This window comes from Dactylosporangium sp. NPDC051484 (assembly GCF_040689395.1).
Lineage (GTDB): Bacteria > Actinomycetota > Actinomycetes > Mycobacteriales > Micromonosporaceae > Dactylosporangium.
In genome coordinates this window covers 1-90,951 of record NZ_JBFAZX010000030.1, presented here as the reverse complement: position 1 = coordinate 90,951, position 90,951 = coordinate 1, and the positions used below count along the sequence as shown (strand labels likewise).

Genomic DNA, 90,951 nt, shown 5'->3' with positions numbered 1-90,951 from the left:
GCGGTCGGGCGCGGCTGGGGCTGTTCGCCCTGGCCGGCGCCTCGATCGTGGTCGGCCTGGTGTTCCTGTCCAACCCGGGCCTGTCGCAGCACGCGCTGATCCTGCTGACCGGCATCACGTCGCTGATCCTCGGCACGGCCGAGATCGTCGTGGCCCTGCAGTTCCGGCGCGCCGCCCGCCCCGAGCACAACACGTAGGAAAACAGCCCACCGTCATCGTCCGGAGACAGGACCGAAGAGCCGGGCGATGGGAGCGAGAAGGAGGGGGCGCGCGGCTGTCCACGCTCCGCCGACGACGAGCAGGGACAGACTGAAGATCCAGAACCCGGCCCAGTTGTCCGCATACGCGTCGGGGTCGCTCGAGCCCTGCGCCGCGTACATGTGGTTGAGGTTGCGCAGCGCACCAGTGGCCAGCACCAGGGCGACGTGCACGACAACGAACAGCACGAAGCAGATCATCACCGGGAAGTGCACCTTGCGGGCCCACTCCGCCGGGTAGACGCGGTTCAGGGTTCTGGCGTTCGCGGGCCAGATCCGGACATGCGCACCCCGGTGACCATCGCCAGCGGCGCGACGAGAAACACCATGGTGAAGTACGCCAGCTGCTGCAGGCTGTTGTAGTTCACCCACCCGTTCTCGGTCGGCCAGTTCAGCGACAGGTACTGCAGGCCCGCGGACAGCGCGTTGGGGAACACCGCCCAGCTGGTGGGCACGATCCGCATCCACTGCCCCGTCGAGAACAGCAGGATGACGAAGACCACCCCGTTGACCAGCCACAGCAGGTCCAGCGTCTGGTGGAACCACAGCGCCAGGCTGATCTTCCGCCCGCCGTCGCGCCGCGGCGACCAGAACACGGTGGGCCGTTGCTCACCGCGTATCCGCAGGCCGGACCGGATGATCAGCACCATCAGGAACACGTTGAAGAAATGCTGCCACCCCACCCACCCGGGGATCCCCACCGGCGCATCCTGCGGCAGGTGGTACTCGCCCGGGTACGCGGCCAGAAATTCCCGCATGAAATCCCGCCTGACGAGCCAGCGGACAGCCAGGATGACCATGCCGGCGGCGAGCACCAGGCCGGCACCGCCCACGACCACCGAACCCGCCCATTGCGGCCGCGTGTAAGGGCCGAACCGACGCGGCTGTGCGACCGGAATCGGGGTCTTGCGGGCCCGATTCTCACCGGCGGCGGCGGATGCCGCGGGCTCGCGCGGCGCGGCAGCCGTCCCCGGGCGGGGGAGACCGGTGCGGCGGTGCGTGGTCACGGGAGGTTCGGGCGCCTTCCGCGCCGCGTGCGACTCGGGGGCCTCGTCGATGTGCGGCGCCCTCCCCACATCAGCTTCCATCTCGAATACCTCCGCCGGCGTGTCGCCGGAGGGTGGCCACGGGTCACCGCCGGTCACGCGGGGCAGGCCACGGCGCACGGTCCGCGGGTACGTCGCCATGCGCTACTGCTCCCGGGACTTCAGGGTCTCGATCAGCTGCGGCACGACGACGAACAGGTCGCCGACCACACCGAAGTCCGCGATGTCGAAGATCGGGGCGTCCGGGTCCTTGTTGACCGCGACGATGGTCTTCGCCGTCTGCATCCCGGCCCGGTGCTGGATCGCCCCGGAGATCCCCAACGCCACATAGAGCTGTGGGCTGACCGAAACCCCGGTCTGGCCGACCTGATACGACTGCGGTACGTAGCCGGCATCCACCGCCGCTCGCGACGCACCCACCGCCGCACCCAGCACGTCGGCGAACTTCTCGACGAGCGCGAACTTCTCGCTCGACCCAAGACCCCGCCCGCCGGAGACGACCTTCGCCGCCCCGCGCAGCTCCGGGCGGGACGATGCCACCACTGCCGCCTCGAACGACTCCACCGCAGCGGCGGGCTTGCCCGAGACAGGCACCGTGAGCGTCTCGGTGACCAGCGGCTGCGCCTCCCCCCGCGCATCGACCGCGCCCTGCCGCACGACGACCACGAGCGGACCGAACGTCGCCGCCGAGTCCACGTTGTACGCGCCGCCGTAGACGGAGTGGTGCGCGAGCACACCCTGCTCGTCGCGAGAAACTCCGACCGCGTCCACCGCGAGCGGCGCGCCCGTGCGGGCGGCGAAGCGGCCCGCGACATCCCGCCCGTCCACCGAGTTCGACACCAGGATCGCATCCGGCTTGACGAGGTCGGATGCCGCGACCAGCGCGTCCACGAACGGCACCGTCAACCCCTCACCGGGATCCGCGACCAGCACCACCGCCGCCCCGAGCTCCGCCGCATCGTGTGCGAGCTCGGCGGCCTCCGTCACGATCAGCGCGACCGGCGTTCCCACCCCCGCGGCCGCGCCCAACAGGCCGGCGGCCGACTTCGCCAGCCCCCCGCCGGGCGACACCTGTAGCAGCACCAGGATCGAATCGGCAGCGTATTGCGCCATCACCACACCTCTCACGCCAACCGGTTCTGGATGAGGAACTGCGCCAGGCGAATGCCCGCGTCGCCCTCGTCGACGATCTTCACGCCCGCACCGCGCGGCGGCTTCCGCGCGATCGCCATGACGATCGACCGCGGCGCATCCACCAGCTCGGCATCCACCCCGAGGTCATCCAGCGACAACGTCTCAAACGGCTTCTTCTTCGCCGCCTTGACCCCCTTGAAGCTCGGGAACCGCGCGTCCGGCAGCGCCTCCATGATCGAGATCACCGCCGGGAGCGGAGCGGACACCGTCGCCACACCTTCATCCGTCGCCCGCGTGCCCCGCACCGCGGACTCGGTTATCTCCACCGACGTCAACGCCGTCAGCTGCGGCACACCCAGCCGTTCCGCGACCATCGCCGGGATCACACCGCCGGACCCGTCCGTGGACTGGTTCCCGGTGACCACCAGGTCGAACCCGACCCGCTGCACGGCGGCCGCCAGCACCTGCGCCGTCAGCCCGAGATCCGCACCCAGCAGCCGGTCGTCCACGACCTGCACCGCCGACCCCGCCCCCATCGCGAGGCTCTTGCGGATCGACGCCTGAGCCGATTCCGGTGCCATCGAGAGCACCACCACCTCGGCGCCCGGGTTCTGGTCCGCATACGACAGCGCGACCTCCAGCGCCCGCCCGCCGATCTCATCCAGCACGCTCTCGCTCGCGTCCCGATCGGCCAGACCCGTCTCCAGGCTCAGCTTGCGGTCGCTATACGTATCCGGGACTTCCTTGATCAGAACAACGATCCTCACCTGCGCTCCTTCCTTCGCGGGTTCGCGTTCATGAGCGGGTTCGCGGCGCTCATCCGCCCACCGTTCGCACGGGTTGCGTGGGGATGGGGAAGCCGGGATCCTTCGCCACCGGAACACAGTCGGCCGGGCTCACCCAGAACCGCACCGAGTCGCCGACCTGCCAGCTACGCGACGCCTGAGGGTCGACCACCTGGATCCTGCGGCCACCGAGCTCAATCGCGTACGAGCGCGACGCGCCGTTGTAGGCGTGCGCCCGCACTATGCCCTTGAACACGTTCTGAGTCGCGCCCTCGGGCACGTCGAGCTTGAGCGCCTCGGGCCTGATCGCGATTTGCAGGCCGGCGGACAGATCGGCGGGCGGCTCCACGCTCGAGAACACCGGGCCGAGCGAGGTGCGAAACGCCTCGCTCCCGTCCAACGGCTCCTGCACGTCGAGCACGTTCGCCGTTCCGATGAAGTCGGCCACGTACCCGTCGACCGGCCGCTGGTAGATCATCTCGGGCGTGTCCAGCTGACGGATGCTGCCGTTCTTCATGACCGCGATCCGGTCGCCCATGTTGAGCGCCTCCTGCTGGTCATGCGTGACATAGATCGCCGTGAAGCCCACGCGCTGTTGTAGCGACCGCAGCTCGAAGCGCATACGCTCTCGCAGCTTGGCGTCGAGATTGCTCAGCGGCTCGTCGAACAGCAGCACGTCCGGCTCGTACACCAGCGCGCGGGCGAGCGCCACCCGCTGCTGCTGGCCGCCGCTGAGCTCGCTCGGATAGCGGTCGGCCAGGTGCCCGCAGTCCACGGTCTCCAGGATCGCCCCGATGCGTTCGCGCACCTGTTGCTTGGTGAGCTTGCCCTTGAGCGCGCCGCGAGTGAGCGGGTACGCGACGTTGTCGGAGACTTTCATGTGCGGCCAGATCGCGTACGACTGGAACACCATGCCCAGCCCGCGCTTCTCGGTGGGCACGTAGCGCCCGGAGGCGGAGTCCATGACGACCTGGTCGCCGATCCTGATGAAGCCGGAGTCGGGCCGTTCCAGCCCGGCGATGCTGCGCAGGGTCGTGGTCTTGCCGCAGCCGCTCGGCCCGAGCAGACAGAGGAACTCGCCCTCCGCCACGGTGAGATCGATGCCGTCGATCGCCGCGACGAGATCGTCTCCGCCCTTGAACTGCTTGCGCAGGCCGCGGATCTCGATGCGGCCTTGAGTCTTGGTCATGTCGTTGGCCTTCACTCTCGGTGGTGCCGTCAGCGGCTGCGGGGGAGGCCTAGACCGGCCGTCGCGATGATGTCGCGCTGGACCTCGTTCGCGCCGGCGCCGAAGGTGTGCACGAGCGAGTCGCGCCACATCTGCTCCATGATCCCCTCGTGCGGCGCGAGGTCGCTGCCCTTGCGCAGATGACCGTAGGGACCGAGCATGTCCATACCCGTGATCGACATGCGCTGCTTGAGCTCGGTGAGTAGCACCTTGATCTGAGCGGCGGCGGAGCTGGACACGTCGCCGGTCTCAACGGCCTCGGTGATCGCCCCCTCGATCAGGGTCTCCAGCCCACGCAGGTCGGACTGGTGAGTGGCCAGCTCGCGACGCACGGACGGGTTGTCGAAGGGGATCACCCCGTCGGGGCGCGGCAGCTGCGACAGCTCGACGAGCTCGGCCAGGAACCGGCGGATGTGCCCCACCGGGAAGTTGCCGATCCGCTCCAGCCCGAGCGCGCCGCCCAGGTACGACCACCCCTTGTTCTCCTCGCCCACGAGGTGGTCGGCAGGAATGCGCACCCCGTCCAGGTAGGTGGTGTTGGTACGGCCGCCCTCGACGGTGTAGATGGGGCCGAGCTCGACGCCGGGCGCGTTCATGTCCAGCACGAACAGCGAGATCCCGTCGTGGCGGCGGCCCTCGGTGTTCGTGCGTGCGGCCAGCCAGCAGTACCGGCTGCGGTGCGCGCGCGTCGTGTAGATCTTCTGCCCCGTGATCACGTAGTGGTCGCCGTCGCGCACCGCGCTCGTGCGGAGGCTTGCCAGATCGGTCCCGGCACCTGGCTCCGTGTATCCGAGGCAGAAGTTCGCCTCTCCCGCCGCGATCAGGGGCAGGTACTTCGACTTGAGCATCTCGGACGCGTAGTGCAGCATGGCCGGCGCGACCGTGGTGGTCGCGGTGCGAGGGAACGGCGCGCCGTAGTAGCTGATCGTGTCGGTGAACAGCTGGCGCTGCAGCGCTGTGCCACCCGATCCGCCGTACTGCTTGGGAATGCCCAGGCCCAGCCATCCGCGGCTCGCCAGCTCCTTCCACCACGAGCGCTCCCACTCGAATGAGATGTGCTCCTGGTTGTGGTGCTGCTCAGGCAGCGCCTGAAACTGCCGCTCGACCGGCCAGGCGGTGTCGAGAAACTCGCGGATCTCGGCGACGAGACGGCGATCGGAGTCGTCAAGGTGTATCAAGGACATTCTTATCCCTCAATTGTTCACGGTGGTCGGGAAACGAACGCTCAGGATGTCGCCGGCCACGTCGTCGGGCTCGGGGAGGCGGTATGCCGCCGACTTGAGCCTGCGCGTGAACAGCTGGAGGTCGAACTCGAGCGATACGCCGGAGCCGGCCCAGATCTGGTGCGCCTCCTGCGCGGCGAGGTTCGCGGCGCGGCGCGCGAGGTTGACCGCCTCGGCGACGGCCGCCACGGCGGCGGGGTCGCCAATCCCGTGCTCGCCGATCATGAGCGCCGCCTCGCGGCTCAGGTGCATGAGCGCCTGCCCGCCGATCGTGACGTTGGCGAGCTTGTGCTGCACGGCCTGGAAGCTGCCGATGGCACGGCCGAACTGGAACCGGGTGCCCGCGTGCTCGACGGTCATGTCGAGCACGCGCCAGATCAGGCCCGCGATCGTCGCGCTTTCACTGAAGGCGCGCAGCCGCAGCACCGAGTCCACGCTGACGTCGTCGAGCGCGCAGATGTGCTCGGACTCCACGGCATCGAGCGTCACCGTGAACAGCGGCTGTTGGCTCATCGTCGGCAGGAAGCGCAGCTCGACGCCATCGCGCGAGCCCGACAGGTCAACGGCGCGCCAGGTGGTCCGGCCGTCCTGCTGCCACGGGACGATCAGGCGCTGCGCGTCCGCGGCGTGCGCCACCAGGTGCACGGTTCCGCTCAGGCGCCCGTCGGCGAGCCGCAGGTCGTCGCCGGGCCGCGGAATGCAGGCGGTCCACAGCGCGCCGTCCAGCAGCCCGGCCACGACCGGATCGTCCTCGGAGCGTGCGCTGGCGGCGACGAAGTACGCCGTCTCGGCGAACGTCGTGATCGGCGCCGGCGCCCCCGCGTAGCCGTTCTCAACCAGCAGGAGGTGCAGTCCGAGCAGCGCCTCCGCGTCAGCCCCGCCGACGGGCGCCGCCAGCGAGAGCCACGATCCGCGGCGCAGCTCATCCCAGACGCCCGTGTTGGCGCGTCCGCCCTCTCCCTCCGCGTCGCGCAGCGTGCTCGGCGGCGCGAGCTGTTCGATCGCGCCGCGCAGCGCCTCTCGGATCTCGGGTTCGTCGAGTGCGACAGCGATGGACGGTTTCGTCATTTCTCTTCCTCTGCGGCTCGGGCTTTCTGATGTTCTGTTGCTCGGCCAGGCGACGCTGGCGCCCACTGGACGAGGGTGACCTCCGGCGTGACGGCCTGGAAGACGGGGCGCAACCGCATGCCCACCCGCAGCTGGTCGAACGGGCAGTCGACCACGCCCCCGACCACGCGCACGCCGCCGACCTCGACGATGCCGACCGCGTAGGGCGGGGGTAGCTCCTCGATCGTGCGGTGCCACACGACGGTCCAGGTGTGCAGGACGCCGCGGTCGGGCAGTTCGTGCCACGAGAACCCCTCGGCGTGGCACTGCGGGCAGATCGGGCGCACGGGCCAGCGCGGCGTCGCGCACGTGTCGCACCGCTGGACCAGCACCCGGCCCTCGAGCGTGCCGGCCCAGAACGGCGCGAACAGCTCGTGTCCGGGGTCGGGCAGGGGACGTGTCATCGGTTTACCTCGATTCGTTCCAGGACCCCGATCGATCCGTCGCCGAGGTCTCCCCACCCGGTCACCGCGATCCTGCGCGCATCGGCGACCTGCCGCTCGCCGCACTCTCCGCGCAACTGCCGAACCGCCTCGACGACGTGGTTGAGGCCCACCAGGTGGCCCTCGCTGAGCAGCCCGCCGTGCGTGTTGACCGGCAACGCGCCGCCCGGGCCGATGCCCTCGCGCTCCACGAACGCGCCGGCCTCGCCCTCCTTCGCGAAGCCCGCCGACTCGAGCTGGTGGAGCAGCTCGAAGGTGAAGCAGTCGTAGATCATCGCGGCGTCCATGTCCTGCGGCCCGAGCGAGCTGGCGTCCCACGCGCGCCGTGCCGCCTCGTCGAGGCCGATCGCGAGCAGGTCGGGCCTGCTGGTCAGGTCGTCGGGCGCGCAGGGGCGCCCCTCGGCGACGGCGCTCACCCGCGCGGCGACGTCGCGACCGCCCACGCGGTCGGCGGTCGTCACGATGACGGCGCACGCCCCGTCGGTCTCGGGAGAGCAGTCGAACAGCGTGTAGGGGTCGGCGATCATGCGGCCGGCCAGGTAGTCGTCCATCGTGAGCGGCTTGCCGTGCATGAGCGCGTTCGGGTTCAGCTGCGCCCACGCGCGCATCGCGAGCGCGACGTGCCCCAGCTGACGGCGGGTCAGCCCGTGCTCGTGCATGTACCGCCGGCAGATCATCGCGTATCGCTGCGCGGGGGTGTTCAGCCCGTACGGGTGCTCGAGCTGGGTGCGCAGGTGCTGGGCGGGAAGGTGTGACGCGCGAGTGCCCACGCGGGCGCCGGAGGCGCCGTTGCGTGCTCGGTAGACGAGCACGCACGAGGCGGCGCCGGCGCGGATCGCGTGCGCGGCCGAGCCCAGGCTCGCCACGGCGCTGGCGCCGCCCATGTGCAGCGTCGGGCTGAAGGTCACGCCCGGCAGCCCGAACATCGAGACGATCTCTTCGGGGCTGGTCTGATGGGGATACCCGACGATGCCGTCGATGTGACGTGGGTCGATGCCGGCGTCACGGCACGAGGCGAGGATCGCCTGCGCGGCGAGCAGGTCGGGGGATCGCTTGCTGGAGCGCGAGTAGTCGGTCTCGCCGACGCCGGCGACGACGACGTCGTCCTGTGCTGTCATCGGCATCCGCTGCTCACCGCACTCCCTCGAGCGGGAGCTCGACGAGGGCCGAGCCCTGAGTGACGCGCTCGCCATCGACGGTGATCCACAGGTCGAGCTCGATCTCGGCCACGCCGTCGTCGGGCACCTTGCGCACCGCGGCGACGCAGCCGGCCACGTGCAGCGTCTCGTTGACGTACGCGGAGCGGAGGTGGCGGTACCGCAGCCGCTTGAGCGCGGTCGGTGTGCCCGCGAACGAGACGGCGAGCTCGGCCAGCAGCGCGCCCTGGTAGTTGCCCTCGACGATCAGGTCGCGATGCCCTTCTGAGCGCGCGTAGTCGCGGTCGTAGTGGATGCGGTGCTGGTTCCACGTCGCGGCGCCGAAGCTGAACAGCGTCAGCTCGTTCGGCACGCGTTCGAAACCGGGCAGCTGCTGCGTCGTCGACACGGTCATCTCGTCGCTCCTCGATTCCTTTCGGTAACCCATGTGCTGGCCTAGTAGAGGATCTGCTGGGCGACTTCGCGCACGACGACGACGTCGTCCTGGTTGCGGTACTCGGTGACCCAGGTCGCGACGACGAAATCTCGCGAGCGGCCGTGCTTGAGGGTCAGGTCGGTGAGCGTGCGGAAGCCGCGAAGGCTGTCGCCGACGCAGACGGGATGCAGGAACTCGACCGAGATCTCTCCCGCCATGCCGGCGCCCTCCCCGACCGGGGGCCGACGGTCGTCGGTCACGCCGTCGAAGGTGAGCTCGTCGACGGGCACGATCGGCCGGGTCGCCCCCATGTACAGCAGCGCCGGCGCGGGGATGCGACTGAGCCCGATGGCGCCGGCGGCGTCGACGCTGCGGTAGGCCGGGGTCCTGTCGTTCGTCGCGCCCACGTAGCGGAGCACGGCCTCGGCCGTGATGACGCCGGACGACAGCTCGAACGTGCGCCCCACCCATTCGCGCGCGGCCGGGCTGAGCAAGCTCGTCTCGGTCTCGATCGACTGTGACATGATCAACCTCCCACGGTGCGGGCGTCCACGACGAACGCCCCTTCTTCGTTCACGATCACGGGATTGAAGTCGAGCTCCTGCACGGCGGGCCCCTTGCGCACGAGCCAGTCGGCCGTGCGCTCCACGACCTTGACCAGCGCGGCCCGGTCGCCCGCACAGCCGCCGCGATACCCCTCGAGCAGCTGCCACAGCCGGCGGTGCCGCTCGATCAGGTCGGCGACGCGGCCCGGATGCGTCGGCAGCAGCGTCGCCCGCACGTCGGCGAGCAGCTCCGTGAGCGTGCCGCCGAGCCCCACCACGAGCAGGTGGCCCAGCTGCTGGTCCCACTTGGCGCCCACGAGCACCTCGACCCCCGAGACCGAGCGCTGCAGCAGGATCCGGCCGTCGCCGCCGTGCTCGCCGAGCACTGCGGACAGCCGCGACCACGCTGCCCGCAGCGCCGCCTCGCCGTCGATCCCGAGGATCACGCCGCCGACGTCGGACTTGTGCACGAGCGCCCGGCTGTCGATCTTCGCCACCAGCGGGTAGCCGATCGCCGCGGCCGCAGAGAGCACCTCGTCATCGCTCGCCGCGGGCGACAGCAGCGCATACGGGGCGATCGGGATGCCTGCGCCCGACAGCTCGTCGAACAGCTCTCCGGGGGTCGCGACGGTCGACCCCTCCGGGGCCCGCGGCATCGCGCCGTCAGCGAAGGAGGCGATGACCTCGGCGTTCGCCCGGTCGGTCGCGTCACCCAGAGCGTCGACGATCGCGGACGAGGCGCGCACAGCGCGCTGCGGATCGGGGTATACGAAGCACCCCGCCTCGTTGAGGGTGTCGCGAGCGAGTTCGGGCACCGCGACCCAGCCGACGCTCACCGGCACAGGCAGGCCCGCCGACACGACGCAGGCGAGGCCCTCCGCGACTCCGACCGACTTGAGACCGCCCGCGCCCGAGGCGAGGAAGACCTCGTCGTAGTCGCCCGACTCGGCGACGATCTTGACGATCTCGGGGAGCTTGACCGCAAGCCGCGACGTGTCGCCGAAGGTCCCGGTCACGTCGATCGGGTTCGCCAGGTGGCTGGGAAGGTTCTCGGCGCCGGTGACGGTGCGCAGCTTCGCCACGACCTCGCCGGTGAGCTCGGGCAGTTCCCAGCCCGCCTCCGTCAGGTCGTCGCTGGTCGCCACGCCGACGCCGCCGGAGGTGCCTACGACGACGGCGCGCTTGCCTCGGTCGCGACGCTCCCGGCGCACGCCGGCGAAACGCTGCCCGATGTCGAACAGCTGCTCGTAGCTGGTCACCAGTTGCACGCCCGACTCCTCGACCAGGGCCTCCAGCACCGTGGCGTCGCTCGCGACCCGGCCGGTGTGCGACTGCGCGGCCGCTTGTCCCGCCGCGCTGCGACCAACCTTGAGCGCGGCGACGGGCTTGCCCAGCACCCGTGCCCGTGCGAGCGACCGACGCAGCAGCGCCCCGTCGGACAGTCCCTCCAGGAAGAGCAGGACGGCCTCCGTCTCGTCGTCGTCGACGACGTGCTCCAGCAGCTCAGGCAGCGACAGGGCGGCCTCGTTGCCAGTGCTGATGAGGTGGCTGTATCCGAACGGGAGGTCGGCGTACAGCTGCAGCATGAAGGAGATCGCCGCGCCGCTCTGCGACAGGAACGCGAGCCCACCGGGCGGGACGCCGTGATCGGATCCCGAGCCGAAGGTTGCGATGAGCTCGGCGTTGCCGTTCATGAGCCCCATGGAGTTCGGTCCGAGCACCGGCAGGGCGAGCCGCCGGCTCAGCTCCCGTAGCGTCGCATCGAACCTCGTGGGGCCGTCGGGGTCGTCGCCCTTGTACGAACCGAGCACCAGAACCGACTTCGCCCCGGCCGCGGCGGCCTCCTCGAGGAGCGCGGGCACCGTTGGGGCGGGGGTCGCCACGACCACGAGGTCGGGCGCTTCCTGGAGGTCGCCGAGCGAGCCGACGACGCGCTGGCCCAGCAGCGCCTGGCCCGCCAGCCGCTGGTTCACGGGCACGACCCGGCGTCCGGTCGCGTTCTTGAGGAGGTTCTCGTACACCCTCCCCCCGTACCAGGACGTCTCCGGCGATGAGGCGCCGACGACCGCGACGGTGCGAGGCGAGGTGAGGGCGATGAAGGACTCGTGTTGCATGATTCTCCTGTGTGTGGGGATGCGTGCCGGCGGGTCAGCGACCGCCGGCCGCCCGGCGCCCGAGGATCTCCGAGACGATCGAGGTGGCGACGCAGATGGCCATGACGATGAAGCTGAACGCCGCCAGCTGAGGCATGACCCCGGCATCCCACAGGTCCTTGACGACGAGCGCCATGACCGGGGTTTGGGGGCTGGCCAGCAGGGCCGACGCGGAGAACTCCCGCGACATGAGAACGAACAGGAAGATCCAGCCCGCCGCGATGGCGGGTGCGATGAGCGGGATGGTGACGTGGCGCATCGTCGCCAGCCAGCCACTGCCGGAGACGAGACTGCTCTCTTCGAGCTCTGAGCTGACCTGGTGGAACGCGGAGTCGGCCGAGCGCAGGCCGTACGGCAGATGGTGGCCGACATAGGCGATGATGAGCAGCAGCGGCGTGCCGTACAGCGCGAAGGGCGGGTAGAGGAAGACCATCAGCAGGCCCGCGCCGAGCACCGTCGCCGGCACCGCGAGGGGAAGCGTTGCGAGGTAGTCCAGCGTGCCGCGCCCCCTGATCGTAGTGCGCCGCACCGTGTAGGCGGTGAAGACCGCCATGATCAGGCCGATCGTCGAGCCGATCGTCGCGAGCACGAGGCTGTTGGTGATCGACGGCCACGTCGCCGAGTAGCCGTTGATGATGTTGTCGAAGTTGTCGAGCGTGAGCCCATCCAGACTCAGGTCGCTCGACCAGTACCGGCGGAGGGAGACGTTCGTGATCGCCAGCACGGGCGCGACCGTGGTGACCAGGGCGTACACGACCATGAGGGCGAAGGCGTGCCAGCGCCACCGGCCGAGGTCAACGCGCTGCTGACGGGCGCCCTTGCCGCCGATCGTGACGAACCTCTTCTCACGGCGCAGCACGCGACGCTGGAAGTAGAGGGCGATCGCGGTGGCGATGATGGTGACGGCCGACAGGGCGGCGGCGGCCGTGACGTCGCGCGGGTAGCGGCGCAATTCGAGGTAGATCTCGGTGGTCAGCACCGAGATCTGCGGCGGCCCGCCCAGGATCACGGGGATCGAGAACTGTGACATCACGGTGACGAAGGCCAGGAGCGCTCCGGAGAGAATCGCCGGCAGCAGGATCGGCAGCGTGATGCGCCACATGATCGTGATCGCCGACGATCCGGACAGGCGGGCGGCCTCGTCGAACGAGGAGTCGTACTGGCGGAACGAGGTCTGCAGGATGAGGTAGACGTACGGCGTGATGTAGAGGCCGACGACCCAGATCATGCCGCCGAGCCCGAAGATGTCGATGGGGCCCGACTCCAGGTTGCCCGGCAGCACGGCGCGCAGCGCGATGTTGATCAACCCGGAGTTCTCGCCGAGCAGGAACACCCACGCGACCGTGCCGACGACGGGCGGCAGGAACAGCGGCATGATCGGGAAGACCGACATCATGCGCTTGAACGGCAGGTTGGTGCGCGTGACCAGCCATGCCAGGAGCACGCCCTGCACGAGGGCGAACACGGTCGCGCCGGCAACGAGGATCGCGGTGTTCTTGAACGCCTCGACGGTGCGCGGCCGCGTGAACAGCGTGACGAGTGCCTCGAGCGAGAAACTGCCGGCCTGCGGGAAGACGGCGTTGTAGAAGACCCCACCCATCGGCAGGAGGACGCCGATGCCGATCGCGATGGCCATCACGACGAACGTGAGGTACGGCCACTGGTGCGATCCGATCCGGACCGCAGCGAGTACACGCGCCCGCATCGAGGCGTGCGCCGAGCCGGGATTGGACGAGTTATCCGACTCCGTGCGGACTTTGACGGTGCTCATAGTTGGACTCCGGATAGTGATGGGCCAGTAGGAAGGCGACGGCCCGGCGCTGCGCCGGGATGCAGCTCCGCCGCAGCGCCAAGCGTCATCTCTAGACTGGTTTCAGTCCGAGGAGCCCGCGGATGCCGTTGAGGTTTTCGTCCAACTCTTGGATGCCGGGAACGACGACATTTTCTGGCCGCGGAATCGTGCCCTCCAGATCAAGCACTGAGGTGCCGCCCTCGCCGCCGAGGTAAGAGAGTTGTCCTTCAGGGCTGAGCAGCCAGTCGAGGAAGACCCGTGCGGCATTCGGGTGCGGCGCACGCCCGGCCGCGGTCGCCCACACGAAGTTTTCGTACGCGGCCGTGTTCTTCAGCTCGACCCAGTTGACCGGAGCGCCCGACTTCTTCAGCAGAGACGACTTGTGCATGTATGTGAAGACCGCGATCGGAATCTCGCCCGCCGCGACGGCCTCGGCAAGCGGGTTGCCCGAGTCCCACCACTTGACCTTCTGAGCGGCGAAATCCTTCAGATAATCCTTGCCGTATTTATCCAGAAGCATCTTGTATCCACCGGCATAACCCGGCTGGAACGGGTTGAGCGCGCCGATCTTTCCCTTCCAGCGAGGATCGAGCAGATCCTCCCAATCGCGGGGAGCCTCGGCTTCGGGAACGAGCTTCGTGTTGTAGAGGATCGTGTACACGGTCAGCTGTACCTGACCGACGCCGTCCTGGTAGTACTCCTTGGGCCAGGCGGCGCCGGAGGGGACGTTCGGCTTGGTGTCGACATAGCCGCGCGCGATGAGGTCTTTCACGTGCCTCTCGTCGATGTGGTTGACGACGTCGGGCCGGTATGAATTCGAGGCGATCTCGTTCTCGAGGCGCTCGATCATGTCGGTGGTCTGCCCGATGCGGTTGACGTTCAGCTTGATTCCGTACTTGGCCTCGAATGCGGGCGCCATCTTGTCGAGAAGACCCTGACTCGTGGTCGTGTAGAAGTTCACCTCGCCTTCCTTCTTCGCGGCCGCAACCACGTCTTCCCAGGCGGCTGTGGATGTGGTTGACGTGGCAGGGGGCTGCGGGGCAGAGCCGCAGGCGGCGGACGTGATGACGCTCGTCAGCCCTAAAGCCAGCAGCACAGTCGCGCGGCGCAGGGCGTTCGTGCGTTTCCGTATAGGACGCATGGTTGTTCTCCGTTCACTTGTGTAGAGCCGCCGGGAAGTGGACGGTGCAGGCAATCTCCCCAAACAGCTGGTGCCACGCTGCACCGATACTTTCAAGTGATTGCGACCGGTCGGGCGGAGGCGTAGAAGTACGCTCGCTTCCAGGTCCCCGTTCCGCAAGTGGTGCACTGATATCCAGGACCCCGCCGACTGATACGTAGCCGCTATCACCATCGTTTCTGACCAGCTAGCACGTGCCCGGCCGGGGTGTACAGTGCCAATGCATGGACGCCTTCGATCTGCGTTCCCTTTCTCGATTCGTGACGATCGCCGAGCACAAAAGCTTTCGCAGCGCGGCCAAAGCGCTCTTCGTGGCGCAGCCCACGCTCAGCAAGCAGATGGCCCGTCTCGAGGCCAACCTGGGGGTGCAGCTCTTCGATCGCGGGCGGTGGGGCCTGCGCTTGACGCATCAGGGTGAGCTGCTGCTCGTGCGCGCCCGCAGGCTGCTGGACGACGTGAACAGCCTGCAGGAGATCGTCGATTCGCCGGGCGAGGTGCTGCGGATCGGCGCGGCCGCCAACGCGACCGGGAGCTTCCTGGCCGCCTTCCTCGGCCAGTGGCTCACGCACAACCGCGACGTGCAGATCCGGTTCGTCGAAGACGGAGCGGCCGGCCTGCGCGAGCGCCTGCTGAACCGGGAATGCGACCTGGCGATCCTCGCCGCCCCGCTGCCGACCGTCTTCGATCGCCGCTTCCTGCGCGATGTCGCGGTCCTGGCGGCGCTGCCCAAGGACCATCCGCTCGCCGGCACCGACGAGCCGCTACGGGTCAGCGAGCTCGCGCACGAGCCGCTGTTGCTCAAGGGCGAGCCGTTCATCGCGACGGAGCTGTTCAACGCGCTGTGCCGCCAGCACAACATCGAGCCCGAGGTCGTGTGCGAGAGCTCGGTCGGCCAGACGCTGGCCGCGCTCGCCGAGAACGGGCTCGGCATCGCCGTGATGGCCGACACGGTCGACCTCCGGCAGTTCGACCTGCCCAAGCGCTACATCTGCTCCGACGACGGCCAGCCGCTCACGTTCACGCTGTTTGCGGCATGGCACAAGCAGCACTACGTGTCGCCGCGCATGCAGTCCTTCATCGACGGACTGGAGGCGCATTTCACGGGGGCGCGTGCGGAGGGGCCGATGACCCCTCCGACGACCTCATGACCCTTTCGCCTAGCTCGACACGCTCGCGGTGAGCCAGTCGACCAGGCCGACGGCATCCCACACCGGCAGGCCGAAGGCCTCGCGCAGCGCGTCCGAGTAGACGCACAGGTTCGTGCACTCCAGCACGAGTCCGCCGATGTCGGGCTCACGCTCCAGCAGCTGCGCCGTGACGTCGAGCACGTCCTGGCGCGCCCGGTCGACGTCCAACTCCTGTCCGTTGCGGGTGATAGCCGGGAAGAAGGCGTCGGTGTGCTCCATCCCGGCGATCACGACGCGCCGCATGTCCTGATCCGACACGCCGACGCCGGTGAAGTGCGCGGGGGTGAGGGCCTTGGAGTCGACGGTGACGACGCCGATCTTCTTCCCGGGCGAGATGACGCGCAGGGCGAGGGGGATCTGCAGCAGGCTTGAGGTGACCATCGGCACGCCGAGCTCCGCCACGACCTTGTCGTGATAGACCGCGAGCAGTCCGCAGCTGGTCGCGAGCGCCTTGACCCCCCTGGCGACCAGGCGTTGCGCCGCGTCGAGCACCGAGCGCATCACGCGTTCGTTGGGGTCGGTGTGCATGTCCTTCCCCGTCGCTCCCGCGGCGACCTCGTAGTCGACGGGGTACGCGAACGAACGGGCGTTGCCGATGTCGCCGCTCGGGCGCGGGATCTTGATGTCGAGCAGGACGATCCCCATGTCGTGACCGTAGAAGGGGTATTTCCCGATGTAGGTGTGCGGTTGTGCTGGCATGACTGTTTCCGCCGTCCTCGGCTCTCGGTACCTTTCAGTACGCGATTCTGATGGTCGTGTAGCGGTAGCAGGCTAGACCGCAGGACGCTGACCGAGGGCGGAAGCCCTGATAGGAATTGATTATCAGGCGGTGACAACCAACTATCATCCGGGAGCCGTGTGCGCGCCTCACTCGCCATTAGTCTGACGCTCAGACCCCGGCGCTGGACCGGGCGTATCACAACGGCAATGAGGATTGGTACGCACATGAGTCTGGATGCGGTCATCACCGGTGGCACGGTGATCGACGAACAACAGAGCATCAAGCTTTCTGTCGGGCTGAAGGATGGCAAGGTCGCGGGCATCTACACACCCGGCACCGAGCCGGCCGCGGCGCGGGTGATCGACGCGAGCGGACTCGCGGTAATCCCCGGACTCGTCGACGTGCACAGCCACCACCGAGAACCCGGATTCGAGTACAAGGAAGACATCGACACGGTCACCCGGGCCGCTGCCGCCGGCGGCGTCACCACGACCCTGGGGATGCCGAACATCAGCCCGCCGCCGACGACCGCGAAGATCCTCGACGACATTCTGCAGCGCTACGTCGGGCGGGCGTTCGTCGACTACCACATCAACCCGTCGCCCACGGTTCCCGGCGAGCTGGAGGCGATGGCCGCGACGGGCATCTCGGCGTTCAAGGTGTTCATGGTCACCGACACCGGACGCGACTACCCGCACATGCCCGGTATCGGCGTGCACGACAGCGGTCAGCTGTTCAGCATCATGCAGCAGTGCGCCGCCATCGGGGTGCCGCTCATGGTGCACCCGCACGAGCAGGCGCTCATGGACCACATCGAGCACGAGCTGTGGGATCGCGGCGAGCGCGACGCGCGCGCCTATGCGAAGGCGTACGCGGCCTACGACGGCATCGCGTGGGATACGGCGATCGCCCTGCTGCTGCGCATGCAGGAGGCCACGGGAGTGCACCTGCACCTCCTGCATGTGCAGACGGAGCGCACGGTCGAGATGATCGCGCAGGCCAAGGCGCGTGGTCAGCGTGTGACGGCGGAGATCAATCCGTGGGCACTGTTCCTCGGGGTCGACTGGGAGAACATCGAGCGGATGGGTTCGTACGCCCTGTCGTACTGGATCCCGGAGAAGCACCACCCGGCCCTGTGGGACGGCCTCAACGAGGGCATCATCGACATCGTCTCCACCGACCACGCGCCGCATACCAGGGAGGACAAGGAGCCCGGCTGGACCGACGGGTGGAAGGCGCATACCGGCACGCCGTCGACGCAGTTCTATCTGAGCCTGCTGCTCAACGCCGCCGCGGAGGGCAAGATCTCGATCAACCGAGTCATCCAGGCGACGTCGACAACGCCCGCCAGGGCATTCCGGCTGGACACGAAGGGATCCTTGACGCCTGGATCCGACGCCGACATCGTCCTTGTCGACCTCAACCGCGAGGTCGTCATCAACAACTCCGAGGTGCTGAGCAAGTGCGGGTGGACCCCGTACGACGGCAGGACCGTCAAGGGGGTTCCCGTGCAGACGATCCTGCACGGTCAGACCGTGTATGAGCGCGAGCGAGGCATCATCGGCGAACCTTCCGGGCGGCTCGCGGTCAGCGCGCGCGGGACCCAGCGGTGAGGATCGTTGTTCTTGGCGGTGGCGTCATTGGCGTCACCGCCGCCTACATGCTCGCCGAGCGTGGCGACGACGTCGTCCTGATCGAGCGGCGCGACGCTCTCGCGCAGGAGACCAGCGACGTCAACGCCGGACTGATCGCGCCCGGGCACGCCTTCACCTGGGCATCGCCGGCCGCGCCGAAGACGCTCGTGCGATCGCTGCTGGGCCAGGACACGTCGATGCGGATGCACTGGAAGCCCGACCTGGCCCTCTACCGCTGGGGCATGCGGTTTCTTTCCAACTGCACGACGCCACGCTCGCAGCTGAACACGGTGCGCCGCCTCAAGTTGAGCCAGCACAGTCGTGAGGTGCTCGACCGGGTCGTCGCCGACAACGGGCTCGAGTTCCACCAGAACAAGGCAGGGGCGCTCTTCCTGCACCGAACTCAGGAGGCACTCGAGCGCGGCATCGCCCGGCTGTCCATTCTGAAGGAGTTCGGCGAGCCGCAGGAATACCTCGACGCGGACCAGTGCGCCAAACTCGAGCCTTCACTCGGTCCCGTGAGGGACAAGATTGCCGGCGCCATCTACAGTGCGTCCGCTATGAGCGGTGACTCGTCGATGTTCGCCAACGCTCTCGCGGCCAAGGCGAAGGACCTGGGGGTCGAGTTCGAGCTTGGCACGACGGTGACCGGATTCGAGGTCGAGCGCGGCACTGTCCGAGGGGTCCGCACGAACAAGGGCGTTTTCCGTGGTGACGCCTACCTCCTCTGCCTCGGGGTCCATAGCCGCGCGGTGGGAAGGACCTTGGGTCTGTCGCTACCCATCTACCCGGTCAAGGGCTACACACTGAACGCGCCCGTGCGAACGCAGGGCCTCGCGCCGCGCATCAGTGGCATTGATGAAGGGCGACTGGTCGCTTGGTCGCGTTTCGGTGATTCGATCAGAATGACCGGGACGGCAGACTTCACGGGTTATGACCTTTCCATTTCTTCAAAGAGCTCCCGGTCGATCTTCCAATCCGGAGGCGAGCTGTTCCCCGAGAGTTTCGACTGGGAGGCCGCGGAGATGAAGATCGGGCTGCGCCCGGTGACGTCCAACGAGTTGCCGTTGATTGGCCACGCTCGCAAGCACCCGAATGTCATCCTCAACACCGGTCACGGGAACCTGGGATGGACGATGGCTGCCGGGTCGGCGGACATCGTCGCGGACCTCCTGCACGGCAGTCGCCCGAAGCTTGACCCGCGCACGTTCGGGATCGACGAATCGGTCCTAGCCAGGGCCAGGTGAGCCTCGGCTCCAGCGGGAACCGCAAGATGGAACGCCGACGCTTGTGGGCCCTTATCGCGACCGTTTTCATTGGTACGACAGCGGTCAATGTCGCCAAGTTCGTCACGGCGTACCGCATCGTCGGCCTCGGTATGGGTGGCGATATCCTAGGGGCTGTCAGCGCCGCCTTCGCGCTGTTACCGCTGCTTGTCATCTTCCGGATAGGCAGACTCACTGACCGAGGGTTGTCGACTCCGATCGCGGGAGTAAGTCTCGGGGTGATCGCTGCGGGGTTACTTGCGATGGGGCAGTCGGAGACCATCCCTGCCCTCCTCGTCTCCAACGCCATCATCGGCCTCGGTCACGTGGGAGTCATCAATGGTACCGAGGCCTCGATCGCGCGACTGGGATTGGATCGCGACTTCAGCTTCGGCATCATGACGGCGTCGCATTCCCTCAGTCAGATGGCCGGTCCACTCGTCGGCGGGTTGCTCCTCTCGCTCCACGCCGGGTCAGGACTGGTCGGCGCCTCGACCCTCGCGCTGAGCGTGTGCGCGGTCGCCGCGCTCATCGCTGTCGCCCCCCTGCTAGCCGTTCGAATACGCCGCCAGGACGAACCGCGACGTGTTGCAAGCCCGAAGGCACGTCTCTGGGAGGTTGTCGGAAATGCGAGGACCGCCTCGACCCTCTACCTGAGCATGATCACCGTAACCTACATTGATGTCATCACCGTGTACCTGCCGTTGCTTGGACGACTCCACGGCTGGTCCCCATCTGTCGTCGGATCACTGTTGGCGGCAAGGGCATTCGCGTCTTTCCTCGCACGAATCGGTACCCGAATTTCGGTCGCGCGGGTCGGCCGAGTTCGACTGATGATGCTGAGCGTCGGGATCCCGGGCGCGCTCACGCTGGGCCTTGCATCGATGAATTCGCTCCTCTTCGCCTTCTTCGCCATGATCGTGTCTGGGCTCTTCCTCGGCTTTGGGCAGCCTCTTTCCATCTCTTCGCTCGTCAAAATGACACCAGCACGAATGATCGGATACACGCTGTCGGTCCGGCTTGCCGGAAATCGACTCGCGCTCATCCTCATCCCGGTCCTGGCGGGCCTGGCGGCAGGCGCGTTCGGGGCCACTGCCGCCTTTTGGATGCTCGCCACCCTGCTGCTCGCATCGGCCGTGTTCGTGCAGCTCTTCCCGCCGGCCCAGGGTTAGCCCCGGCCCTTAGCCGGGGCTGCCCACGGTGTGGATCAAAGGGGAACAGGTGCCTTCTGTGCCGGGAAGACAGGACTTGCTGAGGGTCTTGTCCATCCCGGCGGAAGGCACCTGTCGAGTGAGGGTTGTCGCAACGCGCCCGAACGCCTCCGGAGAGCCGTGATCACCAGTTGACGAAAGACCGAGGCCGGGAAGCAGCGCTAGACGGCGGCGGCCGCGGCGCGGCCGGCGGTGCGACCCGAGAACAGGCAGCCGCCCAGGAACGTGCCCTCCAGCGAGTTGTACCCGTGCATGCCCCCGCCGCCGAAGCCGGCCACCTCGCCGGCCGCGTAGACGCCCGGCAGGGGGCTGCCGTCGGCGCGCAGCACGCGGCCCGACAGGTCCGTCTCCAGGCCGCCGAGGGTCTTGCGGGTCAGGATGTTCAGGCGTACCGCGATCAGTGGGCCCGCCTTCGGGTCCAGCAGGCGGTGCGGGGTGGCGACGCGGATGAGCTTGTCGCCGCGGTACGACCGGGCACCGCGGATCGCCGTGATCTGCGCGTCCTTGGTGAACGTGTTGGCCAGTTCGCGGTCGCGGGCCTCGACGGTGCCGCGGATCGCGGCGAGGTCCAGCGGAACATCGGGCTCGAGCCGCTGCATCCCGGCCACCAGATCGTCCAGCGTGGCCGCGACGACGAAGTCCGAGCCGTGTTGCTTGAACGCCTCGACCGGCCCCGGCGCGCCCTTCTTCACCCGCTGCAACACCTGCCGGACGCTGCGGTTGGTGAGGTCTGGGTTCTGCTCGGAGCCCGACAGCGCGAACTCCTTCTCGATGATCTTCTGGGTCAGGATGAACCAGCTGTGGTCGTACCCGGTGGCCATGAGATGCCGCAGGGTGCTCAGCGTGTCGAAGCCCGGGAAGCACGGCCCCGGCAGGCGCCGGCCGGTCGCGTCCAGCCACAGCGACGACGGGCCGGGCAGGATGCGGATGCCGTGGTTGGGCCAGACCGGGTCCCAGTTGCGCAGGCCCTCGGTGTAGTGCCACATCCGGTCGGGGTTGATGACCCGCCCGCCGGCCGTCTCGGTGATGGCGAGCATCCGGCCGTCGACGTGGGCGGGCACCCCGGCGACCATGCGCCGCGGCGGGGCGCCCAGTCGGGCCGGCCACGCCTTGCGGACCAGGTCGTGGTCGCCGCCGATGCCGCCGGAGGTGACGATGACGGCCTGCGCGGAGAGCTCGAACTCGCCGGCCGCGGTGCGTGAGCTCGGCTGTCCACGAAGGACGGTGCTGGGCTCCAGGATGGTGCCGCGCACCACGCCGCCCGGTAGCAGCGCGTCGACGCGGTGGCGGAAGCGCAGCTGTACACGGTCGCTCGCGCGCACCCGGCGTACGAACGGCTCGATGACACCCGGCCCGGTGCCCCACGTGATGTGGAAGCGGGGCACCGAGTTGCCGTGGCCATCGGCCGGCCCGCCGCCGCGCTCGGCCCACCCGACCACCGGGAACAGCCGGTGTCCCATGGCGCGCAGCCAGGCCCGCTTCTCGCCCGCGGCGAAGTGCACGTAGGCCTCGGCCCAGCGGCGCGGCCACTCGTCCTCCGGCCGGTCGAACCCCGCGCTGCCCAGCCAGTCCTGCCAGGCCAGCTCAACCGAGTCGCGGATGCCCATCCGGCGCTGCTCCGGCGAGTCGACCAGGAACAGCCCGCCGAACGACCAGAACGCCTGCCCGCCGAGGCTCTGCTCGGGCTCCTGGTCCAGCAGGATCACCCGCTTGCCCGCGTCGGCCACCTCGGCCGCGGCCACCAGCCCCGCCAGGCCCGCCCCGACAACGATCACATCCGCATCCACCCAACCAGGCTAGGTACGCGTATGCCAAAATCGTTGGTGCCCGAGACACAAACTCCGGCGGACTTTGTCACCCCGGTGACAAAAGCCGGGCTCCCGCAGCATCTTCAAGACCTGCATCCGCTGCTGCAGGAGCGCGTCCTCGCGGCCGTCCGCGCCGCGATGCGCGGACAGGGCCGCTCGCTCTCGGGCGGCCAGGGGCACGGCCTGACCCTCGGCGTCGAGACCGCCGTGGCGACCTTCACCTCCGGCGCCGAGCTCGGCCCCACCCTCGCCGTCTTCGCCGAGCTGGGCCGCACCGAGTACCGCGAAGGCCACCGCGTCGACGCCCTGCGCTCGATCCTCACCGTCGGTGCCCAGACCTTCTGGGCCGCCCTGGTCGAGCGGCCCGGCCCGGTGCCGCCGGCCGAGCTGTACGTCATCGCCGCCGCCCTGTTCGGCTACGTGGACGCCCTCGCCGGCGCCGCGGCCGAGGGCTACCTCGACGAGCAGCGCGACGCCGCGCACGACTGGGCCCAGGTGCGCCGGCGGCTCATCACCCTCCTCGTGCAGCCCGACCCGCCCGCCGACGCCGCGCTGCACGCCGCCGCCGAGGCGGCCCGCTGGCCGCTGCCCGCCCAGCTGTGCGCGGTCAGCGTCGAGGGCACCGACGCGGAGCACCTGGCCCGGGCGGCCGGCGGCGGCGCGATCGCCACCGTGATCGACGGCGCGACCCGCCTGCTGCGCCCCGCGGCGTCCACGCTGGACCGCGCGCTGGCCGGGCGCCGCGCCGCAGTCGGCCCGCTCGTGCCGCTGCGCGAGGCCCGCCGCTCGTACCGCATCTCCCGCAAGGCCCTGGAGCTGCAGCAGGCGTCCCGCCTCCCCGACGGCGTGGCCGACTGCGACGAGCACCTCGTAGCGCTGCTGCTGTCCTGGGAGCCGGGCGTCGCCGACCGCCTGGCCGACCGGGCGCTGGCCCCGCTGGCGGCCCTGTCGCCGGCGTCGCGCCGCCCGCTGGCGCAGACCCTGCACGCCTGGCTGCGCGCCCAGGGCCAGGTGATCCCGGCCGCGCGGGCCCTGCACACCCACCCGCAGACGGTCCGCTACCGCCTGCGTCGCCTGCGGGACCTCTTCGGCGACGCGCTGGACGACCCGGACGAGCGCCTGGCCCTGCAGCTGGCCCTGCAGGCGAGCACGATCAGGTCAGCGCGTTGAGGGCGTCGACGAGGCGGCGCTCCTCGAAGGCGAAGTGCGACTCCATCACCGCGGCGAGGCCGTCGAGCTCCGCGCGGGTCGGTGCGGCCGCGACCCGGCGCAGCAGCTCCGCGATCTGCTCGTGGTCGCGCCGCAGCTCCTCGACCACCGGCCGCAGCTCGGGGTAGCGCTCGGCCAGCACCCGGAACATGCCGCGCTCCTCGCCGGTGTGGTGCCGGTCGAGCGCCGAACAGAACGCCAGGCAGTGACTCTTGAAATCTCGCGAAATGTCTGAAATGTCGGCAGCGTCGGCCAGCAACGCCCGCAACTGTTGGTGAATCTCGATGAGCTGGTTGCCGAGCGCCTGCAGGCGCGGCGTGGTGAACTCGTCCAACGTGGGATTCCCGGAAGGGTTGCGCGCCTCCATGCCCTCGGCGGTCTCTGAGCCGGGTACACCGCGACGCTCCCGCCATCATACGCAGTCCAGTCGATCACCGTTGGCCCTGGACGCGCGCCCGGCGACGGGGCGCACAGTAAGGGCATGAGCGCGAGTGAAGATGCGTACGATGCGGCGCTGGACATGGCCGGCGCGCACGCCCGGGCCTGGCTGGGCTCGCTGCCGGACCGCCCCGTCCCGCCGCGGACCGACGCCGACGGGCTCGCCCCGGTGTTCGGCGGTCCGCTGCCCGACGGCCCGGCCGACCCCGCCGAGGTGATCGACCTGCTGGCCCGCTCGGCCGAGCCCGGGCTCATGGCGATGCCGTCCGGGCGGTTCTACGGCTGGGTCATCGGCGGCACCCTGCCCGCGGCGCTCGGCGCCGACTGGCTCGTGAGCGCCTGGGACCAGAACGCCGCGATGCGGTACCCGACGCCGGCCGTCGCCGCGTTGGAGGAGGCGGCCGGCGCCTGGATCGTCGACCTGCTGGGCCTGCCCGCCGGCGCCGACGTCGGGTTCGTCACCGGGGCCACCGTGGCCAACTTCACCGGGCTGGCCGCCGCCCGCCGCCACGTGCTCGCCCGGGTCGGCTGGAACCTCGACGCCGACGGGCTCTTCGGGGCGCCGCGCATCCGGGTTCTGGTCGGCGAGGAGCGCCACGAAACGCTCGATCTCGCGCTGCGGCACCTCGGGCTCGGCGCCCCGACCGCGGTCGCCGCCGATGAGCAGGGCCGCATCCGGCTCGACGCGCTCGCCGAGGCGCTCGAGGCCGGCGGGGACGGGCCGGCCATCGTGTGCCTGCAGGCCGGCAACGTCCACAGTGGAGCCTTCGACCCGATCGGCGAGGCGGCCCGGATCGCCCACCGCCACGGCGCCTGGGTGCATGTCGACGGCGCGTTCGGGCTGTGGGCGGCCGCGTCGCCGGGCCTGCGGCACCTGGTGCCCGGCCTGGCCGGCGCCGACTCGTGGGCGACGGACGCGCACAAGACGCTGAACGTGCCGTACGACTGCGGCGTTGTCGTCGTCGCCGACCCGGGTGCGTTGCGCGCGGCGATGGGCGTGCACGCCAGCTATCTCATCGAGCCGGCCGGGCCCGGCGGCCCCGCCGACCCCTTCGAGAAGGTGCCGGAGCTGTCCAGGCGGGCCCGTGGCGTGCCGGTGTGGGCCGCGCTGCGATCGCTGGGCCGCAGCGGCGTCGCCGGCCTGGTCGACGGCCTGGTCCGCAATGCCCGCGCGATGGCCGAGGGCATCGCCGCGATCGACGGCGCCGAGGTGCTCAACGACGTCGTGTTCACCCAGGTGTGCGCCGCGTTCGGCGACGACGAGCGCACGGCCGCGGTGACCCGGGCGCTGCTGGAGGACGGCAGCGCATGGATGTCCGGCTCCCGCTGGCGCGGCAGGGCCGTCCTGCGCGTCTCGGTGAGCAACTGGTCGACCGACGACGCCGACATCGAGGCGTCGCTGGCCGCCCTGCGCCGCGCGGCTCAGCGCGCGAGCCGGCCGCACCGCTGACGGGACGGGGCGGGCGTCAGACCGGTGGCCCGCCCCCGCGCCCCTTCATCGGATCGGCAGGTCCACATGGGAGCCACCGGCGATGGTGACCAAGCCGCCGGAGGCATTGGCGTCGTAGTACAGCGGATCGACGGTGTCCACGACGAGGGGCGATGCTGGCGGGCGCGGTCGAGGCCGCGGAGTACGCCGTCACCCCGGCCACCGCCACCGCCGACCGCGCCATCGCCCTGCTCCTCGACGCTGTCCTCGGCCCGCCCGCCACCGCGTGAACCGGCGGCGCGCCCGCGAGGTCACGCGCGCCGACGTGTTCGCCGCGCTCCGCCCGGCGCGCCACTTGGCGAACACCCTCCGTCGGGCCGCCGGTTTCCCCGGAAGATCTCCGCGTGTACGGCATTGATGTACGTTGTTTTTTCGATATGACTGACGGTAATCTCCATGTCACACGCCATTGGCCGACAAGGAGGCGCCAATTGAAACGTTCGCGTGTCATGGTGTTCGTCGCGGGTGCCACAGCACTTGCCGCGGCGACGTTTGCCGGGCCGGTGCCGGCCGGGGCACAGGCGCCGGCCGGGGCTGAGGCGGTCTCGATCGACGGCCAGTCCGAGCAGTTCATCGTGCAGTTCAAGGCCGGCGCGGATCGCGGACAGGCGCTACGGGCCGTCGGGGCCAGGCTCGGCGTGACGCTGAGCGACCAGCGTCAGCTCGCCGTCGGCGCCCACGTCGTCACGGTCAACCGTCGCGCGGCGGGACTCCTGGCCGCGCTACAGGCGCGCGGGGAGGTGGAATACGCGGAGCCGGACACGCTGATGCACGCGATGTCCACCCCGAACGACCCCAACTACCCGCAGCAGTGGGACTACTACGAGCCGACCGGCGGCATGAACCTGCCGGGCGCGTGGGACCTCGCCACGGGCACGGGCGTCGTGGTGGCGGTCCTCGACACCGGCAAGACGTCGCATCCGGACCTCGACGCGCACTGGCTGCCCGGATACGACTTCATCAGCAGCTCGGCCACCGCCCGTGACGGCAACGGCCGCGACTCCAACCCCCAGGACGAGGGCGACTGGTACGCGGCGGGAGAGTGCGGCCAGGCGACCGGCAGCAACTCCAGCTGGCACGGCACGCACGTAGCCGGCACCGTGGCGGCCATCGGCAACAACGGCGTCGGCGTGGCCGGAGTCGCCTACAACGCCAAGGTGCTGCCCGTCCGGGTGCTCGGCAAGTGCGGCGGGACGAGCTCGGACATCGCGGATGCGATCGTCTGGGCCTCGGGCGGTTCGGTTGCCGGAGTGCCCGCCAACGCCAACCCGGCCAAGGTCATCAACCTCAGCCTCGGCGGCAGTGGCGCGTGCTCGCAGACGTATCGCCGGGCGATCAGTTCCGCCAACAGCCGCGGCACCACCGTCGTCGTGGCCGCGGGCAACTCCAACGCCGACGCGTCGGGGTTCACGCCGGCGAACTGCGCCGGCGTGGTGACCGTGGCGGCGCTCGACCGCGCCGGCAATCGCGCTTTCTACTCCAACTTCGGCGCGACCGTCGAGGTGTCCGCTCCCGGCGGCGAGGTCCGGCTCGAGACCGACCCACCGGGCACCCGCTCGACACCACAGGACGGCATCCTGTCCACGCTGAACGACGGCGCGACCACGCCGGGCAGCCCGATCTACTCGACCTACATGGGCACCAGCATGGCGGCGCCTCACGTAGCGGGCCTCGTGGCCCTGATGCTGAGCAAGAACCCAGGCCTGACGCCATCGCAGGTGCTCACCGCGCTGCAGGGTCACGCCCGGCCCATTCCCGGCAGCTGCGGTGGCGGCTGCGGGGCGGGCCTGGTCGACGCGGCGGCAACCGTCGCGGCGGTGTGACGCCGCGGCGCTGCGAGGCCGTCCCCGGACCGCCGGCCGGGGACGGCCGTCAGGCCTCAGGCGAAGCGCTGGCGCTGGCGGCCCAGGCCATCGATCTCCAGCTCGACCACGTCGCCGGCGCGCAGATACGGCTGGCCGGGCAGGCCCATCGCGACGCCCGCCGGGGTGCCCGTGTTCACCACGTCGCCGGGGTGCAGGGCCATGAACTGGCTGAGGTACCAGATCAGGTGCGGCACGTTGAAGATCATGTCGGCGGCGAGCTCGTTCTGGCGCAGCTCGCCGTTGACCCATGAGCGTAGGCGCAGCGCCGGGACGTCCAGCTCGTCGGGCGTGACCAGCCAGGGGCCGAGCGGGTTGAAGGTCTCGCAGTTCTTGCCCTTGTCCCACTGGCCGCCGCGCTCGAGCTGGAACTCGCGCTCGGAGACGTCGTTGCTGATGGCATATCCCGCGATGTGCGCCGCGGCGTCGTTCGGGCTGTCGAGATACCGCGCGGCGGTCCCGATGACGACCGCGAGCTCGACCTCATAGTCGGTCTTGACGCTGGCCCGCGGGATGAGCACGTCGTCGTCCGGGCCCACGACGGTGTCCGGGGCCTTCATGAACACGACCGGCTCGGCGGGCGGCTCGGCGCCGGACTCGGCGGCGTGCCGGGCGTAGTTGAGGCCGATGCACACGATCTTGCCGGGCCGGGCGATCGGCGGGCCGAGCCGCGTGCCGGCCGGCGCCTCCAGCCGTGGCAGCGAGTCCAGGGCCGCGCGGGCCCGCTGCGGCCCGTCCGAGGCCAGGAACGCGCCGTCGATGTCGCCGGTGAGTTCGGACAGGTCGAGGTATGTGCCGTCGTTAGCGACCACGACGGGTCGCTCCGAGCCGGCCGGGCCGAGGCGCGCGAATCTCATGGTCGCAAAGGTATGACCGATGTGGTCAAGTGGTCAAGCCAATTTTGGCTAGTGATCGCGCCCGTCCGCCCCGGCCCGGCCGCGGGCCGCCGTGGCGATGCGGGTCAGGTGCGCGGCCATCGCGTCGCGGGCCGCGGCCGCGTCGCGGCGGTCGATCGCGTCCACGATCGCCTGGTGCTCCGTGGCGGTGCGGCGCAGCACGCCCGGTCGCGACGCGGTCATCGCGCGGCTCGCGCGCCCCAGCGCCGACAGCGTCTGCAGCATCGTGGACAGCAGCGTGTTGCCGGCCGCCTCGGCGATGAGCCGATGCAGGGTCACGTCCGCGGCCACCCGGTCCCGGTCGCTCAGGGTCGCGCGCATCGCGGCGACCTGCGCGGCGTCGGCCCGGGCGGCGGCCAGCGCGGCGAGGGCCGGCTCCAGCAGCAGCCGCGCCTCGAAGAGCTCGTCGACGGTGCGGACGTTGAGCGCCATCACGAACTGCAACGGTTCGAGCAGGGTCGCGGTGTCCAGCGCGGCGACGAACGTGCCCGAGCCGTGCCGGCTCTCCAGGATGTTCATGCTGACCAGGGAGCGGATCGTCTCGCGCAACGTCGGCCGGCTGATGCCGAGCAACTCGCTGAGCTCGCGCTCCGCGGGCAGGCGTGCACCGGGGGAGAGCCGCCCGTCGACGATCATCTCCTGGATGCTGCGCATCGCCTCCGACGCGGCGGAAGAGCGCCGCACCGGGCTGAACTCGGCCTCGCCGGTCATGAGTGCTCTCCAGGTGACTTGGTGGCCAGGCCATTTTGCCTGATCAGGCCATTTTACCCAGCCATTTCACGCCGGAGCCGGGCCGGCGGCGGCGCCCGCGGCATGGCGGATAGCGGCACAGTATCGGCAGGTCTCGCTATAATGACGACAAATGTCAAGCATTGACGAAGTCTGGGCGGAATACACCGGTTCACGCCGGACGGACACGCGTGGTTCAGGTCCGCGTGGGGCGTCGTTCATCGATATGATCGTGACGTGCGCCGCATTGGGCGGCGGTGGGTGCCCGAGGCCCCAGGCGGTTGTGCGTCACGTGCTACCGTCCGGCGACAGGTACCCCGACTCGGCAGCTGTGCGCCGCCTTGACCTGGTGTGATGGGCGTTGGTGATGGGTGTGGAACCGTCTTGCGAGGACTCCGGTGGCGCACGTGGGCCGTTGATGGTGGTGAGCGTCCATGACGTGGCGCCGGCGACCGCCGACGAGACCGCCCGCTGGTGCGCCGACGCCGACGCGCTGGGCATCCCGGTGTCGCTGCTGGTGATCCCCGGGCCGTGGCGCGGCATGGAGTTGTCGGAGCACGACGGCTACGCGGAGGTGCTGCGCGAGCGCGCCGCCCACGGCGACGAGCTGGTCCTGCACGGCTGGTGCCACCGGGCCGGGCCGGACGGCGGGGCCGTGCGCCGGGCGGTCGGCCGGGCCGTGGCCCGCGGCGCGGCCGAGTTCGCCGCGCTGGACGAGCGGCAGGCGACCGAGCGGCTCGACGCCGCCAAGGCCGTGCTCGACCGCCTCGGGCTGCACACCACCGGGTTCACGCCGCCGGGCTGGCTCGCCTCGCCGGGCGCGGTGCGGGCGCTGGCGAACGCCGGGTTTCGGTACACCACGGATCATTTCGGTGTGAAGGATCTGCGCTCCGGCCGGGCCGGCATGGCCCGCCGCGGCTTCGCGCTGTCACACCGCCCGGGCGGCACGGGCGAGCGGCTCGGCTCCGCGGTGCTGCGCGCCGGCGCGGCCTGGGCGGCCCGCCGCCGCGGCCTGGTCCGCGTCGCCCTGCACCCCGACGACCTGCACCGCCCCGGCCTGCGCGACGACACGCTGCGGGCCATCGAGGGCGCGCTGAAGGCCGGCGCGCGCGCCACCACCTACGGCGCCGTCATCGACGCGGCGGCATCGTGAAGATCGTCCAGCTCGCCAACTTCTACACGCCGGTGTCGGGCGGCCTGCGCACCTGCGTGGAGCAGACCGGCCGCGGATACGTCGCGGCGGGCCACGAGCGCGTCACGCTGGTCCCGGGCACGGAGGACCGCGACATCGTCCTGCCCGACGGCCGGCACCTCACGGTGCGCAGCCCACTGCTGCCCGGCTCGGGCGGCTACCGGGTGCTCACCGCCCGCACCAAGGTGTGCCAGCTGCTCGACATGGTGGGCCCCGACGTGCTGGAGGCCAACGACAAGCTGAGCATCGGCTGGCTCTCGCCGTGGGCTCGCAGCCGCGGGGTACCGCTGGTGCTGGTGTCACACGAGCGCATCAACGCGATCCTGCGCACCCGCGTGCCGCGCTGGTTCCCGCTGGACTCCGCCGCGACGGCGATCAACCGGCGGCTGCACCGCCTGGTCGACCACATCGTGCTGACCTCGGCGTTCTCGGCGGCGGAGTTCAGTTCCTTCGAGCCGGTCAAGACGCACCGGGTCCCGCTGGGCGTGGACCTGGACACGTTCCGCCCCGTCGCGCGCACCGGCGGTGAGCAGGTCCGGCTGGTCACCGTGAGCCGGCTGTCGACGGAGAAGCACCCCGATCTGTCCGTGGCGGCCCTGCGCGAGCTGCGCCGCCGCGGCATCCCGGCCACCCTCGACGTCATCGGCACCGGCCCCAACCTGCGCAAGCTGGAGCGGCTCGCCGACGGCCTGCCGGTGCGCTTCCTCGGCCACGTCGCCGACCGGCGGCGCCTGGCCGGCCTCGTCGCGAGCGCCGACGTGTCGCTGTCGCCGTCGCCGGCGGAGACCTTCGGCCTGGCCACCCTGGAGTCGCTGGCCTGCGGCGTGCCGGTGGTGGTGCCGGGCAAGGGCGCGGCGGGGGAGCTGCTGCTACGCCCGGAGTCGGGGCGGGTCACCGACGGCACCCCCAAGGGCCTGGCCGACGGCGTGGAGTCCCTGCTCGACGTGCCCGCGGAGCGCCGGCAGGCCGACGCCCGGGCCGTGGCCGAGCAGTTCCCGTGGTCGGCGACGGTCGAGGGCCTGCTCGAGGTCTTCGGCGCCGCGACGGGCCGCCGCCAGCCTGTGTCGTGAGGGACCGGCTGCGTCACGGAGTGTGACGGCGCACTTCACGCCGTACAGCTGAATCAGCACCGGCACGAGGTGCCGGTATGACCTCCGACGCCGGGGAGTCGATCGGCTGGCTGCCCTGATCCGCCGGCTTCGGCGCGACCCTGGCACCGGCCAGCAGCGCCACGCCCATCGCGAGCAGGGCGAGCACGGCCACCGCGCTCCACGGCCACCAGGTGGCGCCGCGCCAGCCGGCGTGGAAGACCGTCGCGTCGAAGACCGCGCTGGCCAGCGGGTCGGCGATGCTGATCGCGGTCAGCGCGGTCGGCAGCGAGCCGGCCGCGAACGCGTCCTGGGCCAGCAGGCCGCTCGCGGTCGTCGAGGCGATCAGGGCGAGCGTCGACCAGTCGCGGGCCAGCGCGAGCACGCCGCTGTGGGCGAGCGTGTCGGTGACGAGCACGACGAACACGGCGGTCAGACAGGTGCACACGCCGGCCGCGACGCCGGCCAGGGCGCCGCGCAGGTGGGCCTCGGCGTTGCGGGGCAGCAGGTGCGCCAGCCCGATGAGTGCGGCCATCACGCCGACCGCGATCCCGACCGCAGGGGGCACGTCGTGGCGGTGGATCGTCTGGGGTACGGCGGGACGGGCGATCACCAGCAGGGCCAGCCCGGCGCAGACGGCGGCGGTGCCCAGCCAGGCCGTCACCGGCGGGCGCCGCACGGTCAGCATCGCGAACAGCAGTTGCGTGACGAGCAGCGCCTGGACCACGGTGAGCGACCCCAGGTGCAGCGCCGCGGCGTGCGCGGCGAACGCGACGACGCTGAGCGCCCAGCCCGCCAGCCACCAGCGGTCCCGGATCAGCCGCCGCACGAGCAGGAACACGCGCACCGGCAGGGCCCGGTCGCGCACGGCCGGCGCCGCCCGCTGCGCGGCTCGCTGTTGCACTGCCGCCGAGGCGGCGAACACGGCGGCGGCGACAACCGCGAGGACGACGGCAAACATCATCCGGGTTTGTACCGGAGTCGCATGGCGCCGCGGCGACCGGGGGGTGGCTCGCGGGGTGCCGCATCGTGGCGCGACGCCGGTGCCACGTGTGGGTTCCGTCACCTTCACGGTCTTGATCGCAGACTCAGGGTGGCCTGGCGCGAGCGTCTGGGTCTAACGTCTGGACTCAGCCGGATCCGGGGGTGTGCATGCTCATCAGACCGTGGCGCGACGGTGACGAGGGACTGGTGGTCGCCGCCCAGCGGAACCTGTCCGCCGCCACCATCGACCGACGCTTCCTCGTCGGTAGCGGCGGGCGGCTGCCGGCCGCGTACCTGAAGCACATCGCCGCGGGCGCGCGCCCGGGGTGGGACGCCCAGGTCGCCGTCGACGGCGGCGTGCTGTGCGGCTGGGCCGAGTATGGTCGTGTGCCGGCCCGCGGCCCCGCCGCCGACCTGGCCGTCCTGGTGGCCGACCCGTGGCAGCGCACCGGCCTGGCCTCGGCTCTGGTCCGCGCCCTGGTGCGGCGGATGATCGCCGCCGGGGTGCGCACCATCAACGCCGACGTCGCCGGCTCCAACGCCGCCGCGCGGGGCCTGGTGCGCGCCCTGGCCGGCTCCGACCCGGGCCCCACCTACGCCGACGGCCTGCTCCACTTCGCCTTCGATCTGGCGGCGGTACCGCAGGATTCCGTCCCCCTCGCCGGGCACCCGGGACTGACGCGGGTGCCGTAGCCCGCCCGCGCCGACCTGGTAAGGGGATCGGTGTGCTCCCGCGAGTCCCGGGTCCGGGCTGATCAGGCGGCGCCGAAGGCGGCCCAGTCGACGAGGCGGCCGTCGAAGTCGCCACCGTCCTTGAGCACGCTCGTCACGCCGCCACACAGGGGGGCGCGCATCTCGCGCAGCTGGCCGGCGATCAGCGGCTGGAACATCGACGGCTGCAGCCGCCACCACCACGCGACGAGATGCTCCGGGCCGAACCGCGCCGGGTCCGCGGCCAGCTCCCGCCACTCGCCGCGCAGCATCGGGTACTCCTGCGGCAGCCGCTCCAGCACCCCGAACCAGTTGTCCCAGCTGAACACCATGAACAGGCGCAGCCGATCGCACGCCCAGCGGTAGGCGCCCGGGTGCCCGGCCGCGCCCGTGTCGCGCAGGACCTCCCACAGGTACTCGTCGACGACCCGGGACGCGCCAGACACGTCCGCCGGTCCGCGCAGGCGGATCGACTCGCGGAGCGCGGCGAGTTCGGGATCGGGCACGGCCATATTGTGGGCGGCCGCGGTTCCGGCATCATATCGGCGTTCAGGCGCCACATTCCGGGTCGCGAAGCGACGCGGCCGCGGGTGAGTTGCGGGTACTACCCCTCGGAGGGCGAGTTCGCGGCGGTTCACCTGGTTGCCGCGTACGGCGACCGCCTTGAGCGGGAACGCCGGTTCGATGTGCACTGCGGGCCGCGGCCCCTCGATTGGTATCCGGACCGGTGTCCGCCCGGTCCCAGGTTGCGCGCAGGGTCCATCATGGGGGTTGTGAGCAGCGGTGGTTGACCCGTTACGGCGCGATGACCCGCGCCGCCTCGGGCCGTACCGCATCTTGGGCCGGCTCGGCGCCGGCGGGATGGGGCAGGTCTTCCTGGGCCGCGACGCCTCCGGCGCGGCCGCGGCGGTGAAGACCCTGCACCTCGGCGCCGGATACGACGACGAGCTGGTCGCGCGTTTCCGCGGCGAGGTCGACCTGGCCGCGAAGATCCGCTCCGAGCACACCGCGCGGCTACTCGACGCCGACCCGGCCGGCTCGCCGCCGTGGCTGGCCACCGAGTACCTGCCCGGGATCACCCTCGCCGAGGTGGAGGAGATCGCCGGGGCGCTGCCCGAGGAGCTGGTCCGGCGGCTCGGCGCGGCGCTCGCCGGCGGGCTCGCGGCCATCCACGCGGCCCGGGTCGTGCACCGCGACCTCAAGCCCAGTAACGTGCTCGTGCTCGCCGACGGGCTGCGGATCATCGACTTCGGCATCGCCCGGCCGGACGACGCCCCGCGGCTGACCGCGTCGAGTCACTTCCACGGCACCGTCGGTTACATGGCGCCGGAGCGGTTCACCGGCAAGCCCGGCACCCCGGCCTCGGACGTGTTCGCGCTGGCCGCGATCCTGGTACGCGCCGCCACCGGCCGGCTGCCCTTCGAGGGCACCTCCATGGAGCAGTACCTCTACGCCGTGCACTACAGCGCGCCCAACCTGACCGGGGTGCCGGTCGGCATGACCTGGACGCTGCGCAAGTGCCTGGAGGCGGCGCCGGAGGACCGGCCCACCGCCCGCCAGGTCAGCGAGCGCCTCGCCGCCGGCCTGCCCGCCGCGTCCGAGCCGTGGCTGCCCGACGCCGTGCTGGCCGAGATCGCCGGCCGCGGCCGGGCGGCGGCCCGGCTGCTGCACGCCTCCGGCGCGCGCCGGCCGTGGCGGGCGGTGCGGCAGGCGATGGCGCGCAGCGAGACGGTCGTGGCCGGCGACGCGGTCGTGGTCAGCGCCGACGACGGCGTGCACGTGCTCGAGGCCGGCGACGGCAGCGAGCGCTGGCGGCACCCGGTGGCCACCGCGCCCGGATACCGGCCGCTCGTCGCCGCCGGCGTCGTGGTCAGCCCCACCCAGACCGGCGTGACCGCGCTCGACCTGCGCACCGGCGCGCGGCGGTGGGAGCTGCCGGTGTCGCCGCACGGCGAGCCGGTGTACGCGCACGGCCTCGTCCACGTGCTCGGCCCCGGCCTGCGCAACCTGCACGCCGTCGACGCCGCCACCGGCGCGCCCGGGTGGCGCACCACGTCGGCGGGCATCCGGCCGGTGCCCGTTCCCGGCGGCGTGGCGGTGATCCAGGGGCGGCTCGTGCGCGAGCGGCTCAGCCACGGCGGGGAGGGCTGGCACCACGGCGACCTGCCCGCCCCGGCCAGCGCGCTGAGCGCCGCCGGCGACCTGGTGCTGGTCCGCGTCGCCGACGAGTTGCTCGGCATCGGCGCCCGCGACGGCGGGCTGCGCTTCCGCCGCACCGGCCTGCCGCCGCGCCGCGCCCCGGCCGCCACGGCCGAGATCGTGGTGCAGCCGGCCGGCGGGGAACTGCTCGGTCTCGACCCGGCCGACGGGGCGGTGCGCTGGCGGCTGCCCGGCGACGGCAGCCCGCACGCCGTGCCCGGCGGCGTCTTCGTGGCCGAGCCGACCGGCCTGACCGCGCTCGACCCCGGCGGCCTGGTGCGCTGGCGCGTCCCCGGCGTCGCCGTGTGGCCCGGCGTGCGGGTGACCCCCACACTGGTCTACGTGGTCGACGCCGGCATCCTGCACGCGTACTCGCGCGACGACGGCACCATCCGCTGGTCCGCGTCCGACATCCACGCCACCCGCGCGCCGGTCGTCGGCGACGGTGTCGTGTACCTCGACAACGGCTACACACTGTTCGCCATCAACGCCGACGACGGGGAGCGACTGCCCATATGACGGTGCACATCGAGTTCGACCCCGACCGGCGCTTCACCGACCTGTTCGAGCTGCAGTGGGGCCGGCTGGCGACGTCCGGCGAGCGGGTGCTGCGCAAGACCGCCCGCACCGCCGAGGCCGACCGGCTCGTGCACGCGGAGGTCAACGCGGGCAACCTGCTGTGGGGGCTCGCCGACACCATGTACCCGTTGCAGCTGTGCCGGGTCGTGGACCACGAGCTGACCAGCCCCCGCCCGCAGGTCACCACCACCTACCGGGGCGTGCCGGTCGCCGGGCTGCCCGGCGCGCCGATGCCCGAGACGCTGCTGACCATCTTCGGCGACCTCCTGCTGGCGATCCAGACGCTGGCGAAGGCGGGGCTGACGCACGGCGCGATCCTGCCCGAGTTCGTGCTGTGGGACGGCAGCCACGCGCAGCTGGTCAGCCTCGGCGAGGCCACCGCCGTGGGGGAGCCGGCCCGGGCGGCGCTCGAACCGCTGTGGCAGCCTCCGCCCGGCCCGGACGGGCTGCGCCTGGCCACCGAGGCGCACGACGTGTACCAGGCCGGGATGGTGGTGTACTGCATCGCACTGCAGACCGGCCCGGCCGACGCGCCCGCCGTGCGCGAGGAACTGGCCCGCGGCGGCTCCGCGCTCTCGGTGCTGCTCGACGGGGTGTTCGCCGACGACCCGCGGGAGCGGCCCGACGCGCACCAGTTGCTGCGCCGCGTCGAGGGTGCCCGCTACGAGCCGGTGTGGCAGAGCGCGGACCCGTCCGACGCGACGACCGCCACGGTCCACATCTCCCAGCTGGGCTCGATCCCGCAGCAGCACTCACCGCCGCCGGCGCCGGCCGCGCGGGCCGCCGTGGCGCTCAGCCCGGCCCGCGACGAGTTCCGCCGGTTGGTCGTCGCGAAGCGGGAGTACCGGGCCGCGCGGGCCGCGCCGCAGGTGCTCGCCTGGCGATACGTGCGGGAGCTGTTCGACGTGCTGTGGTACAGCCGCGACGAGCTCTCCAGCCGTATCGCCCTCGGTGCCGGCGCGCTCGTCGTCCTCGGCGTGCCGCTGGCGCTGGTCATTCTCGTCGTGTCGCACCTGGGAGGGGCGAAATGAGCCTGCCGAGCCCGAGCCGGCTGCTCGGCCGGGTGCTGTGCCCGATCTGCCTGCAGTGGATCCACTGGAGCAAGGCGCAGCGGGTCGAGGTCGACGTGGAGACCCAGCAGCACCGGCCGTTCCGGCCGCGCGGCGCCGACGAGACGAAGGAGGCCTTCGCTGAGCGGCGCCTCGGCGCGCAGCGCTCCTGCACCCTCATGCGCGACGGCATGGCGACCACGCACTACCTGCCCGACCGCTACGGCGACTACGGCGACCCGATCGTCATCGGGCTCGTCGGGCACCGCGCCGCCGGCAAGACCCTGCTGCTGGCCGCGATGGTCGAGGCGCTGCGCAGCAACCTCGAGCTGGCCGACCTCGGGCTGCGCGTCGAGCGGCTCGACGAGGCCATCGAGCACAACTACATGACCCGTTTCGTCGAGCCGTTCTGCCAGCGCCGCGAGCAGCTGCCGCTGACCCAGATCAGCCCGATCGCGTTCAGCTACGTCGCGAAGGTCTACAGCGCCCACGCCCGGCGCGACTTCGCCGTCGCGTTCTTCGACGTGGCCGGCGAACAGCTGCGCCGCCGCCACTCCGGCGACCGGTTCCTCGACACGTCGTTCCTGTCCGCGGTCAACGCGCTCATCTTCGTGGTCGACCCGGAGAAGGCGCTGCCGTCGGTGCTCGGTGAGCCGGCCACCGTCTACGGCGACCCGGCGTTCAACGCCGTGACGGACCGCCTCGTCGAGGTCCGCGGCGAGCCCGGCACCCAGTTCCTGCCGATCCCGGCGGCGATGGTGGTGGCCAAGTCCGACCTGCTCGCCCCGCGCCGGCCCGAGGTCGCGCGGTGGCTGTCCCGCGACGACACCCGGCGGCTGCAGACCGTCGCCGAGGAGAGCGAGGACGTGTACGAGTTCCTCGCCACCAACGGCGCCGAGCGCTTCCTGCCGCCGGTCAACCGGGTCAGCGACGTGAGCCTGCACTTCGCCTCCGCGGCCGGCGTCGCACCGGTGGACGGGCACTTCCCGGCCGAGGGCTTCGGCCCGCGCCGGGTGCTGCGCCCGCTGCTGTCCCTGTTCGCCATGACCGGGGTGCTCGACCGGTCCCTGCTGGGCAACTGAGAGGGGAGCGATGAGCCAGGCAGCGGGCAGCGGCCGGACCCGGATCGACCAGATCGTCTTCCGCTGGCGGGCCCGGGCGCACGCAGCCGGCCACGACGGCGTCGGCCCCGACGCCACGTCGCTGCCCGAAGCCGCCGTGCCGTGGTGGGACGAGCGGCTCGCGCTGCGCATCAACCGGGCCAGCGGCGGCAACGACCGGCCGTCGCTTTCGTACCTGCGTGTCGACGGCTCCGGGGTGGTGCTGCACAAGGTGCCGGCCCGCGACGACAAGAACCGCACCGGCGCGGCGATCGCGCACGCGCTGATCGGTCCCGAGGACATCGTCAACGTGCGGCTCGCGCTCGGCCTGGAGGACTGGCCGGGCTGGGCCGGGCACAACGGGCCCGAGGTGTACCCGCCCGGCCGGCTCCACCCGGTGGACTACCCGGCGCTGCGCGAGCACGCCGGCGCGGCGCTGGCCCGGCCGGTGACCGACCCCGGCCCGGTCTTCGACGAGCTGCTCGGCCGGGTCCTGGACGACCCCGCCGCCCCGCTCACCGTGGTGCTGCCTGACGCGCCGGCCACCACGCTGGTCCGCGGCCTGGTCGACGTGCTCGGCGACGGCCGCGAGCTGACGTTCGCCACCAACGAGGACGACGACACCGACCCCGACCTGCCCAGGCTCGTCTTCCTCGACGCCGTCACCGGCGGCACCGGCTACGCCGCCACCCGGTTGCGGCTCTACCCCGGCGCGAGCGGCACCGGCCCGTCCGGCTTCGCCCAGCAGCTCGCCGACGTGTGGCGCCGCGGTGGCGCCGCGGCCGTCGCACCGCTGCGCGGCGCGCGCAGCCTGGCCGGCGCCGCCGACGTGCGGCAGTGGCAGAACGAGGTGCTCGTCGCCGGCCGCATCCTGCAGACCACGCTCGTGCAGGCGGTCACCTCCGGGCAGGCCGCGCCCGAGCACCTGGACCTGCTGCGCACCACGGAGGGGCTGCAACAGATCGAGGCGGAGCTGGCCAAGCTCAACGACGGGGACCTGCGCACCACGTACCTCGCGTGGCAGCCCGCCGGCCGGCTCGCCGCGCAGCACCCGGGCGCGGCGGCGGTCGTCACGCGGCACACCGTGCAGCGCTGCATGCGCACCTCGGCCAGCAACACCCTGCGCGACGCGCTGCGCAGCTCGGCGTTCGACCCCACCGTCGTCGACGACTACCTGCGCGGCTGGGCGGGACACGGCCGCAACACCACCGCCAGCCCGGCCGCGATCGTCGAGCTGGCCCAGCGGGCCGTGTCCTTCGGCGTGCCGCCCGCCCTGCAGTCGCCGGGCATCCGCGCCCTCATGGATCGCATCGCCCTCGCCGACCTCATCGAGCTGGCCAACCGGCACACCACCTCCGACGTGCACATCACGGAGCTGCTGCTCAGCGCGGCCGAGGGGCGCCGGTTCGACCCCGACGCGCTGCAGGGCACCCACGTGGCGCTGGAGCGCACCGACTACCTCGTGCACTGCATCCCGTTCCTGCCCGGCGACGCGCAGCTGGCCCAGGACCGCTGGTACCGCGTGCTCAAGGCCGTGTTCGGGCCGCAGCTCGGCGCCGAGGACGGGCGCACGCTGCACGACGTGCTGAAGTTCCTCGCGCGCGATGCCATCTCCGAGGTACCGCCGGCGCTGCTCTTCGCCCTGCGACGCTTCCAGCCGACGCTGGCCGGCAAGGCGCGCGTCGACCAGCTCGCGGCCCGGGACCGCTACCTGGACGCGGGCCTGCCCGACACCTGGCCCGAGCGCACCGAGCTGCTGCTGGCCGAGCGCCGGACCCGCGTCCGCGCGCTGCCGGTGGCGTCCGGCACCCCGCCCCGCACCGAGGCGCGCGCCCAACGCGGGATCGCCACCGTCGTCGGCCGGGCGCAGCCGCGCACGGTGCTCGCCGTGGCCGCGATCGCCCTCGTCGTCGTCGCCCTCGTCGCCGTCGTGATCTACAGCCTGCACGGGGGGTCTCAGTGAGCGAGTACCGGCTGAGCATCGACTACGGCACCACGAACACGGTGGCGTATCTGCAGCCGCCGGGCGAGGCGCCGTTCCCGCTGCAGTTCGACGGGCGCCCGCTGCTGCCCTCGGCGGTGTGGGCCGACGAGCACCGGACCCTGGTCGTCGGTAACGCCGCGGTGCGCTCCGCCCGGCTGGACCCCGGCCGCTACGAGCCCAACCCGAAGCGGCGCATCGGCGAGCGCCGGGTGCTGCTCGGCGGCGACGAGTTCGACGTCGCCCAGCTCATCGGCGCGACCCTGGCACAGGTCTACGCCGAGGCGGTACGCCTCGCCGGCACCGACCGGCTCCGGGTCGTGCTCACCCACCCGGCGGCCTGGTCCGCCGACCGGCAGGCGGTGCTGCGTGCCGCCGCCGACCATGCCGGCCACGCCAGCCATGCCGGCCTGCAGCCGATCCTGATCAGCGAGCCGGAGGCGGCCGCCGCGCACCTGCTGGCCAGCGGCGCCACCGTCGCCGACGGCGACCCGCTCGTCGTCTACGACCTGGGCGCCGGCACCTGCGACGTCACCGCCGTGCTGCGCACCGGCCGGGAGTTCCAGCAGCTGGCCAAGGCCGGCCTCGACGACGTCGGCGGCCTGGACCTCGACGAGGTGGTGCTGCGCCGCGTCGGCCGCTCCGTCGGCGACCGCCATCCGGACGAGTGGGCGCGGCTCGTCGAGCCCGAGGGCCCGGACCGCTGGTCGGCCCGCCTGCTGTGGGACGACTGCCGCGGCGCGAAGGAGCGGCTGAGCACCGAGCGCGTGGCCCGCGTGTCGGTGCCGCTCATCGACGAGGACGTCTCGGTCACCCGCGGCGACTTCGAGCGCGACGCCCGGGCCCTGCTGCAGCGCACCGTCGCGATGACCGATTCGGTGCTGCGCCGCGCGAAGATCGGCCGGGACGACCGCGCCGAGCTGTTCCTGGTCGGCGGCGCCACCCGCACCCCGCTCGTCGGCACGCTGCTGGGCCAGAGCACGGGCCGCTCGCCGCGCCGGGTCGAGCACCCGGAGCTGGTCGTCGCGGAGGGGGCGCTGCAGTACCTCGCCATGGTGAGCAACGAGCCGACGCCGCGCCGCCGCACCGTCCCGATGCCGGCGGCCCCCACGACCGCGCCGCCCGCGCCCTTCACCGCTCCCGGCCGCGACGGCAACACGCTGCGGGAGACGGTCACCGTCGTCATACCCCCGTCGCCACCGCCACCACCGCCATCGCCGCAGCGGCCCGCGCCGATGATGCCGCCGCCCCCGGCCCCGCCGCCGGCGCGCCAGCAGGACAAGCGCAAGCTCATCTCCAACCCGTACCGCCACCACTCCGGCGCGACGTTCCGCTTCGGCGGGCTCTTCGTCGCCGGCCTGATCCTGGGCGCCTTCGACGGCCTGCTGTTCACGGCGCTGAGCTGGCTGCTGCTCCTGGCCGGCGGCGCGGGTCTGGCGGTGAAGCTGTTCCAGTGGGCGGTGTGCTCGCGCGACACCCGTCCGACGACGATCGACGCGACCGGCATCACCATCACGCTGAACGGCCAGGACACGACGTTCCCGTGGGCACAGATGGCGACGGTGTACTTCCGCCCGCGCCGCTTCAGCCGCTGGCTGGTCTGCACGCCGGCGAGCAACACGGCGCTGGGCAGCGACCACGGCACGGCCCGCTTCTGGTCCCGCCCGTACAGCGTGTTCTTCCTGACCAGCACCAGCGGCTTCGGCGACCAACTGGTCCGCGAGTCCCTGGAAACCTACGCCGGAGACCGCTACCACCACTGACAGCGGGCCCGCAACGGCGCCGTCTACGCCCCGGTGAAGAACAAGCTGGGCTCGCTCGTGTACGTCAACTGCCACCCTCGCGGGAGTGAGGCGAGGCGGTCTGCGGTCGCAGAGACCCGGGCCGCCTCGTCACGCGGTCTGGCTCGTTCGGCGGCGTCAGATGAGCTGCCGCAGTGCGCCGCGCGTCATCCGGGGCGTTCACCCGTGCTCGGGATGAGGCCCTCGATCCGTGTGCTCGCGACGTACCGATCGCACTCGGCGAGGAACCGGCGCGTGTGCTCCTGGCGCCGGTGGTCGTCGAACGCCTCGCGATCCCGGTACACCTCGTAGATCACCCGCGCCAGCGGCTCGTCGACGACGCGGTGCACCGCGTACACCAGCGTTCCGGGCTCATGCGACTCGACCGCCTCGCCGGTTTCGCCCACAAGCCGATCGAACGCACGAGCCGCATCTTCGTCTCTGAGGTCGAACCGCACCAGGAGCCCGAACATGTGCACCTCCGGCGCCAGCGTAGCGTGGCCGCCGGCGCCTGCGGCCCGGCCTCGAAGGCGATTCCGCGGGTGACGGCGGCCATCCGCGGGGGAGCGGTCGAGCGCCGCTCCCCCTGAAGATGCTCCGCGGACGTCGTGACGCTCAGCGGACGGTGAGGTAGTCGACGTTGGGTCCGCCGTTGGCCGTCGTGGCCGTGGCCCGGATGGTGTTGGTACCGGCGCTCACCGGCAGGGTCACCGTCACGTCCTGCCAGGTGTCCCAGTTGGCGGTCGGGTTGAACGCGACCCCGGCCGCGACCACCGTGCCGTTGACCGCGATGTCCATCGGCCGGTTCGTGGTCGTGCCGTTGGAGAACCGCAACGTCACCGTCGCGGTGCCCGCCGCCGGCGCGCTCACCGACCACTGCACATAGCTCCCGGTGACGTTGGAGTAGTCCACGAACCCGGTGCCGGAGTAGCCGAGATGGTTGGTCGCGACCGTGCCCTGCGAGATCGTCGCGTTCTCCGCCTCGTACCGCACGAGCCCGGCCGGCGTCGTCACGCTGATCGCGTTGCTCGGCGCGGAGGTGTTGCCCGCCGCGTCGTGCGCCCGGACGGTGTAGGAGTAGGTGGTTCCCGGGACCACGGTGGTGTCGGTGGCCGTCGTGCCGGTGACCGTGGTGATCGGGTTTCCGTTGCGGTACACGTCGTAGCCGGTGACTCCCGTGTTGTCCGTGGATGCGTCCCAGGCCAGGCCGACCGCGCTCGCGGTGACTGAGCCGCTGCGCAGGTTGCCCGGTGCGCTCGGCGGCTCGGTGTCGGGGCCGCCGCCGGCCGGGACGGTCTGCGTCGTCGCGTTCCACCCGGAGACCCGCACCGACGGCGTCGCGCCGGCCAGGTCACTCGTGCGGTAGCTGGCGGTCAGCGTCTTCGACTCGCCGGGCCACAGGCTGATCTCGTTGTCGTCCCACTGGATCGGCAGCACCGGCTTGCCGGCCGGGTTGACCACGTGCGCGTCGAGGTAGAACGCGGGCGTCTTTCCGGTCGAGGTGTTCCTGAGCGTGACCGTGGTCGTCGTGGTGCCACCCGCCTGGCTCGACGACGCCGTCGCCGACACCTGCGCCTGCGCCATGCCCGAGAGCCCCTTGAGGTTGGCGTAGCTGGTGGTCGGCGCGTAGTACCAGTCGTTCTTCGCCCAGTCGACGGTGTCGGCCGCGGTCGAGAGCCAGTAGACGTTGCGGCTGACCTCGGTTCCCGCGGCGTCGAGCAGCACGAGCTTCGCGAGGTATGTGCTGGCGATGCCGCTGATCGACGCCGGCACGGTCAGCGCGGTGGTCCGCCCGCCGTCACCCGGGACCGTCAAGGCCGCCGAGGTCTGGCCGAACACCTCGGTGCCGTCAGGGTTGTACAGGTTCACCTTGGCGACGAGACCGCCGGCCGAAGCGTGCCGCTGGTTGACCACGACGACCGAGCGGCTGTCGTACGAGTACTGCACGTGCAGCGGTTCGTTGGCCTTCTTGGCGCCGTAGTAGGCGCCGTTCTGGTCCAGGTAGTAGTCGAACAGCTGCCAGTGCAGCGAGGTCCAGCCGCTGTTGAGCATCCAGTAGATGACGCCGTCGGCGGGGTTGGACGAGTCGGTGAAGTTGCGCCGGTACGCCTCGAACTGCGCCCGGACGTTCTCGTACTGGGCCAGCTGCGCCTTGCGGACGTAGTCCTCCAGGCCGGTCGGCGCCCCGTACCGGCCGGTGACGGCGTTGTCGAAGATCTTCAGCGTGTTGAAGGTGCTCGACGAAGATCGGTGGTACTGAGCGGCGTTGGGGCTCTGCCACAGCGTGTCGAGCTCGGTGCTGGACATCATCCGCTTGAGTGTGTCCATCGTGGGCACATCCGGCCCGGCACTGGTCTCCGAGTTGAAGCCCCAGGCGCCGCCGCTGTCCGTGTGCGCCTTGTCGTACCAGTAGTTCGGCGGGATCCAGTCGTACGGCCCGCTCATCTTCATCCCGGACGAGCCGCTCAGCGGTGCCGACCTGTCCGACGCCGCGGCGATGACCGGGGTCGACCAGTCGGCCGCGTTCAACGCGTCCACGTAGTTCTTCTCGATGGTCGCATCAGGCGCGAAGTCGCTGCCGATGAGGAACGAGATGACGCTCGGATGGTCGCGCAGCCGGGCGGCCTCGGCGGCCATCGACGCCTTCGCGATCGGGAAGTCGGTGGAGGTCCAGGCGTCGCCCGGCTCGCTGCCGTTGACCTGGCCCTCCCATTTGTCGCAGCACTCCCAGCCCGGCAGCGTGAGGATGCCGTACCGGTCGGTCAGGTCGAAGAACTCGTCCACCTCGATGTGCCCCTCCAGGCGGATCGTGTTGAGTCCGAGGTCGAGCGCGTAGCGCAGCTTGTCCTCGGCGTACACGGGGTTCCACCGCAGGAACAGGTCCGGTGACCAGCCGCCGCCGCGGATCTGCAGCGGTCGTCCGTTGATGCTGTACCGGCGGTGGCCGCTCGCGTCCAGCGGCGCCTTGACGTCACGCACGCCGAACCGGTCGTGCGCGGCGTCGGTGACCGTGCCGCCGGCCGACGCGGTGAGGTTCAGGTCGTACAGCGGCTGAGCGCCCATGCCGGCCGGCCACCACACCTGCGGGTTGGCGAGCGTCACCTGGGGGAAGGTGACCGTCTTCGTCTCGTGCGCGGCCAGGCTCACGGACTGCGACAGCGAGGTGCCCGCGACGCTGCCCGCCACGGTCGCGGTGATCGCGGCGGCGGAGTCGTTGCGGACGTCGGCCTTGGCGGTCAGCGTCGCGCTGTCCAGCGCCGGCGTGCTGAGCTTCGTGACCACGTGCGCGTTGCGCAGCGCCACCGCGCCGGAGCGGCGCAGCAGCACGTCGCGCACGATGCCCATGTTCTTGTCCGGCGGCGTCTGCACCCAGTCGATCCAGCCCATCGTGAGGTCCCGGTTGGGATCGTTCGGGTACACCTTGACGGCGATGCTGTTGACGCCACTGTGGACGATCGCGGTCAGGTCCAGCTCGTTCTGGGTGTACGCGCCGGCGACGGTGCCGCTCGTGGCGACCTGGGTGCCGTTGACCCAGACATCGGCCTTGGACAGCACCCCGCTCACGTTGACGAAGGTGTGCAGCCCGGTCTCGGTGCCGAGCGAGAAGTCCGCCCGGTACCACCACGGCACGGTGAAGTCGGCGGTGGGTATCGACCTCATGTTGGTGGAGTAGAACGGGTCGGGGTAGACGTTGTTCTGCAGCAGGCCGGCGAGCACGGTCGAGCGCGCCGACACCGCGAGCCAGCCCGACGCCGCGTAGCCCGGCTGCGAGATGGTGCCCCCGGTGTCGCCGGTCTTGCCGGACGACTGGATGACGAAGCCGGGGATCGCGGTCGACTCGCCGGTAGCCGCGGAGACCGGGACGACGGCCGTCGGTGCGGCCGCGGCGGGGCGGGCCGCGGCCGTCGCGGCGCCGGTGCCGCCGAGCGCGACCAGCGTGGCCGCGGCGGCGAGCAGGCGCAGCGGGGATCGGGTGCGTGTCTTGCGCAGCATGAAGCCTCCCGGGTGATGGGTGGTCTACGTGCACGGGTGTCGACAGCCCCGGCAGCGGTGGGCCGAAGGGCTGCCATCCAGAACTGTTAAAGACTCTTACTATTTAATAACTCTCGATGTTAGGCGCGCGGCTCGGGTGCGGTCAAGACGCCGCGATTGCTCGACGTCGCGGGTTGACCTCGGTTCATGCGCGGTCCTAACATCGATGACTATCTATCAGTAAGGTTGCCTGACAGTTAACTCATGTAGGGAGGGAGTCCATGCGGAAACGCAGACAGCGAGCCTTGCTCGCGGTGATCGGCGTCGCGAGCGCGGTGCTCGGCGTCCTGGTCCCCGCCGGGCCGGCGAGCGCCGCGCCGACCCGCTACGAGGCGGAGAACGCGACGATCTCGCAAGGCGCGGTGGAGTCCAACCACCTCAACTTCTCCGGTGCCGGGTTCGTGAACAACGACAACGCCGCCGGCAGCTACACGCAGTGGACGGTGAACGCCGCCAGCGCGGGCACCGCCACGATCACGATCCGGTACTCCAACGGCACCACCACCGCCAGGCCCGCCGACATCGCGGTGAACGGAGCCGTGGTCGCCGCCGCGGCGTCGTTCGGCAGTACGACCAACTGGGACACCTGGGCCAACAAGACGCTCACCGCATCGGTGAACGCGGGCTCCAACACCATCCGCGTCACCGCCACGACGGCGAACGGCCCGGCGAACCTGGACTACCTTGACTTCGAGGTCGGCTCCGGAAGCGGCGGTGGCGCCCCGACCCCGGCCGAGCTGCTGGCCAAGGTGAGCACGTGCAACCAGATCTCCAACGGCAAGTACAAGACGGACTCCGACGTGGCGACCGCGACCGTCGCCGTGTGCCAGAAGACGGGCGCCGTGTTCTGGAAGGCCGACATGGACATCGACTGCGACGGCGTGCGTACCACCCAGTGCAACGAGACGACGGACTGCTGCTTCCAGGCGGACACGGCCTGCCACACGTCGGGCAATGCTCCGCTGAACGCGGCCCAGCTGCCCTACGTCGTCGTGCCCAGCTCGAGCTCCATCTGGAACTACACCAACTACCAGATCGGCTGTGGCACGGTCGTCGCCGTGATCTACAACAACCAGGTGCTCTACGCCGTGGTCGGTGACACCGGACCCACGGGGATCATCGGGGAGGCGTCCTATGCCACCGCCAACGCGCTGGGCATCAACCCCGACCCGAGCAACGGCGGCACTGACTCCGGTGTGACGTACATCGTGTTCCAGGGCTCGCAACGGGTCTCCCCGATCGAGAACCACAACAACGCGGTGACGCTCGGCCAGAGCCTTGCTCGCACCTTCGTCAACAGCAACTGATTCGAAGCGGGACAGGCCCTGCCGGTGGGTGCGCCCGCCGGCAGGGTCGCTCACGTGTGCAGCCGGGCGATCGCGGACCGCGCGACCTCGGCGGCCGCGTCCCGCAGGCGTTGCGTGCCCGGCGGCGACGCGGAAGTCACCTTCAGGCGCACCCCGAACTGCGTGCGGCCGTCCAACGCCCACAGCTGGTAGGTGCGCACCTCGCCGTCGCCGATCTGGTAGCCGAACGCGCTCGAGCCGACCCCGGCGATGTCCGCGGCGCCCGCGGGCGCGTGCGCCCGCGCGTCGGCGAAGCGACCGGACGCGCCGGCCGCGTCCGCGCCCACCAGGGCGGTGACGTCCGCGGCGATCCGTAGGCCGTCGCCGGCGAAGGAGCGGTCGCAGGTGTACGACGTGTAGCCGGACTTGTCGGCGTGGTCCCCGGCGGCCGGCTGCGTCGCGGCGGCACCCAGCCCGGCGACCGGCCCGAAGTCGACGGCGGCGCAGAGGTCGAGCGGCCCGGGCGGCGCACCGGCAGTGCTGTTGACGGCGGTAGGGCCGATCGTCGCGGCGGGCGCGCCGGAGCTGCCGCTCACCGCGGACGGGCCGGGTATCCCCGCCGTTGCCGTGGCCGCCGTCGTGCTTGGCGTCGTGATCGTCGTCGTGCTTGGCGTCGCCGATCCGGGCGCGGAGGCGTTGGCGGCCTGGTTCCGCTCGGCCGGCGGGCCGCCGCCCAGGGTCGCGACGGCGAGCACCACCAGAGCGACGACCACCGCCCCGATGCCGGCAAGGGTCCACCACGCCACTTTGCCGAGCCGCCGGTGCGGGCCGGTCGAGGCATCCATGGGCGCAGTATCGCAGAACCTGAGTGAAGAATGTACATTCCTCGAATTAGGACCGTCGTCGGGCGCCAGGGGCGGGCTCGCCACCGGCGCCCGACGCTCAGAACTCGTAGGCGCCCCGGTCGTCGTACGGGCGGGGGCCGATGCCGGTGTTGGGCACGGCCGGGTCGTCGCGGCGCGGCGTGCCGTTGATGTCGACCGGCTGCTCGCCGTCGACGCCGGAGTCGGCCGAGTCGATCGCGGGCGAACCCTGCGACAGTCGCAGGTTGCCGCCGGCCGCGTCGACGAACAGCGGGTTGGCCTGCAGGCCGTGTTGCTCCTGGCCGGTAGCGGCCCGCATCGCCGCCAGCGAGGTGAACGACGAGCCGAACACGTACATGGTGCCGGGTTTGCTGAGGTACACGAGGTTGCTGTCCACCACCGTGGTGGCCGGGGCCGAGTCCCAGATGCCGATGTTGCCGGCGCGCCGGTTGCAGGCGATGCCGTTGTACGCCGGGTAGACCGCGTTGTCGACGGCGATGTTGTTGACCACGACGTAGTTGCCGGAGGTGCCCTCGACGTTGATGCCGCTGGTGCAGTTGTGGTAGACGGTGTTGCCGATCAGCCGGCCGCCGGTGACGTTGAGGTTGTCGATGCCGTGGTCGCCGTTGTTGTACGTGACGTTGAGCGTGGCGAAGGAGTCGTCCGCGCCCGGGTAGAACTGCAGGCCCGAGTCCTCGTTGTCGTGCAGGACGTTGCCGATGATCGTGTTGTCCGGCCCGATGACGTTGATGCCGTTGGCGTTACGGCGGTACTCGTTGGCGTTGAACGACGACTCGTTGCCCTGGACCGTGGTCTCGCTGGTGTCGGCCGCCAGGTAGATGCCGTGGTCGCTGTTGTGGTGGGTGAAGTTGCCCCTGACGGTCGAGTCGGTGGCCGACTTCAGGTAGATGCCCGCGGCGATCCCGCCGCTCACCGGGGTGCCCGCGCCCGAGACAGTGTTGCCGGAGATCACGATGTGGCTCGACGACTTGACCGAGATGCCGTACGACGTGCTGTCGGTGACGTTGAAGCCGCTGATCGTCACGTACGACTTGCCGGACACGACGAAGCCGTTGGTGCCTCCGGTGACGGTGACGGTCGCGCCGGCGGCGGGCCGCAGCGTGATCGGGCTGCCGGCCGTGCCGCTCTTGCCGACGGTGACGGTCTCCGGATACGTACCGGAGGCCACGACGACGGTCTGGCCGGCCGTGGCCACCGTCGCACCCTTCTTGATGGTGCAGAACGGCTGGGCCTGGGTGCCCGGGCCGCTGTCGGAGCAGCCCGGGCCGCCGACGTAGAGAAACGGATCGGCGGCGAACGCGGGGGCCGCCCCCAGCACGCCGATGAGGGCCAACCCGCACAGACCGCCGGTGACAGCGCAGAGCCGGGCCAGCCGATGAGCGCACGACATGAACACTCCAGTGGAAACAGATCGGAAATGACCGGCTCATGCTGCTGGCGGCGACCGGATGACACGTCCTGCAAAAGCCGTAGTTTGCCCTCACTCTCGGCGAGGTCGCCCGGGGGTTCACCCGGCCCGCTCACCCCGCGCCTACCACGTCCGCGCCATCGGTGCCACCCGATCTTGCGGCATGGTGTGGCGATGCAGGACATCTCGCTGCTGGTGGTCGACGACCACGCGCTGTTCGCCGAGGCATTGCAGGCGCGGCTGTCGCGGGAACCGGGCCTGCGGCCGATCCGCGTGGCGTTCACGGCCGCGGCGGCGCGGGCGTGCCTGGCGGCCGGCCGCTCGCAGGTGGCCCTCCTGGACGTGGCGCTCGGCGACGACAGCGGCGTCGAGCTGGCGGGCTACATCGCGCAGACCGCGCCCGCCACCAAGGTGGTGATGCTGACGGCGGTCGATGCGGACGAGTCGGCCGAGGAGGTCGTCGCCGTGCTGCGCCGCGGCGCGCGCGGGTGGCTGCCGAAGACCGTCGACGTCGACCACCTGGTGCGGGTGATCCGCGGCGTCGCGGCGGGTGAGGCGTGGCTGTCACCGCAGCTGCTGGGGCTGGCGCTGCCGGCGCTGATCGCGGGCGGCGAGGCGGCGCGGCCCAGCCCGCTCGGCCGCCTGACCGCGCGGGAGCGGGAGGTCCTGCAGTTCCTCGTCGACGGGCTGAGCCGGGCCGAGATCGCGCTGCGGCTGCACCTGTCGGCCAACACGGTACGCACCCACACCCAGAACCTGCTGGCCAAGCTTGAGGCGCACTCGACGCTCGAGCTGGTCGCGGTGGCCATGCGGCAGGGGCTGCGCGGGTCCGGTCACTGACCGCGGGCGGTGGCGCGGACCCCCCACAGATGGCGTAGACGGACCTGCGCCGAGCACGGGATGGCCGGCCGTGCAGATCGCCTTAACCTCACGTCCATCTGGTGTTCATCGGGTGTCTACCCGGGGTGGAGGGCGTTCGCGTGGAAGTCAGCGAAGTCGCGATGCGGCTGGTTCGCCGGTACTGGGCGGTGCTGCTGCCGGCGGTCCTCGTACCGGTGCTGCTGATGGCCGTGTACGTGACCAGCCAGCCCGCGCGCTACACCGCCAGCGGGCGCGTTGTCGCCTCGGCCGCCGTCCCCCGGTCGGTCGCCGAGGCGGCCGCGGTCGTCAGCCAGGTACGGGCGATCGCGACCAGCCCGGACGTCGTGCGGCGCGGGCTGGAGCCGGCGCACCTGGGCCGCGACGCCGGTGCGGTCGTGGACGCGGTGACGGTGACCGGCCTCGGCAGTTCCGCGCTCGTGGAGATCGCCTACACCGACCGCGACCCGGTCATGGCGCGCAACGTCGCCGCGGCGCTCGTCACCGCCGTCGCCGGCCAGCTCGACGCACTGCGCGTGGGTGCGCTGCCCGACGCGATCCAGGACCTGAACCGGCAGCTCACCGACCTGGCGGCGAAGCGGGCCCCGATCGCGGCGCAGGCCCAGGCCAGCCCGCAGGACCCGGTCGCGCAGAACCACCTCGCCGGCATGGACCGGCTGATCGCCGACCGCACCGCGGAGCGCGACCGGCTGTCCGAGGCCGCCGCCACCGCGGGACGCTCGACCATCATGGACGCGCCGGCCGTCCCGTCCCGGCCGGACCCGTCGGGGCTGCCCGGACGGCTCGCCATCGCCGCCTTCGCCGGCCTCGCCGCTGGCCTGATCCTGGCCGGACTCAACGAGATCGCGCGGCCCCGGGTGTCCGGCGCGACGCAGGTCGGCCGGGCGCTGCGGGCGCCGGGGCTGGGCCGGCTCGACGCCGAGCCGGCGGTGCTGGCTGACCTCGGCCGCGGGATCCGGCTGGCCGCGGGCCGTGCGAACGTCTCCACCGTCGTCCTGGCGCGGCCCGGCGGTCCACCGATCGGCCCGGAGGTCGTCGACCGGATCGAGGCGGCCGCGCTGCGCCCCGCGGCCGTGCCGGCCCGCATCGCGATTCCTGTGCAGGCTCCCGCCGTCGAGGTCTTCGCCGGCGCCCCAGGCGTGACCCCGGCCATGACCCCGGCCATGGCCGAGCCCTCCGGCGAACCCGGCTCCAGGTCCGGCGGCCCGGCGCGGCTGCAGCGCGTCTGCGCGCTCGAGGAGCTCGACCCGGCCGCCGAGGACGGGCGCATCGGTGTGGTGGTGCTGGCCGGCCGTCACGCCGGGACACGGGCGGTGGACCGGATCCGCGACCTGGCGGCCACCTCGGGCTGGCACCTGCTCGGTGTGGTCGAGGACGGGGGCGCGCGATGACCGCCGCGACGAGCACGGCGGTGCCCTTCGCCGTTCCATCGTTCACCGGCGCTGCCCGCGAGGCGGCGGTGCGCGTCCTCGATTCGGGCTGGGTCACCACCGGCGCCGAGTGCGGCGCGTTCGAGGCCGAGCTCGCCGCGTACCTCGGCCAGCCGCACGTGGTGGCCGTCGCCTCCTGCACGCAGGCGATCGAGCTGAGCCTGCGGGCGCTGCGGCTGGCTCCGGGCGCCCCCGTGCTGACCCCGAGCCTGACGTTCTGCGGCGCCGTGGCCGCGATCGTGCACGCCGGGTGCCGCCCGGTCCTCGTCGACATCGACGAGGACACGCTGGTGCCGAGCCCGGCGACGGTCGCCGCGGCGGTACGCCGGGCCGGCCGGCCCGCGGCGATGGTGGTGTGCCCGCTCGGCGGGTACCCGGCAGACCACGCCGCGCTCGCCGACGCCGCCGGGCTGCCAGCCGCGCGGATCGTGGTCGACGCCGCCCACGGGCCCGGCGGCGCGGTCGGGCGGGCCGACGACCCTTCGCGCGCGCCGTACGCGACCTGCCTGAGCTTCTACGCGACCAAGAACCTGCCGATCGGCGAGGGCGGCGCGATCGCCACCCACGACGGCGACCTGGCGGCCTGGCTGCGCTCCGCCCGGCTGCACGGGATGAGCCGCGACGCGTGGCGGCGCTACCTGCCCGGCGGCTCGTGGCGCTACGACGTCACGGAGCTGGGGTTCAAGGCCAACCTCACCGACCTGCAGGCGGCGATCGGCCGTGCCCAGCTGGGTGCCCTGCCCGGCTGGCAGCGGCGGCGGGCCGAGCTGGCGGCGCGCTACGACGCGGCGCTCGCCCCGCTGGTGCGGCTGCCGCGGCGGCACTCCCGCCACGCCTGGCACCTGTACCAGGTGCGGGTCCGCGACCGCGACGCCGTCATCGCCGGCCTGTCCGAGGCGGGCATCGGCACGTCGGTGCACTTCATCCCGGTGCACCGGCTCACCGGGTTCGCCGCGCTGTTCGGCCCCGACGAGCGCGCCGCGCTGCCGGTCACCGATCGCGTCAGCGCGGAGCTGCTGTCGTTGCCGCTGTACCCGGACCTGACACCCGATGCCGTCGACGTCGTCACCGGCCGCCTGGCCGAGCTGCTCGCATGACACCCAACTGGAGGTACCCCTTCGTGAACTGGCGCAGAACATCGACGGCGCGCTATAACCAGCAGCCGGATGGGCTGGCGACCCTTGTCCTCGGTGCGGGCCAAGCCGGACGCACCCTCGTCGGGGCGCTGCGCACCGCGCCCGGATACGGGCTGCGCCCGGTGGGCTTCCTCGATGACAACCCGAGGCTGCGGCGGGCCGCGGGACTGCCGGTGATGGGCCGGCTGGACGACGTGGCCAGTGCGGCCCGGCTCACCGGGGCGCGGGCCGCGCTGGTGGCCATCCCGTCGCTTCCGTCGCCGCGCATCGCGCAGCTGATCGACCGGACGGTCGCCGCCGGGCTGCTGGTGCGCCACCTGCCGTCGTTCCTGGCCGCCGTCGAGCGCGACATGCGCCTGTCGGACCTGCGCGGGGTACACGTGGGCAAACTGCTGGGCCGCGACGAGATCCATGTCAGCTCCCAGCGGGCACGGGCGCTGATCCGCGGCCGGCGGGTGCTGGTCACCGGCGCCGGCGGCTCGATCGGCTCCGAGCTGTGCCGGCAGATCCACGGCTTCGGGCCCGCCGCGTTGTACCTGCTCGACCACGACGAGTCGAACCTGCACGGGCTGCACCTGGAGATCACCGGGTCGGGCGTCCTGGACTCCAACGAGATCATCATCGCCGACATCCGTGACCGGCGCCGGCTGGAGCAGGTGTTCGCCACGACGCGGCCCGACATCGTCTTCCACGCCGCGGCGCACAAGCACCTGCCCCTGCTGGAGCGCCACCCCTGCGAGGCCGTGAAGACCAACGTCCGCGGCACCCAGGACCTCGTGGACCTCGCGGTGCGGCACGGCACGTCGCGGTTCGTGCTCATCTCGACCGACAAGGCGGCCGACCCCGTCTCGGTGCTCGGTGCGACCAAGCGGCTGGCCGAGATCGTGGTGCAGGCGGCGGCCGGCGGGCCGACCTGCGTGGCGTCGGTGCGGTTCGGCAACGTGCTGGGCTCGCGCGGGTCGCTGCTGAGCGTGCTGGCCGACCAGCTGGCGAAGGCGCAGGCGGTCACCGTCACGCACCCCGACGTCACCCGGTTCTTCATGACCATCGAGGAGGCGGTCGGGCTGGTGCTCGAGGCGGTGTCGATGGCCGAGTACGCGGAGACGTTCGTGCTCGACATGGGCGAGCCGGTGCCGATCGTCGAGCTGGTGCACCGCTACGCCGAGGCCGTGCACCTGCCCGAGGTGAAGATCCGGTTCACCGGCCTGCGACCGGGTGAGAAGCTCAACGAGAAGGTGTTCTCCGACTCCGAGGTGCGCGTGGCCACCGCGCATCCGAAGATCTGGGCCACCCGGACCAGCGAGGTGCCGCCGGGCCTGCCGGCCCTGCTCGACCGGCTGTACGCCGCGGCCGGCGACAACGACGAGCCGCAGACCCTGGCGCTGCTGCGGCGGCTGCTGCCGGAATACCGCAGCACGCCGCACCCGCGGACCGCCGCGAGCCTCGCCGGCCCGTATCCGGACGGGTTCTGATGCGCTACCAGACCGCCGGCGAGGTGGTGGACGTCGAGACCGAGCTGCCCTGGGCGGCCCGGCTGGTAGCCCGCACGCTCGGCGCCGCCGGGCCCACCGCGCTGCCGCGGGACGTCGCCGGCGCCGCGACGATCCGGCTGCGGATCGAGGCGGGCACGACGGCGTTGCCCCTGCTCGGCCTGCGCCAGGTGACCCGCGGGACCTGGTCCGACCGGGTCACGACCGTGCTGGTCAACGCCGGCGGATCCGGGTTCGACCTGCGGGTGAGCGGCGGCGAGCCGTTGGAGATCCTGGCGCGCTACCGGCCGGGCGGGCCGCTGCGGGCCGCCAACCTGCTGCTGGGCGCGCGGTTCGGGCTGCTGGCCGGGCAGATCCTGGTGCACTACCCGGTGCTGTGGCGGGCCGGCTGGCGGGGCAGGGTCCCGCTGCACGCCTGCGTACTGCGCGGGGGCCCTGGTAGCCCGGCCACGCCGCTGCTGGCCGGGCCCGGCGGGGTGGGCAAGTCGACGCTGCTGCGCCAGGCCGTCGAAGCCGGGGCGGTGGCCACCGCGGACAACCTGTGCTGCGCCGACGAAACGCGTTGCTTCGGCGTCGCCGAGCCGCTACGCCTCGACGGGCCCGCGCGCGGGCCGCGTGCCGGCACGTCGCACGGCCGGGTCGAGCTGCCCATGGACGACCGCGAGCCGATGCTGGAGCCCGACCGGCTGGTGGTGCTCGAGCGCGGCCCCCGGACCGAGGTCGGCCGGCTCACGCCGGACGAGGCGGCGCGGGCCCTGGTCGCCGGCACGTACGCCGCCGGCGAGCTGCGCCGGTTCTGGGCGTTCGCGGCGACCCTCGCGCTGGCGACCGGTCTCGGTCCGGCGCATCCGCCGATCGAGGCGATCGCCGCGGGCTACGCGCGGCGGCTGCCGTGCCTGCGGGTGCGGGTCGGCGACGGCGATTCGGTGTCGGCCGCGAGCCTGTGCGGCCTGGCGATGCGAGGGGGAGTCACAGCATGACAACGGGGACGGGGACGGGGGAGCCCGAGGTGGACGGCGGACGGCTCAGGGTCGCGACGGTGATCACACGGATGGCGGCGGGCGCCGGCGGGGTCGCCCTGCGCGGGGCGCTGGCCCTCGATCCGGACCGGTACGACGTCACGTTCATTGCCGGCGGCCAGGGGATCACCGCGGGGGAGGCGCGCGGTCCCGCGGAGCCGGCGGTACTCAGCGGGGCCGAGGCGGTGAACGACGCGCCGGCGGGCGACCTGCTGCTCGACGCGTTCAAAGCGGGCCTGCAGGTGATGCGGCTGTCCAGCCTGGTACCGCAGATCTCCCCGCGCCAGGACGCCGCCGCCCTGCGGACCCTGACCGGGCTACTGACCGAGGGCGGCTACGACGTCGTCCACACGCACAGCGCCAAGGCCGGGGCGCTGGGCCGCGTCGCGGCGTCGCGGGCCGCCGTGGCCCGCATCGTGCACACCTTCCACGGCTTCCCGTTCCACGAGTTCCAGGCGCGCTGGCTGCGGGCCGCGTACGTGCGCGCGGAGCGGCACCTGTCCCGGCGTACGCACGCCTTCCTCGCCGTCGGTGGCGCGATCGCCGCGCAGGCGATCCGGCTCGGGCTCGCCCAGCCGGAGCTCATCCGCACCATTCCGCCGGCCGTCGCGGGCTGCGACGCCGAGCCCGGCCCCTGGTCTCGGGGGCTGGCCCGTCGCCGGCTCGGGCTGCCGCCGGGCGTCCGGCTGGTCGGCACCGTCGGCCGGGTCGACTACCAGAAGGCGCCCGAGGTGTGGATCGACGCGCTCGCCGAGACCGGCGACGACGTGTGGGGCGTGTGGATCGGCGACGGGCCGCTGCGCGGGCGGCTGCTGGCGCGGGCGGACAAGCGCGGCGTCGCCGGCCGGTTCCGCCTGCTGGGCCACCGCGACGACGTCGCCGACCTGCTGCCGGCCTTCGACGTGTTCGCTCTGGCCAGCCGGTACGAGGGGCTGCCCTGCGCGCTCATCGAGGCCGTCGGCGCCGGGGTGCCGGTGGCGGCGACCGCGGTCAACGCGGTGCCCGACGTCGTCGTGCCCGGCGAGACGGGCCTGCTGGTCCCGCCGGAGAACGCCGGGCTGCTCGGCCGGGCTATCCGATACCTGCTCGACGAGCCGGCCGAGGCCGCGCGGATGGCCGGCACCGCCCGCGACCGGCTCGGCGGGCGGTTCACACCCGAGGCGCTGGGCGCCGTACTCGATCACACCTACCGCTGGAGCATCGCGTGGAACTGAATCTCATCGGCCGTGCGCCGACGGTCTTCGACGGCCCGGACCTGCCGGCCGACCAGGCCGCTCTCGCCGAGGTGGTGTCCCAGGCCGGTGCGGCCGACCTGGCCGCGCCGCCGGTGGTGCTGCCGGACTTCCACCACAAGTCCAACCTGGAGCTTCCCTCGTCGGTGGCGGTCGCGACGGTGGGCACGATCCGCCCGACACTCACCTCGGCGTCGGTGAACTGCGGGATGGCGCTGCTGACGCTGGACTGCGAGCGGCCCGGCCCGGCCGGCGTCGCCGAGTTCTACCGGCGGGTCCGGGAGCGCTACCCCTATCCGGCGCGCAACCTGCGGGAGCTCTCCGCGCACGAGGTGCGGCGGGCGGCGGTGGACGGCGCCTACTTCGCCGCCGAGCGGTTCGAGGTCGACGCCGCCGAGCTGACCCGAGTGGAGGAGTCCGGCCGGCTCGACCTCGACCGCTACGGCGGCGCCGACCGGCTGGCGCGGGAGCTGCCGGGGCTGGCCTACCAGCTCGCCCGGCTGCGCTTCGGCACGGTCGGCCCGTCGAACCACTTCGTCGAGCTGCAGGTCGTCGAGGAGGTCCTCGACGAGCGGACGGCCGAGCTGCTGGGCGTGCGGCAGGGGCAGCTGACGCTGCAGTACCACGCCGGCGGCGGCGTGCTCACCGGCGAGATCGGCGCGCTGTTCGGCCGCCGCAAGCACTACCCGCGCCAGCTGCGAATGGCGATGGCGGTGCAGAAGCCGCTGTTCCACCTGGCGACCGCGCGCTCGTACCGGCAGCTGCGGGAACGCCTGTCGCTGTACTTCACCGGCGGCTGCCCGCCGGTGCATCGCGACAGCGACGAGGGGCAGCGGCTGATGCTGGCCAACGCGGCCGCGATGAACTACGGCTTCGCCTTCCGGATGGCCACCTACGCCGCGCTGCGGCGCATCGCCGCGACGGTCTTCGGCGGCAGCGGCGGCCGCCTGGTCGTCGACTCGCCGCACAACTCCATCTACGAGGAGGAGGTCAGCGGCGCGCCGGCGGTCGTGCACCGGCACAACGCCTGCCGCGCCTACCCGGCGTGGCGCTGCCCGCCGGGCACGGTGTTCGCCACCACGGGCCAGGCAGTGCTGCTGCCCGGCACCCACCGGACCTCCTCGTACCTGGCGGTCGCCGGGCCGGACGCGGCCGACAGCCTGCACTCCGCCTGTCACGGCGCGGGCACCCTGGTCTCCAGCTTCGCCGAGCGGGGGCTCTCCGGCCCGCATCCCGCCGGGCACGAGACCCTGCGGTTCAGATACGACGACGCCGCGCCCACGCGGGTGCGCCACCTCGACGACAACGGTGTCAACGCGGCGCTGCGCGTGCTGGTGGACAACGGCCTGGTCCGGCCGGTCGCCCGGCTGCGCCCCCTCGCGGTGCTGAACTGAGGAGATCCGATGCCGGCTCTACAACGCGACGCGCCGCACGGTGCGCATGCCCTCGACCAGCGCTGGTGCCTGCTGGTGCCGCGCGGCGCGGTGGTGGTGCGCGTCGCGCGGCGCAGGGACGCGGTGCGGCAGGTCCGCGCCCTGCCCGCGGGCACCCAGGTGGTGCTCGTGGGCGGACGGCGGCTGCGCCGGGTCGCCCGGCGCGCCGGGATGCGCATCCGCGCCGAGTACGTGGCCCTGCCGTCGCTGGCCGAGCCGGTCACGCTGACCCAGGTGACGCCCGGCTCGCTGCGCTGGACCGCGCGCTGCGTGCTCACCGTGCCCAGCGGCGTGCGCCGGTTGCACGCTCCACTGTGGACGGCAGTACGGCTGGTGCGACGCTTCCCGGGGCTGCTGGCCCGGGTGCCGGCCGGCGAGCAGCTCGTGATCGGGGCACGATGACGACGCCGGCCGCGCCGGCCGCCGCGGGAATTCCCGGCCCGCCGCCGCCCGAGCCGCCGCGGCTGGACCGGCTGCTGCGCCGGCCGGGCACCCGGACGGTGCTGCTGGCCGGCTCGCGGGACCCGAACGCGAAGCTCACCCTGATCCTGCTCGACGACTACGGGCCCTCGTTCGTCGTCAAGGTGCCGACCACCATGGCCGCGGCGCGGGTGGTGCGGCGGGAGGGTGCGTTCCTGGGGCGCCTGGCCGAGCTCGGCCTTGGCCGGCTGGCCACGACGCTGCCCCGGCCACTGGGCTATCTCGGCTACCGCGGCCTGCCCGCGCTGGCGTGCACGGCGCTGCTGGGCACGCCGATGGCGGTCGGCTATCACGGCTGGCGGCACACCGCGCGGCGGCGCAGCGTCGGGGCCGACTTCCGCGTCGCCGGCGACTGGCTGGCCGAGCTGCAGCGGCGCACCGCCGGCCCGCCGGCCCCGGTCACGCTGCTGACCGACGCCCTCGACGCGATCCGGCGCCGGTTCCCGGATCATCCGGGCCTCCCGGTAGCGCACCCGCGTCTGGCCGCGGCGGCGTGTCGCCTCGCCGCCGAGCGCACGCCGCGGACCGTGGTGCACGGCGACTACTGGTTCGGCAACCTGCTGGTCGACCGGGGGCGGGTCGTCGGGGTGGTGGACTGGGAGTGCGGCCGGTCGGCCGGCGAGCCGCTGCGCGACGTCGCCCGCTTCGCCGTCAGCTACGCGCTGTACCTCGACCGGCACGTGGCCCCCGGGGCCCGCGTGCCCGGTCACCGCGGCCTGCGCGCCGACCGGTGGGGCGCCGGCATCGCCCACGCGGCGGCCGGGCGGGGCTGGTTCGGCGAGCTGGTGCGGGAGCACCTGTCCGGCGCCCTGGAGCGGCTCGGCGCCGACCGCGGACGCTGGCGCGACGTGCTGCTCGCCGGGGTCGCGGACGTCGCCGCCACGGCCGACCATCCGGGCTTCGCCCGGGACCACCTGAACCTGCTCGTCCAGCTCGTGGGCGGCGGGGCCGGCCCGGCCGAGCCGCCCGCGCCGCCCGGTCCGGGCGTTGTGGCGCCCGGGGACGAATCGCACGGGGACGAACCGACCGGCGTGACCGACGCGGCCGGGGCGCTGCGGTGACCGCGACCACCACCGCCGCGACCGCCGCCGGCCCGCGCCCCGGGCCGGTGGCCGTGCGGCCCGCGCGCTGGCGGCTGCTGCACGTGTTCGTCTCGGCGGCCGTCGTGAGCCTGCCGCTGCTGCGCCCCTCCGGGCCGGGCAACAGCGGCCTGGTCGACCTGGCGCTGCTCGCCGCCATGCTCGCCGGCACCGTCCGAGCATCGGCGCTGGCGCTGCCGGTGCGCCTGCCGTACGCGCTGCCGGTCGGCCTGGCGATGGCCGCCGGCGCGGTCGCGGCCACGGTCAACGGCGGGCAGGCGGGCGTCGTCTGGCGCGGCACGGTCGCGCTCGCCCAGGACCTGTTCGTGTTCGCCTGGGCCGCGGTGATCGCCACCATCGGCCGGGACCACCGGGTGCTGGACGTGTTGTGCCGTGCCTGGGCGTACAGCGCCACCGGCTGGGCCGCGCTGATGATCATCGGCGAGCTGGCCGGGGTACCCTGGCTCAGCGGCATCACCGAGCGCGACGGCATCCGCGCCTCCCTCACCCTTGGCGATCCGAACCTCGCCGCGAGCTATTTCGTGTGCGCGCTGCTGGTCATGCGGGCCGCTCGCCGCCCGCGGCGCACCTGGGCACGCCGGCTCGCGTGCGCCGTCGTCGTCACCGCGGTCCTGCTGACCCTGTCCAACGGCGGGATCCTCGCCATGCTGGTCGCGACCGCCCTGGGCGGGCTGTTCGCGCTGGCCCGCCGGCGCGGGGCGACGGTCACGCTGGCGGCCGCCGCCGTGCTCGCGCTCGGCGCCATCACCGTCGTGTCCACGGCGGACGTCACCGGCTGGGTGGACCGGACCGAGCAGTCCTCCCCCTGGATTCGCGACTCGCTGGGCCGGGAGGCGGAAAGCAGCGGCAGCCGCTCCACCGTGGCGGCCGAGACCGCCCGGCTGTGGCTGGAGACACCGCACCCCTTCGGCATCGGCCCGGCGAGCACGGAGGCGACGCTGCGGGCCGGCCAGGCTCCCTACGTCAAGGAGGCCCACGACGACTACCTCGCCGCCGTCCTCGAACGCGGCGCGCTCGGCGGGATCGCGCTCGCCCTGCTCGTCGCCGCGGTCGCCGTCCGGGCCCGCCGGATCAGCGCGGCCGACGGGGTGGGGCCGCAGCACCGCGTGGTCGTGCCCCGGCCGGAGCTGCTCGCCGCGGCGGCGGTCGCGATCGGCCTGTCCGGGTTCATCTACGAGGTACTGCACTTTCGTCACGTCTGGGCCCTGCTCGGGCTCATCGCCGCCCTCGAGCTGTCCGGGAGGCGGCGATGACCGCGCTCGTCACTCCAGCGCCCCGGCGGGTGCGCGCCCGGCGGCTCGTCGCCGGCAACCTGGTCGCCCGGCTCGGCGCCCTGATCTCCCTCGCCGCGGCCACCGTCCTCGTCGCCCGCACCGGCGGGCCGGACCTGGTCGGCGGGTTCACCCTGCTGCGCGTGCTGCCCGGGCTGGCCGGCGTGGTCGCCGCCGCCGGCCTGCCGGGCGCCGCGCCGTTCTTCCTCGGCAGCCGCTCCGCCGACCCGCGGCTGCGCCCGACCCTCGTCGCGCTCACCTGGCTCGGCGCCACCGCCGCCGCGGTGGGCTGGCTGGCGCTCACCCCGGTGCTGCACCTGGTGTTCTTCCGGTCCTGGGGCACGCCCATGGTGGCGGCCGCGGCGGTGGCCGTGTTCAGCCAGCTGTTCGTCGCGGTCGGCAAGGCGCTGCTGCAAGGATCCGGGGACCTGCCCGGCGCCAACGCGGCCATCGTCGGTGAGGAGGCCGCCTTCCTGCCGCTGTACCTCGCCCTGCTGCCGTTCGGCGCGGGTGTCTGGACGCTGCTGTGGGCCCTCGTCGTCGCCGACGTCGCGGTGGCGGTCGTCATCGTCGTGCGCCTGCGCCGCCTCGGCTTCTTCGCCGGATGGGACCGGCCGAGTCACCGGCTGGGCCGGCAGATCTGTGGCTTCGGCTGGCGCGGCCAGCTGGGCGGCGTCCTGGCGCTGGTCAACCTGCGCCTCGACGTCGCCATCCTCGGCGCGCTGGCCGGCCCCGCGACGCTCGGCGTCTACGCGGTCGCCAGCAAGTACGCCGAGCTGCTGCGGCTGCCCGGTCAGGCGGTCAACTACGTGCTCTACCCGGCCTTCGCCGCGCGGGACGGGCGCGACGCCCGGGCCCGCACCCGGGCGCTGCTCGCCCCGGCGGCCGGGCTGACCGCGCTGACCGCGATCCCGCTGGCGCTGGCCGCCGGCACCCTGCTGCCCCTGCTGTACGGCGCCGACTTCGACGGCGCCGTGGTGCCCGTGTGGATCCTGCTGGGCGGTCTCATCGGCGAGGGCGTGGCGGGCGTGGTCACCGCCTACCTGTACGGCGTCGGGCGGCCGGGGCTCTCCTCGCTGGCCGTCGGCATCGGGGTCGCCGCCACCGTCGCCGGCGACCTGCTGCTGATCCCGCGGCACGGGGTGGTCGGCGCGGCCATCGCGTCGAGCGTCGCCTACCTGCTGACCGTCGCGACGCTGCTGGTGTGCTTCGCCCTGACCCGCAGGAGTGAACCGTGAGAACACGAACGATCCTGATCGGCGCGGCGGGGGTCCTGCTGGCCGCCGCCGGCACCGCGCTGGCGCTGCGGCCGGCGTCGAGTCCGCACCGAGCGCCCGTCGCGTCCTGGGCACCGTCGCAGCAGCCGGTCGTCGGCACCAGCGGCGACCGGTACGCGGCCGCGGTGAGCACCGCGCACCAGCTCGGGCTGACCGTCTGGCTCGAGTCGGACCTGGTCAAGCGCTGGCTGGCCGGGCCGGACTCGTTCCGCGGCGCCGTGGCGACGATCGCGCGGCTCGCGACCCGGCCCGGCGTGGCCGGCATCAAGATCGCCGACGAGCTCGGTTACCGCGACGGGCTCGACTCCGCGGAGCGGGTGCAGCGGTTCCTCGACGCCGCCGCCGAGGCGCTGCAAGCGGCCGCGCCCGGCAAGCGGCTGCTCGTCGACCTCCTGGTGCCCGAGCTGGGCTGCCTGCCGGGCCGCCCCGCGCCCCCGGGCGGCGCGGCGGCCTGCGCCAGTCAGGCCCGCGCGCAGTACCCGCAGCTGACGGCCGACGCCGTCGACGGGTACCTGCGCTCCCGGCGGGTCGACGTCATGGACCTCTCGACCGGGCTGCTGGCGCCGGCGACGTACCGCGGCTGGGGCGTCGACCAGGACACCGCTCAGCGGGCGGCGTGGGCGGAGGCGAAGCGGCGCGGCTGGGACGGGCTGGCGACGCTGCAGGCGCGCAAGGCCCTGGCCCATCCGGGCGCATACGCCGGGACCGACGCCGGGCCGAGCCTCACCACGTTCGTCGACATCCCGCGCCAGCAGGGCGCCGCCGCCGTCGACGTGTGGACCTGGCGCCAGCAGTACCAGGGCGAGACGTACCGCCTGCTCGACCCGGGGCTGCGCGGCAACGCCCTGTGGGAGGGGCTGCTGCGGCGGCGCACCGCGGGGGCCCGCTTGTTCACGCACCTGTCGCCCTCGTCGCTCGAGACCGACCTGCAAACCGATCTCGCGATGCTGGCCAAGGTGTTCACCGACGTGTTCCTCGCTGCCGGGACGGGTTGAGCCATGACGACCGAAGACCGCACCCGGCCCGCCCCGGCCCAAACCCGCCTGAGGCCGGCCCGGCGGCTGCTGGACCTGCTCGTCGGCGGAGCCGGACTGCTGCTGACCGGCGTGCCGCTGCTGATACTGATGCTGGCCGTGCGGCTGGACAGCCGCGGGCCGGCGCTGTTCCGCCAGATCCGGCTCGGCGAGCGGGAGCGCCCGTTCGTGCTGTACAAGCTGCGCTCGATGCGCACCGGGGCGCCCGGGCCGGACCTCACCACGGCCGGCGACCCCCGGATCACCCGGCTCGGTGCCTTCCTGCGCCGCACGTCCCTCGACGAGCTGCCGCAGCTGTGGCACGTGGTCCGCGGGCAGATGACGCTCGTCGGGCCGCGGCCGGAGACCCCCGCGCTCGCCCGGCAGTACCCGCCCGAGTGCCGCTGGGTGCTCCAGCATCGGCCCGGGCTGACCGGACCGGCCCAGGTGCGCCTCCGCGACGCCGACGTGCTCGGCGTCGCGGAGGAGGGCACGACGCAGGGGTACCTCACCCGGATCGTCCCGGCACGGACCGCGATCGAGGCGGCGTTCCTCGCCGCCCCGACCCTGGCCGCCACCCTCAGGGTGCTGGCCGATACGGTCCGGCACCTGTTGGGGCGCCCCGTCGCGCAGCGCTGACCGCGAGCGGGTCGCAGCGCGCGTTGAGGCACTCGCCCGTCTCCAGGTCGAACGCGAAGTTGTGGGCCAGGCAGTGCAGCGTCGTACCGTCCACGACGGCGCCGATGGCGAGGTCCTCCCCGGCGTGCGGGCAGTACCGGCCGACCTCGAAGACGCGCTCGCCGACCGGGATCGTGATCCGCTCGTCCTGGTCGCGGCCGGTCTCGTAGGCCTCGACGGCCCGTAGTGCCTGCTCCTCGGCGTGCTTGAGCAGCCCGATCAGGTAGTCGTTGTAGCGGTCCGGATCGCGGTGCGCGCTCAGCCGCAGCGACAGCAGGAGGTCCTCCCAGGAGATCGAGCCGGACAGGACCGCGGCGAGCCACCGCCCCGCGACCGTGAACGTGTACTCCGGCGCCGTCGCCCGGCCCGCGAGGTCGACCCGGGCGCCGTCGGCGTCCAGCCGCACGTCCCAGTCGCCGCCGTTCGGGCCGGTCACCCGGAAGCGCACCGTCATGCCGATCCGCTCGAGGAAGTAGGGCGACAGCGCGCCGAGCCGTGAGAAGTGCGCGGCGAAGACGGCGCCGAAGCCGGGACCGGGCTCGGGGGCGGCCGCGCGTACCAGCTCCAGGTCGGCGGCCCGGTCGGCGGCGTAGCGCTCGAGGTACTCCTCCAGCCCGTCGGTGTAGCTGAACCGGGCGGACACCGGATCGGGCACCACCGCGCCGGTCGCCAGGTCGAGCACGTCGCCCGGCCGGAAGCAGGCCCAGCGCTGCGCCGGCAGATGCTCGCTCAGCCACGCGGCGGCCTGTTCGTTGTCCGGGAAGACGCCCGGGGCGCGGATCGAGTCGTTGAACGCCAGCAGGTCCGGGTCGAGGAAGCAGGCCGGGCCCGCGAACGGGACGGCCAGCTCCGGCCCGGTCGCCCGGACCAGGCGCAGCACCGCGCGGAACTTGCCGATCCGCTTCTCGGCCTCGATCCGGGCCCGCACCTCGGGCGGGTACGAGTAGCAGATCGGGTGCCAGGACGCTCCCGCGGTCTGCACGGTCATCACGTCGAGCCGGCCGCCGGCCAGGTGCTTCGCGCGGCGCGCCTGCGCCGCGGTCAGCCGGGCGTCGTTGCAATCGAGGACCGCGTGCCCGTCGGCGACGATGAGCAGGGCCGAGTCGTGGCACATCGGCGACTGCTCGGGGATGGCGGCGATCCACGACCCCTGGTCGTCCAGCGGGAACGGCCGCCACGGCTCGAGCTCGATGACCCTCGCCACGCCGGCGGCGCGCAGGCGCTCGCGCAACGCCGGGCCGGGATAGCGCGGGATGAGCACCCGGGCGTGCGGCGGCAGCCGCGACAGGACGGACAGGTCCATGTGGTCGAGGTGCTCGTGCGAGACCGCGACCCAGTCCACGTCGAGCAGGCCGGGCCGGTCCAGGTGGTCGTTGCGGGGAAACTGGTGCCAGGCACCGAGAAACGCACCGGTACGAGCGAACCAGGGATCGGCGAGCAGCCGGAACCGGCGCGCCTGCACGCGCAGGCCGGCATGGCCGAGGAAGGTGAGCGCAGGCATACCACGATCCTGGCGTCCCGGCCCGTTTCCGCATCACGCGCACGACGTAGCCGGCGCTGCGCCGGCTGGAGGGTACGTCATGCGCGGAAACGCCGCATCGCCCCGCCGCGCGGATGCATGGACTAGAGTTCAGGCTGGTACGGGGCGGCGGCGCGACGGTCGGGGGACGGTCACGGGACCCGCGGCCGTATCTCGGGGGGAACGAGAGTGCTCATATCGCCACGACTGCCGGATCAGGCCATCGCGCAGACGGCACCGAAGACCGTCGGCCCGGGGCTCGGCGTGCGACCCAAGCTGGACGGCGCCGAGCGGGACCGGCTCCGCCGCCGCCAGCTCAGCCACGACATGCACCACGAGCTCGGCACCATCACGATGCTGGCCTCGCTGCTCACGACCGCACCCGACGTCGGCGAGGAGAGCCGCAAGCGCGCGCGGCAGATCCTCGGCGAGGCCCGCTGGCTCGAGCAGTTGCAGCGGGCGTACGGGGAGAGTGCGCCGGAGCGCGCCCGGCCGCTCCGGCTGGACCTGGTGGCCGCCGAGGTGGTCGAGGCGATGCGGCTGTGCTCGACCGCCGACATCCGGCTGACCACTGGCGAGGCGTGGGCGTATGTCGACCGCCTGGCGCTCTGGCGGGCGCTGCGCAACGTGCTGGGCAACGCCCTGCGCGCCACGGGCGCGTCCGGCCGCGTCGACATCCGCGTCTTCGCCGCCGACGGGTGGAGCGTCACCGAGATCGAGGACAACGGCCCGGGGTTCGGCGCGATCGAGCCCGGGCTCGCCTCCCTGGGGCTCGGCATCGTGCAGGAGGTCGCCACGGCGTGGGCCGGGCATCTGGAGTGCCGTCGCGGCCGGCTCGGCGGCTGCTGCATCCGGCTGCGGCTGCCGACGGCGCCCGGTGACGGGCGGCGCACGTGCGGCTGCTGATCTGTGACGACCACGTCGTCTTCGCCGACGCGCTGGCGCACCTGCTGCGCACCCACGGCAAGGACGTCGTCGCGGTCACCCACCACCCCACGGAGGCGGTCGCCGCGCTGCGTGCCCACGAGGTGGACCTCTGTCTGCTCGACGTGTGCTACGGCGCCGACACCGGCGTGCAGTGGCTGGGCGACGTGCGCGCCGCCGCTCCCCGCAGCCGGATCGTGCTGCTGTGCAGCCAGACCGACGAGGAACTGCTGTCGGCCGCCCACACCTTCCGCGTCCGCGGCGTCGCCGACAAGCGTCAGCCGGTCGCCGAGATCGTGACGCTGCTCGACCGCGTCCACGCGGGCGAGTCGATGCTGCCCCGGCGGGCCGCGGCGGCACGCGCACCCCGGCACGCCGGGTCGGCCGAGCGCTTCCTCGCCTCCTACCTCACGCCCCGCGAGCGGCAGGCGCTCAGCGCGCTGGTCCGCGGCGTCGACACCGCCGGCCTGGCCCGGATGCTGGGTATCGCCCAGACGACGGCCCGCTGCCACATCCAGAGCGTCCTGGCCAAGCTGGGCGCCCACTCGCGCCTGGAGGCCGCCACGACCGCCGTCCGGCACGGCATGATCAACCCCGCCACCGGGGAATGGATCATCGCCGGCTGACCACACCGCCGCCGCGGACCGTCACCGCCGCAGCCATCCCTGGACCGCTCGGCCGAACGCGCCCGGGGGCAGTGACCACGCGGTGTCCTGGGGGTCGCCGAGTTCGCGTAGCGCCGGTGGTATCGCTTCAGCCCAGCCGAAGAGGCCGCGGCGTTGCATCCGCTGCCGGTGCAGCTCGCGTCCGGCCGGGGTGTGCCAGTAGCGGTCGGCCTCTGGCCGGGCGCCGACGAGATCCGCGGCGATCAGGCGGGGCACGGCCTGGATGAACTCGGCCTCGGTCGGGATGGCGTGGTTGATGGCGTCCGCCGCCGCGATGATCTGGGTGAGCGTGCAGCCGTCGTCGGGACCGGTTCCCGCGATGGCGGAGAAGATCCAGGCATCCGAGAGGGTCCATTGCGCGGCCACGTCGCCAGGATAGGCGCGGCCAGGAGAGTTTCCTGCTCGGCGGGCCCGACCGTGCTGTCCGGGGCGCGTCTCCCCGCTCAGGCGCGGGGGAGGATCGCGGTGACCGTCCAGCCGCGGATCGGGCCGGGGCCGGCCTCGCAGGTGCCGCCGACCAGCCCCGCGCGCTCGGCCATGCCGACCAGGCCGAACCCGCTCGACAATCCGCCCGCGCGCGCCGGGGCCGTCTCGCCGTCGTCGCTGACCCGCAGTCGCACCGACGCCTCGTCGGCCACGACGCTGACCTCGATGCGGGTCGCGTTGCGGGCGTGCCGCCGGGCGTTGGTGACCGATTCCTGCGCGAGCCGGTAGATCGCGGTGCCGACCGGCGCGGGCAGGTCGTCGACGTCGCCGGAGATCTCCACGGCGATCGCAGGCCCGACGCGGTGCTGCCCGGCCAGCCCGCGCAGGTCCGCCACGCGCGGGGTGGGTGACAACTCGGCCGGTCCGTCGGTGCGCAGCACCCGCACGATGCCGCGCATCTCGGCCAGGGCCCGCGACGCCTCGGCCTCGATGACCTTCAGCGCGTCGGTGGCCGCGTGCGGGTTCACCGGCGCGGTGGCCAGGCCGGCCTGGGCGCGGATGATCATCGCCGATACGTGATGCGCGACCGTGTCGTGCAGGTCGCGGGCCAGCCGCTCGCGCTCGAGCAGCTTCACCTGGTCCAGTTCGCGCAGGCGGGCTCGGGCCCGGTAGCGCAGCGCCGCCCCCAGCGCCGTCACCGCGAACAGGACCCCGAAGCCGCCGACCGTGTCGGTCGGCCCCGCGAACCCCATGGACAGCGAGAACAGCAGCTTGGCCACGATGATCGAGGCGCCGACGACGGCCTGGCGCACGGATCCCCAGCGCGCCAGCGCGTAGCCGAGGAACAGCACGAACACGAACGAGTTGAGGCCCAGGTCGTGCCCGGTCGCCAGCGGCGCGAGCCCGCACGCGCCGAACGCGACCGCGACCGCCGGCAGCGGCCGGGTGCGCCGCCACAGCAGCGTCGGCAGTACCGCGAGCGCCACGCCGCCCGCGAACCAGCGAGACGGCAGCTCGGGCCGGGTCAGCACCTCGCCGGCGACGGCCAGCGCGAAGCCACCGGCGAGCACCCAGTCGCGCCACATCCGGGCGGGCGGATCGGCCGGGCTCGGCTCGTCCCAGACGGAGCGCAGGCTTTCGAGCATCGCGTCGATGCTATTGGCCGCCCGGCCGCACCGGAACCGACCAAAGTACGACCGGCCGCGCCAGCCGGCCGGCAGCCTTGGCGCCGATGCCTGTGGCGGACCCGGGGCAGAATTGCGGCGTGGAACGTCGTGCCGGCCGGGCCGGGTGGGTCGCCTTCGCGCTCGGAGCGCTGTACGCCCTGGTGAGCGCCTACTGGGCGGCCGGTGGCACCGTCGGTCTGAGCACGCTCGGCGGGACGATCGAGGAGCTCGGCCGCGCCCGCGACCCGGGCCTGATCGCGATCGTGTGGGTCACGGCGGCGCTGAAGCTGGCCGTCGCGCTGGCCGGCCTCGCGGTCGCGCGGCCCGGGCCGTGGCGCCGGCCGCTGCGGTTCGTGGCGTGGGCGGCCGCGGTCGTTCTGGTGTCGTACGGCGGGCTGCTCGTCGCCGGCCAGGCGATCGTAGAGGCCGGCCTCATCGGCGCGGCCCCCGGCGCGGACCGGTCCGCGATCCGGTGGCACCTGTACCTCTGGGATCCCTGGTTCCTGCTCTGGGGCCTGGCGCTCGGCGCGGAGCTGCGCGGCAGCCGCCGCCCGGACCGCGAGCCCGGAGTGCCGGCAGCCGGCCCTGACCCCGCGTAGCTGACCTCGGCCGCCGACTTCCCGATCGGTCGCTCTCGCCGCACCGAGGGTAGATGCTCTCGCGCTTGCACGCTTGGTCAAGATATAGACCATCGTGAACTTCTGGTAGCCCGTCCGTTCACCTTCAAGCGGTGGACTGAGCGTCGGATTTCAGTCGCGCGGGAAGGGGTACTGCGATGTCCACAGAGGATCCCGGCTACATCGGCACCGCCGGGGATGGCGAGGGCCGAACGCGCCGGCGGGTGCTCAAGGGCCTGGGCTTCGCCGCCGGGGCCGTGGCGGTCGGTAACGCCGCGGTCGGTGGCTCCGGTTCGGCCGCAGCGGCGATGGCGAAGTCAGGTGGTTCGGTGCCGCCGGCCGTCTATGTGCTGCCCGAGGGCTTCACCGGGACCATGGCCGATCTGAAGCATGTCGTGATCCTCATGCAGGAGAACCGCTCGTTCGATCAGTACTTCGGTCAGCTGCCGGGCGTGCGCGGTCACAACGACAAGCAGGTGCTGCGCTTCCAGAACGGAACGAGCGTTTTCCAGCAGCCGAACGGCACCAGTGTGGTTACGCCGTTCCACTCCGCCAGTAACTACGGGTTCGACCACAACTTCTACGGCGCGAACGGCGGCCGCTGGAACAGCTGGGTGCCGGACAAGGGCAGCAACTGCATGCATCACTACTACCTCAGTGAGGTGCCGGTGCATGCGACGTTGGCGCAGGAGTTCACGGTCTGCGACATGAACTTCTGCTCGGTGCATGGCCCGACCACCCCGAATCGGTTGTTCCTCTGGACCGGGACGTCGAACGGTGTGGTGGGCAATGGTGGCGAGTCCTCCGGCAACCGCGCTTGGCAGACCTACCCGGAGGCCCTGCAGGCGGCCGGGGTCAGTTGGCGGATCTACGTCGACAACACCAACAGCGGTGGCAGCTGGGTCGGCGACTACACCGACAACCCGATCCGCGGCTTCGCCACGTTCACCCCGTCGAGTGCGAACCTCAACGACCCGGTCAAGACCGCTCCCGGCACCGGCCTGGTGTGGCGCGCCAACTCGTTCCCGTATGCCTCGACCGGTGTCCCGAACAACAGCTCCGACACGAACCTCGTCGGCGTGCTGAAGGACTTCATCGCCGCGTGCCGGCCCGATGCGCGGTACCCGTTGCCGGACGTGTCGTACATCGTCGCGCCCTACCGCTGGTCCGAGCACCCGGCGGCAGGTCCGGGCGACGGCGGCCGATTCGTCAAGAAGGTGGTCGACACCCTCCAGGCCAACCAGGAGCTCTGGAAGTCGACGCTGCTGATCATCACCTACGACGAGAACGACGGCGCGTTCGACCACGTCCTGCCGCCGCGCCCCGAATCGAACGAGCCGGCCGAGTGGTCCGGCGGCACCCCGATCGGCTACGGCCCTCGGGTGCCGATGATCCTGGTGTCGCCATGGACGCGTGGCGGATGGGTCGGCTCGGAGGTCTTCGACCACACCTCCGTCATCCGCTTCCTCGAGACGTGGACGGCGTATCGCGGCACGCCGGCGACGAGCACCACGATCAGCGGATGGCGCCGCGGTATCAGCGGCGACCTCACCAGCGCGATCGACTTCACTCACCCGATCGTCGAGCCGCTGACGCTCAGCACGTCCAGCGTGCCGACCTTTCCCGCGGGGCAGCTCAAGCCCCGGCCGCTGCCCTTTCACGGTCACGGCGTGCTCGTCGAGGACCGCGTCTCGGGCACCGTCCGCGCGGACCTGTCCATGCATGGCGGCGCGTCCGGCAAGACGCTGAGCATGCAGGTCTTCCCGGACAAGTACCGGGCATTCGCCAACACCGCCTTGACCGTCGGCCAGGGCGCCACGAAGAGCTACACCTGGGACGCCACGCAGACCGACGGAAAGTACGCCTTCTCGGTCTACGGCCACGACGGCTTCGTCCGCTCCTTCGCCGGCCAGATTGTGCCCGCCGGGCAGAACAACATCGGCGTCCCGCACGTCGACGTCGACCTGGTGGCCGGCTCCGTCGCGACAGCCAAGATCACGTTGCGCAACGACGGTACGCAGCCGGTGCGCTACTCCCTGACGGCCAACGACTACCTCGGCGGCAGCCAGACCTACCAGGTGGCCGGCGGCCAGTCGACCGTCGTCGAGTGGCCCACGCAAAACGGCTACTACGACGTGATCATCACCGCCGACACCGCAACCGGCTGGACCCAGCGTTACGCCGGCCGCGTGGCGACGATCTGAGGAGGCGCCAAGCCGCCTCGTGCCGATCGGCGGCGTGGTGTGCTTCCTTACGGCACGGTTTTCTCGATCGCCGCCGGGCCGAGCTCGTCGAGCTCCCGCTGGGCGCGCCGGAGGTTGGCCGGGGTCGGGTCGCGCCCTTCGGCCAGGGCGAGGTCCTCCGCGGTCCACTCCTGGTCCGCGCCGGTGCGGGCATTGTGCACGCCGACCGCGTCCACCGTGCGGGCCGCGGCCGGTATCCCGGAGATGATCGGTGCGTTGTCGTCCATGCGCTGCTTCGTACCCCCGCCGGGCTGGGCTAATCCACCCGGCCGCACCGGGGGAGGCTGGCGGCGCGGCGGCGGTCGTGCCGGCTCCGGGCGGCCGGCGAGGTGGCCGGGCGCTGTGTGCACCCGGAGCCGCTTGACCCCGACCCGGACTGAGCGGCGATGCGGAGGGCGGTGGCCCTCAGTCGGGATCGGCCGCCCGCAGCGCGCCGTGCAGGAACAGGTCGACGAGATCGGTGACGCCGACCGGGTCGGGCCCGGTCGGCGCGAACCGTCCGCGGCTGAACATGATGCCCAGGAACACGTCGGTCGCCGTGCTGACGGGCAGGCGCAGCCGGTCGGCCTCGGGCTGGAACAGCTCGGCGACGGCCTCCCTCGTCTCGGCCTGAGAGGCGTCACGGGCCGCCGAGCGGCCTGACGCCCCTTCGTCCTCGGCCGGTGGGCGGCGCCGGTGGTGGCCCGACGCGTGCAGGGCGCTGATCACGGCCCCCATGCGGCCGAGGTGGGCCGACAGCGCGTCCGCGGCCTCCACCAGCCGGTCGGTGAGGGGCTGGTCGAGGGCGATCGATCGAAGCTCGGCCAGCACGTTCGTCGGGTCCAGGGCCCGCGCGACGCACGCCTGCAGCAGCTCGTCCTTGTCGGCGAACACCCGGAAGACGGTCGCCTCGCCGATGCCGGCGGCCTGGGCGATCTGCGCGGTGGTGACCGCGCCGCCGTACTCGGCGACGAGGGGGAGCGCCGACTGCAGGATCATTTCGCGGCGCTGTTCGGTGGTCATGCCCGGCGCGCGGCGCCGGGCGGGCGTGGATCCGGTCATGCCCCGACAGTACGGAGTGAGTACTCACTCCGTCAAGCCGTGTCGCCCGGCGTCGCGGGTACGTCAGGCCTTGGGCGCGTCGAACACCAGCATCGCGTCGGCCGGGGGAGCGCCGTAAATCTCGACCACGGTGTCCTCGTCGAAGGGCGACTCGTCGGCGACGTTGACGAAGTCGCGGATCGCGGTGCCGGTGCAGTACGTGTCGGCCAGCGGCGCGCCCCGCTGGGTCAGCACGTCGGGCACGTGCACGGTGCGGAAGTCGATGCTGTAGCGGGCCAGCCCGGATGTGTTCGGGGTCGAGCGGTGCAGGTGCGCGCCGGAGAAGAGCAGCACCTGGCCGGGCGCGGGCAGCGCGATGAGCTCGTTGGGCGGGTTGTGCTCGTACGCGCCCGGGCGCACCTGGGCCTCCGTCTTCACCGACGCGGCGGTGGTGAGCCGGCCCACGTTGTTGCGGTAGTAGTCGAAGTCGCCCGAGTTGTTCTGTACCGGGGCGTTGAACCGGTCCAGGTCGAACGACATCGCGTTGGTCTCGCGCACCGGAAACACCGGCAGCCACCAGTTCAGCTGCTGGTTCGGGGCGGCATACCAGACATCGCGGTGCCAGGGGAAGGCGAACGCGACGCCGGTGTTGAGGTGCCCGATCGGGAACGAGGTGCGCGGCTTCGGCACGTCGAAGTGCGTCTCGGCGGCCTTGAAGCCCGCCTCCTCGATGATGTTGCGCACCAGCGTCTTGGACCGCTCGTTGTGGATGAAGCGCGGCTTCCACGGGCCGAGTAGCGCGGCCATCGCCTCGGGCTCGATGTGCTCGTGGACGTGCTCCGGGTCGTGCGGCGCGAACAACTCGGTGAGCTGCTCGCGGGCGTGCTCGACGAACGCGGCGACGGAGGGCAGCTTCGTCAGCACCAGCAGGTGGCCGTCGTAGAGCTTCTGGCGGAGCTCGTCCGCGGAAGCCGGTGGGTCCACGTAGACGGCCATGAAGCAACCTCCCCAGTAAGGCGACGGGCCGAGCCTATGGACTCGGGTGTTGCCGTGGTAGCCCGACACTGTCGGCAACCCGTCGCGGACGCGGATTTCGACTGTACGGGCAGCCCGGCCCGGTCGAACGGACATTGTTTCCGCCTGGCAAGCGACTGTTTGACAGGCGGTAGATATCGACGTACAACTTTGTGAGAGTGCTCTCATTACCTCCGCCCGGACCGGCCGCCACCGGCCCGGGCGGTGCGGGACAGTTCCGCGGTGAGCCGCGGGCGCGGTTGCTGACAGCCCACCGAAATGGCACTCAAGACATCACGTAGGCGTACTTGAGGTTCGGGATCTTGGTCGCCTTGTCGCGTCCGGGCTGCCACACGCTGGCCTGTTCGTCTCATCCGGCCCGGTGCCCGGCCGAATGCTGGCCACGTACGACAACGCGTGGCGCCAGACCGCGTCGATCTTCCAGAGCAACGGCGTCGAGCAGTGGCGGACGACCAGCGCTCACGGCGGCGACTACAGCGACGTGACCGCGCCCCTCGGCGGGATCGGCACGACGGGGCCGTTGCGTTGTTTGATCGGGTGGCGCGGTGAACTCGCGCTCGCGCCCTGACTCAGATGGCGGCGGTGAGCTCGGTGAACGCTGCGGCCACGCGGAGCCCGCGTGGGGCGTCGAGGCCGAGTTCGTAGTGTCCGCGGCGAAGGTTCTGCTTGAAGGCGTGTCCGGCGATGATCGTGTGTGCGGTCCGGTCTGTGCGCAGCCCGCGCGTCGGTCTGAGCCGGTGCTTCAGCTGGCTGTGGTCGGCCTCGATCCGATTGTTGGCGTGGCGTTCGATGTGATGCCACGCCGACGGAACCAGCTCGTCGAGCACGGCCGGGTACACGGGTGCCGCGTCGGTGACGACCTCGCTCGGGGTCACCTCATACCAGAGACCAGCAGTCTTCGTTGGGCGAGGCCGACGCGTGCGGCCTCGCCCAACCGCCTTTTCGCGCCGCGCCGCTCATACAGCCGACGGCCACCGGTGCCGGACCGCCGACGACTAGCAACCGATGTGGTAGCCGTGAGCGGCGAGCTCCTCGGCCAGGGGCGTCCCGCACCGACGGCAGTGGGTGTAACGGGGCGGCGGTGGGGAGCCTCGATCGGCCGACTCGGTTTGAGCGGGCGAGGGGGAGGCGCTGTGGGGTTGCTGCGGGGTGGTGACCGTGTCTGCGTCGGACCGCGATCGGCTACGCACCCTCCGATCGGCAAACGCAACAGCGCCCCTGTGGCTACGGTTTGCGTCCGACGGCCCCGTAGATGCCCAGATCGCGGCTTTTCGGTCGGTCGGTGACCGGTTCGTCGGGCCGCCAGTCGGCAACCCCGACGACTCCTGGCTCCACCAGTTCGAGTCCCTCGAAGTATTGGGCAATTGCCGCTTTCGACCGAGCCCGCACGTCCGTACCACCCGAGGCGAACATCCGCTCGTACGCGGCGACACCCTCCGGTGTGCTGAAGTCCATCGTGCCGTGGCTGAGCACCAGGTAGCTCGCGGAGGGCAGCTCGTCGACCAGCCGACGGACGATACTCGCGACCTGCTCATCGTCGTGGACGAAATGGAGGACGGCCACGAGCAGCAGCCCGACCGGCTGGTTCAGGTTGAGCGTGTCGTGCAGGTTCGGATGCCCCAGGATCGCCTCGGGGTCACGGACGTCGGCCTCGAGGTAGCTTGTCCGCCCCCTGGCGTCGCCGACCAGCAGCGCCTGGGCATGAACCATCACGATCGGGTCGTTGTCGACGTAGACGACCCGTGCCTCCGGCGCGACCCGCTGGGCGACCTCGTGCGTGTTGTCCGGGGCCGGTAGACCGGTACCAATGTCCAGGAACTGGCGAACACCAGATTCAGCCAAGAAACGCACACTGCGCTTGAGGAAAGCCCGATTCGCCCGGGCTAAGTCCACCACGGCCGGAAATGCCGAAGCGATCGCGTCACCGGACTCGCGGTCAGCGGCGAAGTGGTCCTTGCCGCCCAGCCAATAGCTGTAGCGCCGGGCTGGATGCGGAACGGATGTGTCGATCCGAACCTGTCCGCTGCTGTCCACCAACGTTCCTCTCCCTAACGGCGCCGGCCGGGCTCAACCGACTGCGACTCGTTATCATCGAACCTAGTAGATCAGAGTGGATTCGCCAACGTGCTACTGAGTGCAGGCCACCTCCGGACGCAATGCCGTTTAGTTAAGGCATCTGTGCTGGTCAGCGTGGTGAGCTGACGAGGCCCGTCTGGCCGGTACGGTGCTGTGGCGTGACGTCGTCTGAAGTGGAGCCGCGGCGGCCGCAGGGTCGGTTGACCGATCACATCGGGCTCGGGGTGGTGTCGGCCCGGTTCAACCGGGATCTGCTGGAATAGGTGCTCAACCGCGGCGGGCGGCGGGCGAAGCGGGTTCTGCGGCTGCTGGCGCACGTGATGATCCGTTACATGATCGCGATGGGCTTGCTTTCCGCCGAGTCCTATGACGAGGTGATGCGCCGGCTGATGGGTATCCTGCGCAGACCCGGTTCCTGGGACAGGATGCGAATCCGAGGGCGATCGAGGACCAGCATCGTCCGCGCCGGTGCCCAACGCATCACGAACATCCGCGTCCCCCAGAGCTGACACCGGGCATCGTGAGTGGACCGCGACAGGAGGTGTCAGCCCAGAGGCCTCGTCACCGAACGAGCGCAGAAGCGGATGTTCATTCAGCGTGTGCTACCGCTACGCGAACGACTGCTTGGCAAAACTGATTCCGCCGCGCTCGACCATGGTGAGGACCTGCCGGGCGACATGAAGCGGCGGCAACCGGAGATACTGGATGTATCCATGGGCGCGAAGGCTCAATTCGAAGTTGTGGCCCTCGATGTGCCACCGCGCGTCCGGTTGGTCGTCCGGCGGATCAAGGCGATGCATGTCGGCGATCTCCAGGACTTCATGTGTTGGTTCGAGCTGGCCGGTGATCTTCCAGGCCCGTTCGAACACGAGCGTCGCGGGCGAGATCCAGTGGGTGAACGGGAACTCCTCTCCGGAGGGCTCCACCCAGCGCACGATGTAGTCGAGGTCCAACAGCAACCTACCGGGCGGCAGCGTGTCGTCTTCGTACCCGCCGATACTGATGGCATGGACTCGGCAGTCATGCCATCCCATACCCATGAAGTCGGCGTCCGTCCAGACGGCCTTGGACAGCCCGGACGCCGGATGGGGCGATGCGATCACCGCGACATTGTGCGATAGGTACGCGCTCATCAGCTCCTTGTTGAGGACATGCGCGCGGATCAAGCATGAGTGTGCACCAGTCAGAAACTGATCTAGCGCTTCGTTCGCGAGAACCGAGCCTGACTACCAGTCGCGCCATGGACCGGTAATGTCGCCGCTGAGGAGGCCGTTGCGGCGGGCCAGTTCGTCGGGCTCGATGCCGGCCGCTCCCAGTGCACGATCGATGTACTCGCAGAGCAGCTCTCGTTCGTCTGTCTCGTAGGCGGCCCCGTGGAATTGGTTGTTGACCGCGTTCAGAGCTCGAACGGTGCGCTCGACCACCTCGAGCACCTCCGTATCGGTAGCTGCCGCCCACCTGTGGTCGACAAGGCCAGCGACATCCGCTTCGAACCCGTCAAGGACGGCATCGGTCGCTCGGATCATCTCGTCGGGCCACAACCTTGCTGACACCGCCTCCTCCGGCCCGATGACACCTGCGGCAAGGTCGGCGGCATCTCTGGCCACGTCTGCCCGCCATACGGCGGTCGGTCGATCAACCACGTCACGAAGCGTATTACCTGCGACCTCGATGAGATGGCCCGCGTGCGGCGATGAACAGGCGCATCGCGGCTAGATCAGTGAGCCTGCAGTCGCGTCCGGCACACCGGCTCAAACCGCGTACGGACGCCACGGGAACCGAAGCGCAACCGTGGGGTTGTCCTCAAGGAAGCCGACGAAGGCTCGAATGACTTCCTCGACATTCGTCACCTCTGCCCGGTAACGCTGATCAGGTGCGCTGTCTCTCCGATCGAGCGCATACCAGCCGGGTCGTGTACCTGCACGTTCGCCGTACCCGACCTGGATGTCCCAGTCGTCGGCCCGCGTCAGCACGGCGAAGTAGTAGTCCGCAGACACCTGCACCAGTACCCTCCGCACGACGTCGGGGTCGGGGTCACGGAACGGACGACCTCGCGCAGACGTCAGCTCGAATCGCCAAGGCTCGCCCCAGGGCGTACGTAGCTGGTTCCATTGCGGGTCGTAGCAGTTCAGCCCGTGCTCTTCCGCCAGGTGAGCCGCCCAGGCCGAGACTTCTTCGCAGCGGCTCCACACCATCGGGAAGTACACCAGTGGTCCGCTCGCTTCGCCCATCAGCGGTCCGGTCGACCAAGGGCTGTCGGCACCGGCTTCCGTGCCGATGTCCGGAAAACGGTCCAGCAGCGCCGTCACGTACGCGGCGATCCGCGCCGTGGGTTCGGCAGCGTCATCCGATTCGATGTAGCGGTCGTACAGGCGCTCGAACTCCGCCGCCGCGGCGACGTCGTTCGCCGGCCGATCGCCCTCCCAAACCGCAAGGTCATACGACATGGCGGCGATTCTCGCCTACGCCACGGCGTTCGTACGCTCCGGTCGGGTCACCGCGCCCGGCAGACACGTCGGCGCGCTGTTCCCGGCAAGATCGGGTGCACGTACATCGGCAGGACAGGATGCCTCTGCCTCGCTGAGCCAGTCACCGTCTGTGACGAGCACTGGCCGGCCGCCGCGCACCAACGGCGGCAGATGCGGAAACGTGATCAAGCGCCCTTGGCGCCGGTCAACCGCTGCTCTCTGGCGACGGTCCACCCGGGATCCGCTGGGTTCGCGAGGTGACCGTGCGCAAGCCTCTCGAACGTCGCTTTCCGTACTACGACTCGTTCTCCGTGGGCCTGACGCCTACCGCGCGGTGCTCGCCGTCCTGGGCGCGCCGGACTGACCCGCCCGGACCCGGCGCGGTGGCGGACGGTGTGCGCGCCGGTACCCTCACCGGGTGACCCCCAATGATGATCCAGCCAACGGGCACGCCCGTTTCGACCAGCTCAGCGCCGCCGTGCGGGAGAGCAGGCCCGATGACGACCCGGCGCTGATCGCGACCCTGCTCGCCGAGCCCGACCGGCTCATGGCGGAGTCGGTGCTGACGTCCTTGGTGGACAGCCGGGCCGAGCTGCTGGGCTCGGCGGCGTCCGTTGCCGCGTGGGCAGAGCCGCTCCTGGACGCGGTGGGTGCCGACGGGTTCGTAGCGCGGCGGGTGCGCGAGTGGGGCCTGTTCAAGGCGCTGCAGTCCGGCGCGTCGGTGGACCGCGAGGCGTTGGCGGCCGCCTCCAACTGGCTCCAGCGCAAGGTGGTCGAGGAGGCCGACTCGGCCGTGGTACTGACGGTGCTGGGCGAGGTCGCCCGCACGAAGCGGGTCCGCAACCTCGCGAAGACCCGCGCCGGGCGCCTGCGATCCGTGGGCCGGTGACCGGCAGGCTCTGCCGCACCGGCCCACCCGGCCCAGCTGATGGCTGAACCTAGCAACCCGGATCGCGGCAGATCAGGGCGGCAGGGAGATGGTCCGTGCTGGCCGGCGCAGCCGCCTCGTCCTCGCCCTCCTGGTCAATGTCGAACCTGTTCGAAGTGGAACTCGCGAATGAAGCAATCGCGTGGCTGCCCGACCGCGAACAGTACGCAGTCGACGACCGGTCGAGCGGTGAGGTCGCCGTTTGCCTGCCGCGATCCGTCCTGAACGAAGTCTGGCGGGAACAGGGAAACCACCCGGATTCCTTCCGGCCTGAGCCGGCGCGAGAGGATCTCAGCAAGCCCGGCGTGGGCATGCTTAGCAGCGCAGAACGCGGGGTGCGCGCCAGAACGACCGTGCCCGATCTCGCCGCAGGCGGAGATGATGTTGATGATGTCGGGCCTCGGTGAGGCCCGCAGCAGCGGCAGTAGATGTTTGGTCAACAGTACGGTGCCGGTCCCGCCCGCAGCCATCACGCTCTCGATGCGCTCGTCCGAGGCGTCTCCCAGGTCATCACCTTCAATGTAGGCAGCACCGTCGTTGATCAGAACATCGAGATGCTCCGTTCGATCGGCCAACGTTGCAGCGAACGCGCGCACCGAATCAGCCTCGCCCAGATCGCAGCGAAATGCCTCCGCCCGACCAGGCCCGCGCTGGCTGACCACGCTGGCAACGTGCTCGGCCGCTGCCAGACTCCGGGCCGAGAGGAACAGCTGTGCACCGTGCTCGGCAAAGGCTTCTGCCAGCAACCGTCCCGTATCACGTCCAGCGCCGGTGACAGCGACGCGCAGCCCGTCAAGATTCATGGTCGGCAGCGAAGCACCTCAACTTGGGTTGAAGTCAACAGGGCCACGCCACGATCGGACATCCGCTCTTCGGCAGATCTGCAAACATGATCATGTCCTGGCTATCCGTCTCAACTACCTTGGGGTAACCGCGAGTCGCGGGTCGCCTGTGCCTGAAGTGTGCAGTGTTGACGAGGCGGTCCGGCCGCGCGGCTCCCGGCCGGACCGTGGTTAGTCCTCGTCGTTCATCAGGCGGAGCGCGTCCCTGACCTTGTCGTTGCGAAGCGGCACGTACGCGCCTTCGACGAACCGGCCGCCCTCGAAGATCTTCATGAGCGCCGCCGAGGTCTCGTCGCTGAGCAGCGAGGAGTTGGCCTCCAGCATTCGGTTGACGGTGTCCGTGAGGTCAGCGGCGGAGAGCTTCGCTAGTGCGATTCGCAGTTCCCGGGGCGCCTCGGCGTCCTCGACGCGAGCGTGGGACAGCGCTCGGATCTGGTCCGCGATGAAAGCCGCGGCAATCATGATCATCGCGATCCGCCGTTGCGCTTCCCCGCTGCTCATGCCTGCCCGGAGGTCCTCCAGCGCCAGTTCTACCTCCTGCGGAAAGCCCGTCTCGGCGTCACCATCGAGGGCCGGCCGGCTGGCGGCCTCGCCGCTCAGTTTCGACTTCATGCTGATGATCCAGCCCTTGATGTGCGGCGCGGCCTTGACCGTGAGGACGGTGCCACCGACCGCGACGGCAACGGCCGCGAAGCCGATCACTAGGTGCTTAAGTTTGGCCCGCTTGAGCAGGTTCGCGATCTCCTCGTCGGCCGACAGCAGGTCGGCTCGTCCGAGGTTTCGGGCCGCATCGAAGGTGTTCGTACTGAAGGCGCCGATGTTTCTGGCCGACGCCGCGAGGTCGTGGCCCGCATCGACTATGACCCGGTAGAAGTCAGGCATATCTCTTCACGCGCCGCACTCTACTGGGGGCCGTTGCGTTGTTTGATCGGGTGGCGCGGTGAACTCGCGCTCGCGCCCTGACTCAGATGGCGGCGGTGAGCTCGGTGAACGCTGCGGCCACGCGGAGCCCGCGTGGGGCGTCGAGGCCGAGTTCGTAGTGTCCGCGGTGAAGGTTCTGCTTGAAGGCGTGTCCGGCGATGATCGTGTGTGCGGTCTGGTCTGTGCGCAGCCCGCGTGTCGGTCTGAGCCGGTGTTTCAGCTGGCTGTGGTCGGCCTCGATCCGATTGTTGGCGTGGCGTTCGATGTGATGCCACGCCGACGGAACCAGCTCGTCGAGCACGGCCGGGTACACGGGTGCCGCGTCGGTGACGACCTGGTTCGGGGTCACCTTCAACGTGGCAGACGCCTGGCGGAAGAAGCTACGTGCTGCGGCGGCGTCGCGGCGGGCTGAGACGAGCACGTCGATGACCTGGCCGGACTGATCCACGGCCCGGTACATGTACCGCCGGACACCATTGACCTTCACGTAGGTCTCGTCGACGAACCACCTGCCACCAGGCGAATGCCGGCAGAATCTGGCGGCGCCGGCCAGCAGTGGCGTGAACCGCTGGACCCACCGGAAGACCGTCACGTGGTCGACCTCGACACCACGCTCGAGCAGCAACTCCTCGACGTCTCGGTACGACAGATTGAACCGCGGGTACAGCCGGACCGCGACCACGATCACGTCCGGCAGGAACCGGAACCCGGCAAACGCCGAACGCGGTGGCAGAGCCGGACGCCGACGGTTCGAGAGCTTCACCGCTCAAGCCTGCCTGACCAGGGAACGCTCAACGCAACGGACCCGGTGCGCGCCCATCGACATGTCCGCGACTCGGATGAGATGAGGACGCGGAGTGGACTTCACACGCCCCGCCATATCCTTTATATGGGTTGGAGTTCCTGTATCGGCAGCCGAGAACACCCGACGAACTGCACAGCGTGATCATCGGGATGTACGAAGACCCCTTCAACGGATAGGCGGCCGCCATCCACCGGAAAGGCGGTAGGCGCCCGCGGGCCGAAGCTCGTGAGCGCCTACGCGACGGAGTTGACTGCGGCGGCTCAGTGGTGGCCCTCGTGCCCTGTCCCCGGCGTCGTCGCGCAGTGGCTCGCGGTGCTCGGAGGCACGTTGAGCGCCGGGTTGCGGGTGAAGAATCCGTAGGGTTGCAGGGCGAAGCTGGTTTTGGCCACCGGCATGATGGGCCAGTCCTCGGGGCGCGGGAAGTGGGTCATGCCGACGGTGACCCAGGCGACGAGGTGCTCGCCGTCGAGGGCCCGATCAGCGGCGGAATAGGCGGGCAGGCCGGCCCCGCCCGGGTGCTGGTTGGGCAGGTCTCCGGCCGGGTACCGCTCACCGGGCGCGTAGCGCGTGAACTGTACGTGCGTCTTGGCGAATGCGGCCCGGGCAGCGATCGAGGACCTGTCGTCGGCGAGCAGGAGCGGGCCGCCGGGGTGCTGCAGGACAAACCCGGTCGGCTGGCCGAGCGTGTTGCGGTGCTCGGTGCTGGTGACGTGCCATTCCCGGCCGACGGCGGGGTCGGCGATCCGCGTGGCCTCGGCCTCCGAGCGCAGCCGCGTGAAGCGGCGGGTGAACGCGTTGCCGAGCGGGTTTTCTGGCCCGGCCGGGACACGGACCAGGTCGACCTCATCGACGGCGTTGCGGCGCCCGTCGACGGCCAGGACCATCCTGGCGCAGAAGAAGTGCTGGTGGCCTGGCGTGCCGAGCTGCGGGGCGACCTTGGTCGCCCAGGGGCTTCCCTCGACGTAGGAGCTCGTGAACGGGGCTCCGGTGGCCTTGGCCTCGAACTCGATCCGCCCGTCGAGGTAGAGGTACCAGAAGAAGCCGTAGTCGTAGTTGCCGACGGTGGCCCAGAACGAGATCACCAGGCGGCGTTGCCGGCGGACCTCGTTGGACTCGGTGAACAGGTCGAAGTGCCGCCAGCCGACGCCGGCGTCCTCCTCGTGCAGGCAGATGGCGTTGGTCTTGGTTTCCGGGTTGCCGTCGGCGTCGGCGAGTACGGCGTCGAAGTAGTAGATCTCGCCGAGGCAGTCGCAGCCCAGCTGCAGCTGCGCGACCTGGGCGCCCAACTGGTATTCGCCGACGTCGAAGTAGTTCTGCCAGGCTCGCCAGTTGGCCGGATCGCCGTAGGGTACGACCATCTCGGCGATCGACGCGCGGTCGAGGACTGGGCGGCCGCCGAGGGTGAGTTCGTGCAGCGTCAGGCCTTCACGCGCGTTGAAACCGACCCGAAACCGCCAGCCTTCGGCATCGGAGCCGCCCCAGGTCACCACGTCGCCGTCGACGGTGAAGCTCGGGCCGTGCGGCTGGGTGATCTCGATCGGCTTGAGGTCGCGGAGGGTGCCGACGTACCGCGGGTCGTCGTGGTTGGCCTCCTCGGCCGGGATCGGCAGCAGCGGCCCGTCGACGAGCTCGATAACGCGCCCGGCGGTGAGGTCGACGTAGGCCACGACGCCGTCGATCGGATGTGACCAGCAGTGGTCCTCCGGCCGGTGTTGCAGGAACGACAGCACGCGCAGCATCCGCAGGCCGGCCTCGCCGGGCCGGTCGTACCAGCCCGCGGACAGCGGGCAGGCGCGCACGAGTTCGAGGTCGCTGATGCCGCGGCGGGTCATCGCCTCGACCCAGCCAGGGTCGGCCTTGACGATCTCCTCGACCCGCATGAACTCCTCGAGGAGGATGGGCGGCTGCCCGTCGACGGCCGGATCGTGCTCGACGACCTCGTCGACGGCGCCGCGGACCAGCGACACCACCACGGTCCGAGCCCGGCCGGTGGCGACGTCGAGCAGCAGTATGCGAACCCGCCGGTCGACCTGCTGGGGGTCGTCGAGATGGGGTTCGTCAAGGCCGAGATCGGCGAAACGGGTGGTCGGGGTGAGCAGTCCGGCCTGCTCGACCAGTGCCCGGGCGGCGGTGATCTCGGCGGCGGACAGCCGTTGCAGCGGATGAGTGACGGTCTTGCCGGCCTGCTGGCCCGGCTGTTCGGTGACGGTCATAAAAGGGGTTCTTTCTGCTCGGATCGGAGGTGGGACATGGATCGGCGGCGGGTCACCTGGTAGCCCAGTTGACCCGCCGCCGGCGGGAGACGATCAGAACCGCTGCAGGTCGCCGGTGGCCGCGTTGTCGCGGGCGTTGAGCAGGGAGCCGAGGCCGTCGTCCGGGGCGGTCCGTGTGCCGCCGGTACCGATGCCGTCGTACAGGCGCGGGTCGATGGAGCGCAGGATCAAGCCCCAGATGATGCCGACGACCGTGGTGATTCCGATGATGCCGGGCATTACGTAGGTCAGCACCGAACCCTTGTCGGCGGACAGCATCGCGTCGGCCTTCAACACAGTGATGACGAGGATGATCGCGAGCACGACCGCCGAGAGCGCCGGCGCGATCACGCGGTGCCAGACGCCCTCGGAGAGGTCCGGCTGGCGGCGGAAGAAGCCGATGACGGCGATGGAGGTGCCGACCATCAGCAGCAGGATGCCGACCGCGGCGATGTACGACAGCCAGGTGAACAACTGGGTCATCGGATCGGCGTCGGTGAAGACGAAGATCGCCACGACGATTGCGGCGAGCAGCGACTGCAGCAGCGATCCCGCGATGGGGGCGCCGGTCCGCGTCGACGTCGATTCGGTGAACCGGGGCAGCACGCCCTCGTGCCCGGCCGCCCAGAAGTAGCGAGACACCACGTTGTGGAAGGACAGCAGCGCCGCGAACACGCTGGTGACCAACAGGCAGTTGGCGATGGTCGCCACCGTGTGGTTGTAGTACTGCTCGATGAAGTTGAACGGCATGCCGGCGTTGGGGTCGCGGGCCATGTCAGCGACCTTGTCCGGGCCGGCCGCGATGATCAGTGCCAGCGCCGAGAGGCAGTAGAAGATCGACGTGAACCCGACCGCGATGTAGGTCGCGCGGGCCACGGTTCGGCGTGGGTCCCTGGCCTCGGCGGAGTACACGGGCCCGGACTCGAACCCGACGAACGCGGCGGTGCCGAAGGCCAGCACCACGCCGATCGCACCGCCGGTGAGGAGGAGCTGGCCAAACGAAAGGCCTTCCCACGAGATATGGCCGACGGCCGGGTGACCGAACGCCCCGGCGTCGAAGAAGGAGACGGCCAGGATCTCGAGCACGAGCAGCACACCGAGGACCTTGGCGGAGAGGTCGACTTTGAACAGGCCGAGGACGCCCACGACGAGCCAGGCGATGACGGCCCAGACGTACCACCGCAAGTCGAGCGAGAACTCGGCCTGGGCGAGGGCCGAGGTGACCACGCCGAACAGCCCGTAGAGGCCGATCTGGATGCCGTTGTAGGCGACCAGCGCGACCGCGGCGCCGGCCACGCCCCACACGCCGCCAAGCCCGCGGGCCAAATAGGTGTAGAACGCGCCGCCATGGACGAGGTAGCGGCTCATCGCCGTGTACCCGACCGCCCACAGCGCGAGCGCCAGACCGAGGATCAGGAACGAGAGCGGCGTGCCCACGTTGCCGGTCACAGCCAGGGTGGCGACCACGCCGCCACCGAGCACGGTCAGCGGCGCCGATGCCGAGACCGTGTAGAAGGTCAGCTTCAAGGTGCCCAGCTGGCGCTGGGCTAGGCCGGGTGCGAGCGCGGCCGGTTCCTGCACGGACATCCCTATGAATCCCTCTCGGCGATCGGTTTGCCTCAGCACGCTAGCGACGAGAGTGAGATACTTCAATCCCGAACAAGCATTTACGCGGACGAAATCGCGAGTGCCAGTTTCCGTACAGGAACATCTCAACGGCTGCTTGAGGGCCGGTATCGCATGGACTATGGTTCGACACCGAAGTTTTCCAATCCGCGAGTTAATGATCAACCACAGACAATGCCGGCTCGAGACTACGGGGAACACATGTCGTCGTATCTGCCCCGCCGCCGTCCCCTGGCCGACGAGTTCTGGTTCCTGTCGCATCGCGACTACGGGACCGGCAGGCTGCTGGCCGACGGTATTCTCGGGACAGCCCTTGCCGGCGCGCTGATCGGTGAGCTGGCGCTGGCCGGATACGTGCGGCTGCAGGCGGGACGGGTGGTACCTATCGATCCGGCGGCTGAACCGGCGGAACCGGCCGTGACCGGATATCCCCGCCACGCCGCCAACGCGCGGCGGATCCCCCCGCCGCGACAGGTGGGTATTGATCCGCTGCACGGCATCGTGATGACCGAGATCACCGCCCGGGGTGCCCTCTACCCGGTGACGGACTGGATCACCTTTCTGGTCAAGGACGTGGCCCAACACGTGACCGGCCGTATGGAGGCCGCTGGCCTGCTGAGACCAGTCGGCGGCGTGCTGCGGCGACGGAAATGGGAACCGGTGGATGCGTCTACCGCATCGAGCCCCGGGGTCGCGCTGCGGTACCAGGCACGTGCCCTGGTGACGGCCGGCGCGCCCGTCGACCAGCAGACCGCGCTGCTGGCCGGGCTGACACTGGCCACCGGGCTGGTCCGACAGGTCGACGTGGACGACATGAGTAACCTGCGGGACGCGTTGCTGGAGGTGGTCAACACGCTGCCGGACGACGCGCTCACCGTGCTGCGTGCCGTGCAGGACTCCGTGACCGCGCAGGCCCGTCAGGTCCGCCGGTAGGCGGCGGAGCCCGCCGATGTGGACTTGTCGCCCAGCAGGCGGCATCCTGCAATCACGACCCCGACACGTCGAGCGCCCACCCACCGAATATCTGGAGTCTGCACCCTTGCGCCTGACAATTACAGAATCCGCACTCCGTGCCGATTTTCCGATTTGCGGCATCTGTAATGCCAGTAGCGTGGAAAACACCGGCAGGCGCGACGCTCACTCAACGTGTCCACCGCGCCGCGACGACCATCCGCCGCCATATCGAGCACGAAATCCTCGGCCCGGCCAAGCTGACGTTGACCAGCTACGAGATTCTGCACACGCTCTGGATTCAGGGCGCCTGCCCGCCGGCCGACATCATCCGGATAACCGGAATCCGGGCACCCACGGTAAGCGAAGCCGCGTCGCGTCTCGTCAGCGACCAACTCGTCACTCGCCGGGTCAATGCGCGCGACGCCCGCTCCTATCGACTGCAGCTGACCCCGGCCGGACGCCGGTTGGTCGGTCGGCTCGTCAAGGACATCGAGGTGGACGAGGCCGAAGTCCTGGACGGCCTCAGCGCCGAGGCGCTCACTGCCGCCAAGGCGCTCCTCGACCACCTGCAGCCAGGCGCGGCTGGGCCCAACACGGGCGTTGTGGAGGAAACCGGGTCGGCGGATAGCAACCAGGCGTCGGCCTGAACACCGCTGTCGGGGGCCTGCCAGCAGCGGCGAGTTCGCTGTCCACGATGACGACCCGCGCCCGAGCCCGTACGGGATCTGGGAACCCCCGTGCGCTCCCAGACGGTCTGGTCGATGTGACCACGTTGACACAGGTGGCATTCGCCAGTCACCGGTCCCCGGTGCCGCTGAGAGCAAGGGCGGCGAACAGGAAGCCGAGGCCGAAACCGGCGAGACCGCCGGCCAGAAACCCGCCGAATGTCACATGGGAGGAGCGGTCCACCGGCCGAGCCTGCCGGACATATAGCCGGAGGTGAATCAACGAATGGATGAGCGATTCCGGCAGTACGGCCACTGCTGACCCGGCTGGACGTCGGCGTCCTGTCGGCGGTACTTGCTGCGTTAGCGCGGCGACGGTCCAGGCACATGATCGGATCGGGCCACAGCGGTCGGGCGCGGTAGGGGTGTCTTCGGCCAGGGTTGACGTTGAAAGGAGGGTCTCGTGATCTCGGCACTCAACCGGCTCGTCGACCTTGTCGAGGAGCACCTCACAGAGGAGTTGGACATCAACGGACTGGCCCGGGCGCTCGGCACGACCGAGTACCACCTGCGCCGGATGTTCTCGTCGTTGGCCGGCATGCCGCTGTCGGAGTACGTGCGCCGACGCCGCATGACCGTCGCGGCTGCCGATGTCGTCCGAGGTGAGGACGATCTGCTGAGCATCGCCGTCCGGCACGGATATGGCTCAACCGAGGCGTTCGGACGTGCGTTCCGGGCGGTCCACGGCGCCAGCCCTGGTGACGTACGCCGAGACGGAGGCCCTCTTCGCGCACAGCCGCAAGTCAGGTTCCGCCTGACCGTCGAAGGGAGCACCCCCCATGGACACCCGCATCGTCGACCGCCCCGCTTTCCGGCTCATCGGACACGCGGCCCGGGTTCCGCTGATCCACCAAGGCATCAACCCGCACATCCAGCAGCACATCGCCGCGCTGCCGCAGGAGGAGCGATGCCAGCCCCAACGAACTGGCGTACACCCCTTGATCAGGTGCGCGGATCTGGCGATGTGTGCGCGTGCCGCGGCGGGCCATCGTCGTTGTGGGGCATTGGGCCTGTGGCCGGCTGATGCCACGTTCCGGGGGGGGCGCTGAATGCAGCCCTGCGGTGGGCGTGTGTTGCTGCTGACCATTGCGCGGGTTGCCGCTCCATGCGCAGCCCGGTCTCATCGCCGAACTCGTTCGTCAGCCGTTGCGCGCGGGCCGGCCCGCGCTGCCGGTGTCCGCCAGCGCATCGCGCAGCGCCGCGCGCGAGGTGATGCCCAGCTTCGGGAAGATCTGATAGAGATGGGTACTGATGGTCCGGGGCGAGAGGAACAGCCGTTCGCCGATCTGCTTGTTGGTCAGGCCGGCGGCCGCGAGCTCAGCGATCTCCCGTTGCTGCGGTGTCAGCGCGGCCGGACCGGCCGGGGGCAGACGGTGGACCGTCAGGCCGGTCGCGCGCAGCTCGGCCGCCGCGCGGGCCGCCCATGGGTGCGCGCCCAGCCGGTTGAAGGTGTCCAGCGCGGACGTCAGGTGCTCGCGAGCCCGGGTCGTGGCTTTGTCCCGCCGCAGCCGTTCGCCGTAGGCGAGGGCGATCCGCGCGCGCTCGAACGGCCAGCGCTCGCCGCCCGCGGCGGCGAGGGCCGAGTCGAACAGGGCCGGCGCCTGCTCCTCGGTCGCGATCAGCGCGGCTGCCGCATCGACGGTCATGGCCAGCCGCGCGGACACCTCCGCCACGCCGCACGCACGGGCCGCCGCGACGTGCGCCGCGGCCTCCCCGGTCCGGCCGGTACGCACCGCGGCCTCCACCACGTCCATGATCACCCAGAGCGCGTGCGGCACGTGAGCGGGCAGCTCGCCGACGGGGGCGATCGCCGTCGCCTGCCGGTACGCCTCCTCGTACTCCCCGCGGCCGAGCGCGTCCAGCAGCTTCGCCTGGGCGGCGATGCGCAGCACGAGCACGGCGCGGCGCGGCGTCGCCCACATCGTCATCCGGTCGGTCAGCTGCTTGACGGTGTCGCGCTCGCCGCGCGCGGCGCCCAGCATCGCCAGCAGGTACAGCCCCAGGCATTCCAGCAGCCGGTAGTCGTGCGTGCGGCACAGCTCAACGTGTTCCTCGGCAAGCGAGCGCAGATCCTCCCACTCGCCGGTCATCAGCTGGTCCAGCCCGAGCAGGGTGCGGGCGTGCAGTGACAGGGTGAGTGCCGCGCCGCGGTCCTCGCTCAGGATGCCGGACAGCGCGGTGCGGCACAACGTGAGCCGGTCGACGAACATCGCGGAAAGGCCGACCCGGATGCTCCACACCGTGTCCGCCTGTGTGACCAGGCCGGCGATCGCCGTGTCGATCCGGCCGAGCAGCGCCGCCGCCGTCCGCGCCGGGTCGTCGAACGTGCCGGCCAGCAGCGCGAGCAGTTCGGGTACTCCAGGCGTGAGCTGGGCGAGCGCGGTGTGGAACGGCTTCCACAGTTCGGCCCGTCCCCCGAAGTAGCACACCCAGCCCAGGGTGTAGAGCGCCTCGACCAGCGTGGAGTCGCCGCCGTCGTACGGGGTCGGCTGCATCTCGACGGCGCCGGCCAAGAGCCGGTGGGCGGTGTCGATGTCGCCTTCGCCGCTGAGCAGCAGGTGATGGGCGGCGGCCACGGCGGCGACCAGTGGCCGGTTCCGCTCACGTTCGCCCAGGCGGGCGTCGGCGAGAAGGCGGGGGACGTCGCGCAGGTCGCCGGTCACGACCGCGCCGAGGTATGCCGCTTCGGCGAGGCGGCGGCTGCGCTCGGCGCCGACCGGGCTGAGGTCGGCGGCCCGCAGCAGCGCGGTGACCGCACCGGCGGCGTCGCCGCGGCTGCGGATCGCGTAAGCGGCGTCCTCGAGCCGGTGGGCCACCGCTTCGTTCGTCCCGGCGGTCGCCTGGGCCAGGTGCCAGGCGGACCGCTCCGGGCGGCCCGCCAACCTCTCGGCAAGGTCGGCATGCGCACGCATACGCTCGTCGAGCGTGGACAGATCAACCACGGCCGACCTGGTCAGCGGGTGATGGAACGCCAGAGCGCCGGCACGCTCGTCGACGTGGACCAGACCTGCCCGCTCGGCCGGAGCCAGGTCCGCGAAGGCCGCGTCGCCGGCGGCCAGGGTGCTCAGCCGGCCGGTGCCGTCCAACGCCGCCAGCAGCAGCAACCGCCGGGTCGGCGCGGGCAGGCCGCTCACCCGCGACTCGAATGCCGCCTGCAGACGGCGGTTCAGCGGCAGTACGTCGGGCAGTGATCCCAGTCCGGACTTCTGACGATCGGTGAGCGCCAGCGGAAGCTCCAGCAGCGCGAGCGGGTTGCCCTGCGCCGCGTCGAGCAGGCGCCGCCGGACCCGCGCGACCAGCGCCGGGAACCGCTGGGCGACCAGCGTCATCGCGGCCCGATCGTCAAGCGGCCGAATCTCATGGACGGGCAGACCCGCCCGGTCGAAGAAGCTCTCCTCCCCGGATCGGTAGGCGGCCAGCAGCCCGACCCGGGCCGGTACGCGTCTGGCGACCATGGCCAGCGCCATGGCGCTCGCGCGATCCAGCCAGTGCAGATCGTCGACGATCAGCAGCACCGCGGTGCTCGCCGCCACCCGTTCGAGCAGCGCCAGCGTCGCATTGGCGATCATCAGCAGGCTGGGCGGAGAACCGGCGCGGATCCCCAGTGCGACACCGAGCGCCCGCCGGTGGGTCGCGCTCAGCCCGCCGAGGTCCTCGACCAGGGGATGCAGCGCCTGGTGCAGGGCCGAGAAGCTGTGCGCCGCCTCGAACTGGGTGCCCGAGGCCGAAAGGATCCGTGTCCGCGCCTCCTCGGCGTGCCCGGCGGCCGCCCCCAGTAACGCCGTCTTGCCGACGCCGGGCTCGCCCACGAGCAACAAGGTGCCACCCGCTCGCCGTGCCCGATCCACGAACGAACGCAGCGCCGTCAGATCGTCGTCACGGCCGACGAGATCGACGTCGCCGGCACTCCCGGCAGTCGTCTTGCCCCCGCTAGCGGGCGAATCGAGCACGTGGACCGCCGAGGAGTCGAACCCCGGACCCGGTGAACTCCATGATTGTCCCGGCCCGCCACCCGCATCCTAGGGCCTGTCTGATGGATCATGGTTGACGGCGGTCGGGTTTCGCGCGGAGCCAGATGATGATCGAGGCGATCCCGACCGTTGCCTCGTAACG

82 protein-coding genes and 1 pseudogene are annotated in these 90,951 nt (G+C 71.5%); 40 read left to right on the top strand and 43 right to left on the bottom strand.

Going from position 1 to position 90,951, the window contains the following annotated elements; all coding sequences use genetic code 11:
• Positions 1 to 197, top strand: a 197-nt coding sequence (locus AB0367_RS32390) for a DUF308 domain-containing protein (RefSeq protein ID WP_366230283.1), incomplete at its 5' end; no start/stop codon positions are given.
• Positions 198 to 212: 15 nt separating this feature from the next.
• Here AB0367_RS32390 and AB0367_RS32385 read toward each other — a convergent pair.
• The 14 genes from AB0367_RS32385 to AB0367_RS32320 form a co-directional block, all read right to left on the bottom strand.
• On the bottom strand, positions 213 to 446 hold the full coding sequence (locus AB0367_RS32385) for a hypothetical protein (protein ID WP_366230282.1): 234 nt from the start codon (positions 444 to 446) through the stop codon (positions 213 to 215).
• Between the two features lie 59 nt (positions 447 to 505).
• On the bottom strand, positions 506 to 1,444 hold the full coding sequence (locus AB0367_RS32380) for a hypothetical protein (protein WP_366230281.1): 939 nt from the start codon (positions 1,442 to 1,444) through the stop codon (positions 506 to 508).
• Between the two features lie 3 nt (positions 1,445 to 1,447).
• A complete protein-coding gene (locus AB0367_RS32375; RefSeq protein WP_366230280.1) occupies positions 1,448 to 2,416 on the bottom strand; it encodes an electron transfer flavoprotein subunit alpha/FixB family protein in 969 nt (322 codons plus the stop codon).
• An 11-nt stretch (positions 2,417 to 2,427) separates the two neighbouring features.
• Positions 2,428 to 3,321, bottom strand: a complete 894-nt coding sequence (locus tag AB0367_RS32370; protein WP_366230279.1) for an electron transfer flavoprotein subunit beta/FixA family protein — start codon at positions 3,319 to 3,321, stop codon at positions 2,428 to 2,430.
• Entirely contained in the window at positions 3,254 to 4,411 is a 1,158-nt protein-coding gene (locus tag AB0367_RS32365; protein ID WP_366230278.1) for an ABC transporter ATP-binding protein, read from the bottom strand. Before AB0367_RS32365 ends, AB0367_RS32370 begins: the two co-directional genes overlap by 68 nt.
• A gap of 29 nt (positions 4,412 to 4,440) precedes the next feature.
• Positions 4,441 to 5,634 carry an acyl-CoA dehydrogenase family protein gene (locus AB0367_RS32360; protein ID WP_366230277.1) on the bottom strand — a complete coding sequence of 398 codons (1,194 nt, stop codon included), beginning with the start codon at positions 5,632 to 5,634 and terminating at the stop codon, positions 4,441 to 4,443.
• A 9-nt stretch (positions 5,635 to 5,643) separates the two neighbouring features.
• On the bottom strand, positions 5,644 to 6,741 hold the full coding sequence (locus AB0367_RS32355) for an acyl-CoA dehydrogenase (protein ID WP_366230276.1): 1,098 nt from the start codon (positions 6,739 to 6,741) through the stop codon (positions 5,644 to 5,646).
• Positions 6,738 to 7,184 (bottom strand): OB-fold domain-containing protein, encoded by a 447-nt coding sequence (locus AB0367_RS32350; RefSeq protein ID WP_366230275.1) that lies wholly within the window; start codon positions 7,182 to 7,184, stop codon positions 6,738 to 6,740. Before AB0367_RS32350 ends, AB0367_RS32355 begins: the two co-directional genes overlap by 4 nt.
• Entirely contained in the window at positions 7,181 to 8,341 is a 1,161-nt protein-coding gene (locus tag AB0367_RS32345; RefSeq protein WP_366230274.1) for a hypothetical protein, read from the bottom strand. Before AB0367_RS32345 ends, AB0367_RS32350 begins: the two co-directional genes overlap by 4 nt.
• A gap of 13 nt (positions 8,342 to 8,354) precedes the next feature.
• Positions 8,355 to 8,774 carry a hypothetical protein gene (locus AB0367_RS32340; protein ID WP_366230273.1) on the bottom strand — a complete coding sequence of 140 codons (420 nt, stop codon included), beginning with the start codon at positions 8,772 to 8,774 and terminating at the stop codon, positions 8,355 to 8,357.
• Positions 8,775 to 8,815: 41 nt separating this feature from the next.
• Positions 8,816 to 9,319: a MaoC family dehydratase N-terminal domain-containing protein gene (locus AB0367_RS32335; RefSeq protein WP_366230272.1), complete on the bottom strand. Its 504-nt coding sequence runs from the start codon at positions 9,317 to 9,319 to the stop codon at positions 8,816 to 8,818.
• Positions 9,320 to 9,321: 2 nt separating this feature from the next.
• Positions 9,322 to 11,454, bottom strand: coding sequence for an acetate--CoA ligase family protein (locus AB0367_RS32330; RefSeq protein ID WP_366230271.1), 2,133 nt, complete (start codon positions 11,452 to 11,454; stop codon positions 9,322 to 9,324).
• Between the two features lie 34 nt (positions 11,455 to 11,488).
• Entirely contained in the window at positions 11,489 to 13,264 is a 1,776-nt protein-coding gene (locus AB0367_RS32325) for an iron ABC transporter permease (protein ID WP_366230270.1), read from the bottom strand.
• A 91-nt stretch (positions 13,265 to 13,355) separates the two neighbouring features.
• Entirely contained in the window at positions 13,356 to 14,426 is a 1,071-nt protein-coding gene (locus AB0367_RS32320; protein ID WP_366230269.1) for an extracellular solute-binding protein, read from the bottom strand.
• A gap of 263 nt (positions 14,427 to 14,689) precedes the next feature.
• On the opposite strand from AB0367_RS32320, the gene AB0367_RS32315 reads away from it, so the two are divergent.
• The gene (locus tag AB0367_RS32315; protein ID WP_366230268.1) at positions 14,690 to 15,613 is read left to right on the top strand and encodes a LysR family transcriptional regulator; all 924 of its coding nucleotides are present in this window, start codon (positions 14,690 to 14,692) and stop codon (positions 15,611 to 15,613) included.
• A 9-nt stretch (positions 15,614 to 15,622) separates the two neighbouring features.
• On the opposite strand, the gene AB0367_RS32310 is transcribed toward AB0367_RS32315, so the two are convergent.
• The gene (locus AB0367_RS32310; RefSeq protein WP_366230267.1) at positions 15,623 to 16,351 is read right to left on the bottom strand and encodes an aspartate/glutamate racemase family protein; all 729 of its coding nucleotides are present in this window, start codon (positions 16,349 to 16,351) and stop codon (positions 15,623 to 15,625) included.
• Positions 16,352 to 16,510: 159 nt separating this feature from the next.
• On the opposite strand from AB0367_RS32310, the gene AB0367_RS32305 reads away from it, so the two are divergent.
• From AB0367_RS32305 to AB0367_RS32295, 3 genes are read left to right on the top strand one after another with little or no spacing between them, the layout of a single operon-like run.
• Positions 16,511 to 17,986 carry a dihydroorotase family protein gene (locus AB0367_RS32305; protein WP_366230266.1) on the top strand — a complete coding sequence of 492 codons (1,476 nt, stop codon included), beginning with the start codon at positions 16,511 to 16,513 and terminating at the stop codon, positions 17,984 to 17,986.
• Positions 17,983 to 19,254 carry a D-amino acid dehydrogenase gene (locus AB0367_RS32300; protein WP_366230265.1) on the top strand — a complete coding sequence of 424 codons (1,272 nt, stop codon included), beginning with the start codon at positions 17,983 to 17,985 and terminating at the stop codon, positions 19,252 to 19,254. Before AB0367_RS32305 ends, AB0367_RS32300 begins: the two co-directional genes overlap by 4 nt.
• Entirely contained in the window at positions 19,251 to 20,444 is a 1,194-nt protein-coding gene (locus AB0367_RS32295) for an MFS transporter (protein ID WP_366230264.1), read from the top strand. The genes AB0367_RS32300 and AB0367_RS32295 overlap by 4 nt, the downstream gene beginning before the upstream one ends.
• Before the next feature lie 200 nt (positions 20,445 to 20,644).
• On the opposite strand, the gene AB0367_RS32290 is transcribed toward AB0367_RS32295, so the two are convergent.
• Complete coding sequence (locus AB0367_RS32290; protein ID WP_366230263.1) at positions 20,645 to 22,270, bottom strand: FAD-binding dehydrogenase; 1,626 nt, start codon at positions 22,268 to 22,270, stop codon at positions 20,645 to 20,647.
• Between the two features lie 75 nt (positions 22,271 to 22,345).
• On the opposite strand from AB0367_RS32290, the gene AB0367_RS32285 reads away from it, so the two are divergent.
• The gene (locus AB0367_RS32285) at positions 22,346 to 23,461 is read left to right on the top strand and encodes a helix-turn-helix domain-containing protein (RefSeq protein WP_366230262.1); all 1,116 of its coding nucleotides are present in this window, start codon (positions 22,346 to 22,348) and stop codon (positions 23,459 to 23,461) included.
• Here AB0367_RS32285 and AB0367_RS32280 read toward each other — a convergent pair.
• Complete coding sequence (locus AB0367_RS32280; protein ID WP_366230261.1) at positions 23,445 to 23,834, bottom strand: hemerythrin domain-containing protein; 390 nt, start codon at positions 23,832 to 23,834, stop codon at positions 23,445 to 23,447. The two genes, AB0367_RS32285 and AB0367_RS32280, sit on opposite strands and share 17 nt — an antisense overlap.
• 147 nt (positions 23,835 to 23,981) lie before the next feature.
• Here AB0367_RS32280 and AB0367_RS32275 point away from each other — a divergent pair, with 147 nt between their 5' ends.
• The gene (locus AB0367_RS32275; RefSeq protein ID WP_366230260.1) at positions 23,982 to 25,388 is read left to right on the top strand and encodes an aminotransferase class V-fold PLP-dependent enzyme; all 1,407 of its coding nucleotides are present in this window, start codon (positions 23,982 to 23,984) and stop codon (positions 25,386 to 25,388) included.
• 470 nt (positions 25,389 to 25,858) lie between these two features.
• Positions 25,859 to 27,250, top strand: a complete 1,392-nt coding sequence (locus tag AB0367_RS32270) for a S8 family peptidase (RefSeq protein ID WP_366230259.1) — start codon at positions 25,859 to 25,861, stop codon at positions 27,248 to 27,250.
• 56 nt (positions 27,251 to 27,306) lie between these two features.
• Here AB0367_RS32270 and AB0367_RS32265 read toward each other — a convergent pair whose 3' ends face one another.
• On the bottom strand, positions 27,307 to 28,146 hold the full coding sequence (locus AB0367_RS32265; protein WP_366230258.1) for a fumarylacetoacetate hydrolase family protein: 840 nt from the start codon (positions 28,144 to 28,146) through the stop codon (positions 27,307 to 27,309).
• Between the two features lie 48 nt (positions 28,147 to 28,194).
• On the bottom strand, positions 28,195 to 28,896 hold the full coding sequence (locus AB0367_RS32260) for an FCD domain-containing protein (protein ID WP_366230257.1): 702 nt from the start codon (positions 28,894 to 28,896) through the stop codon (positions 28,195 to 28,197).
• 442 nt (positions 28,897 to 29,338) lie between these two features.
• On the opposite strand from AB0367_RS32260, the gene AB0367_RS32255 reads away from it, so the two are divergent.
• Together AB0367_RS32255 and AB0367_RS32250 are read left to right on the top strand one after the other, a co-directional pair.
• Entirely contained in the window at positions 29,339 to 30,067 is a 729-nt protein-coding gene (locus tag AB0367_RS32255) for a polysaccharide deacetylase family protein (RefSeq protein WP_366230256.1), read from the top strand.
• Positions 30,064 to 31,176 (top strand): glycosyltransferase, encoded by a 1,113-nt coding sequence (locus AB0367_RS32250; protein ID WP_366230255.1) that lies wholly within the window; start codon positions 30,064 to 30,066, stop codon positions 31,174 to 31,176. Before AB0367_RS32255 ends, AB0367_RS32250 begins: the two co-directional genes overlap by 4 nt.
• A gap of 13 nt (positions 31,177 to 31,189) precedes the next feature.
• Here the strand turns inward: AB0367_RS32250 and AB0367_RS32245 are convergent, their stop codons facing one another.
• On the bottom strand, positions 31,190 to 32,155 hold the full coding sequence (locus AB0367_RS32245) for a DMT family transporter (protein WP_366230254.1): 966 nt from the start codon (positions 32,153 to 32,155) through the stop codon (positions 31,190 to 31,192).
• Between the two features lie 191 nt (positions 32,156 to 32,346).
• On the opposite strand from AB0367_RS32245, the gene AB0367_RS32240 reads away from it, so the two are divergent.
• Positions 32,347 to 32,871, top strand: a complete 525-nt coding sequence (locus AB0367_RS32240) for a GNAT family N-acetyltransferase (RefSeq protein ID WP_366230253.1) — start codon at positions 32,347 to 32,349, stop codon at positions 32,869 to 32,871.
• A gap of 62 nt (positions 32,872 to 32,933) precedes the next feature.
• Here the strand turns inward: AB0367_RS32240 and AB0367_RS32235 are convergent, their stop codons facing one another.
• Positions 32,934 to 33,395 carry a hypothetical protein gene (locus AB0367_RS32235; RefSeq protein ID WP_366230252.1) on the bottom strand — a complete coding sequence of 154 codons (462 nt, stop codon included), beginning with the start codon at positions 33,393 to 33,395 and terminating at the stop codon, positions 32,934 to 32,936.
• 277 nt (positions 33,396 to 33,672) lie between these two features.
• On the opposite strand from AB0367_RS32235, the gene AB0367_RS32230 reads away from it, so the two are divergent.
• Genes AB0367_RS32230 through AB0367_RS32210 form a run of 5 tightly spaced genes read left to right on the top strand, consistent with a single transcriptional unit; the run spans position 33,673 to position 41,560 of the window.
• Positions 33,673 to 35,607, top strand: a complete 1,935-nt coding sequence (locus AB0367_RS32230; RefSeq protein WP_366230251.1) for a PQQ-binding-like beta-propeller repeat protein — start codon at positions 33,673 to 33,675, stop codon at positions 35,605 to 35,607.
• Entirely contained in the window at positions 35,604 to 36,698 is a 1,095-nt protein-coding gene (locus AB0367_RS32225; protein ID WP_366230250.1) for a hypothetical protein, read from the top strand. Before AB0367_RS32230 ends, AB0367_RS32225 begins: the two co-directional genes overlap by 4 nt.
• On the top strand, positions 36,695 to 37,798 hold the full coding sequence (locus AB0367_RS32220) for a hypothetical protein (protein WP_366230249.1): 1,104 nt from the start codon (positions 36,695 to 36,697) through the stop codon (positions 37,796 to 37,798). The genes AB0367_RS32225 and AB0367_RS32220 overlap by 4 nt, the downstream gene beginning before the upstream one ends.
• Positions 37,799 to 37,808: 10 nt before the next feature.
• Positions 37,809 to 39,779 (top strand): hypothetical protein, encoded by a 1,971-nt coding sequence (locus AB0367_RS32215; protein ID WP_366230248.1) that lies wholly within the window; start codon positions 37,809 to 37,811, stop codon positions 39,777 to 39,779.
• A complete protein-coding gene (locus tag AB0367_RS32210) occupies positions 39,776 to 41,560 on the top strand; it encodes an Hsp70 family protein (protein WP_366230247.1) in 1,785 nt (594 codons plus the stop codon). The genes AB0367_RS32215 and AB0367_RS32210 overlap by 4 nt, the downstream gene beginning before the upstream one ends.
• Positions 41,561 to 41,745: 185 nt before the next feature.
• On the opposite strand, the gene AB0367_RS32205 is transcribed toward AB0367_RS32210, so the two are convergent.
• Positions 41,746 to 42,051, bottom strand: coding sequence for an antibiotic biosynthesis monooxygenase (locus AB0367_RS32205; protein ID WP_366230246.1), 306 nt, complete (start codon positions 42,049 to 42,051; stop codon positions 41,746 to 41,748).
• Between the two features lie 142 nt (positions 42,052 to 42,193).
• On the bottom strand, positions 42,194 to 45,571 hold the full coding sequence (locus AB0367_RS32200) for a CBM35 domain-containing protein (protein WP_366230245.1): 3,378 nt from the start codon (positions 45,569 to 45,571) through the stop codon (positions 42,194 to 42,196).
• Positions 45,572 to 45,831: 260 nt separating this feature from the next.
• Here AB0367_RS32200 and AB0367_RS32195 point away from each other — a divergent pair, with 260 nt between their 5' ends.
• Positions 45,832 to 46,917, top strand: coding sequence for a glycoside hydrolase family 75 protein (locus AB0367_RS32195; protein ID WP_366230244.1), 1,086 nt, complete (start codon positions 45,832 to 45,834; stop codon positions 46,915 to 46,917).
• A gap of 50 nt (positions 46,918 to 46,967) precedes the next feature.
• Here the strand turns inward: AB0367_RS32195 and AB0367_RS32190 are convergent, their stop codons facing one another.
• Both AB0367_RS32190 and AB0367_RS32185 read right to left on the bottom strand, forming a co-directional pair.
• Positions 46,968 to 47,741, bottom strand: a complete 774-nt coding sequence (locus AB0367_RS32190; RefSeq protein WP_366230243.1) for a hypothetical protein — start codon at positions 47,739 to 47,741, stop codon at positions 46,968 to 46,970.
• A gap of 97 nt (positions 47,742 to 47,838) precedes the next feature.
• Positions 47,839 to 49,170, bottom strand: coding sequence for a right-handed parallel beta-helix repeat-containing protein (locus tag AB0367_RS32185; RefSeq protein WP_366230242.1), 1,332 nt, complete (start codon positions 49,168 to 49,170; stop codon positions 47,839 to 47,841).
• Between the two features lie 192 nt (positions 49,171 to 49,362).
• On the opposite strand from AB0367_RS32185, the gene AB0367_RS32180 reads away from it, so the two are divergent.
• From AB0367_RS32180 to AB0367_RS32120, 13 genes are all read left to right on the top strand, one after another.
• Positions 49,363 to 50,028 carry a response regulator transcription factor gene (locus AB0367_RS32180; protein WP_366230241.1) on the top strand — a complete coding sequence of 222 codons (666 nt, stop codon included), beginning with the start codon at positions 49,363 to 49,365 and terminating at the stop codon, positions 50,026 to 50,028.
• Positions 50,029 to 50,168: 140 nt separating this feature from the next.
• Complete coding sequence (locus AB0367_RS32175) at positions 50,169 to 51,458, top strand: hypothetical protein (protein WP_366230240.1); 1,290 nt, start codon at positions 50,169 to 50,171, stop codon at positions 51,456 to 51,458.
• Positions 51,455 to 52,594, top strand: coding sequence for a DegT/DnrJ/EryC1/StrS aminotransferase family protein (locus AB0367_RS32170; RefSeq protein WP_366230239.1), 1,140 nt, complete (start codon positions 51,455 to 51,457; stop codon positions 52,592 to 52,594). Before AB0367_RS32175 ends, AB0367_RS32170 begins: the two co-directional genes overlap by 4 nt.
• Positions 52,595 to 52,617: 23 nt before the next feature.
• Complete coding sequence (locus AB0367_RS32165) at positions 52,618 to 54,105, top strand: nucleoside-diphosphate sugar epimerase/dehydratase (RefSeq protein WP_366230238.1); 1,488 nt, start codon at positions 52,618 to 52,620, stop codon at positions 54,103 to 54,105.
• Entirely contained in the window at positions 54,105 to 55,103 is a 999-nt protein-coding gene (locus tag AB0367_RS32160; RefSeq protein WP_366230237.1) for a hypothetical protein, read from the top strand. The genes AB0367_RS32165 and AB0367_RS32160 overlap by 1 nt, the downstream gene beginning before the upstream one ends.
• On the top strand, positions 55,100 to 56,356 hold the full coding sequence (locus tag AB0367_RS32155) for a glycosyltransferase (RefSeq protein WP_366230236.1): 1,257 nt from the start codon (positions 55,100 to 55,102) through the stop codon (positions 56,354 to 56,356). The genes AB0367_RS32160 and AB0367_RS32155 overlap by 4 nt, the downstream gene beginning before the upstream one ends.
• Positions 56,347 to 57,768 (top strand): RtcB family protein, encoded by a 1,422-nt coding sequence (locus AB0367_RS32150; protein ID WP_366230235.1) that lies wholly within the window; start codon positions 56,347 to 56,349, stop codon positions 57,766 to 57,768. The genes AB0367_RS32155 and AB0367_RS32150 overlap by 10 nt, the downstream gene beginning before the upstream one ends.
• Positions 57,769 to 57,777: 9 nt before the next feature.
• Positions 57,778 to 58,209, top strand: coding sequence for a hypothetical protein (locus tag AB0367_RS32145; RefSeq protein WP_366230234.1), 432 nt, complete (start codon positions 57,778 to 57,780; stop codon positions 58,207 to 58,209).
• Positions 58,206 to 59,348 carry a phosphotransferase gene (locus AB0367_RS32140; RefSeq protein ID WP_366230233.1) on the top strand — a complete coding sequence of 381 codons (1,143 nt, stop codon included), beginning with the start codon at positions 58,206 to 58,208 and terminating at the stop codon, positions 59,346 to 59,348. The genes AB0367_RS32145 and AB0367_RS32140 overlap by 4 nt, the downstream gene beginning before the upstream one ends.
• Positions 59,345 to 60,640: an O-antigen ligase family protein gene (locus tag AB0367_RS32135; RefSeq protein ID WP_366230232.1), complete on the top strand. Its 1,296-nt coding sequence runs from the start codon at positions 59,345 to 59,347 to the stop codon at positions 60,638 to 60,640. Before AB0367_RS32140 ends, AB0367_RS32135 begins: the two co-directional genes overlap by 4 nt.
• On the top strand, positions 60,637 to 61,896 hold the full coding sequence (locus tag AB0367_RS32130) for an oligosaccharide flippase family protein (RefSeq protein WP_366230231.1): 1,260 nt from the start codon (positions 60,637 to 60,639) through the stop codon (positions 61,894 to 61,896). Before AB0367_RS32135 ends, AB0367_RS32130 begins: the two co-directional genes overlap by 4 nt.
• Positions 61,893 to 62,930, top strand: a complete 1,038-nt coding sequence (locus AB0367_RS32125; protein WP_366230230.1) for a hypothetical protein — start codon at positions 61,893 to 61,895, stop codon at positions 62,928 to 62,930. The genes AB0367_RS32130 and AB0367_RS32125 overlap by 4 nt, the downstream gene beginning before the upstream one ends.
• 3 nt (positions 62,931 to 62,933) lie before the next feature.
• Positions 62,934 to 63,587 (top strand): sugar transferase, encoded by a 654-nt coding sequence (locus tag AB0367_RS32120; protein WP_366230229.1) that lies wholly within the window; start codon positions 62,934 to 62,936, stop codon positions 63,585 to 63,587.
• Here the strand turns inward: AB0367_RS32120 and AB0367_RS32115 are convergent.
• On the bottom strand, positions 63,529 to 65,127 hold the full coding sequence (locus AB0367_RS32115) for a Rieske 2Fe-2S domain-containing protein (protein ID WP_366230228.1): 1,599 nt from the start codon (positions 65,125 to 65,127) through the stop codon (positions 63,529 to 63,531). The genes AB0367_RS32120 and AB0367_RS32115 overlap by 59 nt on opposite strands.
• Before the next feature lie 207 nt (positions 65,128 to 65,334).
• On the opposite strand from AB0367_RS32115, the gene AB0367_RS32110 reads away from it, so the two are divergent.
• Together AB0367_RS32110 and AB0367_RS32105 are read left to right on the top strand one after the other, a co-directional pair.
• Positions 65,335 to 66,051, top strand: a complete 717-nt coding sequence (locus tag AB0367_RS32110; protein WP_366230227.1) for a sensor histidine kinase — start codon at positions 65,335 to 65,337, stop codon at positions 66,049 to 66,051.
• The gene (locus tag AB0367_RS32105) at positions 66,039 to 66,695 is read left to right on the top strand and encodes a response regulator transcription factor (RefSeq protein ID WP_366230226.1); all 657 of its coding nucleotides are present in this window, start codon (positions 66,039 to 66,041) and stop codon (positions 66,693 to 66,695) included. Before AB0367_RS32110 ends, AB0367_RS32105 begins: the two co-directional genes overlap by 13 nt.
• Before the next feature lie 21 nt (positions 66,696 to 66,716).
• Here AB0367_RS32105 and AB0367_RS32100 read toward each other — a convergent pair whose 3' ends face one another.
• Positions 66,717 to 67,100 carry a hypothetical protein gene (locus AB0367_RS32100; RefSeq protein ID WP_366230225.1) on the bottom strand — a complete coding sequence of 128 codons (384 nt, stop codon included), beginning with the start codon at positions 67,098 to 67,100 and terminating at the stop codon, positions 66,717 to 66,719.
• A 77-nt stretch (positions 67,101 to 67,177) separates the two neighbouring features.
• On the bottom strand, positions 67,178 to 68,305 hold the full coding sequence (locus tag AB0367_RS32095; RefSeq protein ID WP_366230224.1) for a histidine kinase: 1,128 nt from the start codon (positions 68,303 to 68,305) through the stop codon (positions 67,178 to 67,180).
• 119 nt (positions 68,306 to 68,424) lie between these two features.
• Between AB0367_RS32095 and AB0367_RS32090 the strand changes: the two genes are divergently transcribed.
• Together AB0367_RS32090 and AB0367_RS32085 are read left to right on the top strand one after the other, a co-directional pair.
• Entirely contained in the window at positions 68,425 to 68,925 is a 501-nt protein-coding gene (locus tag AB0367_RS32090) for a DUF3995 domain-containing protein (RefSeq protein ID WP_366230223.1), read from the top strand.
• A 176-nt stretch (positions 68,926 to 69,101) separates the two neighbouring features.
• Positions 69,102 to 71,147 carry an alkaline phosphatase family protein gene (locus AB0367_RS32085; protein ID WP_366230222.1) on the top strand — a complete coding sequence of 682 codons (2,046 nt, stop codon included), beginning with the start codon at positions 69,102 to 69,104 and terminating at the stop codon, positions 71,145 to 71,147.
• A 47-nt stretch (positions 71,148 to 71,194) separates the two neighbouring features.
• On the opposite strand, the gene AB0367_RS32080 is transcribed toward AB0367_RS32085, so the two are convergent.
• The 3 genes from AB0367_RS32080 to AB0367_RS32070 form a co-directional block, all read right to left on the bottom strand.
• Entirely contained in the window at positions 71,195 to 71,413 is a 219-nt protein-coding gene (locus AB0367_RS32080) for a hypothetical protein (protein WP_366230221.1), read from the bottom strand.
• A 178-nt stretch (positions 71,414 to 71,591) separates the two neighbouring features.
• Positions 71,592 to 72,227 carry a TetR/AcrR family transcriptional regulator gene (locus AB0367_RS32075; protein ID WP_366230220.1) on the bottom strand — a complete coding sequence of 212 codons (636 nt, stop codon included), beginning with the start codon at positions 72,225 to 72,227 and terminating at the stop codon, positions 71,592 to 71,594.
• 63 nt (positions 72,228 to 72,290) lie between these two features.
• Entirely contained in the window at positions 72,291 to 73,202 is a 912-nt protein-coding gene (locus tag AB0367_RS32070) for a hypothetical protein (RefSeq protein ID WP_366230219.1), read from the bottom strand.
• 400 nt (positions 73,203 to 73,602) lie between these two features.
• Between AB0367_RS32070 and AB0367_RS32065 the strand changes: the two genes are divergently transcribed.
• Positions 73,603 to 73,809: a hypothetical protein gene (locus AB0367_RS32065; protein ID WP_366230218.1), complete on the top strand. Its 207-nt coding sequence runs from the start codon at positions 73,603 to 73,605 to the stop codon at positions 73,807 to 73,809.
• Between the two features lies 1 nt (position 73,810).
• Here AB0367_RS32065 and AB0367_RS32060 read toward each other — a convergent pair.
• Both AB0367_RS32060 and AB0367_RS32055 read right to left on the bottom strand, forming a co-directional pair.
• Positions 73,811 to 74,110: pseudogene (locus AB0367_RS32060) on the bottom strand (DDE-type integrase/transposase/recombinase); the annotation flags it as partial.
• Between the two features lie 355 nt (positions 74,111 to 74,465).
• A complete protein-coding gene (locus AB0367_RS32055; RefSeq protein WP_366230286.1) occupies positions 74,466 to 75,275 on the bottom strand; it encodes an SAM-dependent methyltransferase in 810 nt (269 codons plus the stop codon).
• A 305-nt stretch (positions 75,276 to 75,580) separates the two neighbouring features.
• Here AB0367_RS32055 and AB0367_RS32050 point away from each other — a divergent pair, with 305 nt between their 5' ends.
• Positions 75,581 to 75,826: a transposase domain-containing protein gene (locus AB0367_RS32050; RefSeq protein WP_366230217.1), complete on the top strand. Its 246-nt coding sequence runs from the start codon at positions 75,581 to 75,583 to the stop codon at positions 75,824 to 75,826.
• A 99-nt stretch (positions 75,827 to 75,925) separates the two neighbouring features.
• On the opposite strand, the gene AB0367_RS32045 is transcribed toward AB0367_RS32050, so the two are convergent.
• From AB0367_RS32045 to AB0367_RS32035, 3 genes are all read right to left on the bottom strand, one after another.
• Positions 75,926 to 76,450 (bottom strand): hypothetical protein, encoded by a 525-nt coding sequence (locus tag AB0367_RS32045; RefSeq protein ID WP_366230216.1) that lies wholly within the window; start codon positions 76,448 to 76,450, stop codon positions 75,926 to 75,928.
• Positions 76,451 to 76,543: 93 nt separating this feature from the next.
• Positions 76,544 to 76,960 carry a hypothetical protein gene (locus tag AB0367_RS32040; protein ID WP_366230215.1) on the bottom strand — a complete coding sequence of 139 codons (417 nt, stop codon included), beginning with the start codon at positions 76,958 to 76,960 and terminating at the stop codon, positions 76,544 to 76,546.
• 108 nt (positions 76,961 to 77,068) lie between these two features.
• Positions 77,069 to 77,764: a hypothetical protein gene (locus AB0367_RS32035; RefSeq protein ID WP_366230214.1), complete on the bottom strand. Its 696-nt coding sequence runs from the start codon at positions 77,762 to 77,764 to the stop codon at positions 77,069 to 77,071.
• Between the two features lie 439 nt (positions 77,765 to 78,203).
• On the opposite strand from AB0367_RS32035, the gene AB0367_RS32030 reads away from it, so the two are divergent.
• Complete coding sequence (locus AB0367_RS32030) at positions 78,204 to 78,674, top strand: hypothetical protein (protein WP_366230213.1); 471 nt, start codon at positions 78,204 to 78,206, stop codon at positions 78,672 to 78,674.
• 134 nt (positions 78,675 to 78,808) lie between these two features.
• Here AB0367_RS32030 and AB0367_RS32025 read toward each other — a convergent pair whose 3' ends face one another.
• From AB0367_RS32025 to AB0367_RS32005, 5 genes are all read right to left on the bottom strand, one after another.
• Positions 78,809 to 79,516, bottom strand: coding sequence for an SDR family oxidoreductase (locus AB0367_RS32025; RefSeq protein WP_366230212.1), 708 nt, complete (start codon positions 79,514 to 79,516; stop codon positions 78,809 to 78,811).
• 210 nt (positions 79,517 to 79,726) lie between these two features.
• Positions 79,727 to 80,437 (bottom strand): hypothetical protein, encoded by a 711-nt coding sequence (locus AB0367_RS32020; protein WP_366230211.1) that lies wholly within the window; start codon positions 80,435 to 80,437, stop codon positions 79,727 to 79,729.
• 82 nt (positions 80,438 to 80,519) lie between these two features.
• Positions 80,520 to 81,209, bottom strand: coding sequence for an IS6 family transposase (locus AB0367_RS32015; RefSeq protein WP_366230285.1), 690 nt, complete (start codon positions 81,207 to 81,209; stop codon positions 80,520 to 80,522).
• 332 nt (positions 81,210 to 81,541) lie between these two features.
• Positions 81,542 to 83,494 (bottom strand): primary-amine oxidase, encoded by a 1,953-nt coding sequence (locus tag AB0367_RS32010; protein ID WP_366230210.1) that lies wholly within the window; start codon positions 83,492 to 83,494, stop codon positions 81,542 to 81,544.
• A gap of 93 nt (positions 83,495 to 83,587) precedes the next feature.
• The gene (locus AB0367_RS32005) at positions 83,588 to 85,120 is read right to left on the bottom strand and encodes an APC family permease (RefSeq protein ID WP_366230209.1); all 1,533 of its coding nucleotides are present in this window, start codon (positions 85,118 to 85,120) and stop codon (positions 83,588 to 83,590) included.
• A gap of 153 nt (positions 85,121 to 85,273) precedes the next feature.
• On the opposite strand from AB0367_RS32005, the gene AB0367_RS32000 reads away from it, so the two are divergent.
• Positions 85,274 to 86,092 carry a GPP34 family phosphoprotein gene (locus AB0367_RS32000; protein ID WP_366230208.1) on the top strand — a complete coding sequence of 273 codons (819 nt, stop codon included), beginning with the start codon at positions 85,274 to 85,276 and terminating at the stop codon, positions 86,090 to 86,092.
• 137 nt (positions 86,093 to 86,229) lie between these two features.
• The gene (locus AB0367_RS31995; RefSeq protein WP_366230207.1) at positions 86,230 to 86,760 is read left to right on the top strand and encodes a MarR family transcriptional regulator; all 531 of its coding nucleotides are present in this window, start codon (positions 86,230 to 86,232) and stop codon (positions 86,758 to 86,760) included.
• Between the two features lie 148 nt (positions 86,761 to 86,908).
• Here the strand turns inward: AB0367_RS31995 and AB0367_RS31990 are convergent, their stop codons facing one another.
• Complete coding sequence (locus AB0367_RS31990; RefSeq protein ID WP_366230287.1) at positions 86,909 to 87,475, bottom strand: hypothetical protein; 567 nt, start codon at positions 87,473 to 87,475, stop codon at positions 86,909 to 86,911.
• Here AB0367_RS31990 and AB0367_RS31985 point away from each other — a divergent pair.
• On the top strand, positions 87,356 to 87,862 hold the full coding sequence (locus AB0367_RS31985; protein WP_366230284.1) for a helix-turn-helix domain-containing protein: 507 nt from the start codon (positions 87,356 to 87,358) through the stop codon (positions 87,860 to 87,862). The two genes, AB0367_RS31990 and AB0367_RS31985, sit on opposite strands and share 120 nt — an antisense overlap.
• Positions 87,863 to 87,977: 115 nt before the next feature.
• On the opposite strand, the gene AB0367_RS31980 is transcribed toward AB0367_RS31985, so the two are convergent.
• Entirely contained in the window at positions 87,978 to 90,788 is a 2,811-nt protein-coding gene (locus AB0367_RS31980; RefSeq protein WP_366230206.1) for a LuxR family transcriptional regulator, read from the bottom strand.
• Positions 90,789 to 90,951 lie beyond the last annotated feature (163 nt).

Coding starts and splice junctions, on each gene's coding strand:
- AB0367_RS32380 (WP_366230281.1), bottom strand. CDS start 1,444: ATGGCGACGTACCCGCGGACCGTGCGCCGTGGCCTGCCCCGCGTGACC.
- AB0367_RS32375 (WP_366230280.1), bottom strand. CDS start 2,416: ATGGCGCAATACGCTGCCGATTCGATCCTGGTGCTGCTACAGGTGTCG.
- AB0367_RS32365 (WP_366230278.1), bottom strand. CDS start 4,411: ATGACCAAGACTCAAGGCCGCATCGAGATCCGCGGCCTGCGCAAGCAG.
- AB0367_RS32360 (WP_366230277.1), bottom strand. CDS start 5,634: ATGTCCTTGATACACCTTGACGACTCCGATCGCCGTCTCGTCGCCGAG.
- AB0367_RS32355 (WP_366230276.1), bottom strand. CDS start 6,741: ATGACGAAACCGTCCATCGCTGTCGCACTCGACGAACCCGAGATCCGA.
- AB0367_RS32350 (WP_366230275.1), bottom strand. CDS start 7,184: ATGACACGTCCCCTGCCCGACCCCGGACACGAGCTGTTCGCGCCGTTC.
- AB0367_RS32345 (WP_366230274.1), bottom strand. CDS start 8,341: ATGACAGCACAGGACGACGTCGTCGTCGCCGGCGTCGGCGAGACCGAC.
- AB0367_RS32340 (WP_366230273.1), bottom strand. CDS start 8,774: ATGACCGTGTCGACGACGCAGCAGCTGCCCGGTTTCGAACGCGTGCCG.
- AB0367_RS32335 (WP_366230272.1), bottom strand. CDS start 9,319: ATGTCACAGTCGATCGAGACCGAGACGAGCTTGCTCAGCCCGGCCGCG.
- AB0367_RS32330 (WP_366230271.1), bottom strand. CDS start 11,454: ATGCAACACGAGTCCTTCATCGCCCTCACCTCGCCTCGCACCGTCGCG.
- AB0367_RS32325 (WP_366230270.1), bottom strand. CDS start 13,264: ATGAGCACCGTCAAAGTCCGCACGGAGTCGGATAACTCGTCCAATCCC.
- AB0367_RS32320 (WP_366230269.1), bottom strand. CDS start 14,426: ATGCGTCCTATACGGAAACGCACGAACGCCCTGCGCCGCGCGACTGTG.
- AB0367_RS32315 (WP_366230268.1), top strand. CDS start 14,690: ATGGACGCCTTCGATCTGCGTTCCCTTTCTCGATTCGTGACGATCGCC.
- AB0367_RS32310 (WP_366230267.1), bottom strand. CDS start 16,351: ATGCCAGCACAACCGCACACCTACATCGGGAAATACCCCTTCTACGGT.
- AB0367_RS32275 (WP_366230260.1), top strand. CDS start 23,982: ATGAGCGCGAGTGAAGATGCGTACGATGCGGCGCTGGACATGGCCGGC.
- AB0367_RS32265 (WP_366230258.1), bottom strand. CDS start 28,146: ATGAGATTCGCGCGCCTCGGCCCGGCCGGCTCGGAGCGACCCGTCGTG.
- AB0367_RS32260 (WP_366230257.1), bottom strand. CDS start 28,896: ATGACCGGCGAGGCCGAGTTCAGCCCGGTGCGGCGCTCTTCCGCCGCG.
- AB0367_RS32245 (WP_366230254.1), bottom strand. CDS start 32,155: ATGTTTGCCGTCGTCCTCGCGGTTGTCGCCGCCGCCGTGTTCGCCGCC.
- AB0367_RS32240 (WP_366230253.1), top strand. CDS start 32,347: ATGCTCATCAGACCGTGGCGCGACGGTGACGAGGGACTGGTGGTCGCC.
- AB0367_RS32225 (WP_366230250.1), top strand. CDS start 35,604: ATGACGGTGCACATCGAGTTCGACCCCGACCGGCGCTTCACCGACCTG.
- AB0367_RS32220 (WP_366230249.1), top strand. CDS start 36,695: ATGAGCCTGCCGAGCCCGAGCCGGCTGCTCGGCCGGGTGCTGTGCCCG.
- AB0367_RS32215 (WP_366230248.1), top strand. CDS start 37,809: ATGAGCCAGGCAGCGGGCAGCGGCCGGACCCGGATCGACCAGATCGTC.
- AB0367_RS32205 (WP_366230246.1), bottom strand. CDS start 42,051: ATGTTCGGGCTCCTGGTGCGGTTCGACCTCAGAGACGAAGATGCGGCT.
- AB0367_RS32200 (WP_366230245.1), bottom strand. CDS start 45,571: ATGCTGCGCAAGACACGCACCCGATCCCCGCTGCGCCTGCTCGCCGCC.
- AB0367_RS32195 (WP_366230244.1), top strand. CDS start 45,832: ATGCGGAAACGCAGACAGCGAGCCTTGCTCGCGGTGATCGGCGTCGCG.
- AB0367_RS32190 (WP_366230243.1), bottom strand. CDS start 47,741: ATGGATGCCTCGACCGGCCCGCACCGGCGGCTCGGCAAAGTGGCGTGG.
- AB0367_RS32185 (WP_366230242.1), bottom strand. CDS start 49,170: ATGTCGTGCGCTCATCGGCTGGCCCGGCTCTGCGCTGTCACCGGCGGT.
- AB0367_RS32180 (WP_366230241.1), top strand. CDS start 49,363: ATGCAGGACATCTCGCTGCTGGTGGTCGACGACCACGCGCTGTTCGCC.
- AB0367_RS32170 (WP_366230239.1), top strand. CDS start 51,455: ATGACCGCCGCGACGAGCACGGCGGTGCCCTTCGCCGTTCCATCGTTC.
- AB0367_RS32160 (WP_366230237.1), top strand. CDS start 54,105: ATGCGCTACCAGACCGCCGGCGAGGTGGTGGACGTCGAGACCGAGCTG.
- AB0367_RS32155 (WP_366230236.1), top strand. CDS start 55,100: ATGACAACGGGGACGGGGACGGGGGAGCCCGAGGTGGACGGCGGACGG.
- AB0367_RS32145 (WP_366230234.1), top strand. CDS start 57,778: ATGCCGGCTCTACAACGCGACGCGCCGCACGGTGCGCATGCCCTCGAC.
- AB0367_RS32140 (WP_366230233.1), top strand. CDS start 58,206: ATGACGACGCCGGCCGCGCCGGCCGCCGCGGGAATTCCCGGCCCGCCG.
- AB0367_RS32130 (WP_366230231.1), top strand. CDS start 60,637: ATGACCGCGCTCGTCACTCCAGCGCCCCGGCGGGTGCGCGCCCGGCGG.
- AB0367_RS32120 (WP_366230229.1), top strand. CDS start 62,934: ATGACGACCGAAGACCGCACCCGGCCCGCCCCGGCCCAAACCCGCCTG.
- AB0367_RS32115 (WP_366230228.1), bottom strand. CDS start 65,127: ATGCCTGCGCTCACCTTCCTCGGCCATGCCGGCCTGCGCGTGCAGGCG.
- AB0367_RS32095 (WP_366230224.1), bottom strand. CDS start 68,305: ATGCTCGAAAGCCTGCGCTCCGTCTGGGACGAGCCGAGCCCGGCCGAT.
- AB0367_RS32085 (WP_366230222.1), top strand. CDS start 69,102: ATGTCCACAGAGGATCCCGGCTACATCGGCACCGCCGGGGATGGCGAG.
- AB0367_RS32080 (WP_366230221.1), bottom strand. CDS start 71,413: ATGGACGACAACGCACCGATCATCTCCGGGATACCGGCCGCGGCCCGC.
- AB0367_RS32075 (WP_366230220.1), bottom strand. CDS start 72,227: ATGACCGGATCCACGCCCGCCCGGCGCCGCGCGCCGGGCATGACCACC.
- AB0367_RS32070 (WP_366230219.1), bottom strand. CDS start 73,202: ATGGCCGTCTACGTGGACCCACCGGCTTCCGCGGACGAGCTCCGCCAG.
- AB0367_RS32045 (WP_366230216.1), bottom strand. CDS start 76,450: ATGAGCGCGTACCTATCGCACAATGTCGCGGTGATCGCATCGCCCCAT.
- AB0367_RS32035 (WP_366230214.1), bottom strand. CDS start 77,764: ATGTCGTATGACCTTGCGGTTTGGGAGGGCGATCGGCCGGCGAACGAC.
- AB0367_RS32025 (WP_366230212.1), bottom strand. CDS start 79,516: ATGAATCTTGACGGGCTGCGCGTCGCTGTCACCGGCGCTGGACGTGAT.
- AB0367_RS32020 (WP_366230211.1), bottom strand. CDS start 80,437: ATGCCTGACTTCTACCGGGTCATAGTCGATGCGGGCCACGACCTCGCG.
- AB0367_RS32010 (WP_366230210.1), bottom strand. CDS start 83,494: ATGACCGTCACCGAACAGCCGGGCCAGCAGGCCGGCAAGACCGTCACT.
- AB0367_RS32005 (WP_366230209.1), bottom strand. CDS start 85,120: ATGTCCGTGCAGGAACCGGCCGCGCTCGCACCCGGCCTAGCCCAGCGC.
- AB0367_RS32000 (WP_366230208.1), top strand. CDS start 85,274: ATGGACTATGGTTCGACACCGAAGTTTTCCAATCCGCGAGTTAATGAT.
- AB0367_RS31985 (WP_366230284.1), top strand. CDS start 87,356: ATGTTCTCGTCGTTGGCCGGCATGCCGCTGTCGGAGTACGTGCGCCGA.